The organism is Rhodococcus sp. NPDC057297, from assembly GCF_042667435.1.
Classification (GTDB): Bacteria; Actinomycetota; Actinomycetes; order Mycobacteriales; family Mycobacteriaceae; genus Rhodococcoides.
This window is the reverse complement of the sequence record NZ_JBHUZE010000003.1, coordinates 108,287-222,400: the sequence shown is the minus strand read 5'-3', so window position 1 is coordinate 222,400 and position 114,114 is coordinate 108,287. Positions and strand designations below refer to the sequence as shown.

Here is a 114,114-nt window from a genome sequence, read left to right as displayed (position 1 = left end):
ATTGCCCACGGCTACCCGCGCCGTACCGGGGTGAAACGTGAGCAGGCCCCCTTCCCGGAAGGGAAGAGGGCCTGCTCACAGTGCTGAGGTCAGTCGACCTGCGCTTGCCACATCCAGTGCAATTGCTCCAGTCGGGCGGTGATCGCGATGAGCAGATCCTGCGTCACGGGATCAGCGGCCTCGGTGTCCGCGATGCGCCCGCGTAGCCGATCCACCACTGCGGCAAGGTTGTCCACCACGGCGGCGATCACCTGCTCGTCCTTGGTCCAGCCTTCACCGAACCCCTTGGTGCCCGCTGTGGCCGACACCGTGGCCGAGCGTCCGTCCGGGCTGACACCGATCGCCGTTGCACGTTCGGCTGCCTCGTCGGTGAAATCCCGTGCTGCAGTGACGAGCTCGTCCAACGCGAGGTGCACCGAACGAAAGTTCTTGCCGATGACGTTCCAGTGCGCCTGCTTCGCGATGAGGGACAGGTCGATCAGATCGACGACGGTGCCTTGCAGGGCATCTCCGGCAATCTTCTGCTGACCTGCATCGAGAGTGCTGCTGATGGGGTTGGTCATGAGTGCGCCTCCTACGTTCTTACGTTCGCTCAGCTCAACGGTCCGACCGCGGACGATGTTCCCGGTTGTGACGCGTCAGACCTTCTCTGCCTCGTCGCCGGGAGTGGTCGGCGACTGGCTGGTCGTCGGCGCCGTGTCGCTCTGGCCTGCGCGCACACCTTCCTCGACCTTCTTCCCGAGGTCGGGGTCGACGTTGGTCCAATACTCGAAGACGCGTTGCAAGACGGGCTCGGTGACACCGTTGAGTGCGTGGCCGACGATGTTGCCTGCCAATCGCTCACGCTGATCGTCGTCCATGACCTCGCGGACGAGAATGCCGGCCTGGGCGAAGTCGGTGTCCTCGGGATGCTCGATGTATCCGGTTCGGACGAAACGTGGCTCGAAGTCCCACGACCCGTCGTCGCCGTACTTCGCAGTGTCCGCGTGCGGGCCGCCGTACGAGTTGGGTGCGTACACGGGAGTGTCGGCGGAGTTGAACGAGTACCGCATCGACCCTTCCTTGGAATAGGAGTTGACCTGAGCCTTCGGTGCGTTGACCGGGAGCTGCGCGTAGTTGGTTCCGATGCGGTAGCGGTGCGCGTCGGCGTAGGAGAAGATGCGTCCGAGCAGCATCTTGTCCGGGCTGGCGGCGATGCCGGGTACCAGGTTCGACGGTTCGAACGAGCTCTGCTCGATCTGCGCGAAGAAGTTCTCCGGGTTGCGGTTCAACGTCAGCTTGCCGACCTTGATCTTCGGGTAGTCCTTCTGCGACCACACCTTCGTGAGGTCGAACGGGTTGTACTTGTACCCCTCGGCCTCGTCGTACGGCATGACCTGGATGTAGAAGTCCCAGCTCGGGAAGTCGCCCTCGGAGATCGCACCGAACAGATCCTGGCGGTGATGATCGGGCGACGTGCCCGCGAGCTCGTCGGCCTTTTCCTGCGTCAGGAAGTCGATGCCCTGGTTGGTCTTGAAGTGGAACTTGACCCAGGAGCGCTCACCGGCGTCGTTGATGAACTGGTAGGTGTGCGAGCCGAAGCCGTCCATGTGTCGGTAGCTCTTCGGGATGCCGCGGTCACCCATGAGCCAGGTGACCTGATGCGCGGACTCGGGTGACAGCGTCCAGAAGTCCCACTGCATGTTGTGGTCGCGCAGACCGGAGTCCGGCATGCGCTTCTGGCTGCGGATGAAGTCCTGGAACTTGATGGGGTCCTTGACGAAGAACACCGGGGTGTTGTTTCCGACGAGGTCCCAGTTGCCTTCGGTGGTGTAGAACTTCAGCGCGAAGCCGCGAGGGTCCCGCCAGGTGTCCGGGCTTCCCTGTTCACCGGCGACGGTGGAGAACCGCGCGAGCGCTTCGGTCTTGACACCCTTCTGAAGGGCAGCAGCCTTGGTGTACTTCGAGATGTCCTCGGTGATCTCGAGGACGCCGAACGCACCCGCGCCCTTGGCGTGCACCACGCGCTCCGGGACACGCTCACGATTGAACTGAGCCATCTTCTCGATGAGGTAGTGGTCCTGAAGAAGGATCGGGCCTTGCGTCCCCGCCGTCAACGACTGGTCGTCGCTGGGCACGGGGATTCCGGAGTTACTGGTGGTGGCCGGTTCTGTCATTCGGGCTGCCTCCTGAAAGATTCACTGAGGACAGTCGGAGGGGCTGGCTCCGACTGCCATGGCTGTACTCGGAACGTCTATCACGCTCGTATAACCAATCTGCGCGTTTTCGAACCTGATACGGCCATTTTTTTGAATCAGTCAAAAGACGGGGGTTGAGCCAGCAGGAACGACCAGATGAAACCGGCCCTCAGACTTCGACGTCACCCACCAGCCGCGATGCACCCGTCGACATGGTGCCGGACACGATCTGGAGGCCGAAGTGGGAGCCGGGACGCAGCCACTCACCCAGCGACGGCCCTTCTGCATCCACCTGCACACGGCACAGTCTCGCCTTGCCCTTCAGGGAGGCGCCCGCAAGGGAGACCTCCTCGTCCACGGGCTGGGCGAAGCCGATCCCACCCCGCATGGGAAACCGCGGTCCGACGCTTCGTGACGCGACATTAACGGCCCATCCGTCGCCGCTTGCCGTCGATGTCCCCAGCACGTCGCCGCCGAAGTGTGCGAGCACTTTGGGCAGGTTCCAATGGGTGCGTCCCCCGTGCACCGACGTCTCGGAGTCGACGGCGATGAACGGCACGGCCATGCGAGGCATCGCGCCGATGAGCTTCCCCGGCCTCCGCAGGACCGGGCTGGCGAGGATCTCTCGGTATGGGCCGACCGGCGAATCCAGATAGTCGACGACCATGGCAACGGTCACCGGGAGGTCTTTCTGCGGAAGCAGGGCGCGTCCCGTTCCGGTCGCCCGATGCCACCAGATCGTGGCGCGTACCGACGCAGGCCAGGGCGGCGGTGGGCTCGTCGGCCACTCGGTTCTGGGTGACTCGGATTCACTGACACTCCACATACCCGTCACGCTCCTTTCACGGTCAGCGGAAGGCGCAGGGCACCTGGGGCAGAGGCGGGCACGACCGGCGAGCGAGGCTGCGTGGGCTTGATCTCTCGGTAGGGCTCTTCTTGCGACGGTCGTTGGTCGGCCTCGCCTTTGTTGGGCCAGAGCGCCAGGGCTCGCTCGGCCTGGGCGGTGATCGTCAGAGACGGATTGACACCCAGGTTGGCGCTCACCGCCGAACCGTCGACGACGTGGAGTCCGTCGTATCCGTACACCCGGTGGTAGGCGTCGACGACGCCGCGCTCGGCGTTCTCGCCGATCGCACACCCTCCGAGGAAGTGGGCAGTCATCGGGATGTTGACGATCTCGGCGATGGAGCCACCCGGATCACCGCCGATCTTGTCCGCGAGCATCCGTATCGCCTCGTGCCCCTGCGGGATCCACTGCGGTGGTGGGTCGCCCTGGCCCGGACGGCTGGTCAGACGCCTGCCGAACAATCCCTTCTTCGAGCCGAGTTCCAGCGAATTGTCGTCGGTCTGCATGACGAGCGCGATGACGGTGCGCTCGGACCAGCGACGGACGGACAGGCTGCGCAGTGCAGCACCGGGGTGTCGCAGCGCGACGCCGAGAGTCTTCAGCACCCGAGGCGTGCGGCCCCCTCCGTCGCTCAGCACTGTCTGCAGGAGGCCGATGGCGTTGCTGCCCTTGCCGTATCGAACGGGTTCGATGTGCGTGTGATCGTCGGGATGGAACGACGACGTGATCGCGACGCCCTGTGTGTAGTCGATCTCGCGGCCCCGCGCAGTCGCGGCGAGGACGGCCTCGGAGTTCGTGCGGACGAGGCCGCCGATCCGGTCGGACAGCTTGGGCAACTGCCCGGTCTCCTTCATCGCCAGCAGCAGCTTCTGGGTGCCGTAGGTACCAGCCGCGAAGACCACCTGGTCGGCCGTCATGACGGTGTCGGCCCGGCGCAGTTTTGCGCCCGTGCGACGAGTCACCACCTCGTAGCCTCCCCCTGCGCGTGGCCGGACGGAGGTGACCGTCGTCAGCGGGAAGATCTGTGCGCCGGCGTGTTCCGCGAGATGCAGGTAGTTCTTGACGAGTGTGTTCTTCGCCCCGACGCGGCATCCCGTCATGCAGGATCCACATTCGGTGCAGCCGGTCCGTGCCGGCCCGACGCCGCCGAAGAACGGGTCCGGATCGGTCCTTCCCGGCTGACCGAAGAACACACCGACGGGTGTGCTGGTGAACGTCTCCCCCACCCCCATGTCCTCGGCCACTTCCTTCATGACCTTGTCCGACGGGGTGATCGTGGGGTTGGTCTCGACGCCCAGCATGCGTTTCGCCTGGTTGTAGTAGGGGCCCAATTCACGGTGCCAGTCAGTGATACCTGCCCACTGCGGATCCTCGAAGAATCGCTTGGGTGGCTGGTAGAGCGTGTTCGCGTAGTTCAGCGATCCGCCGCCGACGCCTGCGCCCGCCATGACGAGTACGTCGGGGAGCAGATGAATGCGCTGTACTCCGTAGCACCCGAGGGCGGGTGCCCACAGGTATTTTCTCAGTCGCCAACTGGTCTTCGGCAGCTGATCGTCAGCGAAGCGCCGTCCGGATTCCAGCACGCCGACGCTGTATCCCTTCTCGACGGCGCGCAGCGCGCTGACGCTCCCGCCGAACCCTGATCCGATGACAAGAACGTCGAAATGGGTCATCTCGCAGAACCTTTCGTTTCGTATTTGTCCAGGTCGAACGTCCGGGTCGAGTTACGGAACGTGAACGTGTAGGTCGGCCACATCACCGGATTCTTCCCTTCGGAGTCCAGGTACCAACTCGAGCAACCGCCGGAGTTCCACACCGTTCCGGCCAGCGAGTCGTGGATCCACGTGTTGTATTCCTTCTGGGCGGTTTCTGTGACGTCGACGGAGCCGATCCCCCGCTCACGCATCTGCGCCAACGCGGACACCACGTACTCGGCCTGCGATTCCAGCATGTAGACGATGGAGCTGTGGCCGAGGTTGGTGTTCGGCCCGTACATCAGGAACAGGTTCGGGAATCCGCTGACGGTGGTGCCTCGGAATGCGTTGGGGCTGCCACCCCACTTCTGAGCGAGCGTCTCCCCGCTGTCGCCGACGAGCAGGTGCGAGACCGGTGGTTCCGTCGGGGTGAATCCGGTGGCGAAGATGATCGTGTCCACCGGGTAGGACGTGCCGTCGGCCGCGCTGACCGAGTCCTCCCCGATCGAGGCGAGCCGGCTTGCCACCAGGTCGACGTCGCTTCGGTCGAGGGTCTTCAACCAGTCGTTGGACAGCAGGATCCGCTTGCATCCGATGACGAAGTTCGGTGTGAGAGCCGCCCGCTTCGCCGGGTTCTTCACCTGTCGACGCAGGTGCGTCCTCGCTACGATCGACACCAGCGGCAGTACCTTCGGAAAGCGCGCCAGACCGAGGACGTATGCCTCCCGGTAGCTGTAGATGGCAGCCCGAACCGCTTTCTGCGACAGAGGGAAACGTCGGTACATGGCCTTCTCGACGCGGCCGAGGGTGCGGTCCAACCGAGGAATGACCCACGCGGGAGTTCGTTGGAACACTGTGAGCCGCTCGGTGCGGTCGGCGATCTCGGGCACGAACTGCACGGCGGATGCGCCCGTGCCGATGACGGCGACGCGTTTACCCGTCAGGTCGTGATCGTGGTTCCACGTCGCGGAGTGGAACATCTCGCCGGTGAACGTCTCGATACCGGGCACCTCGGGAAGTTTCGGAGTCGACAGAGCACCCGTCGCCGCGACGAGCACACGCGTCGACACCGGGCCGGACGACGTCTGCACGTTCCACCGGGAGGACGCGGAATCCCAGGTGGCGCCGAGCAATTCGCATTCGGTGACGATGCGCTCGCGCAGACCCGTCCGCTCCACGACTCCCCTGAGGTATGCGTAGATCTCCGGCTGGCGGGCGAACGTGTGCGTCCACTCGGGGCTCTGTGCGAACGAGAACGAGTAGAGCGACGTCGGCACGTCACACGCACACCCGGGGTAGGTGTTGTCTCGCCACGTCCCACCGACGTCGGCTGCACGTTCGATGACGAGCACGTCCGCCGACGGGTCTGCGTCGAGAACCTTGGTGGCTGCGGCTATTCCGGCAAATCCTGCACCGACGACCAGTACATCGACCGAGCTGGGGATCACCATTCCATCACCTTCTGCTCCCATGCGGGCAACAACCGCGACCGGAGTGCGGCGTCGGCGTCGGGGCTACGGAACAAGGCCGACACGGCCAGTCCACGTGCCAGTTCTATGCTGAGTTCTATGCTCTCGGTGGACATTCGGCTACCCATGACGATGGACGCACCTCCCATCAGCGCCTCGGACACCTTGCGTTCGAGCGGTAGCATCGCTTCGTGCAGGGCTGCGTCTGTCCTGGCGGCGACCCACAATTCGAGCGCTGCGTAGAAGAGCGGGCCGGAAAAGGCCTCGCTCAACACCTCGACACCGCGCTCGGGATCGGGCTTCGCGGCCAGGATTTCTGCGAGTCGCTTGTCCACGAGATGGCCGACGGCGGCGGTAACCAGCGCCTCCTTCGTCGGAAAATGATGCAGCTGCGCTCCGCGGGACACGCCGGCACGTCGAGCGATCTCCTGCGTGCTGGTCCGCGCGAAGCCGAGCTCGACGAGGCACTCGATCGCCGCGTCGAGAAGTTTGGCCTGCGTGCCCGCCGTGCGTTCCGCTTGCGTGCGGCGTTCGGTCAGTTCGGTGCTCTGGGTCACACTGCTGACCGTAACGGAAAATCAACAAACAGTCCAGACTGCTTTTTAGTTAGGCAGTGAGATCGGCCTACGACCATCACGCCGCAGGCCTCACACCAGGCGGTAGCGGAGCATCATCTCGTGGTCCTCGTGGTCGAGCATGTGGCAATGCCACATGTAACCCTGCAATTCAGCAGATCCGTGATGCCCGCCCGAACCGACGGAAAACGTCGCGTCCGGGTCGAACCCGAGCTCGTCGGCGCGCGGGAACCGGACCAGAATTCGCGTGACCGTTCCTGGGTAGGTGTTGACGGTGTCCTTCGTACCGGCTTCCCACGGCGCAGGCGGAGCAACCGGCCCGCTGACGTACCGTTCGACGTCGGGAGCCCATTTGATCCCGACGTCGGGTCGCGGGTTGTCGCGCTGGTAGGCGGCGAGATCGATCGGCGCGCGACCGAGAGTCCGAAAGTGCACCAGGTGCAGGTGAATCGGGTGCGGTTCGAGCGTGGTGTTGACGATGTTCCATTGCTCGACGGCTCCCTGCGCGGGCATCTCGATATCCGGGTCGCTGTACCGCAGATTGTTGAGCGTCATCATGGGCGGCGCCAAGGACAGGCCCGCCGACGGTTGATTCACGGTGACGGTGCGCTGCACCTGAACCTGAGGCAGCGCAGGCAGAAGTGGAGGCTGCCCCTTCCCGCCTCGGTACATGGTCATGACATCGCCGGTGAACCCGCGGCCCGACGCCACCCTGAACTGGCAGAACAACGGCATCGGTATCGCTCCCAGCGACGCGGCCTGCGCCGGTGGAGGCTCGTCGTTGCGCAACTCGATCAGCTCGCCGGGTTCCAACACGCCGAAGTCGACCAGCACGTCGATTCTCTCCGCCGGCGCCAGACGAACACTGTCGGTGCGAACCGGCGCGTCGAGCAGGCCGCCGTCGTTCCCGATGACCCAGAACTGCAGCCGCTGTGCACTCCGTTGGCCCGACATGAACAGATTCCACACCGAGTACGAACCCGCGTTGACGATACGCAAGCGGTAGAGGCCGCGCGCGACTTCCATCGTCGGCCATATCTTTCCGTTGACGACGCCGACGTCGCCGGTTCCGCCGCCCTCCCACTTACCTTGCGGCACAGTGATGTTGGACCGGATACTCATGGATCCGTCGGGATTCATGATCTTCTCCTGCAGCACCAGCGGGATCTCGAACTCGCCGGACGGGAGTCCGAGCGAATTGTCCGCTGCCCCCGAATCATGCTGATCACGAACGATATTGACACCGACGAGCCCCGCGTAGACGTTGATGCGCGTCATGGACATCGCGTGATCGTGGTACCACAACCCGGCCGCGTCGTTCAGGCCGGAAAAACTGTGGGTCAGCGACTCGCCGGGACGGACCAGCATCTCGGAGTGCCCGTCGGAATCGGGCTGCGTGATCGCCCCGTGCAGATGCAGCGAGGTCGGCGTCATGTGCCGGTCGTGTTCGCTCATGCCGTGCAGGGAGGTGTCGACGTCGGCGGCCAACGGATTGCCGTCCGTGTCGTTGCTGTAGCGCAACGTCCAGGGCTGACCTTGGACGCTCTCGATCGTCGGCCCGAGGTAGTCGAGATCGCCGTAACCGAACGTCGGACCGGGCGCGAGATCCGCGTGGAAGGAATGCGCTCCGCTCCGCGCCCTCAGCTCGACGGCGGTGCCGGAGACGACGGGCAGACGAGGGAGCTCGTCGCGGAACGGTTGCAGGGGCGGCGAGTGGAACAGCAGTGGACTGTGGCCGCCGAAGATGTCGTCCGCGGTCGCGCGGCGCACGGCCGACGACGCCGGTAGCGCCGCGGCGACGACACCGAAGGCGGCCAGGCGAAACGCAGATCGCCGTGAAATCTCGTTCACACGACACCCCCCTGCTGTGAGTGGAAATTCGGTGCATTCTGGTCGCTCCGCCGGCTCCGCGACTGCCCCGCAGCCTACATTTCCACTCACGTGCGCCGAAGGCGCCTAAACGAGCAGTTCTGCGATCTGGATCGTGTTCAGAGCTGCACCCTTGCGCAGGTTGTCGCCGGACACGAAGAGCGCGAGTCCGCGGCCCTCGGGAGCACCCGGGTCCTGACGGATCCGACCGACCAGCGATGCATCCTTGCCCGCAGCCTGCAGCGGGGTCGGAACGTCGACGAGTTCGACGCCCGGTGCCGAGGCCAACAGTTCCCGTGCACGCTCCACCGACAACGGCGACGCGAATTCGGCGTTGATCGACAGCGAGTGACCGGTGAAGACGGGGACACGGACGCACGTGCCGCTGACCAGCAGGTCCGGCAGTCCGAGGATCTTGCGCGACTCGTTACGGAGCTTCTGATCCTCGTCCGTCTCACCGGAACCGTCGTCGACCAGCGATCCCGCCAGCGGAAGCACGTTGAAGGCGATGGGTGCGACGTACTTGTTCGGCGCCGGGAAGTCGACCGCCGAACCGTCGTGCACGAGCTTTTCCGCGTCGTCGATGACGGCGCGCGCCTGGGTGGCGAGTTCTTCGACACCGGCCAGGCCGCTGCCCGAGACCGCCTGGTAGCTGGAGACGATGAGCCGCTGCAGGCCAGCCTCGTCGTGCAGCACCTTCAGGACCGGCATTGCGGCCATCGTGGTGCAGTTGGGGTTGGCGATGATGCCCTTGGGCGGGTTCTTCGCCGCGTCGGGGTTGACCTCGCTGACCACGAGCGGAACGTCGGGGTCCTTGCGGAACGCAGACGAGTTGTCGATGACGACGGCACCCGCCGCAGCGAAGCGCGGGGCCTGCTCGCGAGAGAGCGTCGCACCGGCGGAGAACAACGCGATGTCGATCCCGGCGAGGTCCGCGGTCGACGCATCCTCGACGATGATCTCCTCGCCGCGGAACGGCAGCTTCTTGCCCGCCGACCGCGCCGACGCGAAGAATCGAACCGTGTCGGCCGGAAAGTTGCGCTCTTCCAACAGGGTTCGCATGACGGCGCCGACCTGACCGGTGGCTCCTACGACTGCAACTACGGTCATCGTCCTGTACCTCCGTGTACGACGGCTTCTTCGTCGCCGCCGAGATCGAATGCCTCGTGCAGTACACGCACGGCCTCGTCGAGCTGATTGTCGTTGACCAGAACGGAAATACGGATCTCCGACGTGCTGATCAGGTCGATGTTGACGCCTGCGTCCGCGAGGGACTCGCAGAACGTAGCCGTGACGCCCGGGTGGCTCTTCATTCCGGCACCGACGAGAGAGACCTTGCCGATGTGGTCGTCGTAGAGGACCTGCGCGAAACCGATCTCGGACTGCAGCTTGGTGAGCTTCTCCACTGCCGTCGGGCCGTCGGACTTGGGGCAGGTGAACGTGATGTCGGTCTTGCCGGTGTCGACCTTCGACACTCCCTGCAGCACCATGTCGATGTTGATCTCCGCGTCCGCGACGGCGCGGAAGATCTTCGCCGCGTACCCCGGGGAGTCGGGGATACCGACCACGGTGACCTTGGCTTCGCTGCGATCGTGTGCGACGCCGGTGAGAATGGCTTCTTCCACAGGAATGTCCTCCATAGATCCGGAGACGATGGTTCCGGGTTTCGTGGTGTACGACGACCGAACGTGTACGGGAACGTTGTAGCGACGTGCGTACTCGACGCAGCGCAGCATGAGCACCTTGGCTCCGCAGGCCGCCATCTCGAGCATTTCCTCGAACGAGACCGTGTCGAGGTGGCGCGCATTCGGAACGATGCGGGGGTCGGCGGTGAAGATGCCGTCGACGTCGGTGTAGATCTCGCAGACGTCGGCGTTCAGTGCCGCCGCCAACGCGACTGCCGTGGTGTCCGAGCCACCGCGTCCGAGCGTCGTGACGTCCTTGCTGTCCTGGCTGACGCCCTGAAAGCCGGCGACGAGGACGATCGAGCCCTCGTCGAGGGCGTCGCGCACGCGGCCGGGGGTGACGTCGATGATCTTGGCGTTGCCGTGCACGCTCGTCGTGACGACGCCTGCCTGCGATCCGGTGAAGGAGCGTGCCTCGGCTCCGAGAGAATGAATGGCCATCGCGACGAGGGCGTTGGAGATGCGCTCGCCCGACGTCAGCAGCATGTCCATCTCCCGCGCGGGTGGCGCTGGGCAGACCTGCTCGGCCAGGTCGAGGAGCTCGTCGGTGGTATCACCCATTGCGGACACGACGACGACCACGTCGTTGCCCGCCTTCTTGGTCTCGACGATTCGTTCAGCAACGCGTCGGATACGTTCGGCGGTAGCCACCGACGATCCACCGTACTTCTGGACGATGAGAGCCACGCGTGTGTACCTCCGCTGCTTGGGTGCGTCTCGATTGGTGTAACTTGCCGGAGCTACCTTACCGAGGTCCAGCCTCTCCTTGCGCTGGTGGTACGGCAACAGCGCCCCTGACCTGCATCTTCCGTCCGCCGACGGGCACCGGGAGCGTCTCCCCCGGCCGCTCACGTCCCAGCCCGGTCCCGAATCCAGGAAATCTGCCCGACGCCCGCGCTCGGGTCACCCCGATGCGACGAGCGTGAAACGTGGAGTCCGTCCGGATAAACAGGCAGTTTCGGCGGTCGGGTACCGGTTCCCGGCCCTCAGCGGACGGCCCATCGCCCGCACCCGGCCGAAGCAAACCGAACGGTGTCCGAATCGAGCGTTACTTCCCGAAATCGCAAGAACCGGAATACTATTGGCCGGTCCATCGCATCACATGCGCCTTTTTCGTCGGGAGAGGGTCGTGTATGACCACGTTGCCCCTGTCTTCACTCTCGACGCCGTCTCGGCAGCCCGCGGTGACGCCGCCCGAGCTGCGCAGCAGAATTCCCCTTCGTCCTCGAACCACGATCAGCCGTCCCCGCCTGCTCACGATGCTCGACGACGACGCCGATCCGTCGGTGGTGACCCTGGTGACCGCACCGGCGGGGTCCGGAAAGACGACACTGCTGGTCGACTGGATCGTCGCCGACGAACGGGCGCGTACCGGGTCGGTGGCCTGGCTGACCGTCGAGGAGTCCGACAACGACGTCGCGCATCTGCGATCGTCGGTCGTGTCGGCGTTCGAGCATGCGGGTTCGCACGCGCTGAGCAATGCGATGGCGAGGGTGCCGTCACCGACGGACTCGTCGGGCAGCTTCGGTGCCCGGCTCGTGGAGGCACTCGAATCGGTGGATCGTCCGGTGACGCTGATTCTGGACGACGCGCATCTACTCCACGACGACGACGCACTGTCGTTGCTCGGTAATTTCCTGCGTTGGCCGCCGCGCACTGTCCGCACGGTTCTCGCCGGACGGTTCGAACCACCCCTGGCGCTGCAGAAGTTGCGCTTGGACGGTCGAGTGCACGACATCTCCCAGGCTGCCATCGCGTTCACCGCGGACGAAGCGGCCGCGATGTTGGCACGCACCGGGACCGTTCTCGCAGAGGACGATCTGTCCAAGCTGATGGTTCGGACCGAGGGATGGGCGGCCGGCCTGCGGCTTGCCGGAATGACTCTGACGGGCACGCGGTCGCCGTCCGAGGTCATCGACGCATTCACCGGAACACAGCACACCGTCGCGGATTACCTCGTCGGCGAGGTCCTTTCCAGCCTTCCGCCTCATGTCCGGACGTTCCTGATCGAGACGTCCGTCCCCGACTGGTTCACGGCCGACCTCGCGGAGAAGCTCACCGGTGAACGTCGCTGCCAGGACATCATCGACGGTCTCCTCGCACAGAATTTCCTCGTCGATCGCATTCCCGGGCCCGAGACCGGCTACCGGTACCACCCGCTCATGCGTGGTTATCTCCGCGCGGAGATCGCGCGCCTCGGGGCCGAGCAGATCAGGAACCTCGAGCGCGTCACGTCCTCGTGGTTCACCGACTCACGCCACCCGTTGTTCGCACTCCAGCACAGCGTGCACGCCGCCGACTGCACGCGAATCCTCGACATTCTGTCCGAGTCCGGCCTGGGCATGGTGTTGCGCGGTGACGGCCCCCAGGTGCTCGAGGCCGTCGAGCACAGCCCGGCAGATGTTCGACGCGATGTTCGGACAGGACTGGTCAGCGCGGCCGCTCTTCTGGCAACCGGTCGGATCGCACCCGCAGTGAGCATCCTGTCCGCACTCCGACGATCGGGCGACGACCCGGGCGACCCCCGCGCCGAGGTACTGCGCAGGGCACTCGATCTGCACGCTTCGCTCTACACGGGAACCGTGGCGACGCCGCTGGACCGGGCCCTGCGCGTCGGAATCGGGCAATCCGGGTCGCCGGATCTCGACGCCTACGCGTCGATGGTCGCAGGCCTCGCCGAACTTCATGTCGGACGACGAGCCGCCGCAAACATCCATCTGTCCGATGCCGTCGCGCACGCACAGGCCGGGAAACTGCATCTCACAGCGCTCACATGCCTGGCCACGATCGCCGGAAGTCACTTCCTCGCAACACAATTGACCGACGCGCAGGATGCCGCGCAGGATGCCCTCCGCTACTCGACGACGCACGGACTGACCGAATCGCCCGTGCATGCAATCGCGCAGTCGGTCGAGTTGCTCGTCGGCATCGTGCGGCTCACGCCGTCCGAGGCCGCACCCGATGACGTCTGGCGCGCGATCTGCACCTCACCTGACCTGGCCATCGCGAGCTACGGACGCCGAGCGCGATGGGCCCTCGGCGCATCCGACGACCCGGGCCGTTCCGCACCGACCGAGCGCGATCGGGCCGACCTGGAACGGCCCGCACTACCCGGATTCGAAGCCTTGCTCGCCCCGATGATCCAACGTCGATACCTCGCACAGGGAGAACTTCATCGCGCCGCGGAGTTCGTCGACCTCACAGCCCGAAGGCTCGGTCCGATCGGCGAAGTCCACCTCCTGGCGGCCGAACTGCACCGCCGAGCCGGACGCCTCGACGCCGCCGACACCGAACTGACCCGTGTCGTCGACGGCACCAAGCGCTGCCTGAACCCGGTGAACTCGATCCGCGCCCTGCTCGCAGCAGCCGCTGTCGCCGTCGAACGGAAGAATCCGGTACGCGCCTTCGACTCCATCGTCGCAGCCCTCACCGCCGCGCAACCGGAGTCGATACTGCTTCCGTTCGCAGAAGCGGGCGCCACCGTGCGCGACGTTCTGACACACAACCACGGCAGGTTCGGGCTGCTCGAGCCCTTCGCGGACCTCGCCCGCGCCTCCGTTCCACATGGCGGAGCGGGCGCCGACCGATCACCGAATGCCGCACTTACCCGCCGCGAGTTGGAACTGCTGCGCGAACTCCCGTCATGGCGGACGGCCGAGCAGATAGCCGCGGACCACTTCGTCTCCGTCAACACCATCAAGACACATCTGCGCGGCATCTACCGCAAGCTCGAAGTCCGCTCCCGTCGTGACGCCATCGCCGCCGCCCACGAACTCGGGCTGCTCTGACCGGAACTCCTCTTGCGATTCATTCATCTGCTACGGGTGATGCAGTGGGTCACCCGGGCGCGGACGCTGGTGGAGAAGCATCGATTTCTCTTCGTGGAGCGAGGACACATGGCTCAACCCGCTGGCGGCGTAACGCACGGAATCCGGTACGAGTTCGTCGTCGAAGGCGACCTGTCCGACCGTGCGAAAGCTGCGTTCCCCGATCTGTCGATCACACGTGTCCCCGCTACGTTCACTCGCATGTTCGGACCGATCGACGACGACACGGCCCTGCGCGGCATGTTGGCCCGCTTCGATGCCCTGGGCCTGACCGTCGTCGAATTGCGTCGTCTACCCGACTGACCCGAGATCCGCGAACCCGGCCGTGAGAGGTGGAGGTGCAGTAGTACACTCGCATTCATGCAGCGCGCGCTTCTCCTCGATCGCCGCGACGGGGTCTGATCCAGACTGGCTTCCCGTCGCGGGGTTTCATCGCGCCGGTCGATATCCAAGTACAGCCAGTAACCTCGGAGATCACACCAATGTCACCAGCCGACGCTTTCACATCCGGATCGCGCACCATCACTCCTCCGTCGCGGCCCGCTCCCAGCGATCAGCCCGTATGGAACACCCAGAAGAACTCGTCGATGCCGACGTACCGGTACCGCCCGTTCGCCGAAGAAGTCGAGCCCATCACGCTCCCCGACCGCACGTGGCCGGACAAGATCATCGACCGAACACCGCAGTGGTGTGCCGTCGACCTGCGTGACGGCAATCAGGCTCTCATCGACCCGATGAGCCCAGCACGCAAGCGTCGTATGTTCGATCTGCTGGTTCGTATGGGTTACAAGCAGATCGAGGTCGGGTTCCCCTCCGCGAGTCAGACCGACTTCGACTTCGTTCGCGAGATCATCGAAGACGGCGCGATTCCCGACGACGTGACCATCCAGGTCCTGACCCAGTGCAGGCCGGAACTGATCGAGCGCACGTACCTCGCCTGCGAGGGCGCGAAGAACGTGATCGTCCATTTCTACAACTCGACGTCCATTCTGCAGCGGCGCGTCGTCTTCCGCGCCGACCGTGACGTGATCAAGAAGATCGCCACCGACGGTGCCCGGAAATGCCTCGAGGTCGCCGCGAACTACCCGGACACCGACTGGCGGTACGAGTACTCGCCGGAGTCCTACACCGGAACCGAGCTCGCGTACGCCAAGGAGGTGTGCGACGCCGTCGTCGACATCATCGACCCGACGCCCGAGAAGCCGATCATCCTGAACCTGCCCGCAACGGTGGAGATGGCGACGCCCAACGTCTACGCCGACTCCATCGAGTGGATGAGCCGCAATCTCGATCGGCGCGACAGCATCATCTTGTCGCTGCACCCCCACAACGACCGCGGAACCGGCGTCGCTGCAGCCGAATTGGGCTACCAAGCCGGAGCCGACCGCATCGAGGGATGCCTGTTCGGTAACGGTGAGCGCACCGGCAACGTCTGCCTGGTCACGTTGGGGCTCAACATGTTCACCCGTGGCGTCGACCCTCAGATCGACTTCTCCAACATCGACGAGGTACGCCGCACCGTCGAGTACTGCAACCAGCTGCCCGTGCACGAGCGTCACCCGTACGGCGGCGACCTGGTGTACACCGCGTTCTCCGGAAGCCATCAGGACGCCATCAACAAGGGCCTCGACGCGATGAAAGCCACTGCGGACGAGCAAGGTTCGGACATCGGCGAGATCACTTGGCAGGTTCCGTACCTGCCCGTCGACCCGAAGGACGTCGGTCGCACCTACGAGGCCGTCATCCGAGTCAACTCGCAGTCCGGCAAGGGTGGCGTCGCGTACATCATGAAGTCCGATCACGGCCTGGCGCTGCCGCGTCGACTGCAGATCGAGTTCTCTCAGGCGGTGCAGCGCATCACCGACGGTGAAGGCGGCGAAGTCTCGCCCAAGGAGATGTGGGACGTCTTCGCGCAGGAGTACCTGTCACCGATCCGCCCGCTCGAACGCATCAAGCAGCGCGTCATCGCCGCCGAGACAGACGGCGGCACCGACAACATCGTCGCGACGGTCAAGCTCGACGGTGTCGAACAGGACATCACCGGCTCCGGCAACGGGCCGCTCGCAGCCTTCGTCGACGCCCTGTCGACCGTCGGTTACGACGTCAGCGTCCTCGATTACTCCGAGCACGCCATGTCCGCGGGCGACGACGCTCAGGCCGCTGCGTACGTCGAAGCCTCCGTCACCGGACCGAACGGCACCGCCGTCACCGTCTGGGGTGCAGGCATCGCGACCTCGATCACCACAGCATCCCTGCGCGCCGTCGTCTCGGCCGTCAATCGGGCGCTGAAGTAGGACATCACCCACGAGGGCCCCTGCTCCGCCGTTCGGGCGGAGCAGGGGCTCTCGTGGTTTCCCACCGCCCCCGGCTCCGGTGAGTCCATCTGTACCTGCCGATGCAGGTGAGCTGGAGCAGAACAGGGCCAATTCACCCGCTGAGGATGATGATCTTGTTCGGTGCGACCTGAGACCATTCGGGGACCTTCTGCCGAATGGAGCACCGACTCGTGGATTCCTTCTGGGATTTTCTGTGGTTGATCGTCGTCAGCTTTGCCTTCGTCGCGTACCTGATGGTGCTGTTCTCGATCATCGGCGACCTGTTCCGCGACCACAAGAGCTCCGGATGGGCCAAGGCTGCATGGGTGCTGTTCCTGATCATCGCGCCGTTCCTGACCGCTCTCGTCTACATCATCGTCAAGGGCGGCGACATGACCAAGCGTCAGGTGCGGGCGATCCAGCACGCGAAGGACGAGCAGGAGCAGTACATCAAGCAGGTCGCGGGGCGCACCTCTGCCGAGGAAATCGCGCACGCGAAGGAGCTTCTGGATGCGGGCACCATCACCGAGGAGGAATTCGCGAAGCTCAAGAGCAAAGCCCTCACGTGAGCGTTCACCTGCTATCGGGTCGCTCCGCAGGCTCAGCTCCTGCCGCCCCTGCTATACGTTTCTACTCACCGCGGCGGCTTCCTTCTCGAATGCATCCACTGTCGCGGCGATGGCAGGCAAGGCCGTCGCGCTCGGGCGCGTGGCGAGTTCGTAGATCCGTCCCGCACGCACCCCTGCCAGCGGCCGGGTGATCGCACCCCGGTTCCCGACGGCGTAGCGCGGCATGAGCGCGACTCCGTGGCCGCGGGCGACAAGTTCTTCGATGACCCGGAAGTCGTTGATACGCTGGATCACTCGGGGTCGAACGCCCGTGGCCGCGGCAACCGACAACAACACGTCGTCCACGGGGAAACCGTCCGGCACACTGATCCACTGCTCGTCCACCAACTGGCGCACGTCGACGGACTTCTCCTCGGCCAATCTGTGCGTCGCGGGAAGGAGCAGGTCGATCGGTTCTCTCATCAGCGTTCGCACTTCCACACGCGGCGCGGCGGTCGCGGGGGCTCTGTCGTCGCGGTGAGTGAGGACGACGTCGTAATCGGCCAGCAGCGCAGGAACCGAAGACGCAGGGAGATCCTCATCGCGTGCATCGACCCGAGTTCCACTGTTGCGCAATCGGTCCAACACTCCCGGTAGAAGCAGAGCCGCGCCCGAGGGGAACAACGCCACGCGTACGCGCCCCCACGGCGACGCACTGTACGACGCCATCTCCGCGCTCGCCCGATCCAGTGCGCCCAACACCTCGTCTGCCCGTAGAACCAGTGCGGCACCCGCATCCGTGAGGCGTAGACGTCGGCCGTCCGGTTCGAGAAGAGGCACACCCGCCTCACGCGCGAGGATCTTCAGCTGCTGAGACACCGCGGACGGGGTCAACGACAATGCCGCCGCGACCGCCCCGGCCGTCCCACGATCCGCGAATTCCCGAAGAATTCTCAGCCGCTCCACATTCATGTAGAGCATCTTAACTGTTACTACGGAACAATTCGATTGTGCTGATGCATTCCCATCGACCACGATAGGTGCGTGCCCACTCGTGACCGCCTTCTCGGAACAACCGTTGCCGTGCTCTGGGGCCTGAACTTTCTCGCCATCCGGGCCGGCCTCGACCACTTCCCACCGTTCTTCTTCGCTGCATTTCGGTTCCTGATCATCGCCGTGCCGGTCGTCCTGTTCGTCCGCCGACCCGACGTGCCCGTCAAGTGGCTTCTGCTGTACGGCTTCGGGTTCGGATTCCTCCAGTTCGCATTTCTGTTCACCGCGATGAATGCAGGCATGCCGACGGGACTCGCATCCCTGGTCCTGCAGTCCTCGGCACCGTTCACGATCGTCCTCGGTGCTCTGCTGTTGCGTGAGAAGGTCAGCAGGCGTCAAATTCTGGGCATCACCGTGGCGGTCGCAGGAATGTGCCTCATCGGATACGACCGTGCCCAAGTCGCATCCGCGATACCGGTCGTCCTCACTGTTCTCGCCGGCCTCGGCTGGGCGTTCGGAAACCTGGGCAACAGACTTGCTCACGGGGCGGAACCGATGCGATTGATGCTGTGGATGTGCGTCGTACCACCGATCCCGATGCTCGCCCTGTCCGCCGTTGTCGAAGGACCGACCACGGGATGGCACGCACTCGTGGCGGCATTCAGCTGGGACGGGTGGCCTGGTCTCGCCGGACTGGCATACATCGTGCTGCTGGGGACGATCGCCGGATCCGGACTGTGGACGGTACTCATCAGCCGCCACCCGGCCGGCGTCGTCGCACCGTTCTCGCTGATGGTACCGGTCGTCGGAATCGCGGGTGCCTGGCTCTTCCTCGACGAAACCCCGAGCATCCTGTCGGTCGTGGGAGCGGCCGTCGTCATCGCCGGATGTCTCGGTGGAATGTCGACGGGACGCCAAGCCCCGACTGCAGCGGCCAGTGTGGAACCCCTGCGAGCCTGACGACGTGGTGGGTTTCACACCCGCGTCGACCGATCGCACCGCCGTCGACGCCGACAAGAATCCACCGGGGGGTTTGTGCCAGACTCGGCGCATGGTTCGAGCAGGTGAGCGCAGAGCGGCAATCGGAGCGCGTGGCCGGCTGGCACTCCGGGCGGCCGAGGCTGCAACGTGGGCGTCACGCAAGGCAGGACGCGGCAAGGGGTCGATGATCGGCGGGCTCGTCGCCCTCAAGATCGACCCGGACATCCTGACCGGTCTCGGCTCGGGTCGTCGGACCGTCGTCGTCACGGGAACGAACGGGAAGTCGACGACGACGCGGATGACCGCCGCTGCGCTCGAGACGCTCGGTGACGTCGCCACTCAGGCCGACGGCGCCAACATGGACGCCGGGATCGTCGCCGCACTGCACGCTCATTTCGACGCCCCGCTCGCGGCCCTCGAGGTCGACGAACTGCACGTCCCGCACGTCTGCGACGCCGTATCCCCCGCCGCGGTGGTACTTCTCAACCTCAGCCGCGACCAACTCGATCGCGTCGGCGAGATCAACATGATCGAACGCAAACTCCGCGCGGGCCTCGCGCGGCACCCGGAGACCGTCGTGATCGCCAACTGCGACGACGTGTTGGTCACCTCGGCCGCGTTCGACGCCCCGAACGTCGTGTGGGTCGCTGCCGGAGGCGGCTGGGCGGGCGACTCGGTGTCGTGCCCCCGCACCGGTGAACCCATCATCCGAGACGGCGAGCACTGGTACTCGACCGGAGACGACTTCGCGCGACCCACACCGGATTGGTGGCTCGACGAAAACAACCTCTACGGCCCCGACGGCCTCGTCGTACCGATGTCTCTGTCCCTTCCCGGAAAAGCCAACCGAGGCAATGCAGCTCAGGCCGTAGCTGCTGCAGTGACGCTGGGTGCGGATCCACAGGAGGCGGTGGCCGCCGCGTCGGGGGTCGACGAAGTGGCCGGTCGCTACTCCACGGTCCAGTACGGATCTCATTCCGTTCGAATGCTTCTCGCGAAGAACCCCGCGGGTTGGCAAGAGGCACTGTCGATGATCGACCCGACCGTCGACGGACTCGTCATCGCCGTCAACGGACAGGTCCCCGACGGTGAGGACCTGTCCTGGCTGTGGGACGTGCGGTTCGAACACTTCGAGAACGTCGCCGTCGTCGCATCGGGTGAACGCGCAACCGATCTCGGTGTGCGCCTGCTGTACGCGGGGTCGAAGCACACCACCGTCGCAGATCCATTGAAGGCCATCGCATCCTGCCCACCCGGGCGCGTCGAGGTGCTGGCCAACTACACCGCGTTCCGCGACCTCGGGCGCGCACTTGCACGGGAGCACGGCAATGTCTGAATCCACCGTCCGCATCGGCCTGGTGCTCCCCGACGTCATGGGCACCTACGGCGACAACGGAAACGCGCTGATCCTGCGGCAGAGGCTTCGGATGCGGAACATCGACGCCGAGATCGTCCAGGTCACCCTGGGCGACCCCGTCCCCGAGTCGCTGGACGTCTACACCTTGGGCGGAGCCGAGGATTCCGCTCAACGCCTGGCAACGCGGCACCTGACGCAGTACCCCGGCTTGCAGAACGCAGCGGCGCGCGGTGTTCCTGTCCTCGCGATCTGCGCTGCCATCCAGGTACTCGGCCACTGGTACGAAACCTCCTCCGGCGAGAAGGTCGACGGCATTTCCCTGTTCGACGTCACGACCGCACCACAGGAAACACGCTCCATCGGGGAAGTCATCACCGAACCCGTCGTCACCGGGCTGACCGAGAAGCTCTCCGGATTCGAGAACCACCGCGGTGGAACAACTCTCGGGCCCGATGCAAGTCCACTGGCGACGGTCACCCACGGCGTCGGCAACGGCGTCGGCGACGGCCGCGAAGGCGTCGTGCAGGGGTCGGTGATCGGGACTTACATGCACGGTCCGGTTCTGGCCAGGAACCCCCAACTGGCGGATTACCTGCTCGAGCGGGCGACCGGAAGCATCTTGGAGCCGCTCGATCTGGCGGAGGTCACGCAGTTGAGGCGGGAGCGGCTCCGCCGCACGTGATTGGAACGGAGCCTGCGGGGCACATTTCTACTCACACCGAGGGCAGGCCCGGTCTCGACTGCATGAAGGATCACCTGGGGTGATTTGCCTGCACGCACCAGCTGCGCGCTGGTCAGCAGGCCCAATGGGAGCGGAGCCTGCGGAGTGACGCGCAGGCTCCGCTCCACTCACGTGTCGCGCAGCGACCTCCTACCGGTCAGTGCCCTGCCCAGTGTCAGTTCGTCGGCGAATTCCAGATCCCCACCCATCGGGAGGCCCGAGGCCAGGCGACTGATGGCCAGACCGGGGAAATCGCGCATCATCCGCACCAGGTAGGTCGCCGTCGCCTCCCCTTCGGTGTTGGGATCGGTGGCGATGATCACCTCGGACACGTCCACGCCGTCATCTTGATTTCCGATGCGCACCAACAGTTCTCGGATGCGCAGCTGGTCCGGTCCGATTCCGTTGAGTGGATCGAGCGCACCACCGAGAACGTGGTATCGGCCCTTGAATTCGCGCGTACGCTCCACCGCCTGAACGTCTTTCGGCTCTTCCACGACGCAGATGAGCGACCGATCCCGACGAGGATCAGCACAGATACGGCACAGTTCCTTGTCCGAGACCGTGCCGCACACGGTGCAGAACTGGACCCCGTCACGTACACGTGCGAGCGCTTTGATCAGCCGGTCCACCTCGGGCGGTTCGACGCCGAGGAGGTGAAAAGCGATGCGCTGAGCGCTTTTCGGCCCGACACCCGGCATCTTGCCGAGCTCGTCGATCAGATCCTGTACAGGACCTTCGTACACCTCAGAATCCAGGCAGGCCGAGCGACCCACCGCCGAGCCCACCCGCCAGAGGACCGAGTTTCTCCGCCGCGACTGCGGACGCGGACTTCGACGCGTCGGCGATGGCTCCGATGACGAGGTCCTGCAGTGTTTCGACGTCCTCCGGGTCGACGATCTTGGGGTCGATCACCAGGCCGACCAATTCGCCCGTCCCCTTCACCGTTGCGGTGACGAGCCCGCCGCCCGCCTGACCGGTCACTTCCGCCTCGGCGATCTCCGCCTGGGCTGCCATCAACTGTTGCTGCATCTGCTGCGCCTGCTGCATGATCGACGCGATGTCTGGCTGCTCACCGGGTTGCACAGTGATGTCCTCTCGGTTCGGGTACGTCACCTACGAGAGTAGTAGCCGAACACTCGGACGTGATCGTCCGCCAGCCCCGCCGCCAGACACGTCGCTCGGATCTCGTCCATTCGATCGAACGCACCGGTTCCCCACACCGTCACCGAGTCGTCGAGCCGCATCCGCCTGGCTGCGGTGACGAGCGGATCGAACTCCAACTGGGTGTGGAAACTCATCACGCTGACACCATCCACATCGGGGAGCCCGGCGACGTCCGCGGGACGGGGCGTGTCCACCCACAGCGTGCCGAGCGTGCCGTCGGGCCACGCACGGAGAATGGCCCGGGCCGCTGGGATGGACGGCTCGTCGACGAACATCTGAACACGTCTGCCGCCGCCGAAGTGCGGTCCGTACCCGGTTCCAGTGGCAGCAATTCGCGTGCGAGTTCCCACCTCGACCGAGTCCAGCCACCGCGACATCATCGTGCTCTCGTGCGACGGCGTGAACTCGATGTCGACGATGCCGTGCGCCGCGTCGAACCGTCGCACACGAAAATCCCGTTCGTCGACGCCGGGGAATCGCAACTGTTCGGCTATCGCGTTCTCGTCCCAATCTCGCTGGTAGCTCCCGGCCGACAGAAGCGATGTCAACCGCAGCGTGCCCGGTCGTGGCCTTCCGATCGCCAACGTGTGCATCGTCGGCACCGCAGTCTCGACGACGCCATGCGGATACTCCACAGCCCGCTCCCTTCACCCCGACCGTGACTTGAGTAAGGCTAAACTTTGCTCGGAGTTTGCCACATGTCGGCCCCCGTTGACTCGCGAACGCGCTTTAAGCTGCATGTATGCAAGAGACGCGTCCCAGCCGTCGCCGCGTGACCCTCGAGAAGTTGATCGATACGGGCATTGCGCTGACGTTGCCGAACCTGACGGTCAAGGCATTGGCGCAAGAATTGGGCGTCAGCATCGTCGCCGTGTACAACAACATCGACAATCTGGACGCACTGCGAGTCGCGGTGGCGGAGGAAATTCTTGCTCGGTGGGAGTTCCCCATCCCCGACGCGGACGCCACGCTCGAGGAATCGCTGATGGACCTCAGCCTGCGCCTGCGTTCGCTGGTCCACCGCAACCCGGGTATTGCTCAGTATCTCGTCGACATCGGGACATCGTCGCCCGGCGCGCTGGCGAGAATCGACGAGGTGCAGCTGGCGTATTCGACGTTGTACGAGCTGACGCCCAAGCAGGCGAACTTCATCGTGACGGTGGTGGCGGAGCACGCGGTGGCGTTGTCGGAAATGGTGCACGTCGAGGGCCGCGAGCAGGAGGACGACGCCGCCGTCCTCGCAAGGTCGGACTTGAAGTTGATTCCGCGCACCGTCGACGGGAAAAAACGTTCCAACGACTCGAACTACGAGTGGTCGATGCGCGCCCTCATCATGGGCGCGTCGGTCGTCATCGACCACCCGCGGTTCTCGACCTACTAGCGGACTTCGCGTTCGAGGTTGGCCAAGGTCTGTGCCTGGATCTTCTTCAGACCGAGAGGCGCGAAGGTCTTCTCGAAGAAGCCCCCGATGCCTCCGGCGCCTTTCCACTCGGTCGTGGTGGTGACCTCGCTGCCGGCTCCCGACGGGGCCACGGTCCAGGTGGTGACCATCGAGGAGTTGGCGTCGCGTTCGACGATGGTCGAGCCGTCGACCGCGACGGTCGCCTTCACGTTGCGTGACCGCTTCGAGGTGGCTTGCAGTGTCCACTGCGCGACGGTGCCGTTGCCCTGGCCGCCTTCGACGACGGTGTAGTCGAGATACTGCTCGGGGAGGATTCGGGGGCGCACCGTCTCGTAGTCGACGAGCGCAGCCAGCACCTGCTCCGGTGTCTGAGCGATGGTGATGGAACTGCTGGCGCTTACCTGTGCCACGTGGTGTCTCCTCGGGTTGACGCGAATGTGAGTCCTCGCGTCCTATCCTGCACTCCCCGAAGACGCGGAAGGGAAGAGGATATCGGGGTGTGTGATGGGGTTCACCGATAATTCTTTAGCTGCACAAACAACATGCGTGGTGCATACATTTGTCCGTAATGCCTCGTTCGACGACAACATTTACGTGAAATTTCGCAGTCGGGGCCGCATACTCGGTGGCTCCGCGGCACGCCTGGATATAGCGTCTTCATGTGCCATCTGCGATTGCTCTTCCCCGACGTAGGCCAGCCCCGCGAGAAAGCGGATTCGCCGCACATCGTGCCGGCGTGGAACTGCTGCTCGAGAGTTACCGCGCCATCCCCGCTTCCGCCACCGTGCGCTTGGCGAAGAAGACGTCGAACCTCTTCCGCGCCCGCGCGGCATCGACGGCCCCCGGTCTCGACGTATCGGGACTGACGAGCGTCATCACCGTCAACCCGCAGGACCGGACGGCCGATGTGGCAGGAATGTGCACGTACGAGGACCTCGTCGCCGCGACACTCCCCTACGGTCTGGCACCGTTCGTCGTACCGCAGCTCAAGACCATCACCCTCGGTGGCGCGGTCACCGGCCTCGGTATCGAGAGCACGTCGTTCCGTAACGGACTGCCGCACGAATCGGTCCTGGAGATCGACATCCTCACCGGCAGTGGCACCGTCGTCACCGCCACGCCCGACGGCGAGAATTCCGACCTGTTCTGGGGTTTTCCCAACTCCTACGGAACGCTCGGGTACTCGACCCGCCTGAAGATTCAGCTCGAACCCGTACTTCCCTACGTGGAGCTGCGCCACCTGCGCTTCCACGACCTCGATGTCATGCAGGCCACGATGGACGACATCGTGCGTGACCGCTCGTACGAGGGCACCCCGGTGCACTACCTCGACGGCGTCGTGTTCACACCGGAGGAGAGTTACCTGACGCTCGGTGTCCAGAGCGCGGCGCCCGGCCCGGTCAGCGAGTACCACGCAGGTTCGGAGATCTACTACCGGTCCATTCAGCAGAAGACCACCGACCGACTGACCATCGCCGATTACCTGTGGCGCTGGGACACCGACTGGTTCTGGTGCTCCCGGGCCTTCGGCACACAGAACCCCAAGATCAGACGTTTCTGGCCCAAGAAGTACCGCCGATCCAGTTTCTACTGGAAACTCATTGCGCTCGACCGCAAGTACGACATCGCCGATCGGCTCGAAGCCCGCAAGGGCAATCCGCCGCGCGAACGGGTGGTTCAGGACATCGAGGTTCCGATCGAGAACACCGCCTCGTTCCTGAGGTGGTTCTTGACGGAGATCCCGATCGAGCCACTGTGGCTGTGCCCGTTGCGTCTTCGCGAACCCGCCCCTCCCGGCGCCGACGCCGCCCGCCCGTGGCCCCTCTACCCCCTCGAACCGAAACGCACGTACGTCAACGTCGGCTTCTGGTCCTCGGTCCCCATCACCCCAGGTGAGCCCGACGGTGCGGCCAACCGCGCCATCGAGAAGAAGGTCACCGATTTCGACGGCCACAAGTCGCTCTACTCCGATGCGTTCTACTCCGAAGCCGAGTTCTCCGAGCTCTACGGCGGCGAGAGACTCGCAGAACTGAAGAAACGATACGACCCCGATTCCCGATTGCTGGATCTGTATTCGAAGGCGGTGCAAGGAAAATGACAACGTTCAAGGAACCCACGGCGCAGGACGCGCACCGAGCGAACAAGCTCACCATCTCTCAGATCCTCGAACTTCTGTCCGACGGAAACATCCCGCTGCGCTTCACCGCGTACGACGGAAGCGCCGCAGGCCCCGAGGACGCGACTCTCGGACTCAACCTCAAGAGCCCCCGCGGAACCACCTACCTGGCAACAGCTCCCGGCGACCTCGGAATGGCACGCGCCTACGTCTCCGGTGACCTCGAAGCCGTCGGCGTCCATCCCGGAGACCCGTACGACATCCTCCGTGTCATGGGCGACGAACTACATTTCCGGCGCCCCGGCGCTCTGACACTGGCGTCGATCACTCGCTCGCTCGGCTGGGATCTGTTGCGGCCCATCGCACCTCCTCCGCAGGAAGTGGTGCCGCGGTGGCGTCGGATCGCCGAAGGCCTTCGCCACTCGAAGACACGCGACGCCGACTCGATCTCCCACCACTACGACGTGTCGAACACGTTCTACGAGTACGTACTCGGGCCGTCGATGACGTACACCTGCGCCGCGTACACCTCGGAGGACGATTCACTCGAGGCCGCGCAGGAGAACAAGTACCGACTCGTGTTCGAGAAGCTCGGCCTGAAGGAAGGCGACCGACTGCTCGACATCGGTTGCGGCTGGGGCGGAATGGTGCGATACGCCGCACGCCGTGGCGTCAAGACCATCGGCGCGACGTTGTCGAAGGAACAGGCGGCATGGGCGCAGAAGGCGATTGCCGAGGAAGGACTGTCCGACCTCGCGGAGGTTCGCTTCTCCGACTACCGCGACATTCCGGAATCGAACTTCGACGCGGTGTCCTCGATCGGCCTGACCGAACACATCGGCGTGCAGAACTACCCGGCGTACTTCGAAGCGATCAAGTCGAAACTGCGCGTCGGCGGCCGCGTGTTGAACCACTGCATCACCCGCCCGGACAACCGGAGTCACGCCCGCGCCGGATCCTTCATCGACCGATACGTCTTCCCCGACGGTGAACTGACCGGCTCCGGCCGCATCATCACCGAAATGCAGGACGTGGGCCTCGAGGTCCGGCACGAGGAGAACCTACGTGAGCACTACGCGCTGACCCTGAAGGCGTGGTGCAAGAACCTGGTGGACAACTGGGATGCCTGCGTCGCCGAAGCCGGCGAGGGAACCGCACGCGTATGGGGCCTGTACATGGCCGGCTCACGCCTGGGCTTCGAGCGCAATGTCGTTCAGCTGCATCAGGTCCTGGGCGTGAAGCTCGGACCGAAGGGCGCTGCGGACGTACCCCTGCGCCCCTGGTGGGAGGGCTGACCCTGTGATGCTCCTATGAGTGTCACAGTGGGTTATCCGTGGTAATGCCGGGGATCGCCTGCGGCGCCGGCCGGCGGTAGGTTGCGCGCCGGAGTCTGTACCAACGGACTGCCCGGCGCGACCCGCCCGGTCGCCCGGTCCCATCCCGCTCTGGCCCGCGGATGCATGCGTCGCCTGCGGGGAAGCAGCGAGAACGCCGCATTCACTCCCCGCCCCACGAACCGAAACAACGTCTCGTCACGGTCGTTCCACGTATAGCCCAAGAGCTGACGCACCGGCTCGTCGTACATTCCCACCGTCATCCACACGACACCGCGTGCGATCGGCACCCGCATGACCGCCCACACGGCGTCGGGGATCCAGGTCGCAAGGGGCGGCTGCTCGATCTGCGACAGATCGAGTACTCCGCGAGTTGCCCTGTTGTCCTCGAGAACCTCGGTGCACATGCGCTTCCAGTAGAGCTGAAAGTCCTCCCAGGTCTCCGGCACAGGTTTCATGCTCATGCCGTACAGCCGGTACCACTGAACGTGCTCGGTGAAAAGTTGCCGCTTCTGGTCCTCGCTGACCCCGCCCATGAAGTGCTGGGCAGTCAGGACAGTGCCCATGAAGAACGTCGCATGCGCCCAGTAGAACGTCTCCGGGTCGAGTGCGTGGTACCGCCTGCCCTGTGAGTCGATGCCCTTGATGTCGGTGTGGTAGCCGCGCACCTGCAGCGCGGTCCGTTCCGCCCGGTCGCCGTCGAACACCACGCCGCCGATGGGGTAGAGCGATCGGTAGAGCCGCTCCCACCGTTCGTCGAAGAACTTGGAGTGTTGCTCGACGCCAGCCCCGAGACCCGGGTGCATGTTCTGCATCGACCCCGCCCAGACGCCTTGTAGCAGGCCCCGCCAGTCCCCGAAGTACTTCCAGGTGAGTGAGTCAGGTCCGAGCGGCTCATTCTGACTACGCATGTTGTCAGCTTATGATTGACAACATGCGTAGTCAATCCCTCGCGGACAGGCAGTACCAGCGCTATCACGCCCTGCTCGACGCAGGGATCGAGATGCTGGGAGACCCGAAGGCTCCGTCGGTCACCGTCCGGGCGGTCTGCCGCACGGCGGGACTCACCGAGCGGTACTTCTACGAGAGCTTCACCGACCGCGACACGTTCATCCGCGCGGTGTACGGCCACGTCGGCGAGCTCGCGCGCGCCGCCATCGCCGGCGCGGTACCCGCCACCAGTCCGGAGGCCCCGGTGCGCGCGTTCGTCGAACTGGTCCTCGACCAGCCCAGCGTCGGTCGCGTCCTGCTGCTGGCACCGATGTCGGAGTCCGCTATCAGTGGGAGCGGCCTCGCGCTCGCACCCACGTTCGTCTCCCTGGTCGAGGCACAGCTGACGGAACTCTCCGAGGACGACCGGCATCTGGTTGCCGTGGGTGTCGTCGGTGCGCTCACCGCATTGTTCGTCGGATACCTGGACGGGACCGTCCGCACACCGCGAGAGAAGTTCGTAGCCCATTGCGTCCGACTGGTTTCCAGCGCTTCCGCCCTCGTGCCATGATCGACGCGACCGCACCACCGACGCACATGCCCCAGGAGTGAAGATGTCCGATCTCGATCAGTCCTTCCAGCAAGCTCAAGTCGACGTCAAGACCCTCACCTCCAAGCCGAGCAACGACGACCTGCTGAGCCTCTACTCGTTGTACAAGCAAGGTTCGAACGGCGACGTCACGGGTAAGCGTCCAGGACGACTGGACATGGTGAACCGCGCCAAGTACGACGCCTGGGCGAAGCTCGAGGGCACCAGCCAGGATTCGGCGAAGCAGTCCTACGTCGACCTGGTCGGAAAGCTTCTCGGCTGACCCGGCGGGCGCCGCGGTCACCGGCGAGGAAAGGGACCGCGTGCGCGACTACGACGAAGCCGACCTGAAGATAGACAAGCCCAAGACACATGCGGCCGGACCCGTCGCCGTTGCGGTGTCGATGAAGCGCGCACTCGGACACATGGGGCCGGTGCGCACCGCCAAGACTCTCCTCGACCTCAATCAGGCCGAGGGCTTCGACTGCATGAGTTGCGCGTGGCCGGACCCGGATCCCGGCCACCGTCACGCGGCAGAGTTCTGCGAGAACGGCGCGAAAGCAGTTGCCGAGGAGGCGACGACGACCCGCGCGACGCCGGAGTTCTTCGCGGCCCACAGCATCGCCGAGCTCGACTCCATGAGTGAGCACTGGCTCGGTCAGCAAGGTCGCATCACCCACCCGATGGTCAAACTCCCCGGCGGACGGTTCTACGAGCCGATCGAGTGGGACGACGCGTTCCGACTCATCGGCGACCATCTGAAGTCTCTGAACACTCCGGACGAGGCGATCTTCTACACCTCGGGCCGCGCGTCGAACGAATCCGCCTTCGTCTACCAGCTTTTCGCCCGTGCGTTCGGCACCAACAACCTGCCCGACTGTTCCAACATGTGCCACGAGTCGACGTCGATCGCTCTGCAGGAGACCATCGGCATCGGCAAGGCCAGCGTCACCCTCCAGGACGTGTACGACGCCGAGCTGATCGTCCTCGCAGGCCAGAACCCCGGCACCAACCATCCACGCATGCTGTCCGCGCTGGAGAAGGCCAAGCAGAACGGCGCCAAGATTCTGTCGATCAACCCGTTGCGCGAAGCCGGTCTGGTCAACTTCAAGAATCCGCAGACGCCGCGCGGGATGGTCGGGCCGGGAACGGACCTGTCCGACTTCCACCTGCCGATTCGCGTGAACGGCGACCTCGCACTGTTCCAGGCCATCGGGTCGCTGCTCGTCGAATGGGACGCGATCGACCACGCCTTCGTCGAGCAGTACACCACCGGCTTCGAGTCCTGGCGCGCCAACGTCACCGCCGTCGATTGGGACGTCGTGACCGCGTCGACGGGTCTGTCCCGCCACCAGATCACCGAGGCCGCGCAGATGCTGCGCGATTCGAAGGCCACCGTCTTCTGCTGGGCGATGGGTCTGACGCAGCACCGCAACGCCGTCGCCACCATCAAGGAAGTCACCAATCTCGCGTTCGCGCAGGGCAACATCGGAAAGCCAGGCGCCGGCCTCCTTCCGGTACGTGGCCACTCGAACGTCCAGGGCGACCGGACGATGGGCATCTGGGAACGGGTGCCCGATCATTTCCTCGATTCCATCCAGGCCGAGTTCGGCTTCGACCCGCCGCGCGAGCACGGCCTGGACACCGTCGATTCCATTCGAGCCATGCGCGACGGCAAGGCCAGTTTCTTCCTCGGGCTCGGCGGCAATTTCGTTCAGGCGACGCCGGACTCGACAGTCACGTTCGACGCAATGCGGCGCATGGCGATGACGGTGCACATCTCCACGAAGATCAACCGCTCACACCTTGTCACGGGCGACACCGCCCTCATCCTGCCTACTCTCGGTAGGACCGAGAAGGACATTCAGGCGACCGGAGAGCAGTGGATTTCCGTCGAGGACTCGACGTGCTCGGTGCACTCGTCGCGCGGACCGCTGAAGCCGGCGAGCGATCTGCTCAAATCCGAGGTCGCCATCCTGACCGGTATCGCCGAGGCGGCCGTCGGGGACCGCCACGGTATCAACTGGAAGGGTATGCGCGAGAACTACAGCACCATCCGCTCGCACATCTCACGCGTCGTCAACGGGTGCGAGGGCTACGAGGTCAATGTCCGACGGCCCGGCGGTTTCGTGCTTCCGCATCCACCTCGCGACTCACGAACGTTCGAGACCACCTCGGGTAGAGGTGAATTCACGACGTCGCCGATCGACGTGCTGCATGTGCCCGACGGCCACCTGCTGTTGCAGACGCTGCGCAGCCACGATCAGTTCAACACCACGATCTACGGCCTGAGCGATCGGTACCGCGGAATCGAAGGTGGACGGCGCGTGGTGTTCGTGCATCGCGAGGACATCGCGGCGCTCGGCTTCCAGGACGGCGACATCGTGGACTTGCTGACGCGGTGGGAGGACGACGACGTCGACCGCTGCGCCGATGGCTTCCGCATAGTCGAGTACGACACTCCGCGCGGGTGCGCGGCTGCGTACTACCCGGAGACGAATCCCCTGGTTCCGCTCGACTCGACGGCCACCGACAGCAATTGCCCGACCTCGAAGTCCGTGGTGATCCAGCTCGTTCGCACGGGGACCCCGCACGCGCGCTCGGGTGAGGGGGCGCAGGACCGCGTCGGCTCCGACGAGGCGCACAAGGACCACCCGCAGCCGCGGCATCTCAGCTGACCCCTATGTGAGTGGAAATGTAGGCCATGGGGCAGGAGCGGAGCCTGCGGAGCGACCAGAAGGCACTACATTTCCACTCACATCAGACCAGGGCCCGCCCCGCGCGGATTCTGGAACGCACGTCCCACAGCAGCACATTGAACGGCATTTCGCGCACCACCTGAGGCGTCACGCGGTTGATCACGGCGAGGGTGCCCATGAGCCGATCGAACCGCTTCTGCTTGATCGGGTCCCAGGGCAGTTCCATCTCGTCCCTGAATCGTTCGGGAAGAAATCCGGTTGTCACGAAACGCATGAACGGGCCGATGAGCGGGTGCAGCACTCGGGGTTTGACGAACGTCGCGGACGCTATTCCGTAGAGATATCCACGGATGGTCGGATCGATGTGCACATCGGCCAGAGCTGCGTCCCAGTACTTCTCGAACGTGATGCGGTCCGCGGGCCACATGTCGGGCGGCATCTGCAACGTGGACCCGAGAACATGACACCGCTGGTACATCTCGTCGAGAAACTCCGAGTCCGGTTCGTCGTAGAGCGCGTAATAGACGTCCTCGAAACCGCGGTACAGGCACGCAGCCACCCACAGCTGCAGGTTCGGGTCGAAAGCGTTGTACTTCACGGGACTGTCCGCAGTGGACTTGACAGCCGCGTGAGATCTGTTGGTCGCCTTACGATATGCGGCCTTCACGTCGTCATCCCCCATGCCTGCGACGGCCAGGTAGGACAGGGTGGTGCGGGTCCGCTTGACCGGATGTCGGTTGATCTGGCCGCTTTCGACGCGACTCTCGAACACTCCGTACCCGACGGCCGGATGTCCCAATTGCATGATGACGTTGGCGCCACCGGCGAGCAAGCCGACCCCGGTCATCGATTTGCGGAGCAGTTCGTTGTCGACTGTCATGGCGAATCCTTCTGATCGGATATCTGCATACGTGCGTGTTCAGATGACGCTAGGCCCGCTGGACGATCGATGTCAAGATGTGTCCATGGCCGAATCACCGCGCACCTACGGCGGAGTCGACGGCTCGGCCAGGGTCGCCGAACGTCGCCGAGCCCTCGTCGAAGCGGGCCTCGACCTGCTCGGAACGACCGAACCGGAACTGACCGTGCGCGGCGTCTGCCGCCGAGCAGGCGTCGCCTCCCGCTACTTCTACGAGAGCTTCAGCGACAAGAACGACCTGATGCAAGCGGTGTACGACCACGTGATCGGTGAGATCACCACGACGACCCTGGCAGCCGTCGGCACCGCACCCGACACCGAACACGACCGCGTCCACGCCGCAGTACACACGATCGTGCGTCTGGTCGCCGAGGACCCACGCCGAGGCCGACTGCTCTTCTCTGCGACCCTGAGCAACGACGTTCTCGCCGCCAAACGATCCGAGTCGACACAGATGTTCGCCGGACTGCTTGCCTCGCAGGCCAGCGAGTTCTACGCCACCGACACCACCGACACCATCGAGCGCCTCGACCTCACGACCCACTTCGTCGTCGGCGGCTTCGCCCAGGTGTTGACCGCATGGCTGGGCGGCGAGCTTGTTCTCGACGAAGATGCCGTGGTGAACTGGTGTACGGACCTACTCCTCGCCGCCGCCCCTTCCCAGACCCGTCATTCCGCAGGCTCCACTCCTGCCCGGTCTGGTCATTCCGCAGGCTCCACTCCTGCTCCTCCTGGTCATTCCGCAGGCTCCACTCCTGCTCCTCCTGGTCATTCCGCAGGCTCCACTCCTGCCCGGTCTGGTCATTCCGCAGGCTCCACTCCTGCGCCCCATGGTCATTCCGCAGGCTCCACTCCTGCCTGACCCGGTGTCACGGAAGACCGAGGTGCGCAACCAGGCGCTCCGCGCCATCGGCGAACTGCCTGCGCATCAGCTCTCCGACGGTGTCGAAGTCGCATCGCGAGAAGGCCGCGATCAGAGCGTCGTGACTGCGAACCGACTGCTCGCCCCACGACGGATCCGAGGCGTAGAGCCTGGCCGGGGTGTAGCGGATGGCTCCGAAGAGGAACCACGCCAACTTCTTTCCGCCCGCCACCCGGTTGATGAAGCGGTGGAACTCGAACTCGCAGGTTTCGACGGCCTGCGCGTCGGCGCGCGCCACTGCGTCCCGCAGCCGGGCGTTGAGGCCGACGAGCCCTTCGATCTGCACGTCGGTGATGACGCGTGCTGCTCGTCTGGCGAGTTTGCTGGCGATGGTGCCTTGCAGCCAGAAGATGTCGTCGATGTCCTCGCGGCTGAGTTCGCCGACGCGGTAGCCGCGATTGGGCACTTGCTCGACGAGACCCTCACCGCGCAGCGTCACGAGTGCTTCACGGACGGGAGTAGCACTGACGCCGAGATCTGCTGCGGTGTCGTCGATGCGCACGAACGTGCCCGGCCCGAGCACTCCCGACATGATCTGCGCTCGCAGGCGCGCCGCAACCTCTTCCGACAGTTGCGGCCGCCGTCGCAGTACCGAGGCGGTCACAGCCCGTATGTCTTGCCGATGATGTCACGCTGGATTTCGTTGGTACCGCCGTAGATCGACGAGACGAGCGTGGTGCGGACGTGCTTCTCCATGTCGAATTCGGTGGCGTATCCGTAACCGCCCATCATCTGCATGCCTTCGAGTGCGACCTTCTTGGCGGTTTCGGTCAGCTTCAGTTTCGCCATCGATGCTTCCCGCGGGAACAGCTTCGTCGGGTTCTCGTCGACGAGCCGGGCGACGTGGTACACCAGCAGTCGGCCGCATTCGATCTCCGTCGCAAGGTCTGCCACGCGGTGACGCAGCGCTTGGAAGGTGCCGACGGGACGACCGAATTGCTTACGCTGCGTGATGAATTCGAGGGTGTCGTCGAATGCGCGTTGAGCTGTTCCGAGCATCATCGCCGCCAGAATCAGGCGCTCGATGTTCAGGCCTGTCATCAACTGCGCCCATCCTTGCCCTTCGACTCCGACCACCGAATCCTCGGGGAGCAGGCAATCGGAGAAGTAGAGGTCGTTGACCTCCTTGCCGCCCATCGTGCCGATTCCCACGATGTTGAGTCCGTCGATGTCGGCGGGCACATCGAACATCGTCAGTCCCTCGTGCTTCCCTTCCCCGCGCTCCTGTCGGGTCACTCCGCCGGCTACGCTCCTGCCTGTTCGCGCAACCAACAGAATGCGATCCGCGAAGTGCGCGTTGGAGCACCAGGTCTTCTGGCCGTTGATGAGCCAGCCACCCTCGGTCTTCTCGGCCTTGCAACTGAGGTTCCCGACGTCGGAGCCTGCTTCCGGCTCGGACATCGAGATCGAGTAACTCTTGCCCGCGACGATGCCGCCGAGCACTGCTCCCTTCTGCGAGGCGGTGCCGAACTTCTCGTAAGCGGCGCCGGTGATGAGAGTGGGGCCGATGCCGCCGATAGGGGCCATGCCCTTGGCAGCCTGTTCGAGGAGAATGCACATGTCGACGACGCTGCCGTCGGCTCCGCCGTATTCCTCGGGAATCGTGGCACCGAGCCACCCGAGTTCGGCCATTTTGTCGTACAGGCCTTGGTTGTGCGTGTGCTGCCCGTGCTCGGCCAACGCGTCGCGCTGCTCCCGAGTACCTGCTTCGCGGGCGCAGAACGCGGCGACCGCCGTGGCGAAGGATTCTTGTTCCTGGGTGAAGTCCGTACTCATGAAGTGCTCCAGACGGTAGAGCGCCGGGATGCGGAGGGTTGTCATCGACCGGACGCGGCGCATAGTGTGAGCTCCACAACAGTAAATCACATCAAATATATGTGATGCGATTTCGACAACGCGGAGGACAACCATGACGGACCAGGTCGTAGAGACGAAAGCCCGTACGTTCGACAGCCTCGACCCACGCACCGGTGACGTACTCGCTACCTATCCGATTGCCGGGGACGCCGAGGTGTCGGCCGCCGTCGACCGCGCACGATCCGCCGCCAGGTGGTGGGACGTCCAGGGGTTCACCGGCCGCAAGCGCTGGCTGCTCGAGTTCAAGAGCGCCATCGCGCGCGACGCGAAATCTCTCGCCGACGTCATCGCCTCCGAGAGCGGCAAGCCCGACGAGGACGCCCTGCTCGAGGTCATGCTGGGCGTCGAACACATCGACTGGGCCGCCCGCAACGCCGAGAAGATCCTGAAACAACGCAAGGTGTCCTCCGGCTTGATCAGCCCCAACCAACAGGCCTACGTCGGGTACCGGCCGTTCGGCGTCGTCGGCGTCATCGGGCCGTGGAACTACCCGCTCTACACCCCGATGGGATCCATCGCGTACTCGCTCGCTGCCGGCAACACCGTGGTGTTCAAGCCCAGCGAACTGACACCAGGCGTCGGGGTCTGGCTGGCACAGAAGTGGGAGTCCATCGCTGCTGCGCATCCGGTGTTCCAGACGATCACCGGAGACGGCTCGACCGGAACCGCGCTGTGCACCGCGGGTGTGGACAAGATCGCATTCACCGGGTCCACCGCGACCGCCAAGAAGGTCATGGCGACGTGCGCTCAGTCCCTCACCCCCCTGGTCGCCGAGTGCGGAGGAAAGGACGCCATGCTCGTCGACGCCGACGCGAATCTCGATGCGGCAGTGGAGTTCGCGACCTTCGGGGCCATGGGCAACGCCGGCCAGACGTGCGCGGGCGTCGAGCGCATCTATGTCGCCGCACCAGTCTACGACGAGTTCTTGCGGAAGTTCGCCGCGTCGGCGAAAGCCCTGAAACCCGGAGGCGCGGGCACGTCCTCGTACGGCCCGATGACACTGGGCAAGCAGAGCGGCATCGTCCGATCCCAGATCGAGGACGCACTCGCCAAGGGCGGCAGAGCCGTTCTGGGAGGGCTGGATTCACTGCACGGCCCGTACATCGACCCGGTGATTCTCACCGACGTACCCGAGAACTCCACAGCGATCACCGAGGAGACGTTCGGTCCCACCGTCGTCGTGAACAAGGTTCGCGATCTCGACGAGGGCATCGAACGTGCCAACGCATCGTCCTACGGCCTCGGTGCATCGGTGTTCACCAAGGACAACGCAGCCGGACGACGCGCGGCGGAGAAGCTCGACTGCGGCGTCGTGACCGTCAACTCCGTCCTGGGCTTCGCCGGCATTCCAGCGCTGCCGTTCGGCGGGACCGGGGACTCCGGCTTCGGCCGCATCCACGGCGCCGACGGTCTCCGCGAGTTCAGTACCGTCAAATCCCTTGCCGTGCAGAAGTTCGCCGCGCCGCTCAATCTGCTGACGATGCGAAGAAAAGCGCGCGATCTCAAGATCTCCGCACTGGTACTCAAGCTTCGCCACGGCAGAGGCTGACGCCATGACGACGACGCAGGACCTCACTCCGAAACGCGGCCGCTACGGCTGGCTGAAGCGGATCGAGGAACTGGACCCGGTTGCGGACTGCCACACCATTCACCGCATCACTGCCGGATACGAGTTCCCGTGGGACTACCAACGCGCCCTCGAATTCGCTCTGTTCCGAACCTATTGCGTTCCCACCATCTCCGAACTGCTGGAGAAGACCGGTGAGTTCCGTGACCGGCCGCAACGGCGTTACGACGACACCGCGCTGCTGATGGGCGAGATGGTCGAGCACGGTTACGATTCCGAGCGCGGCCGCGAAGCGCTACGCATGGTCAACCGGATGCACTCGCAGTACGCCATCTCGAACGACGACATGCTCTACGTGCTGACGACCTTCATCTACGAACCGATCGAGTGGATCGACACCTTCGGGTGGCGCAGACTGCATCCCTCGGAGCGCCTGGCGACGTTCCACTTCTACCGCCAGGTCGGAATTCGCATGGGCATCAAGGACATTCCAGAGTCCTACACCGAGCTCGCCCGGTTCAAACTGGACTACGAGGACCGCACGTTCCGGTACACCGAGGACAACCACAAAGTCGGCACGTACACGCTCGACCTGTTCTGCTCCTGGTTCCCGACGCCTCTGCGCCCCGCCGTCGCGCAGGGCGTGTTCGCTCTTCTCGACGAGAAGATGGCCCACGCGTTCGGCTTCCCCGCAGGCTCCCCCACTGTTCGACGCCTTGCTGTGGCGGGCCTACGAACGAAGGCGCGGGCCGAGAGATTCCTCCCGACCCGCAAGTCCTCGCGCAGCACCACCGACCCCCACAACAAGACCTACCCGGGTTACCCGAACAACTATCGGCCGAGCGATCTCGGTGCGATCACGTGTCCGTACCCTGGTGCGTCAGGACAGAGCGCTGTCCGCCCAGGCGTCGAGAGCACCGCGAAACTCTGACGACTGGGGCAGCGGGGCGTAGATGTCCAGGCCGGTTGCCGGGAGCGGGCCGAGTTCGCTCAGCATGTGCGACGAGTTGACGAAGCGCGAGTACTGCAGGTCGCGTCCGGCGAGTGCGTCGGCGACGCGGTCGGTCTGTCCGCAGGAGACGTTGAGGTCTTTCTCCGAGCAGGTCAGCAGTACGTCGGTGTCGGCGGGAAGTGCGGCTGCGAGAACGGCGGGGTCCAGCGCGTCGGCCTCGGAGAAGAACTTCGCGCCCGAGTCGCTGAGTCCTACGGACGCCAGGATTTCGTCGTCGGGGTACGGAACCGGGCGTCCGTTGCGGATGGCGTCGATGGTCTCGTCGACTCGGACTCGCTCGGCGTCGGCTTCGTCCGGTGTCATTTCACCCGAGGCGACGACGTTGTCCAGGACGCGGTCGAGCTGAGCGTGGAGCAGGTCGAGGTAGCGGATGGCCAACGGGGCCAGCAGGCCGAGGTTTCCGATCTCGACGCCGCGGTCCGCGAGGGCCAGTGCAGTCAGCCCGCCTTCACTGTGTCCGAGCACGGAGAACTTCTCGCCGCTGATGCCGGTGGCGTCGGAGAGCGCTGCGGCCGCGGCTTCGGCGGTGTCGATCTGCTGGGTGAATCCGAGCGGTACCGAAGTGTCGATTCCCTCGGTACCGGTGCGGCCCGTTCCGATCTTGTCGAAGCGCAGAGTCGTGATGCCCTTGGCTGCGAGTGCGTCGGCGAGATAGGCGATGGTGTTCGGCGTGATGTTTCCTTCGGGCGAATTGCCGTTGCGATCGATCGGTCCGCTGCCCGGCAGGAGCAGAGCAGCACCGCGAACCTCACCGATCGCGGGCCGCAGACTGCCGTAGTAGGTGACGCCGTCGGACACGAACTCGAGGTCGCTGTCGACGGACGTGTCAGGAGACCACGGAACGTTGACGGGTGCCGCGTGAGCGGTGGCCGCCCCCGCCAGCATCAACACGGAGGCGGACAAACCGGCAACGAGCTTTCGAGTCGACGACATGTGACGCATGCTAACAACTCGACTTGACCAAAGCATTACCTGTGCAGGCGGTATCGTTCTCGAGTGGGCTGCCTGCGTTGACGCGGTAGGTCGGACGATTCGAAGTGGAGGCCAGTGATGGCGGGTGGACTTGTTGCCCTGTTGGACGATGTGGCCGCCCTCGCGCGCCTGGCCGCGGCCTCCATCGACGACGTCGGCGCTGCAACGGGACGTGCGACGGCCAAGGCTGCGGGTGTCGTGATCGACGACGCCGCGGTGACGCCTCAGTACGTCCGCGGCCTCGCTGCCGAGCGTGAGCTTCCGATCATCAAGCGCATCGCGATCGGCTCGCTGCGCAACAAACTGCTGATCATTCTTCCGATCGCGTTGCTGCTGAGCCAGTTCCTGCCGTGGCTGCTGACACCGATTCTGATGTTGGGTGGTTGCTACCTCGCCTACGAAGCTGCGCACAAGATCTGGGGCGCTGTCTTCGGCCACGGTGACCACCACGACGACGCAGCCGACGAACCGAAGGACGAGGACTCCGTCGTCTCCGGCGCTGTCCGCACCGACCTCATTCTCTCCGCCGAGATCATGGTTATCGCGCTCGACACGATTGCTGCCGAGGGCTTCTGGAGCAGGCTGATCATCCTGGCGGTCGTGGCCGTTGTCATCACCGTGATCGTCTACGGCGTCGTCGGTCTGATCGTGAAGATGGACGACATCGGGTTGCGACTGGCGGACAAGTCGACGGGATTCGTCGAGAAGTTCGGCCGTGGGCTCGTCAAGGCGATGCCGAAGGTCATGTCGTTCCTCGGCATCGTCGGCACCGCGGCGATGCTGTGGGTCGGTGGCCACATCCTCCTCGTCGGAATCGACGAGCTCGGCTTTCACCCCCTCTACGAGCTCGTCCACCACGGCGAGGAAGCCGTGCACGACATCGCCGGGGTCGGGCCGATCCTCGCCTGGATCGTCAACACCCTCGCGTCGGCGTTGCTCGGCCTGATCGTCGGTGTCATCGTCGTTCTCGCACAGTTGGGCGTGAAGTCCGCGCTGGCGCGGCGCGCACACTGAGCCTCAGCTCAGAAGCACCGAGGTCATGACCGCGGTCACCCGCGTGACCGTGGTGTCGGACCGATCGAAGCGCACCGCGCGGCCGACATCGAAGACGATCCCGAGTGCCGCGTGGACCAGAAATCGTGATGTGACCACCGGCAGCTCGGGCCGCGCATCACGCAGCAGCCGGGCCCACTGTTCGATGTTCTGCCGCTGCACGTTCCGAAGCCCGGACCGTTGGTCGGCCGGAAGATTACCGATCTCCGCGAAGTAGACGGCCACGAGCTCGCTCTGCCGGAACGTCAGTTCGGTGTAGAGCCGGCACAGCGTCGCGATTGCGGCCTCCGGTTCCGTCGATACCTCGAGTGCCTCGTCCAGTGTCGCGATCAGCCGCTCGTTCGCGCGGTGGAACGCCGCAGCCAACAGATCGGCCTTGCTCGAGAAATGACGGTAGACGCTGGAAGCGTTGATACCGGCTGCCGCGCCGATGTCCTCGATACTGACGTCGTGATATCCGTGCTGGTAGAACAATTGCATCGATTCCCGCAGCAGCACTTCACGTTTGGAATCTCCTGCACGCTCGCCGACACGCTCTGCACCCGGCTCGTCCGTCGAGATCTCCGGTAGATCCGTCCGTAGAACCGACCACGCCGCGTCCAGAACAGTGACCTCGATCTGCTTGGCGGACAGTGCAGTTCGATGTGCCGTCACGCTCGCCACGACACTGATCGCGCCCGTGGCAAGCAGAGCGGCGTCGGCTTCCGTCAACGCCGGACGCACCCGACGAAGCGGCTCGGCAACCCGCCCGTGCAGGGTGTACAACTTGTCCCGCAACGATGTCTTGTCCTCGCCCATCAGGTACCGCCCCTCCCAGCGGTACAGACCACCGGTCCGGCGGTTGTCGATGGTCGTACGGATGATCGCGGTGATCATGGCCTCGACACGCGCTTTTGGATCGCCCTCGGTGACCACCGCGGGATCCGTCGCGGCCAGCAGCTGATCCGCCAACCGCATGACGGTGTGTACGAACAATGCGTACTTCGTCGGGAAATGACGATAGAGCGCCGGGCCGGAGATACCGACCGTCGCAGCAATGTCGTCGATGCCGACCGGATGGTAGCCACGTTCGCTGAACGCCTCGGCCGCAGCCGTGAGAATCTGCGCCTTCCGATTTCTAGGACGTCGACGTTTCACCGTCACTTCCGCTTCCGCCACCACACCTCCATCCGTCACCGCGCCACCGCTCGAGAAGCCGCTCACGAGCAGCAGAAACCATGATAGCGCGTGACCGCCGCCGGCCCGTCGGTTCAGGAAATTTCCACGACCCTTGACAGACATTCGATTTGAGGAGTTAAGTTAGCCGCAATTCGCAGGCACCCCCGCTGCATCCGCCCCACGTCCTGACACCTGGCTGGAGCTCTCGATGACCCACGGTTTGCACAGAACCGAAGACGACGGCGTACTCACGCTGGAAATCGATCGACCCGAGAGGATGAATGCTCTCGACGGCGCCACCACAGCTGCACTGATCGACGCACTCACCGCACTCGGGCCGCGCGTACGGGTCGTCGTGATCACCGGGCGCGGACCGGCGTTCAGCACCGGAGCCGACATCGTCGAACTCTCCCGCGCACGACCGACCACCGACGCCGAAGCACGCCTGCAGGCCGACCACACGATGGACGTCGCGTCGTCCTTGATCAGGGCCGTCATCGACGCACCTGTTCCGGTTATCGCGCAGGTCAACGGCATCGCTGCGGGCATCGGAGTGTCACTGGCACTGGCCGCCGACCTCGTCTATGCATCCGAGGACGCGACCTTTCTCCTGGCCTTCACCGGCGTCGGGCTGATGCCCGACGGCGGGGCAAGCCTGCTCGTCCCGGCAGCGATAGGACGCGCCCGAGCCGCCGCGATGGCACTACTCGGTGAGCCGATGACCGCGCGCGACGCCGCCGCGTCGGGCCTGATCACCCAGGCGCTTCCGGCGGACGAGCTCGCCGGCACGGTCGCATCGGTCGCGCGCCGACTGGCACACGGACCGGCCCGCGCCCTTCGTCTGACAAAACAGGCCCTGACGGCATCGACGCTCGCGCTTCTGGGCGATGCGTTGGCACGCGAAAGGGAAGGCAGATCGAACTGCTGACTGCGCCGGAATTTCGCGATCGAGTAGGCGCACTACTCGGCCGCAAAGGCGAATCACCGCAAACTTAAATGGCTATGACGTGCAGAAACAAACGTCTCGATTCGCCCTCGGGCTAGGCCTGCCGGGGGTACGCTCACTGCACATCCCGCCTTCGACGAAAGAGGAAGAGTGATGTCCGCTCCCCTGAACGAACCCCATCGTTCGATTCGAAACAATTGGAACAACCAGGTTCGCCGGCATGCACTGATGCAACCCGACGCAACGGCCCTGCGCTTCCAGGGCGCCACCATCACCTGGGCCCAGCTCGAGAGCAGGGTCGGCAGGTTCGCCGGTGTCCTGAGCCGACGAGGGGTCGGCTCAGGGGACCGCGTCCTGATCCTGATGCTCAACCGGCCCGAGTACCTGGAAGCCGTGCTCGCGATCAACGCACTCGGTGCACTGGCCGTGCCCGTGAACTTCCGCATGACCCCGCCCGAAGTCGCCTACCTCGCGCAGAACAGCGGTTCCCACCTGTTGATCACCGACGAGAAGTTGTCGCCCTTGGCCGATGCAGTTGCCGCACAGGTCGATTCACTGGGCGACATCATCGTCGTCGGCGACGCCTACGAAGAACTGCTCGCCGCCGCGCAGCCTGCACCACCTGTCGACGTGCGCGACGACGCGCCCGCGCTCATCATGTACACCTCGGGCACCACGGGTAGGCCCAAAGGCGCTGTGCTGACACACTCCAACATGCAGGCCCAGTCGCTGACCTGTATTCGAGCACTGCAGATGCACGGGGTCGACGAGGTCGGCTTCTGCGCATCGCCGATGTTCCACATCGCCGCCCTCGGCAGCCTCGCACCCAGTCTGCAACTGGGCATACCGACGGTGATCTACCCCGTCGGTGCATTCGATCCCTCGACCCTTCTCGACGTCCTCGCCGAAGAAGGAGTCACCACCCTGTTCCTCGTGCCCGTGCAGTGGCAGGCCATGTGCACCGAGCAGACACGCAAGCCGAGAGATCTGAGCCTTCGCGTCATCTCGTGGGGCGCGGCACCGGCGTCGGACACGATCTTGAAAGCCATGGCCGAGACGTTCCCGAACGCCCTGAACGTGGCAGTGTTCGGCCAGACCGAGATGTCGCCCATCACCTGCGTGCTCGACGGCGAAGACGCGCTACGCAAACTGGGCTCGGTCGGACGCGTCGTACCCACTGTGTCGGCGCGGATCGTCGACGACGAGATGAACGACGTACCGACCGGCGAGATCGGTGAAATCGTCTACCGCGGACCCACTCTCATGCAGGAGTACTGGCAGAACCCCGACGCCACCGCCGACGCTTTCCACGGCGGTTGGTTCCACTCGGGCGACCTGGTCAGGCAGGACGACGAAGGATTCGTGTTCGTCGTCGACCGTAAGAAGGACATGATCATCTCCGGCGGTGAGAACATCTACTGCGCCGAGGTGGAGAACGTCCTGTACGGGCATCCGCGCATTCTCGAGGCAGCCGTCATCGGACGCCCGGACGGAAAGTGGGGCGAAGTCCCGGTCGCCGTCGTCGCCCTGAACGACCCCTACGATTTCACGTTGGCCGAGTTGACCTCGTGGCTCGGGGATCACCTGGCGAGGTACAAGCACCCCAAGGAGCTCGTCGTCGTCGATTCACTCCCCCGCAACGCCAGCGGCAAAGTCGTCAAAGTTGCACTGCGCACGTCCTATTCGCCGACACCCGCGTAACCGGTGACTGTCGACCCCACGGCGAAAGCGTCGCCGACGCGCGACCTCGCGAACCAGGTCGGCGGTCTGATCGCGTTCTCGGTCACCGCGGCGACCCGCACGGTCACCACGATCGCACAACAGAGGCTCTCGCTCACGGAGACGGTCACCCAGGCGTTGTTCGTCGCCCGGGTGTGCACGATCCCGGCGCTGCTGCTGATGCTTCCCATCGGGGTGTTGATCGCGGTGTCCGTCGGTTCGCTGGCCGGAAGACTTGGTGCCGGAGCATATTCGGGCGCAGTCGTCGCCTTCGTGGTCGTCGGCCAGGCTGCCGCGCTCGTCTGCGCATTGATGTTGGCGGGGGTCGCCGGGTCCGCGATCTGCGCCGACCTCGGCTCGCGCACCATCCGCGAGGAGATCGCAGCCATGGAGGTGATGGGGCTCGACGTCATCGCCAGGCTCGTCGTGCCCCGGTTGATCGCGTCGATGTTCGTCGCACTCGCCGTGTGCGGAATGGTCACCGTCGTCGGAGTGGGTGCCTGCTTCTTCTACCAGGTCTTCGTCGCCGATCAATCCGCAGGCGCATTCCTCGCCACGTTCAGCGAATACGGCCGAGTGTCCGATTTCGCGATGGCGATGGTCAAGTCCGTGTGCTTCGCGATCACCTCGACTCTCATCGCGTCGTACAAGGGGCTGCACACCAAGGGCGGACCGAGCGGGGTCGCCGACGCCGTCAACGAAGCCGTTGTTCTCGCCTTCGTCATGGTGTTCGTCGTCAACACCGTTCTCTCGCAACTATATGCAGTGATCGTTCCCGCGGTGGGGACCTATTGATGAACTACGACAGTTTCGTTCGGCTCAGACGGCGCGGCCGGGGTGTCACGAACGTCTTCGCCGAACTCGGCCGTCACGTGACGTTCTACGCCGAAACCGTCGCATCCGTGCCGTACACCCTTCGCCGCTACCCCAAGCACGTGGCACAGCACGTCGGCGAGGTCAGCTTCGGCTACGCGTCACTGCTCGCCGGCGGCGGAACCATCGGCATCGTGTTCGCGATGTCCGCCGTTGCCGCGATGATGGTCGGCGTCGAGACCTACAGGGGGTTGGACCTGATCGGCCTCACGTCGCTGTCCGGCCTGCTCTCCGCCATCGCCAACACCCGCGAACTTGCACCCGTCATCGCCAGCATCGCCCTCGCCGCCAAGGTGGGGACCGGGTTCACCGCGCAACTCGGCGCGATGCGGATCTCCGACGAGGTGGACGCGCTGGACTCCATGTCGGTGCGCCCCATACCCTTTCTGGCGACTACTCGGGTGATCGCAGCGGTGATCTGCATCGTGCCGATCTACATGGTCGGACTCATCGCGACGTTCGTCGCGACGCGCTTGGTCGTCGTCACCTTCGGGGGCAGTTCGGCCGGGACCTACGACTACTACTTCCACCTCGCACTGTCCCCCGGCGACCTCGTCTACTCGGTCGTCAAGGCCGTCGTGTTCGCGATCATCGTCGCACTCGTGCACTGCTCCTACGGTTTTCACGCATCCGGTGGCCCCGAGGGCGTCGGACGGGCGGCCGGACGCGCGCTTCGTACGTCGATCCTCGCGATCGGTATAACCGACGTGTTCCTCACCTTCGTTCTCTGGGGCGTCGTCCCCTCCGTCCCCGGGCTCGGTGTGTCGTGACACCACGTGTACTCGGTCCGAGCAGGACAACGCTCGCCCTGCGCGGAATGGCCATGGCCGCAGCCCTCGTGGTCGCAGCCGTCACCGCTGTGGCGTACGGGAACGGCGCCTTCGAGCGTGCCCCCGAGGTGTACGCGGAGATCCCGTCGTCCGCGGGCCTACTGATCGGTGAAATCGGCGTCCAGTACCACGGAGTGCAGGTCGGAAAAGTCGTGGACATCGACAGCGGCGTCGATCGTTCCCGCGTCACCATGCGCCTCGACACCGAGGTCCCCGCGTCGGCGCTCGTACGCGTCGTACCGCGGACGTTGTTCGGCGACGTCTACCTGCGCCTCGTCGACCACGACGGGGCAAGCACCGAACCGCTGCGCGCGGGCGACGAACTCGCGATGGACACCGGGCAGGACGCCGTGCAACTGAGCGAAGTCTATCGACAGGTCACCGACCTGCTGGACAGCCTGAAACCGGCCGAGGCACAGGCCGCGTTGACGGCGATCAGCACCGCCCTACGCGGCCGAGGTGAACAACTCGGCGCGACGATCGAGCGGCTCGCATCACTGTCGACGACGCTCGAACCGTCCATCCACGCCGTCCTCGACAGCACCCCGCAGACCCTGCAGGTGGCCGACGCAGCGGCTGCGGCAACACCCGACGTCCTGGCGACCATCGAGGCGGCGACCAGCCTGTCGCAGACCGTGCTGGACCACTCGACCGGAGTCGAAACATTGTTGACGACGGCCGCGCGCCTCGGCGGCGCCGCAGTGACCGTCGCCGACGAGACCCTGCCCGCCGCCATCACCGTCGTTCGTCGCGGCGCGCCCGTGCTCAACACGGTGGCCGAGAACTCATCTGGCCTCGCGTCGACACTGGACCAGTTCGCACCGTTCGGAGCAGCGGGAGCGCGGATCTTCGCGACCGGTCGCTTCGACATCACCGCCGTCCCGGACTTCTCGTCGCCGCTGCCCTACACCGCGGCGGAGTGCCCCCGCTATCCCGGGCTGAACGGGCCGAACTGCGCACTTGCCGAAGTGCAGGAGAGCGCGACCGGGACATCCGAACCGTTGAACCCCGCCAGCACGATGCTGCTCGCTCCCCTTCTCCGCGGAACGGAGGTGACCATTCGATGACCTCGCTGGCACGTCCGATGTTCGCACTCGCTGCGTTCGCGGTGGCAGGGTTACTGTCCGCCGTAGTTGTCGTCGACACCCTCAGTGTGCCGGTGAGCGGTGAGACGAGAACTCACAGTGCAGAATTCACCGGTGTCGAAGGGCTCCGCACCGGAAACGACGTCACGCTCGCGGGTGTACGCGTCGGCAAGGTCGACGACGTACGCTACGAAACCGACGGCGCCAGAACCATCGCCGTGGTCGATTTCGACGTGCAGACCTCCGTGCCGATTCCCGGAAACGTCACGGCTGCAATCAGATACGGCGACATGCTCGGCGCCCGCTATCTTGCGCTCGTGCCACCCGAGGACCCAGCCGGAACCCTCGACTCCACGATTCCCCTGGACCGCACGTCGCCACCCGTCGACCTGACGGCCCTGGTCAACGGCTTCAAACCACTGTTCGACGCCATCGAACCCAGCCAGGTCAACGCGTTGGCTCGGTCCATCACCGACGCCTTCCAGGGCGAAGCGGGCACCGTCGACTCGCTTCTGCGTCACGTCGCCGGCGTGACGCAGGGACTCGCGAACAACGACCGGATCTTCGGCGACCTGATCGCCGACCTCGACGCGGTGTTGCAGGCCATGAACAGCCACGACGCCGACATCACCCGCCTGATCACCGGATTGACCGATATGAGCCAGGTCGTCGCCGACCGTAACGAATCCCTCATCACCCTTCTCGACGACGGATCGACCGCCGTGGCGGCACTGGCCGAACTGGCGACCGACGCGTCGACGCCACTCGACGGCGCCGTCGCCGACCTACGTGCGACGACGCAATCGTGGATTCCCAACACCGAGCAGTTCGATCGCACCATGACGTTGCTGCCCGAGCTGGCGAACTCCATCAACAGCATCGGCGACTACGGCGGCTGGCTGAACCTCTACACCTGCAACTTCACCCTGAAGGCGGGCGACGCCGAAACGAACATCTTCGGCGACGCGCACACGGAGATCTGCCGATGAACACCACCAGACTCGGCGTCGTCGGAATTCTCGCCGTGACAGTCCTTCTCGCGTCCGCCCTCCTGATTCCACAGGGCTGGTACCTGATTCGAACTGCGCCGTACACAGCTCAATTCGCTCACGCAGGCGGCCTCACCGAATCCGACCCCGTGTTCCTCGCCGGTGTGCCTGCCGGCCGCGTCGACAGCGTCGAACTCGCCGGAGATCACGTCGAGGTCCACTTCCGACTCGACCGTGCCCAGCCTCTCGGCGACCGCACCCACGCGGCCGTCAAACTTCGCACGATTCTCGGGAAGCGATACCTCGAGATCGTTCCCGACGGAAGCGGACCCGTCGGCGACGATCGAACGATCCCGACGGAACGGACGTCGGTACCCTATTCTCTCGACGACATCGGAACCGAAGTCCGCACTGTCGCCGAAGAACTCGACGTGTCCGCACTCGAATCCATGGTCACCACCCTGCGCGACACCGTGCCGGACGACTCCTCCGTGATGTCCGATGCTCTCACCGGTATCAGTGCGGCGTCGGAGGTCCTGGCCCGCAACGACGACAAGATTGCGAGCCTGCTCGACGTCGCACAGTCGCTGACGTCGACCGTCGCCGCAGAAAGCCAGTCGGTGACGGCACTCCTCGGGAACGCCCAGCTCGTGCTGTCCACGTTGTCGGATCGCCGAACCGCGCTCGGCCGCGTGGTCACCGACCTCCGAACGCTGATCGGCACCGCGTCGGCGTTCCTCGACGACAATTCCGACGAACTCGACCGACTCCTGGTCGACATGACGTCGGTGACCGACACCCTCGAACGGAACGGACAGAACATCGACACGCTCCTGACGACGCTTCCTCCTGCCCTACGCGCCGTCACCGACGCCACGGGCAACGGTAACTGGGTCGACGTCTCCGCCCCCGCAGGACCGATCCCGGACAACCTTCTCTGCTCCCTCGGAGTCCAACAGGGGTGCACCCGATGAACACCCGAGCAGTTCTCGCGCTCGTCACCGTCGCAGTGACCGCAAGCGCGTGGTTCGTGTTCTACGAAACAGACGACAACACGACCGTCACAGCGGATTTCGCCTACATCAACGGAATTTACCCCGGTAGCCCGGTCCAGGTCCTCGGGGTCCCGGTAGGAACCGTCGATACCGTCTCTCCACAGGGCACCTCGGTCCGCGTGACCATGACGGTGGCAGGCGACGTCGACATCCCCGCGGACGCACAGGCATTCGTCATGAACCCGTCGGTCGTCAGCGACCGCTTCGTCGAACTCGGACCGGCATACCGCGGCGGACCCGTCCTCGGCGACGAGGTCATCGGAGTCGAACGCAGTCACTCCCCGATCAACTGGGACCAACTGCAGGACAGCCTCGACACCATCGTCACAGCGCTCGGACCCGACAGTGGTACCGGCGGAGAAGGCGCCGATGTCGGGGGCGCTCTGTCCGTCCTCGCCGACAGAACGGCCGGTCTCGGGCCGCAGATCAACGACGCCATAGGAAACATCTCGCGCGCAACCGCAGTCGTCGGAGGCAACAGCGAACAACTCGGTGCGCTCATCGAGAACCTCGAGCGCTTGATCACCGCCGTCACGGCCCGTCAGGGCGCGGTGCAGTCGGTCACCGACTCGCTCGCGGATCTGGGGAACGAGATACAGCGTCAGGACCTCGAGATTGGGGAACCCATCGCCCAGCTGAGGTCGATGTTCGACCATCTGGACCGACTGCTGGCAGACCGAGGGGACGACGTGCGGGCCGTGGTGCAGAACGCGGGCGCACTCACCGGGCAGTTCGCGGCGCGAGAAGCACAGTTCGCCGAATTCATGGACGTACTGCCGCTGATGATGCAGAACATCGGCAACACCATCGGCGAAGATCAGCGCGCCCGGATCCGGTTGAACATCTCGACCGATCTCGACCAGTTCGCCGTCGCGGTTCCCTTGTGTCGCGAGTACGCGTTGCCCATCTGTACCGGCGCGGGCATCACCAACCCCATCATCGTTCCGTTCGAGACTCCCGACCCACTGGGCCTTCCGCAACTGCTGGGGGGACCACGATGAGACGCATTGCGCTCGTGATCGGTGCCTGCCTGCTGTTGTCCGGCTGTATGTTGTCGTCCGGCTGCGGTATCGGGCTCGGGCAGCTTCCCGTCGGCCGGTCCGCGGACGGCCAGGACTACCACGTCACCGCCCAGTTTCCCCGCGCCGACCGGATTCGGCTCGGCACCGAGGTCCGCGTCGGCCAGCAGCTGGTCGGGCGCGTCGACGACCTGTCCACCGATGGCGTCATCGCATCGGTGGGACTGAGCCTGTCCCAGTCGGTTCCGCTACCGGCCGACGTCACGGCCTCACTGGAACTCGCCTCCGCCCTGGGCGAACCCTACGTAAAGTTGACGGTCCCGGGCGATGCCTCGACGAACAACGACACGCTGGCCGACGGCGACACGCTCGAGAACACCGAGATCGGGCCCGAGCTCGAGACGTCGCTCGCCACGCTGGGTCTGGTGCTGAACGGCAGCGGACTCGACCAACTTCGCACCATCGGCACCGAGCTGAACGCCACGTTCGACGGCCGGGGTCCCGACGTCCGTGCGCTCCTCCTCAGCGCCGACCGGATTCTGGCGAACGCCGCCGAGCACCGAGCCGAGTTCGACCGTGTCCTGGCCGCGGCAGGGTCCGTCTCTGCGATGCTGGCGGACAACCGCGCTGCGATCGACGCCGGGCTGAGCGTCGCCGCTCCCACTATGGAGCTCCTCGTCTCCCAACGCGACCACATCGCCTCGCTCGTCGACTCCACCGCGTCACTCGCAGCCTCCGCACAGAAGCTGTTCGCGGACAACCAGTCCGAACTCTCCGACGGCATCGACGATCTGGCCCACATCGTGAACTCGATCCAGAGCTTCAACTCATCCGTTACTCCGGCCCTGGCCAACATGAACCAGTTCATCGCCGGCTTCAACGGCGCGGTCCACGGCGACTACCTCGTCTTCGACGGCGCACTCGACCTCCCCGAAACCGTCGGTGAACTGACCACCGGGGGTCGCCTCGAGGACGTCCCCAGAACGCTCCAGCCTCTTCTCGTCCCGGAGGCACCGAGATGAACAGGCCGGTCCGCATACAGCTGGTGTTGTTCGCCGTCACCGCCGTCGTCGCACTCGTCGTCGGCAGCACCTATGCGCTCGGGTCACAATCGCTGCGCGGTTCGATCGACGTACACGCAACCATGGCCGACGCGTCGAACATCGGAGTCGGTACCGGTGTGACGTACCGGGGTGTCGCGGTCGGATCCGTCACCGACATATCGGTCACCGTCAGCGGCGCCGAGGTGAGGCTCGCCCTCGACCCGGACACCCGCGTTCCCGTCGGATCCGTCGCATCCGTGACCAGCAACAGCGCCCTCGGAATCCAAACCCTGGACATCTCGCCGATTACCGGACAAGGCCCGTACCTCGCCGACGGCGACAGCCTGGACGTTCCGCCCGAACTCGCGCCGGTGCAACTCGACGAGTTGCTGACGCGAATGGCGGCCCTCGCCGAATCCATCGATCCGGCCTCGGTCACCACGATCGGCGAGACGTTCGGCACCGCCGTGGGCGGCACCGGCACCCAACTCCAGCAACTGCTCGACGACGCCGACACACTCAGCCGGATGCTCGACGAACACGCCCCCGCGCTGGCGAACATCGTCGACCATTCGCTACCGATGCTGGACGCGCTCGCATCCCGCTCGGACGCGCTGCCGGGAGCTGCGCGCGCCGCCGCCGACGTCACCCAGCAGCTACTCGCGCAGGAACCGACGTTGATCTACCTGCTCGATCGATCACCGGACGCACTGGGACGAACCCGACAACTGCTCGACGACACGCGCGGGACAGTCGGAGCTTTGATGACCAACCTCGTCACCGTCACCGGCGTACTCGGTGACCGCACACCCGCGTTGGACGCACTGCTGATCGCGATGCCCGAGACACTCGGAAAGCTGACGTCCATCGTGCACGGCGACCGCGGCGATTTCACTCTCGTCGGCACCCAAGGCCCGGTCTGTTGGTACGACACACCGCGCCGCGCCGTCGGCGACACCTCACCGCGCGATCCGAACCTGAACCTCTACTGCCCACCCGGCGACAACCTCGAGCAGCGCGGCGCCCAGAACGCGCCGAGACCGAACGACCTCGGACTGTCCGGGTCGACCGTCCCCGGCAGCGTCACCGGGCCCCCGATCGCCGAGGATCCCCTCCTCGTCCCCACCGGCGTGGAGGCACTGAACTACTGGAAGCAACTCCTGGAAGGAGTACGGAAATGACGCTCCGAACCCGCGCCGTCGCACTCGTGATCGCCGCTCTCACAATGGGTGTGGCCGTCCTCGGATACCTCCACCTCGACGACCGAGAGCAGAACGACCTCCGGTCCGCCGCACTGGCGTCGGCGACGCAGTGCACCGAGGAACTCGCCACGTACGACTTCAACGATCCGGGTGCGAACCTCGACCGAGTGACCGCTGCGTCGACCGACGAATTCGCCGGCACCTACCGCGACGTGTCCACGAAACTGCAGGACCTCCTGACGACCGGACAGGGCACCGCGACCGGGCACGTCGTCGCCGCAGGAATCGTCGAACTGAGCGACGATCGAGCCACCGTCGCGGTGTTCCTCGATCAGCAAGTACGGAACCTCGCAGCACCCGACGGCCGCACAGATTCGTCACGCATGATCATCGAACTCGAGCGAAACGGAGACCGGTGGTTGCTCGCATCGGCCGAGCCTCGCTGACAGCCGCCGACGGGCCCTCGCTGCATGATCGCAGGCCCTCGGGTCGGACCTAACTGCTGGTCGGGGCACACCCCGAAACGCAAAGGACGTAGCCTGGCTGGGAAGGAACGGTGGCTCTCGTCGAATCACACGCGTGTTGGTTCGATAGATTGTCGGAGCCACCAGGCACGATGCAAGAGGGTCGAAGACCATGTCACCAAAGCGACGGGTCACCACAATCGAGGAGAACAGGCCATGGCTTTACCAGTATTGACTCCGGAACAGCGCACCGCGGCTCTGGCCAAGGCTGCCGAGGCACGCACCGCCCGGTCGAAGCTGCTGGCCGCCGTCAAGTCCGGCGAGCTCAGCGTCGCTGACGTTCTCGCGAAGGCCGAGAACGACGAGATCGTGAAGAAGACCAAGGTGTCCGCACTGATCAAGGCACTTCCGGGCGTCGGCTCGGTGCGCGCCGCTCAGCTGCTCGAGCAGCTGTCCATCGCAGACACCCGCCGTATCGGTGGACTCGGCGCAAACCAGCGCGAGGCACTTCTGGCGGCTGTCGCGTCCTGATACGACGCTCGATCGGCCTGCAGGGTCTTCGAGGACACATCTCGTTCGTGCGGGGATAGCATTTCCCCATGAACGTCGAAGTGACCCTGCTGCCCGGGATCGGGGTGCGGAAGGATTTCGCCCTCGCATCCGGGCGCCGCATCGGTGTCATCACCCGCAAGGACGGGGCGAACGAGTTGATCGTTTCGCGCAAGGATGACCCCGACGCAACACAGGCGTCCATCACCTTGAGCAATGAGGAAGCGGCGGCGCTGGGCAATCTGCTCGGCACGCCGCAACTCATTGCTCAGCTCGGGGAAGAGCATCGCGACCTTCCCGGCATCAACACACGCCAACTGCCCATCAAACTGGGCTCGCGATTCGACGGCCGCACTCTCGGCGACACCACCATGCGCACCAAGACCGGGGTGTCCATCGTCGCCGTCATGCGCGCAGGGCAGGTCCAGCCGTCGCCCACTCCCGATTTCACGCTCGTCGCGGGCGACCTTCTGGTCGCCGTAGGAACCGCCGACGGCCTCGACGCCGCAACCAAGCTGCTCGGCCGATAGCGACATGGCCGAGAGCGCGCTCGCTCTGATCGAACTCGGCGCGGTCTTCTTCACACTCGGACTTCTTGCTCGTCTCGCCGGCAGGATCGGCGTGTCGCCCATCCCGTTCTACCTACTCGGCGGCCTGGCCTTCGGGAACGGCGGCTTCGTCACCCTCGGCGGAATCGACGAGTTCAGCGAACTCGCCAGCGAAATCGGCGTCATTCTTCTCCTCCTACTGTTAGGGCTCGAATACACCGCAGCCGAACTCGTCACCGGACTTCGCCGCTCCTCGCTCGCGGGAATCGTCGACATCGTCCTCAACTTCACACCGGGCGCAGTACTGGCACTCGTGCTCGGCTGGGGTGGCGTCGGCGCACTCGTCCTCGGCGGGGTCACCTACATCTCGTCGTCGGGAATCGTCGCGAAAGTCCTCACCGACCTGGGACGCCTCGGAAACCGCGAGACGCCCGTCGTGCTGTCGATCCTCGTGTTCGAAGACCTGGCCATGGCCATCTATCTCCCGATCCTGACCACCGTGCTGAGCGGTGTCAGTTTTCTCGGCGGCATGGAAGCAGTCGGTATCTCGCTGTTGGTCGTGACGGTCGTCCTGGTGGTTGCGCTTCGGTACGGCAAGTTCGTCTCGGCGCTGGTCGACAGCGCGAACCGTGAGGTCGTACTGCTCAACGTCCTCGGCGCCGCCTTACTGGTGGCCGGCATCGCGTCCGAACTGCAGGTCTCCGCCGCCGTCGGCGCCTTCCTCCTGGGAATCGCGATCTCCGGCTCCACGGCCGACAATGCCACCCGCGTACTCGAACCCCTCCGCGACCTGTTCGCGGCTATGTTCTTCGTCGTCTTCGGACTACAGACCGACCCCGCGACGGTGCCACCGGTGCTCGGCTGGGCAATCGTCCTGGCCATCGTCACCACCATCACCAAAGTGATGACCGGGGTATGGGCCGCTGGTCGTCAGGGCATCGGCAGACCCGGGCAGCTTCGCGCAGGCGCCGCACTGGTCGCACGCGGGGAATTCTCCATCGTGATCGCCGGCCTCGCCGTGGCAGCCGGAGCCGTCGACAAAGAATTAGCCGCCCTCGCCACCGCGTACGTACTGCTCATGGCCGTTCTGGGCCCCGTCGCAGCACGGGTCATCGCCGTCCCACCCGCAGTCCGCGCAGACTGACAACAGTCATTCCGCAGGCTCCACTCTTGCTTGAAAAGAGTCATTCCGCAGGCTCCACTCCTGCTTCTATCAAGTCATTCCGCAGGCTCCACTCCTGCCTGAAAAGAGTCATTCCGCAGGCTCCACTCCTGCCCCCACTGAGTCATTCCGCAGGCTCCACTCCTGCCTGAAAAGAGCCATTCCGCAGGCTCCACTCCTGCTTCTATCAAGTCATTCCGCAGGCTCCACTCCTGCGCCGCCTAAGCTGACCGAATGGCCCAGCAGCGTCGATCACCAACGGACGGTGCCCCCGCATTGCGTCGGCGTCCACAATTGTCCGAGGACGTCGCCAACCATGTGCGGCACATCGTCATGTCCGGGGCGGTCCGTCCGGGTGACTTCATCCGACTCGACGAGACGGCTGCCGAACTCGGCGTCAGTGTCACCCCGGTCCGCGAAGCACTGCTCACGTTGCGGGGCGAAGGAATGGTCGAACTGGTGCCGCACCGCGGCTACGTCGTGTCCCCGTTGACGCCCGAGGACATCGTCGACATCTTCTGGCTACAGGGACAGATCGCAGTCGAATTGGTTCGCCGAGCAGCGCCGAAGATCGACGAGGACGTCCTCGCGGAGCTGGAGAAGTTCAACGCGTCACTCGCCTCTGCAGTGGAGAAGAACCAGGCCGAGGAAGTCGAGATCGCCGAGTTCGAGTTCCACCGGGTGCTCAATCGCCTCACCGGTGCAACCAAGCTGGCGTGGTTTCTCAACAACGCCACCCGCTACACCCCCACCCGGCTGTACGCGTCGGATCCGGAATGGGGGCGAGCGGCGGTGCGTAATCACGAACAGTTGATCGACGCTCTCCGTGCGGGCGACGTGGATGCAGCCTGCACGCTGATGCGCCGACAGTTCACCGACGGCGCGGAACGCCTGATCGCGTACCGCGCCCTGTGAGTGGAAATGTGTCCCAGGGGACACATTTCCACTCACCTAACGGAGCGAGTCCGGCGCGGTGAACCGCTCGCCGTACTTCGCGGCCAGCTCGTCGGCACGCTTGACGAACGCAGCCTGACCGAGGGAACCGTCCGCAGCCTCGTAGCCGACGATGTACTGGTGCACACCACCGGTCCAAGCCGGGTAGCCGATGCCGAAGATCGAGCCGATGTTGGCGTCGGCGGTGGTGTTCAGGACACCCTCGTCGAAGCACTTCTGCGTCTCGATGGCCTCGATGAACAGCATGCGCTCCTTCAAGTCCTCGAACGGAATGTCCGCGGTACCTGACTTGAACGCGTCACGCAGGCCAGACCACAGGCCGGCGCGCTTGCCGTCGGCGTACTCGTAGAAGCCAGCGCCCTTCGCCTTGGAGGGACGCTCGAACTCGTCGACCATCTTGTCGATGACTGCGCCGGCCGGATCCTCCGGAGGAGTACCGCCTGCAGCCTTGATGGCGTCGTAGGTCTCTTTGCGGATCTTCTGCATCAGGTTGAGCGTCAGCTCATCGGACAGCTGCAGCGGCGCCGCCGGGTAGCCGGCCTGCAGGCCTGCCTGCTCGATGGTCGACGGCTCCACGCCCTCACCGAGCATCGCGATGGCCTCGTTGATGAAGGTGCCGATGACGCGCGAGGTGAAGAACCCACGGCTGTCGTTGACGACGATCGGGGTCTTCTTGATGACCTGTACCAGGTCGAAGGCCTTCGCCAGTGCAGCGTCCGATGTCTTCTCGCCGCGGATGATTTCCACCAGCGGCATCTTGTCGACGGGTGAGAAGAAGTGGATTCCGATGAAGTCTTCCTGACGCTTCACACCCTGAGCGAGGCTCGTGATCGGCAGCGTCGAGGTGTTGGAACCGAGCAACGCCGACGGGTCGACGAGGTCCTCGATCTCCTGGAACACCTTCTGCTTGAGCTCCTCGGATTCGAAGACCGCCTCGATGACGAGGTCGGCGCCTTCGACGTCCTTGGCATCGGCGGTCGGATGGATTCGCGCGAGCAGTGCGTCGGACTTCTCCTGCGTGGTCTTGCCGCGCGAGAGCGCCTTCGCCTCGATGGCCTCGGAGTACGCCTTGCCCTTCTCCGCGGACTCGAGGGCGACGTCCTTGAGGACGACGTCGATGCCCGCTTTGGCACACACGTAGGCGATACCGGCGCCCATCATGCCTGCACCGAGGACTGCGACCTTGGTGAAGGTCGTCTTCTCGATACCGTCCGGACGAGACTTGCCTGCATTGATCGCCTGCAGGTCGAAGAAGAACGCCTGAATCATGTTCTTCGACACCGAGCCGGTGACGAGCTCGGTGAAGTACCGGGACTCGATGGTCGACGCATTGTCGAAGTCGACTTGAGCTCCCTCGACCGCGGCCGAGAGGATCGCGCGCGGAGCCGGCATCGGAGCACCCTTGATCTGCTTACGCAGATTCGACGGGAACGCGGGCAAGATCTGGGCGAGCTTCGGATTCGACGGCGTGCCACCGGGAATCTTGTAGCCCTTGACGTCCCACGGTGCGACGCCACCCTCCGGGTTGGCCTTGATCCATGCTTTCGCCGCGGGCACAAGAGCGTCGATGCTGTCGACGAGCTCGTGCACGAGACCGATTTCCAGCGCCTTCTCCGGACGGAACCGGGTGCCCTGGGCAAGGACGGTCATGAATCCGTTCTGGATGCCGAGCAGGCGCGTGATGCGCGTGACGCCGCCACCACCGGGCAGGAGGCCGAGGGAGACCTCGGGCAGACCGAGCTGCACGCCCGACACGTTGGCCACGATGCGGTGGTGCGTCGCGAGCGTGATCTCGAGGCCACCACCCAACGCAGCGCCGTTGATCGCGGAGACGACGGGCTTGCCGAGCTTCTCCAGGCGTCGCAGCTGAGCTTTGACTTCCTGCACCTCGTCGAACACGCGCTGAGCGTCCTCGGGCTTCGCGGTGATGAGGCTGTTGAGGTCACCACCGGCGAAGAACGTTTTCTTCGCCGAGGTGATCACGACGCCGGTGATGGAGTCGAGTTCCTTCTCCAGCCGGTCGACGGTTGCGCCCATCGAGTCCTTGTACAGCTGGTTCATCGTGTTGGCGCCCTGGTTGGGGTCGTCCATCGTGAGCACGACGATGCCGTCGGAATCCTGGTCCCAGGTGATCATGTTTTCGCTCATGGTGTGTTCCTCAGACTCGCTCGATGATGGTGGCAACGCCCATGCCGCCGCCGATGCACAGGGTGATGAGTGCGTACCGGCCGCCGCGACGCTCGAGCTCGTCGAGCACGGTTCCGGTGATCATGGCTCCGGTGGCGCCGAGCGGGTGTCCCATCGCGATGGCTCCACCGTTGACGTTGAGCTTCTCGTTCGGGATCTGCAGATCCTTCTGGAAGCGAAGGACGACGGATGCGAACGCCTCGTTCAGTTCGAAAAGATCGATGTCGTCGACGGTCAATCCTGCTGTCGCCAGAACCTTCTTGGACGCGGGCGTCGGGCCGGTCAGCATGATGGTCGTGTCTGCACCGGAAGTGGCCGTCGCGACGATGCGCGCACGCGGAACCAGATTCAGGTCCTTGCCTGCCTGCTCGCTACCGACAAGGACGAGGGCCGCGCCGTCGACGATGCCGGAGCTGTTGCCACCGGTGTGGACGTGATCGATCTTCTCGATCCAGTGGTACTTCTGGAGCGCGACGTCGTCGAATCCGCCCATCGCAGCCACACCGGTGAAGGCCGGGTTCAGCTTGCCGAGCGATTCGACCGTGCTGCCCGGACGCATGTGCTCGTCGTGGTCGAGGATCAGCAGGCCGTTCTGGTCGGTGACCGGTACGACGGACTTGGCGAAGTAGCCACCCGACCATGCAGCGGCCGCACGCTCCTGCGACTGCACGGCATAGGCGTCGACGTCCTCGCGGCTGAACCCCTCGATCGTCGCGATGAGATCGGCGCCGATGCCCTGCGGCGCGAAGTACGTGTCGTAGTTGGTGGCCGGGTCCATCGCCCAGGCACCCCCGTCGCTGCCCATAGGAACGCGGGACATCGACTCGACGCCACCGGCGATGACGACCTCGTCCCAGCCGGAACGCACTTTTTGCGCAGCCAGATTGACGGCTTCGAGGCCCGACGCGCAGAACCGGTTGAGCTGGAATCCACCGACAGTGTCGGGCATCTTCGCGGCGAGGACCGCGGTGCGCGCGATATCGGCGCCCTGATCGCCCACCGGGGAGACCACACCGAGGATCAGGTCGGAGATGCGGTTCTCATCGAGGTCGGGGAACCGTCGACGCAGCTCGTCGATCAGGCCGGTGACCAGCGAAATCGGCTTGACGGAATGCAGTGAGCCGTTCTTCCCCTTGCCGCGTGGGGTCCTGATGGCTTCGTAAATGAACGCTTCTGTAGTCACAGCGCGGTCGTTCCTTCCACGTACTTCTGACTCGGCGGCGGCACCCGAAAGCGCCGCAGGACTCGAGGATCACACCTCGGCTCCTCTCACACTAGAACGCGGTACACAAGCCGGTGAAGGACCGAAACGAGCGCGGTCCGTGACCGGCGCGTGCGTTTCAGCTCTACGAGACAGGGGTAGAGATACCATCACCACTCGGGGGGATATGGGAGTGGAGCCAGCGGAACGAACCGGTTCCACAGAGTGGAGCCTGCGGGGGAGGTTCGAGCTCGGCCAGTTACGGAGATGATGACCATGGACACTCAGAAGCCGCTCGCGGTCGGAGCGCACGTCAAAGTGCGCTACAGCTCCGATTCTTCCCTGCCACGCGACCAGTGGCCCAAGGAATCAGGCGTGGTCAAAGAAGACTTCGGTGAGCAGACGGCACCGGTCGACCGCACCTGGGCCAGAGCTCACCGTTACGCAGTCGCCCTCGACGACGGCCGGCTCGTCTTCGTCGACCCCGAAGACATCGAAACAACCTGACCCAGGTCGGCCATGTGGTCGACTCAGCACCCTTTCTGCCGACCCAGCACGCCTCCTATCCGCGGATCGGGCGTGTCAGCTCTGCAAAAAGGGTGCTAGCTCCTATTCCTTGAGCGGAGTCGCCCCGAGCTCGGCCTGCAACAGTTCCATGGCCACCGTTTCCGGGTCGCGGCGCACCGACGGGTCGGCCGGTTCGGCGGCCGCCTTGAGCAGCTCTTCCTCGTCCTCCGGTGTTTCCGGTGGCGGTGGACCGGCCGGCTCGGGGTCGTCGGGATAGTCAGGCGCCTCGGGGGGCGGTATGTCGTCGTACCCGTGGTCGGTCGCTGCCGACTCCCGCGCAACGGAAGCGGGCTTGTTCGCCTGGCTCGGACGCGAGAACTTGGTCGGCGGCGCCTTCGGAGGTTCGGGCGCAGCCTTCGTGACCGGAGCTTCCTCAGCGGGAGCCGATGCTCCGACGACGCACGTCACCTGCCAGTCGACACCGAACACGTCACGAAGGGCATCCCTGATGACGTCGGCATTTCGTCCCTCCTGCAAACGCTTCGCGAGCGGCGCAGAATCATGGCCGAGCGTGATCGAGCCGTCGCTCACAGCCCTCACCGACGCACCGGACAACATGACCTCGACCGTGCGGCTGCGCTCGCGCACCTTGGCTCGGACCTCGGACCAGACCGCACGAATCGCCGCGGCGTCCGGCTGGTTGGACGCCGCCGCAACCGGCTCGGGCTCGGGCTCGGGCTCAGGTTCCGGTACTGGTTCCGGTACTGGTTCAGGGGCAGGCACTGGTTCAGGGGCAGGCTGAGCCTCGACTGGCGCGGGGAAATCGAACGCACGGGTCGGTTCGGCAACCGGACGTTCGGGCTCTACGGGCGCCGGCTCGGGTTCCGGGTCCGGCGTCGACACAGGCTCGGGTTCCGGGGTCGGCTCAGGGTCCGGCACCGGGATCGGGGTGGGCTCGGGGTCCGGAGTGGGCTGGGGCTCCGGCACGGGCTGGGGCTCCGGCACGGGCTGGGGCTCCGGCATGGGTTCCGGCTCGGGCACTGGATTCGGGACAGGCTCGGGCGTCGCCGGAACGGTTACGGCAGGCGCCGCGGGAACCGCGGGAGCCGTCGGAACCACAGGCGGTACTTCGACGGCAGGAGCTGCGGGCTCGGGCGCAGCTACCCGCTGGGACGGCCGAACGAACTTGGGCGGAGTGTCGTCGACCGGCGACGCGATGGCGGTCGACGACTCGGCTCGACGCTGCGGAGCCTGGTCTATGGCGGCTTGCTCGCCCGCGGGCAACGTGACGTCCAAGCGCCGCTCGAGACGCTCGAGACGTTGCAGCACAGCAGATTCTGCGTCGGACGCCGAAGGGAGCAGCATTCGCGCACACATGACTTCGAGCAGCAGGCGCGGTGCGGTGGCGCCGCGCATCTCCCCCAGACCGGCGTGGATGATCTCCGCATAGCGCGCCAGGGTCGCCGAGCCGATGCGGCCGGCTTCGTCGCGCAGACGTTCGAGAACGTCACCGGGAACATCGACGAGCCCGCGCTCACCTGCGTCGGGGACGGCGCGCATGAGGATGAGGTCGCGGAGCCGTTCCAGCAGGTCCGTCGCGAAGCGGCGTGGATCGTGTCCAGCGTCGACCACCTTGTCGACCGTCCCGAACAGGGATCCGCCGTCTCCGGCCGCCAGTGCATCCACGGCTTCGTCGATCAGCGCGACGTCGGTGACGCCGAGCAGGGACAGTGCCCGCGGATACGTGACGCCTTCCGGGCCTGCGCCTGCGAGCAGTTGGTCCAGCACACTGAGCGAGTCACGGGGCGATCCGCCGCCGGCTCGAATCACCAACGGGTAGACGGGATCCTCGACAGGGACCGATTCCTGCGCGGTGATCTTCTCGAGCAGTCCACGCATGGTCGACGGCGGGAGCAGCCGGAACGGATAGTGGTGCGTACGCGAACGGATGGTCGGCAGTACCTTCTCCGGCTCCGTCGTCGCGAAGATGAAGACGAGGTGTTCCGGCGGCTCTTCCACGACCTTCAGCAGGGCGTTGAAGCCTGCCGTCGTGACCATGTGGGCCTCGTCGATGATGAAGATGACGTAGCGCGATTCGGCGGGCGCGTACACCGCCTTGTCACGGAGATCACGTGCATCGTCGACGCCACCGTGGCTTGCGGCGTCCATCTCGACGACGTCGAGGTTGCCCGGCCCACCCGGTGCGAGAGCAACGCACGAGTTGCAGACGCCGCACGGCGTGGACGTCGGACCTTCGACGCAGTTCAGCGACCGCGCGAGAATGCGCGCCGACGATGTCTTACCGCAGCCTCGGGGCCCGGAGAACAGGTATGCGTGGTTGATCCGGTTGGAGTTGAGCGCAGTGCTCAACGGTTCGGTTACGTGCTCCTGCCCGACGACCTCAGCGAACGTCGCAGGACGGTACTTCCGGTAGAGAGCCACGCATGGAAGGGTACCGGCGCGCACCGACACCGGCACAACCCCGTCGAGAGGTCGAGCTTGCCCGATGCCGTGGCCGGACCTGGTCTCACTTGTTCTTCGCGGCTGCCTTCGCTGCCTTCTTGAATTCGCGGACCTCGAGCAGGGATTTCTCGTCGACGACGTCGGCGATGGAACGTCTGGAACCGTCGTCGCCGTAGGCTCCGGCGGCTTTGCGCCAGCCGTCGGGAGTGACGCCCATCTGCTTGCCGAGGAGCGCGAGGAAGATGCGAGCCTTCTGGTCGCCGTATCCAGGCAAGGCTTTGAGTCGTTTCAGAACCTCGGCACCGTTCGGGTCGCCGCGACGCCAGATCTCGTCGGGTGTGCCGTCGTAATTCTCGACGATGAACTCCGCGAGCCCCTGTATCCGCTTGGCCATCGAGCCCGGAAAGCGATGCACTGCAGGGGTCGTCGCGCACACCGCGGCGAACTCGTCGGGATCGGCCTGCGCGATTGTGTCCACTTTCAGGTCACCGAGACGGTCGACGAGCTTCTTCGGGCCCGCGAAGGCCGACTCCATCGGCACCTGCTGATCCAGCAGCATCCCGATGAGCAGCGCGAACGGATCCTCGGCCAACAACGCATCGGCTTCCGCGTCGCCTGTCAGATGCAAGGTGGGAGACATGACCTCGATCATGCCACCTGCAGATCCAGGGTCCTAGGTGATGGATACCAGTTGAGTGATGTCGTCGAAGGGCAGCGGTCCGTCCACGACGGCTCCGACGACGGCGTTGTTCAGCGTGATGGATCCGCCGTGGTTGTCGAGGAATGCCGTGTCCGCGGCATCACGCCCGGTGGCGATCCGCACGAGAGTCGACCGCGGGGCCAGGCACGTCGCGTCGACCACGCGCCACTGGCCGTCGACGAAGGCCTCGGCGACGGCGTGAAAGTCCATGGGGTCGCATCCGGGTGCGTACACCGCGACGAGCCGTGCCGGCACGTTCACCGCACGCAGCAGCGCGACGACGAGGTGGGTGTAATCCCGGCACACGCCTGCACCTGCGAGGAGAGTGTCCACTGCCCCGTCGATCGGATCACTGCTTCCCGGAACGTAGTTGAGCCGTGAGCCGACCCAGGACGACACCTCGGCGAGCAACTTCTCCGACGCGGCGTAGGAACCGAATTCCGTTGCCGCGAAACCGAAGAACTTGTCCGCCTCGGCGTACCTACTGGGCCGCAGATACAGCGAGAGGTCGTAATCCGACACCGGCGCCGGGTCGGTGTTGCCGTAGACGGTGGCCGAGTAGGACACTTCGAGCTTTCCGACGCCCGCGTGCAGCTTGTGGATTCGGGTGCCATGGGCACCGCTGATCTCCTGGAAATCGACAGGCTGGCCATCGAGAGTGAACGACAGCGCTTCCCACACCTCGGCGCCCGGGTGCGGAGCGATGGCGATCTGGAATTCCAGGGTGCTCGCCTCCGTGACGTCCACGTCGAGGTAGGCCGAGACTTCGCGTTTCATTGTGATGATCCTGCCACCGTTCACTCGATCCCGCAGATCAGGACTTGTCCAGCCTCAGGACTCGTCCGGGCGGAATTCGCCCGTGACGAGGAAGATCACGCGTTTGGCGACTTCCACCGTGTGATCGGAGAAGCGCTCGTAGAAGCGTCCGAGGAGCGTCATGTCGACGGCAGCGGGGACACCGTGCGGCCAGTCGGGAGACGAAGTCAGGGTGAACAGGCTGCGATGCAGCTCGTCCATTTTCTCGTCCTTGACCTGCAGCTCGGCGGCCAGTTCCGCGTCCCTCGTCAGCAGAACCTCGCGCGTGGCGTCGGCCTGCTCGACCGCGACGCGACCCATTTCGGCGAAGACGCTTTCCACCTCGACGGGGAGGACGTGAGCGGGGTGACGCCTCCGCGCGAGCTCGGCGATGTGAATGGCGAGGCCACCCATTCGCTGCAGGTCGGCGACGATGTGGATTCCGCTCACCATGATTCGCAGGTCCAGAGCGACGGGTGACTGCAACGCGAGCACCGAGAACGCCTTGTGCTCCCAGGCCGTCGCGAGTTCGTCGATACGTTCCCGACTGCTGATGGTCTCCTCGGCAAGCGCCAGATCCGCCGTCAGCAACGCTTGCGTCGCCGACGCCATCGCCTTCTCGGCGAGGGTGCACATGTCGGCGAGGTCGGCCCGGATTTCGACGAGCTGCTCGTTGTAGTTCTCACGCACCGCGAGCCCACCTGTCCATCGAGATCCCCATCCGCTGCCGTCCTCTGCCTGTCGAAAGTCCTTCGGTCTTAGTACCCGGACCTTGATCTTTCTACACCAGGCGCTGCGCTGGTCGGCCTGTGTGCGTCAGCAGTTGCTCGGGGCGGGAACGCCGTAGAAGCGATCCTTGATCCAGTTCTGCGCCTCGCCGAGCCCGAGGAGATCCGGGATGATATGTCCCGCACCCGAACCGGGGACGATGGACGGAACGTTCGCGGCGCTGAATTGAACCGTCGCTCCCCTGCTGCACCAGGCACCGGCGAGTTCGACGGCTTGGCCGTGCGGGACGATGTCGTCGGACGTCCCGGATTGGACGAGAACCGGGGCCGTCGGGGTGCGCAGACCGATCTTGTTCTTCGCCAGAATCTCCTGAGCCTTCGGAAGCCGATCCAATACCACCGACATCGGCTCGCCGGTGCGGGTGTATTCGGTGGTCCGATGCAATCCGACGGTCAGAATCGTCTCGCCCACACACTGATTCGCTACCTGCCGCAGCATGGCCTGGCCCGCGTCGTTGATGTTGGCGTCGATCAGAGGCTGGAGGTCTGGATCCGACTTCAGCAGACCGTTGAGGGTGTACCCGATGACCCCCGTGAGGATGGTGCCGTCGACCTGCTCGAGAGTCTGCTTCAAGTCCGCAGGCGGAGCGCCCGCGTAGCTACCCACGAGGTCCAGCTCGGGCGCGTAGTCACCGGCAATTTCGGCGGCCGCTGCCACCGCGCCGCCGCCCTGGGAGTACCCGTAGGTCGCGACGGGTCCGCCTGCCGCGATCTTGGTGCCGGGGAGCTGTTGGGCAGCTCGCGCGGCGTCGAGAACTGCATGCGCTTCGGCTGCGCGATTGACGTAGGTGTGAGCACCGGGCGTTCCGAGTCCGTCGTAGTCGGTGATCACGACGCCGTATCCCTGCGAGAGCAAGGAGTAGGCGGCCAGGACCTCGTATTCGACCATGAACCCTAGCGGCGGAGTGTAGGTGATCAGCCGATTCAGCATGCGCGACGGCGCACACTGATCTCCCTGACCCTGTGTCCCGGGCGCCAGCACGACGAGCGGCCTCGGGCCGGGCCCCGTCCATTCCGCAGCCGGGTCGATGTACGTCCCGGTGATCGCGTTGGGCGCATCGTTGGAGTCGGTGCTGCGGTACATGATTCGCGTCGCAGTTCCCGGTAGCGGTCCGCCGATGCCGGGAACCGACAGCGCCAGAGGTGACGGCTCGGTGCGGATCACATCTCCGGCGGCACCGTCGGGCAGCGGGGTGGGCGGGAGGTAGAAGTCGGACTCACCCGTCGACCCGGTGGACGATCCCGCCCCTGGCTGCGCCGACGCGAGCGGCACTCCCGTCACCGCCGCCAGCAGGACTACGCCCACCGCAGTGCCCAGCAATCGTGATACTCGCATCGATCGTCCAACCCCCGTACTTACCCACCGGTAGTGATATCCGACTGGGACCATACGTGACAGGGGACACACTTGGGAAGAGTCAGGTTCAGTGTCACCGAACTTCAGTGTCACCGAACTTCAGTGTCACCGAACTTCAGTGTCACCGACTGCGATCAGCGGCGTCGACGATGCATGTCCGCTTTGGCGATCGAAATCTCCTCCGTCGTCAACGATCGACCGGGCAGTTCGGTCGCGGCACCCGGCGTCGAGCGGAGGCCGTCGAGCACTATCGTGAAGTATCGCCTCCAGTTGTCCGGCTCCACCGTCTTCATGAATTCCGAAGCCGCACCGATCATTCCGATGAGCGGGAACAGGTCGTTGACCTCCACGTCGGCGCGCAGCTGGCCGGAGTCACGGGCCCGCGTCACGATGCGGTCCACGTACGGGTCGATTCTCTCACGCATCTGGGTGATGCCGTTGCAGCCCTCGTCCCTGCCGAGCACGACCTCGCCGAGACCCTTGTCCGCCGACATTCCCGCGAACAGATCAGCGAGAAACAGGACGAGTCCGTCCCACGGATCGTCCGCAGCCAGAGCACTTTCCGCGGTGGCCAACATGTCCTGCATACGCTGCTCGAACACGCCGTCGATCAGCTCTTCCTTGCAGGAGAAGCGCCGATAGACCGTCCCCACACCGACTTTCGCGTGCGCCGCAACGTCGTCGAGCGTGATGTCGATTCCGCGTGAGGCGAACAGTTCGCGAGCCGCGTCCACGATTCGTCGACGGTTACGTTCCGCGTCCGCTCGCAGCGGCTTCTTGGCGCCTGTGTCGGCTCTCACACTCATTCGATGTCCGTTTCACCCGAAAAGCGGAGGACATTCCTCCGCTTAGCTGCTACCTTCGTCTCCGTAACCGGAGGGTACACCTCCGTATAGCCGATCGAAGGATGACCATGACCGCATTGTCACCGGACGACACCTCGTCGTCGACCTTGGCGACGGAGGAGACCACCGACGCCAAGGCACACCGAAATCGCTGGCTGATCCTGGCCACTCTGGGCCTCGCCCAGCTCATGGTGGTTCTCGACGCCACCGTCGTGAACATCGCACTGCCCGCCGCCCAGCTCGACCTCGGCTTCGACAACGCCAACCGCTCCTGGGTCGTCACGTCCTACGCGCTGGCTTTCGGTAGCCTCCTGCTGCTCGGCGGACGTCTGAGCGACCTGTTCGGACGCCGCAACACATTCTTGATCGGGCTCGTCGGCTTCGCCGTGATGTCCGCGGTGGGCGGAGCAGCCGTCAACTTCGGCATGCTGGTTGCCGCACGTGCAGGTCAAGGCGTATTCGGCGCCCTTCTCGCACCCGCAGCCCTCTCGCTTCTCGCCACCACGTTCGTCGACCCGAAGGAGCGCGCGAAGGCGTTCGGCATCTTCGGCGCCATCGCGGGCGGCGGCGGTGCACTCGGCCTGCTTCTCGGCGGAATCCTCACCGAGTGGGCCAACTGGCGCTGGAGCCTGTACATCAACCTGGTGTTCGCCGCACTCGCGTTCGTCGCAGGTTTCCTCCTGCTCGCCAAGCACAAAGCCGACGTGCGTCCGCGCCTGGACATTCCAGGAACTCTGACCGTGTCGGCGGCACTGTTCGCTATCGTCTACGGCTTCGCTCACGCCGAATCCGACGGCTGGAGCAATACCGTCACCATCGCATTCCTGGTCGCCGGAGTGGTTCTGCTCGGCGTTTTCTTCGCCATCCAGCAGCGCGTCTCGCACCCACTACTGCCGCTGCGCATCATCCTCGACCGCACGCGCGCGGGTTCGTTCCTCGCCGTATTCGTCACGGGCGCAGGCATGTTCGCGGTGTTCCTGTTCCTGACCTACTACCTGCAGAACACGCTCGGGTTCACCCCGATCAGCACCGGATTCGCGTTCATGCCGATGATCGCTTCCCTCATCGTCACCGCGACGCTGTCCACGGCACTCGTGCTGCCCCGCTTCGGACCTCGCGTGCTCATGACGTCGGGACTTCTCGTCGCCGCACTGGGCATGGGACTGCTCACCCAGATCGCCGTCGACTCCGCGTATGCGACGCACATCCTTCCGGGCCTCGTCATCATGGGTCTCGGTCTGGGCGCCACGATGGCTCCGGCCATGCAGGGTGCCATCTCGGGCGTGAACCCCGACGACTCCGGTGTTGCATCGGCAACGGTCAACACCATGCAGCAGGTCGGCGGATCGATCGGTACCGCACTGCTGAGCACCATCGCGGCTACCGCGGCGACCAACTACGTCACCGACAATCTCGCGTCGGCGTCGAGCGCGGCCGCACTCCAGGCCAACGCTGAAATCGCCAGCTACACCACGACGTTCTGGTGGGCGACGGGCATCTTCTTGCTCGGAGCCGTCATCTCCGCGATCGTCGTCAAGCCCGGTCTGCTACCCGCAGCACCCGAAGGCGCTGTCGTAGTAGGACACTGACCCGCTGTGAGTACTTGTGTAGGCCAGGGGGCTGGAGCGAAGCCTGCGGAGCGACCATGGACGCTACACAAGTACTCACGTGGTGCGGAGGAGCTTTTCTGCCGCGGCCAGAAGTACGCAGGTCGCAATGCCGTCCATCGATTTCTCCAGCTCGGAGAGCGACGGGAAGCTCGGGGCGAGGCGGATGTTGCGGTCCTCCGGGTCATTCTTGTACGGAAAGGCCGAGCCTGCGCCGGTCAGTGCGATGCCCGCGTCCTTCGCCAGTGCGATGGACCGGGCTGCCGTACCGTCCAGCACGTCGAGCGAAATGAAGTACCCGCCCTTCGGCTCGGTCCAGGAAGCGATCTTGGAGGCTCCGAGGCGATCTTCGAGAATCTGCCCGACGAGTGCGAACTTCGGCGCCAGGATCTCGCGATGCTTGTTCATGTGCGCCTTCACACCCTCTGCGTCGCCGAAGAAGCGTAGGTGGCGCAGCTGATTGAGCTTGTCCGGCCCGATGCTCTTGATACCGAGACGCTTCAGGTACCACTCGAGGTTCGCGTCGGAACTTCCGAAGAAGCTGACGCCCGCGCCTGCGAACGTGATCTTCGAGGTCGACGCGAACACGAACGGGCGATTGGGGTATCCGGCCTCGGCTGCCCATCCCAGAATGTCGTACGTAGGTGCGAATTCCGCGGTCAACGGGTGAACGACGTAGGCGTTGTCCCAGAAAATACGGAAGTCCGGAGCCGCGGCCGGGACGGACGCCAACGCGCGCACGACCTCTTCGGAGAACACCGCACCGGTCGGGTTGGAGTAGTTCGGGACCGCCCACAGGCCCTTGATCTGAGGATCCGACGACACCAGCCGCGAGATTTCCTCGACGTCAGGTCCGTCCGGGTTCATGGGGATCGGGATCATGTCGATGCCGAAGCTCTCGCAGATCGCGAAGTGACGGTCGTATCCGGGAGCCGGGCAGAGGAACCGAATATTGGGTTCAGCCGACCACGGCCGAGGTGAATCCGGCAGGCCGTGCAGCAGTGACCACACGACGAGGTCCTGCATGATCTCGAGGCTTGCGTTGTTGCCCGCGAGAAGGTTCGAGACGGGAATCCCCAGCAGTTCGCCGAAGATCGCACGCAGCTCCGGCAGGCCTGCGAGGCCGCCGTAGTTGCGGCAGTCGGTGCCGTTGCCGTCGCGGAAGTCGTCACCGGGCAGCGTCAGCAGGTCCGAGGAGAGATCGAGTTGCTCGGGCGACGGCTTGCCTCGGGTGAGATCGAGGGAAAGATTCTGGGCCTTCAGCTGCTCGTAGCTCGCTGCCTGTCGCTCGTGCTCGGCGACGAGCTCCTCATGGTTCATCAACCCGAACTGGGTTTGCGCTGACATGCGGAGCGGCCTCTCGTGATGCTGGTCCCTTGACATAAAGGGGACCCCGCGCACCCGGCAGAGCCCGTTGACCCTTGCTGCCTTCCGGCCCTGGGGGAGTTCACAGGATGCGCGCCGCGCGGGATCCAGTGAAGAGTGTAGCCGCACCTTCGCCAACGGGTGACCGGCAGGGTTCCACGACCGCCACCCGGCTCGAATACAGGCCCTGCAGACCGGCCCCGAGCAGCCGGTTTGGGATCGGACGGGGGTAACCCGGTATGCTTCCCCACGGAGGATTCGCCTAGTGGCCTATGGCGCTCGCCTGGAACGCGGGTTGGGTTAACGCCCTCAGGGGTTCAAATCCCCTATCCTCCGCGGTAAGAAAGCCCCCTGCACATGCAGGGGGCTTTCTTCGTTCACAGGTCCGCGACCATCACGTCACGACCTGACGGGCGACAGCCCTATCGCGCCGACCAACCGCCGTCCATGGTGTAGGACGCTCCGGTGACCATGCCGGCATCCGCGGACGCCAGCCATCCGACGAGGGATCCCACTTCGGCTGGTTCGACGAGTCGTTTGACTGCACTCTCGGTCAACATGACCTTTTCCAGCACCTGATCTTCGGCGATTCCGTGCGCTGCGGCCTGATCGGCAATCTGCTTCTCCACCAGCGGTGTTCGCACGTAACCGGGGTTCACGCAGTTGCTCGTGACGCCGTGTGGGCCACCCTCCAGGGCCGTGACCTTGGACAGTCCTTCCAACGCGTGCTTGGCGGTCACGTACGCGACCTTGTATTCCGATGCACGGAGGCCGTGCACCGAGGAAACGTTGACGATTCGTCCGAACCCTCGCGAATACATGCCGGGCAGCGCAGCTCGGATCAGCAGGAACGGAGCTTCCACCATCAGGGTCTGGATCCGCCGGAACGCGGCGGGGTCGAATTCGACGATCGATGCGACGGTCTGGATTCCCGCGTTGTTGACCAGGATGTCGGTGTCGAGGTGCAGTTCCTCGAGCGAGGCCACGTCCAGCAGGTCCACTGCCCAGGTCTCGCCGTGGAGCTCGGACGCGAGTTCCTTCGCCGCTACGTCGTCGACGTCCGCGATGGTGACGGTCGCTCCGCGCGAGGCCAGTTCGCGTGCACACGCTGCCCCGATTCCGGACGCACCACCGGTGACGAGCGCGGTGCGTCCGGTCAGGTCGGTCATCGCTTCACGTCCGGTTCGAGCAGCCCTGCCTTGGCCAGTTCGGCTTCGGTGGCCAGGTTCTTGGCGTCGGCGATGTCGATGGTCTCGAGTGCCAGGCCCTTGGTTTCGCGGGCGGCGATGACGGCGATCAACGTGACCGCGCAGGATGCCGCGAGGTACCAGGCGATCGGAACGCCCGAGCCGAAGCGGTCGAGCAACGCAACGGCGATGATCGGCGCCAACGAGCCCGCGACGATCGACGTCACCTGATAGCCGAGGGACACTCCGGAGTAACGCATACGCGTCGGGAACATCTCCGCCATGATCGCCGGCTGCGTTGCGTACATGAAGGCGTGGAACACGAGGCCGATGATGATCGCGAGCATGATGACCACGTTGTGGCCGCTGTTGAACATCGGGAAGGCGAAGAAGCCCCAGGTTCCTGCAGTGATTGCGCCGAAGAAGTAGACGGGACGGCGGCCGACGCGGTCGGCGAGCTTGCCCACCAACGGAATCACGCAGAAGTGCACGGCGTGGGCGACGAGCATCCACCACAGAATCGTCTGGGTGTCGGTACCGACCTCGACCTTGAGGTACGTGATGGTGAACGTGACGACGAGGTAGTACATGACGTTCTCACCGAAACGCAGGCCCATGGCCGTGAACACGCCACGCGGGTACCGCTTGAGGACCTCGAAGACACCGTACGACGCTGCCTTGATGACCTCGGCCTGCTTCTGCGCTTCGACGAAGATCGGGGCGTCGGTGACCTTGGTGCGGATGTAGTAGCCGACGAAGACGATCACTGCGGAAAGCCAGAACGCAACGCGCCAGCCCCAACTGAGGAAGTCGTCTTCCGGCAGGACGGTGGTCAGAATGAGCAGCACGACGGTGGCGAGCAGGTTTCCGGCGGGCACACCTGCCTGCGGCCAGCTGGCCCAGAATCCACGGCTCTTGTTCGGACTGTGTTCTGCGACGAGCAGAACTGCGCCACCCCATTCGCCGCCGACGGCGAAGCCCTGGATGAACCGCAGCGCGACGAGAAGTGCGGGTGCCCAGTAGCCGATCTGGTTGAACGTCGGCAGACATCCCATCAGGAACGTCGCGCCGCCGACCAGGACGAGGCTGAACTGCAGCAGCTTCTTTCGACCGTACTTGTCACCGAAGTGACCGAACACGATGCCGCCGAGCGGACGTGCGACGAAGCCGACGGCGTACGTGACGAAGGCAGCGAGGATCGCGTCGAGCTCGCTCGTCCCTGCTGCGAAGAAGATCTTGGAGAAGACCAGGGTGGCGGCCGTTCCGTACAGAAAGAACTCGTACCACTCCACGATGGTGCCCGCCATCGATGCACCGACGACCTTCTTCAGGCCGCTCGGAGTGGCGTCGGGGTCGTTCCCCGGTGATTCCGTGCGTTCTTCGACGCTCATTGCTACTCCTCGTGTTCTGGAATACGTGCGAGCTGGATTGTGACCACCACCACACATATCGGTAACGCTGAGTATCGATGCAGATCGAACAGCTCGCAATACCCAACAACGCATGTGGGATCTGCAAGAATGCACATGTGTCGCATGCTCACCCCGATCATGGTCGGCCACCCAGCGCCGACGACCTGCTGATCCTGTTGGCAGTGGGCAGAACCGGCCGGTACAACACCGCAGCGGACGACCTCGGGGTCAACCACACCACCATCTCCAGACGCATCGCCGCCCTCGAAGCAAGCCTCGGAGGCAGAGTCCTGGCCAGGTCCGGTAACGGTTGGGAACTCACCGCCCGAGGTAAGGACGCGCTCGCCGCTGCAGAGAACATCGAAGCGGCGGTCCGCTCGCTGATGGGACCCGACGACGACGCAGAAGGCGTGGTCAGAGTGTCCGCGACCGACGGCTTCAGCGCGTACGTCATCACTCCCGCCGTCGCCCGAGTCCGGCTTCGCCACCCTGGCATCGCCGTGGAGATCGTCGCGACGACGAGGCGCGCCTCGCAGCAACGCTCGGGAATGGACGTCGAGATAGTCGTCGGCGAACCTCAGGTGCACCGCGCGGAGGCGATGAAGCTCAGCGACTATCACCTGGGGCTGTATGCGTCGACGAGTTATCTCGAAGCCCACGGCAGACCGGCCACTGTCGACGATCTCGCCGCTCACCCGCTGGTCTATTTCATCGACTCGATGCTGCAGGTCGACGACCTGGACATCGCCCCCGGCTTCGCGCCGCTGATGCGGGAGTCGGTGACGTCGACCAACGTGTTCGTGCACGTCGAGGCCACCCGTGCGGCCGCAGGAATAGGACTGCTCCCCTGCTTCATGGCCGATCGACACGACGACCTCGTGCGGTTGTTGCCGCACGAGGTATCCGTTCGGTTGGACTACTGGTTGGTTTCCCGAGCCGAGACATTGCGACGCCCGGAGGTCGCCCGCGTCGTCGAGGCCATCAAAGCCTCCGTACTGGACCAGCGCGATGCTCTGCTGGGGCGTGCATAGCCCCACAAGCGCGCAAGTGTCACACCGCGCCCACGCTGTCCTAGCATCGAGCTATGTCTGCCGGCCGATTCGCTCCGAGTCCGTCCGGCGATCTGCATCTCGGCAACCTCCGCACCGCACTGCTCGCGTGGCTGTTCGCGCGATCGACAGGACGACAGTTCTTGATGCGAGTCGAGGATCTCGATCGTGTCCGTGCGGGCGCAGAGGCTCGTCAGCTCGCCGATCTCCACGCCATCGGCCTCGAGTGGGACGGCCCCGTCGTTCGGCAGTCCGAGCGCACCGCGCTGTACGACGACGCCATCGCCCACCTCACCGCAAGCGGAATGACCTACGAGTGCTTCTGCACGCGTCGGGAAATACAGGAAGCGGCGTCCGCACCCCACGCGCCCGACGGCGCCTATCCGGGAACCTGCCGGGATCTCACGGCCGCGGAACGGGCGTCGAAAACCAGGCCTCCCGCGGTGCGCCTGCGGGCCGACGTGACCGAGTTCTCCATTCACGACGACATACTCGGCGCGTTTCACGGACAGGTCGACGATCTCGTACTTCGCCGCGTCGACGGTGTTGCGGCCTACAACCTCGCGGTGGTGGTGGACGACGGTGAACAGGGCGTCGATCAGGTGGTCCGCGGGGACGATCTGTTGACGTCGTCACCACGTCAGGCGTACCTCGCGTCGCTGCTCGACATACCCGCGCCCACCTACGCCCACGTGCCGCTCGCCCTCAATGCGCAGGGGAAACGATTGGCGAAACGCGACGGCGCAGTGACGCTCGAGGACCAGGCAGCCCTGGGCCTCGGACCTCAGGACGTCCTGCACCTTCTGGCCCGTTCGCTCGAACTGGCAGAATCCGACGAACGAGTGTCCCCGGGCGACATTCTTCGGCGATTCGATTCACAGAAACTCCCGACGACCCCGTGGATTTTCGAGACATAACGGACTCGGCTGCTCGATTCGGCGCACTTCCGATTCGGACCTGGGGATTTCCCGTGTTTGGATGAGGCACGTGACAGCTCAGAAATCCGAAGACACGCCAGGCGCCGTTGCGCAGTTCGCGCACGTCAGCCGCGGCTACTACCCGACCATCGTGGCCTTGTTCGCCGCAACCCTGATCATCTCGAATGTGACGGCGAGCAAAGGCGTCGCGTTCTTCGGTGACAGCGAAGTATTCCTCGGCCCGTTCCAGGTGCTGCCGATCAACACCGACGGCGCATTCTTCCTCTTTCCGCTCGCGTACATCCTGGGCGACGTCCTCAGCGAGGTGTACGGCTTCAAAGCGACGCGTCGCGCGATCTACCTCGGCTTCGGGTCGATCATCCTCGCCGCCGTGTGCTTCTGGATCGCCATCGAGCTCCCCGCAGCCAGCTTCTACGAGAATCAGGAATCGCTGGAAACCGTCGTCGGCGTGGTACCGCGGCTGGTCGTTGCCGGTCTCGCGGGATACTTCGTCGGGCAGATGCTCAACGCCCTCGTCCTCGTCAAGATCAAACAGCGCACCAAGGAAAAGCACCTGTGGGCGCGACTGATCGGCTCGACAGTCGTCGGCGAATTCTTCGACACCCTGATCTTCTGCTCCATCGCCGCCGGCGTCATCGGCATCTCGACATGGGAAGACTTCGTCAACTACGTCATCGTCGGCTTCCTCTGGAAGACCCTCGTCGAGATTCTCGTACTTCCCATCACCTACCGCGTGATCGCTTACATCAAGAAGCGCGAACCGAGCTACCAGGACTCCGCCACGGCGTAGTTCCTGCTCTGGTACATCTCACCCCTCGGGCGTGACCGAACGACACATTCGGTCACGCCCGAACTCGTCCCGCGCACCTTCCCGCGAACGCGCAGGTTGACAACTACCGTGCAACGCGCGCAGTCGACAACAACCCGCGCGCCCAGCCCCGCCGGTGACCGAACGACACGTTCGCTCCCACAGGCCGCATCAATTGAGCCATTGACAAATGGCACAATCAGTATGAGTCTAAACGAATGAAACCGTCGTACAACGCTCGTGCCGTGGTGACCGGAGCGGGCAGCGGAATAGGCCGCGCGTTTGCGCTCGAGCTCGCGAAGCGCGGTGGCGAGGTGATCTGCGCCGACATTTCCCTACCGCGCGCCGAGGACACCGCTGCTCTCATCGGCGATACAGCACATGCGGTGAAGTGCGATGTCGCTCGGCGTGAACAGGTCGAGGACCTTGCGTTGTTCACCGAACTGACCTTCGGCCGTCCGCCGACCCTCGTGATCAACAATGCGGGTGTCGGAATCGGCGGCACACCCGTCGGCGATATCGGGTTCGAGGACTGGAACTGGGCGCTGGGGATCAATCTCTGGGGAGTGATCCACGGCTGCGAAATCTTCGCGCCTGCCATGAAGGCCGTCGGCGAGGGTGGCTTCATCAATGTCGCGTCCGCGGCAGGATTCGGGGCTGCGCCACTGATGGCGCCGTACAACGTAGGGAAAGCCGGCGTCATCTCGTTGTCGGAGACCATGGCCGCCGAAGGCGTGCGCGTCACCGTGCTGTGCCCGACGTTCGTGAAGACAAATGTCGCCAAGGACGGACGAATCACCGCTGCCGGCAACAAGATCGCCGAGACACTGATGCGCACGACGGGGTTCACGCCGGAGAAGGTCGCCGTCGACACCTTGAACAAGTACGACCGCGGCCGCCTCTACGTCGTGCCGCAGATCGACGCGAAAGTCATCTGGCGTCTCAAACGCATCGCCCCCGCGCTCTACACCCGAACGCTCGGGTTGCTCGCGCGTTTCGCACCACAGGAAACCACACAGGAAGCAGGAGTCTGACATGGCATTCGACTTCGACGAGATGCTCGTCAAGATCAAGGACAAGCAGTGGGCGTTGGCCGACATCGACTGGGACGCACCGGGAGCGGAGACCATCGGCCCTGAACTCTGGACGAAGCTGAAGCCGTTCATGTCGGACCTGATGTGGATCGAGAACGTCGGCGCCCGCGGCTTCGCGGCCATGGCCAAGAAAGCTCCGACGGACACATTGAAGGAGATCTACACCTACTTCCACGCAGAGGAACAGAAACACGCCAACGCCGAACTCGCACTGATGCGGCGGTGGGGCATGCTCGACGGCGACGAGATCCCTCAGCCCAATGTCAACGTCAAACTCGTCATCGACTGGCTGGACAAGTACTCGGATCAGACGTCGCTCGCCGTCCTCGGGACCGTCATCCCGATGCTCGAGGTCGCACTCGACGGCGCACTGGTCAAGTTCATAGTCGACGAGATCGACGACCCGGTCTGCCAGGAGGTCTTCAAGAAGATCAACTCCGACGAATCACGCCACCTTGCAGTCGATTTCCAGGTCATCGAACTCCTGGGGCACGCGACGATGCGCAAGATCTTGGTGGAGACCGTCGGAGCCTGGATGAATCCGTCGCTGATCGTCGGCACCCTTCGTTACATCCCACTGCTGAACAAGATGCGCGACAACATCGTGGCCATGGGTGTCGACGAGGAACGCCTGTACACCGCGATGCGCAGATTCAAGAAGGTCGGCGAGAGAAGCGAATTCCCGAAGCGTCTGCCCATGTACCGCTTCATCAGCTGGCACTCCGGCGTCGTCATCAACCGTGCGCACCCGTACCACAAGTTCGCCGACGCCCTGGTTCGAGCAACGGCCAAGTACCCGAAAAAGCTGCTGCGCCCACAGCCCACCTGGTCGAAGGAACTCACCTACGAGCCCGTCGCATGAGCAACACACAGCACTCGTTCCAGCAAGCTCCACTCCCGTCCCATGGATCATTCCAGCAGGCTCCACTCCCGTCCCATGGGTCATTCCAGCAGGCTCCACTCCCGCTCGATGTAGCCGTCATCGGCGGCGGATTCGCCGGGATCGGTACCGCAATTCGACTCAAGCAGAAACGAATCGAGAATCTTGCGATTTTCGAGCGTGGATCGGCACCGGGTGGAACATGGCGTGACAACACCTACCCTGGCGCGGCGTGTGACATCCCGTCGAGGCTGTACTCGTACAGTTTTGCCCCGAATCCGGATTGGTCGCACACGTATTCCGGTAGCGCCGAGATCCTGAAGTACATCGAGCGGATGGTCGACGATTTCGGTCTGCGTCCATTGCTGCGGTTCGGGCACAATGTCACCGGTGTCCACTGGGACGAGGCATCGTCACTGTGGGAGGTCACGTTCGACGATCACCCCTCGGTACGTGCACGGTCTGTCGTCATGGCGTCGGGCCCGTTGGCGAACGTCAGCTTCCCGGGCATCCGCGGCCTCGACACGTACGAGGGCCACAAGATCCACAGCGCCCGTTGGGATCACGAGTTCGACTTCACCGGCAAGAAGGTGGCCGTTATCGGGACCGGGGCGTCCGGTGTCCAGATCGTGCCAGAACTGGTCAAGGTGGCGCAGTCGGTCAAGGTCTTCCAGCGCACGCCGGGCTGGGCCCTCCCCCGCACCAATCTGACCACTCGTCAGACCACCAAGGATCTGTACCGAAAGTATCCGGCTGCGCAGTCGATCGCACGCAAGGCCTGGTTCTGGGGTCATGAGTCCGTCGCCCTCGGCGTCGTCTGGAATTCTCCGCTCACCCGCGTCGTCGAAGCCGTCGGCAAGCTGCATCTGCGGCGACAGGTTCGAGATCCCTGGCTTCGACGGCAGCTCACTCCCGATTTCCGGGCCGGATGCAAACGACTGCTCATGACGAGTGAGTTCTATCCGGCACTGCAGCGGGACAACTGCACCCTGGTGACCTGGCCGATCGCGCGTCTGGCACCCAGGGGAATTCGCACCGTCGAAGGTATCGAACATCAGGCGGACGTGATCGTCTTCGCCACCGGATTCGATGTGTCCAAGACGGGCACTCCGGTTCCCATCACCGGACGCGACGGCCGCGTGCTGGCCGACGAGTGGAGCTCGGGCGCGAAGGCCTACAAGTCCATCAGCGTCGCGGGCTACCCGAACATGTACTTCACGTTCGGCCCCAACTCGGGTCCGGGGCACAGTTCCGCGCTGGTCTACATGGAGGCTCAGATCGACTATCTCGTCGACGCCATCTCCCATGCGATCGCACGGAACTCGGTTCTCGAGGTCAGGGCGGACAGGCAACGCGAGTACAACACCGATCTGCAGCGTCGGCTGCAGCGGACGACGTGGAATTCCGGCTGCTCGAGCTGGTACCTCACCGAGGACGGTTTCAACGCGACGATGTTCCCCGGCTTCGCGAGCCAGTACGTCGGACAGCTGAAGTCGGTGAACTACGACGACTACGCCGTCACCGAGTACCGGGCGAGGGTGGCCGCCGCCCGGACGGCTACCGTGTAACCGACACAGGCAGGCTGTCGGGAGGATCACGGGTGGAATATCGGATCGACGATCTGGCCCATGCGGCCGGTACCACCACCCGGAACGTGCGCGCCTACCGTGAACGTGGCTTGTTGCCTCCTCCCGAGAAGCGTGGGCGCGTCGGAATCTACGACGACAAGCACCTGGCGCGTCTGAAGTTGATCGACATTCTGCTGCAGCGTGGTTTCACGACGTCGCACATCAGCGACTTCATCAGTGGGTGGGAGAACGGCAAGGATCTCGCGGAGGTCCTCGGGTTGCAGAATGCCGTCACCGAGCAGTGGTCCCGCCAGGACTCGGTGGAGATTCCACTGGCGCTGGTCGACGAATTCCTCGGTGAGGGCGACCAATTGGCGCGGCTCGAGGCGCTGGGCCTGGCTCGGGTCGAGGGTGAGTACTGCGTGTTCACCGACCCGGAATTGCTCGAGGGGTTCTCGTCGTTGTCGGGCCACGGCTTCACCGTCGGGCAGCTCATCGACGTCCACGAACGTATCCATGCAGCAGTCGACGGTGTCGCCAAGGACATGATCGCCACGGCGAAGCAGCACATCGTCGACCAGCACGGCGAAGGGTGGCTACCGGGCGAGACCGAGGTGGGCGCGACGGCGGACATGCTCACCCGGATGCGCGAGCTGGCCGTGTATTCGGTGAACTCGACGCTCGCCCGGGCTCTGGACGAGAACTTGCAGCGCGAGCTCGGTGATTACCTCACGGCCGCGATGCGTAGAAGCGACCGAGAAACTCGTCCTTGAATTCGTGGAATCTGTTCTGCTGGATGGATTCACGGATGTCGTCGACGAGTTTCACGGTGAATCGTTCGTTGTGGATGGTGCACAGCGTCGACGCCAGCATCTCCTTGGCCTTGAACAGGTGGTGGATGTAGGCCCGGGTGTAGTTGGCGCAGGTGTAGCAGTCGCAGTTCTCGTCGATCGGTGTGAAGTCGCGACGATGCTTGGCAGTGTTGATGTTGAATCGGCCGGTCGGTACGTAGATCGCCGCGTTGCGAGCCACACGTGAGGGGTTGACGCAGTCGAAGGTGTCCGCACCGTTCTCGATGGCGGTGAAGAAGTCGTCCGGTTCGCTGATGCCGAGCATGTGTCGCGGTTTGTGTTCGGGCAGTTCCTCGTTCACCCACCGGGTGATGGTGCCGAGGTTCTGCTTCTCGAGCGCGCCCCCGATGCCGTAGCCGTCGAACCCTCGGCCGGTCTCGCCGGTGATGGTCTCGAGGTCGTGCGCGGCCTTGCGGCGCAGATCCTCGTACTGCGCGCCCTGCACCACCCCGAACAGTGCCTGATACGGCTTCCCGACGCGCTCCGCCGTCAGCCGCTCGTGTTCGAGGACGCAGCGTCTCGCCCATGCCTGTGTGCGGTCTACCGACATCTCCTGGTAGCCGCGGGTGTTCATCAGGGTTGTCAACTCGTCGAATGCGAACATGATGTCCGCACCTAGTTGGTGTTGGATCTGCATCGACACCTCGGGAGTGAACCGGTGCCGCGATCCGTCGAGGTGCGATTTGAACGTGACTCCGTCGTCGTCGACGTGGGCGAGGCGTTCCTTTCCCTCGGCGATGACGTCGTCGGATTCGACGCGGCTCGCGTCCATCGAGATGACCTTCTTGAACCCGACACCGAGCGACATCACCTGGAAGCCGCCGCTGTCGGTGAACGTCGGACCGTCCCAGTTCATGAACTTGCCGAGGCCACCGGCTTCGTCGACGATGTCGGGCCCGGGCTGAAGGTAGAGGTGGTATGCGTTGGCGAGCACCGCCTGCGCACCGAGGTCCTTCATGGCCTCCGGCAGCACCGCTTTCACCGTTGCCTTCGTACCGACGGCGATGAAGGCGGGCGTCGCGATGTCGCCGTGGGGAGTGTGGATGGTCCCCGTACGTCCCAGGCGGTCCTCCAGCCGAGTGTCGATGCTGAAGAAGGGATCGTTCGGAGTGCTCACAGGCCCAACCCTAAACGTCCTTCCCCGGCTAGCTGAATTGAGAGGCGTACAACCGCCCGTATGCACCGCCCGCGCCGACGAGCGAGTCGTGGTCGCCCTGCTCGACGATTCGGCCGTCCTCCATCACGACGATGAGGTCCGCGTCGCGGATGGTCGAAAGCCTGTGGGCTATGACGAAGCTGGTCCTGTCGTTGCGCAGAGCGGCTGTTGCCTTCTGCACGAGCAGTTCGGTGCGAGTGTCGACAGAGCTGGTGGCCTCGTCGAGGATCAGGATCAGCGGTTTCGCCAGGAACGCGCGCGCGATGGTGATGAGCTGCTTCTCCCCGGCGCTGACGTTGTTGCCTTCCTCGTCGATGATCGTGTCGTAGCCGGCCGGCAGCGAATGCACGAACTTGTCGACGTAGCTGACGCGCGCAGCTTCGAGGATCTCCTCCTCGGTGGCGTCGGGATCTCCGTAGGCGATGTTGTCCCGGATTGTTCCACCGAACAGCCAGGTGTCCTGCAGCACCATTCCGGTGCGCTCGCGGAGTTCGTCTCGCGTCATGGAGCGGGTGTCGACGCCGTCGACGGTGATCCTGCCTGCGTCGATGTCGTAGAAGCGCATGATGAGATTCACGAGTGTGGTCTTGCCTGCGCCTGTCGGACCCACGATGGCGACGAGGTGTCCCGGCTCCGCGACGAGTGACAGATCCTCGATGAGCGGCTGATCCTCGCGGTAGCTGAAGGACACGTTCTCGAATTCGACGCGGCCGTGGTCGGTGGCCGGCAGGGCAGGGCGGGGAGGATCGGGGTCCTCGTCGTCGGCGTCGAGGAGATCGAAGATGCGTTCCGCGGACGCCACTCCCGACTGCACCAGGTTCACCATGGAACCGACCTGCGTCAGTGGCTGAGTGAACTGTCGCGAGTACTGGATGAAGGCCTGGACTTCACCGAGGCTCAGGGTGCCCGACGCCACGCGCAGTCCGCCGACAACGGCGATGATGACGTAGTTGACGTTCCCCAGGAACATGATGGCGGGCATGATCATGCCGGAGATGAACTGCGCCCGGAAGCTGGATTCGAAGAGCTTGTTGTTGCGTTCGCCGAACTCGCGCTCGACCTCGGCCTGACGCCCGAAGGCCTTCACCAGCTCGTGTCCGGTGTAGGTCTCCTCGATCTGTCCGTTCAGTTTGCCGGTGTATTTCCACTGGTTGACGAAGTGAGGTTGTGAGCGTTTGGCGATCACCGCGGTGACGAGGAACGACGCCGGAACCGTCAGCAGGGCAACGAGTGCCAGCAGCGGCGAGATCCAGATCATCATGCCGAGGATGCCGACAACCGTCAGGATGCCGGTGATCAGCTGGCTCAGGGTCTGCTGCAGGCTGGTCGAGACGTTGTCGACGTCGTTGGTGACTCGGCTGAGCAGTTCTCCTCGGGTGTGAGAGTCGAAGTACTTCAGTGGAAGCCGATGAATCTTCCTTTCGACGCTGCCGCGAAGGTTGCGGATGGTGCGCTGCAACGCGATGTTCAGGATGTAGCCCTGAGCCCACGCCAACAAGGCCGAGACCAGGTACAACGCAAGCACGAACAACAGGACGTTTCCGACGGCGGAGAAATCGATGCCGATGCCTGGGGTGACGTCCATTCCGTTCACCAGATCAGCGAACGTGTCCTGCCCTTGCGCGCGTAGGTCTTCCACCGCCTGCGCTTTGGATTGTCCGGGCTCGAGCTGACCACCGATCACACCGTTGAAGATCAGGTTGGTCGCGTGCCCGAGGATCGTCGGCGACGCCACCGACAGCACGACGCTGGAGGCCGCGAAGACGAGCATGATGGACAGCAGCATCTTCTCGGGAGCGAGCAGGCCGACCATGCGTTTGAGCGACGGCTTGAAGTTCTTCGCTCTCGTTCCCGGCACAACCGTTTTGCCCGGTTTCGCCGGCGCAACCGGTGCGTTCGGGGGTCCGGGTGCGGGCTGGCTCGTAGGAGGGACCGACCGCGTCATGACGCAGCCACCGCGTGCTGGGAGTCGACGATCTCCGCGTACGTCGGGCACGTGGCGATGAGCTCGTCGTGTGTTCCGAGTCCGACGGGTTGCCCGTCGTCGAGTACGAGGATCTGGTCGGCGTCGATGATGGTGGAGACTCGTTGGGCGACAACGATCATGCAGGCGTCCTTCATGACCGGCTTCAGCGCGGCTCGGAGTTTGGAGTCGGTGGTCAGGTCCAGCGCGGAGAACGAATCGTCGAACAGGTAGATGCTCGGCCTACGAACCAACGCTCGCGCGATTGCCAGGCGTTGACGTTGACCTCCGGAGACCGTGGTGCCGCCCTGAGATACCTCGGTTTCGAGGCCCTCCGGCATCTTGCGAACGAAGTCTGCTCCCTGCGCGATCTCCAGTGCTTCCCAGAGTTCGTCGTCGGTGGCGTCGGCTTTGCCGTAGCGGAGATTGGATCCGATGGTGCCGGAGAAGAGGAAGGGCTTCTGCGGGATCAGGCCGATTTCCTGCCGGAGAGCGTCGATGTCCAGGTCTCGGATATCGGTGCCGCCGACGAGAACCTGACCGGCGGTGACGTCGATGAGCCGTGGAACGAGGTTGATCAGAGTGGACTTGCCGGACCCGGTTCCGCCGATGATCGCGGTCACCTTGCCAGGTTCCGCCTTGAAGTTCACGCCGCACAGTACCGGGAACTCGGCTCCTGGATAGGCGAACTCGGCGTTCCGCATCTCGACGATTCCGGGTGCGGTCGCGAACGGTTTCGGCTGGGCGGGCAGGACGACGGAGGACTCGGTCGACAGGACTTGGCTGATGCGGTCGGCGCAGACCGAGGCGCGGGGCACCATCATGGCGATGAACGACGCCATCATGACCGACATCAGGATGAGCATGATGTAGCTGAGCAGCGCGGTCAGTGCGCCGATTTCCATGGTGCCGTTGTTGATCGCGTGCCCGCCGAACCAGATGACGGCGACGCTGGTGACGTTGGAGATCAGCATGACCGTCGGGAACATCAACGCCATCAGGCGGCCGACATGCAGTGCGGCGGCCGTCAGCGAATCGTTCGCGACGCCGAACCTGTCGATTTCCTTGCGCTCGCGGACGAAGGCTCGGACCACACGGATGCCGGTGATCTGCTCACGGAGTACACGATTGACCGCGTCGATCCGCACCTGCATGGCGCGGAAACCCGGAACCATTCTCGCGACGATCAAGCCCATGGCGATGGCGAGGCCAGGTACGGCGATGAGCAGAATCCAGGACAGGCCGATGTCTTCGCGCAACGCCATCACGACGCCGCCGATGCACATGATCGGCGCCATCACCACGATGGTGAAGCCCATGACGATCAGAAGCTGAATCTGTTGAACGTCGTTGGTGTTGCGAGTGATCAGCGAGGGTGCACCGAACTGACCGACCTCCCGGGCCGAGAACGTGCCGACGCGGTGCAGGATGGCGCCGCGCAGGTCTCGGCCTGCGCCCATCGCGGCCTTGGCCCCGATGAGCACCGCCGCGACCGAACACACGATCTGCACCAGCGACACGAGCAACATCCAGCCACCGGTGGAGAGGATGTAGCCCGTGTCGCCGCGCGTGACACCGTTGTCGATGATGTCGGCGTTGAGGCTGGGCAGGTACAGCGACGCGGCCGTGGCCACGAGCTGCAGGGTGACCAACCCCGCGATCGCCCCCTTGTAGGGGGCGAGAAACGTCTTCAGAAGCGGGATCAGCATGATGGCCGAAGATTACTCGTACACATGGGTAACAGTCTCCACATTTCTACCGGTGGACTTCAATCTTCGGCCATCTGGCCAGGTCAGGACTTCGGGGTCGCCTTCTGCAACTTGGCACCCTCGATGTCCACGTCGGGCAGGATCTTGTCCAGCCACTTCGGCAACCACCACGCCTTGTCGCCGAGCAGCGCCATCACCGACGGGATGATGACCATGCGGACGACGAACGCGTCGAAGAACACTGCAGCGGCCAGCGCGAACCCGATCGACTTGATGAACGAGTCGGGCTCGGCCATGAACGCAGCGAACACCGAGATCATGATGACCGCTGCCGACGTCACCACACGGGCTCCGTACTTGAACCCGTTGACGACGGCGTCCTTCGCCGGAGTGCCGTGGACGAACTCCTCGCGCATTCGCGACACCAGGAACACCTGATAATCCATCGCGAGTCCGAAGACGACGCCGATGAGGAAGATCGGCATGAAGCTGACGATCGGCTGCGGGTTGCTGATCAGCCCCAGCCCGCCTTCCTGGAAGATGAACACCGTCGCACCGAACGTCGCCAGGACGCTGAGCAAGAAACCGAGTGTCGCGGTCAGCGGCACCAGGATCGACCGGAACACCACCATCAGCAGTACGAACGCCAGGCCGACGACCACGGCGAGGTACGGCACGAGTGCATCCTGCAGACGCTCGGACACATCGAGCTCGAGCGCTGTCTGACCGGTCACGCCGTACGACACGCCGTCGGTCTCGGCGAAGCCCGGCTCTGCCGCGCGAAGGTTCGCAACGAGGTCCTTCGTCGCGTCACTGTTGGGCGAACTGTTCGGCGTGACGAGGATCTGTGCGGTGTCACCTGCCGGATTGACCGCTACGATCTGCGCGTTCACGACGTCGTCTTCTTCGTAGATCGACTCGATGACTTTGCCGAATCCAGCGGTGCGATCCGCTTCCGGCGCCGCGGAAGCGTCGGCGATGACGAGAAGCGGTCCGTTGCGGCCGGGTCCGAATCCCTCGTCGACCAGGTCGTACGCCTTGCGGACGGATGTCGACGGGTCCGAGGTGGCGATGCTGGGCAGCGCCAGCGACAGTCCGGTCGTCGGGCCTGCGATGACGGCGAGCAGTACGACGCCGCCGATCAGACCGATCGCGGGACGCTTGACCAGCGCACGTGCCCAGCGGAGACCGTTGGTGGGCGCTGCGTTCGGGTCCTCGGGATCGGTTGTGTTGACGAACTTGATCTTGCCGCCGAACGCCTTGCCCTTGAAGACACCCAGCAACGCGGGCAGGAACGTCAGCGCGATCAGGACTGCGACGAACACTGCGAAGCCGGCTGCGTAACCCATCTGCGACAGGAACGGGATACCGACGACACGCAGTGCGACCAGTGCGATGAGCACCGTAGCGCCGGCGAACACAACAGCGGATCCTGCGGTCCCCACCGACCGTCCGACGGCTTCCTCACGGTCGTCGGTGAGCGTGAGCTCGTGCCTGTACCTGGCGAGAATGAAGAGGGAGTAGTCGATCGCGACGGCCAAACCGATCATGATCGCGAGAATCGGCGTGAAGGTCGAGAGATCGGCGAAGCCCGACGCCGTGGTGATGGCGAGACTGCTGATACCGATGCCGACGATCGCGGTGATCAGCGGAAGGCTGGCTGCGGCTGCGGACCCGAACATGATGAGCAGTACGACGGCTGCGACAGCGAGACCCACGAGCTCGGACGTACCACCCGGTGGCGACGCATCCTGGGCGACGCTGCCGCCCAGCTCGACGGTCAATCCGGCGTCACGTGCAGGCTGAGCAGCCTCGTCGAGCGAGGTGCGCAGATCCTCCGTGACGTCGGCGAGCTCGACGGACAGCGGAACTTCGAGCGTGCCGATGTTGCCGTTCGGGCTCAGCGGCGACAGTGCAGCCGCGTTGGCTGCGGCGGTGTCGGCAGGGGTTCCGTCCTGCTCGGCCAGCGAACTGTACTGCTCGACGATGGCGGTGTTGCCCGCGACCGGGTTGGCGAGCGGTTGCGCCCCGCCGGGCTTGGCGGCGGCGTCGACGTCGGCGATCTGGTCGATGTCCGCGATGGTCGCGTCGATCGCGGCGGTGTATGCCGGAGTGTCGAGGGTTTCACCGTCCGGAGCTTTGAAGACGTACTGAGCCGATACTGCGGTCAGGGGATCTTCGGCGTTGCCGAACCGCTCGCTCTGCAGGTCGAGCGCCTCCTGCGCGGGCGTGCCGGGGATGTTGAACGAGTTGGCCGTCGGGCCGGACAGAGTGGCGGCGCCGACGCCTGCCAGTACGAGAATCGCCAGCCATAGGGCGAGGACAATGCCTTTTCGTCGGAAGGCGAACTTACCGACTCGATAGAGAAATGTTGCCACGGGTCAGCTCCTGAAGTCTGTGTTCGGTGCGCTGGTTTTCGTTTCGCGAGGGTCCGGAAGCCCGGCCTGCAGTTGGTCGAATGCGTCTTCGACGAGCTGTTTCGGCGAAAGGTCTCCTTCAGGGTCGGCGGTCCAAATCGTCAAGGCAGCTGTGACGGCATTGCCGACGGCAGCTTGGAGAAGGTTCGGGTACAGGTCGCGGTCGATGTCCGTACCGGTACGCGCGGCAATTGCTTCGCCGAGAACTCGAACCAGCGAGTGGTGAACTTCGAGCTTCCGCGCCATGACGCTCGGCGTCGCCTCGATGAGTTGTGCGACGGCGAAGGTCTCCGCAAGGTCTTTTTCAGGATCGGAGACCACCGACACTGCGACGTGCCTCATCGCGTCCCAGATGGGCTCGTCGGCAGGTCGGTCCCGAAGCATCTCGAACCATTCGAGCGCCGAAGCCTCGATGTGATGCAGAACAGCTTCTTCTTTGTTGGCGAAGTAATTGTGGAAGGTCCGCGTCGACACACCCGCCTCGGCGGCGATGGCGTCGGCCGTGACAGCGTCGAGTCCGCGAGCTTTGGCGAGTTGGACTGCTGCGAGGCCAAGGGCGTCGCGCGTGGCAGCCTTCTTCAGATCACGAAGGCCAGTGGGGGGAACAGTCACGAACTCCAAGATACGGAAGTTGCAGAGTTCTGCACTATTGCAGAGAGCTGCAAGTTTGACGATTGAGTCACACCCCAGACTTCCAGGTGCGCCAGATCACACCCTTACGTCAGTGGAAATGTAGGCCCTGGGCCAGGAGCGGAGCCTGCGGAGCGACCAGAAGACGCGACATTTCCACTCGCAGCGAATCAGCGCCGCGCCCAGGCCGCCGGGTCGGCAGTCAGCTCGAACACGAACGCTGGAACATCGTCGGCAACGATCTCCGCCAGCGACACTTCCTCCAACACCGCGCGCATGTTCGCCCGCACCGCCAGCCACACCAGCTGCAACGGCTTCGCGGGGCCCGGGTAGTCGACATCCTCCGGACGCTGCCCGCGCACCGACGCCAACGGCCCCTCCACCGCCCTGATCACATCCGCAACCGAAATCTCCGACGCCGGCCGAGCAAGCCAGTACCCTCCGTCGGGCCCTCTCCGGCTGCGCACCAGATCAGCCCGCCGAAGATCCGACAACACGGACTCCAGAAACTTGTGCGGAATCTTCTGCGCACCCGCCAGCGCCTCAGCCTTCCCCGGAACCCCATCCGCGGCCGCCAGCTCCAGCAAAGTCCGCACGGCATAGTCCGCCTTGGCGGTAATGTGCACAGCAATCTCCTCGGCCGACGAATGGTCCCTAATTCCTACCATTCGAATAGGAAATAGGCGAATCCCGGTCCACCCCGGACCGAACGTCCCGTTCGGCTACGACGGTTGCGCAGCCTGCAACCGATGGGGCGGCAGTGAGCGCCTTCACTCCGATCCGGCTTCCCCACACCACCGTTCTGCCGTCGGACCATCTTGTTAATCGAAATGCAATCAAAGATATTTCGGCGTAACATCACGGAAATGAATTGCAGGATCTTCCGCAATTCTTGTACCTGATTCTAGGTACGACGACAATTACCCATTAGCGGGAATAGCCGATATTCGGTAGTCGAGTGTTGACTCTCATTCATGAATTTGAGCGTCACCTGCAGCCCTCGCGAACCGGAACTTCGGCTGACCTCGATAGCGAAAAGCTTCGGCGCTACAGTCGCTTTGGAGGAAGTTGACGTCCATTTCGAGGCAGGGACTGTCACCGCACTGACAGGCGAGAACGGTTCTGGCAAATCCACGATTGCAAAGATCCTCGGCGGCATGACGTCGCCGGATTCCGGCGAGATCACGATTCGCGGCAAGGTCGAACGCATTCCGAATGCGAAGGTTGCGCGCATGCACGGGGTTGCGCTGATCAGTCAGGAATTGACTCTCGCCGACGAGCTGACCGTGGCCGAGAACATGTTCATGGGACGCCTTCCTCGTGGTCGGTGGGGTGCATTGTCGTGGAAGTCCATGAACACGGATGCGGCGCGGGTCCTCGATTCCTACGGCATGGAGATCGACCCCAGGACAAGGGTGGGTTCGCTTCCGTTGGAGACCCGGCAGGAGGTCGAGATCGCACGTGCTCTGGCCACCGACCCCCGCGTCCTGATCCTCGACGAGGCCACTAGTTCCCTGTCCGAGGCGGCTGCAGATCGTCTGTTGCGATTGGTGGAGCTGCGACGCGAGATGGGGACCGCCGTCGTCATGATCACTCATCGGATGAAAGAGATCTATCGTGTGGCCGACCGCGCTGCTGTACTCCGCGACGGACACATAGTCGCCACCGTTCCGATTCCGTCGACAGGCGAGGACGAGCTCGTGCGCCTGATGGTGGGTAGGGAACTGGGTGATTACTACGATTTGCGTACTCACGCTATCGGCGAGTCCCCCGTTCTCGGCGTAGCCGGCCTGTCTGTTTCCTCGACGGGCCTGGGCCCCGTCGATCTCACCGTGCATCGCGGTGAAATTGTCGGCGTCGCAGGACTTTCTGGATCCGGCAAGGAGTCCCTCGGTCATGCTCTAGGTGGTGCAGTGCCTGCCGAAGGGTCGGTAAAGGTCGCGGGCGAAACAGTCGAACTCGGCCGACCGGATCGCATACTTCGCGGTGGACTCGGTTTCGTTCCCGAGGACCGTAAGGCGATGGCTTTGTTACTCGGCCGCTCGGTATCGGACAATCTCGCCCTCGCGTGGTCGAGCACGATCTTCACTCGCGGACTGCGCCGGCGAGGACGCGAAAAGCATCTCGTCGACGATGCCATGTCCCGGTACGACATCCGCGCCGAATCGGCACAACTCGCGGTCGGATCATTGTCTGGCGGCAACCAGCAGAAGATCACAATCGGCCGACTGTTCGAATTGGATCTACCCGTCTACGTGATGAGTGAGCCGACACGCGGTATCGACGTCGGCGCAAAGAGCGCGATTTACTCATTGCTTCGACAGCAGACCGCCAAAGGTGCAGGTGTGCTGTTCATTTCGTCCGAGCTGAACGAGCTGTGCGGCGTCTGCGACCGCGTACTCGTGATGTACCAGGGCCGAATGGTCGCCGAGTTGACAGGCGACGACATCAACGAACATTCGATCAACCAGGCGGCTGTCACCGGCCGGACCGTTCATACGGCTGCCTGACAGTCCACACACCTCGACACAGGGACATCCCATGACACTTCTCGAACGAGAATCCGCGGATCCGACCGTGGACACCACTGCGCGTCGTTCCCCCCGCCTCAGGTTCGGAGACACCGGCGGAGTCGTCGTCGCGCTCGTCGCACTGATCGTCGTCGCGTCGATAACACAACCCAGCTTTCTGACGTGGTCCAACCTGATGAACATCGTGGGAGCCAACAGCGTCGCGTTGATGCTGGCCATGGGAGCAACATTCGTCATCATCGCCGGCGGAATCGATCTGTCGATCGTGTCGATGACCGCGGCCTCAGGCGTCGTGTTCGGCCTCCTACTGCAGTCCGGAGCACCCGCACTCGTCGCGGTTGTCGGCGCCCTCGCCATCGGGTCGGCGCTGGGAATTCTCAATGGCCTGCTCATCTCACGAGCAGGGATTTCCTTCCTGGTAGTCACACTCGGTATGGCATCGATCGCGGCAAGCCTGGCGCTGCTCGCCAACGGCGGGTCCACCGTCAACGTCTTCGACATTCCCGCGTTCGCTGCAGTGAACACCTTCGCGACCGGCAAGATCGGTGCGATCCCGATCATTGCCTTGTTCGACCTCGCGATGATCCTGGCGGCCGCGGGCGTCCTGACCTACACGCGATTCGGTCGGTCGGTCTTCGCGGTCGGATCCAACCGGGAGGCAGCTCGGCTCAACGGAATCAACGTCAAGAACGTCACCGCCGCCGTATATGCGATCGCCGGACTGTCGGCCGGAATTGCCTGCCTGATCTCCGTCGGCCGACTTACCGGTGCGTCGCCGCAGATCGATCCAGCGCTGCTCAACGGTGTACTCGCCGCTGTCCTCATCGGTGGTACTTCCTTCAGCGGAGGCAAGGGAGGGATCTGGGGAACCGTCCTCGGTGTGGTGTTCCTCGGGGTCGTACAGAACGCGATGACGGTAGCCGACATCTCCAGTTTCTGGCGCCAAGCCGTCAATGGAGCTCTTCTGATCCTGGCCGTTGGTCTCGGCGTCCTCCGAACGAAAGCTGTCCAGAACCGACTTGCCGCAAGGCGATCGCGCGGGGTGAAGAGCAATGTCTGACAACTCGGCACAGGACTGGACCGCAGTATGTACCACGCGCGATCTCGCACCAGGTGCCGCCGTCACCGTTCCGGATGCGTGCCCACCGATAGCAGTCTTCAACGTCGACGGTGATATCTGCGCCGTGGACGACACCTGTACCCATTCCGAATACTCGCTGTCCGAGGGGTATCTCGAAGGCGACGAGATCGAGTGCGAACTTCACTTTGCCAAGTTCTCGGTACGAACCGGCGAAGCATTGACCGCGCCGGCCGTCGATCCCCTCGGGACCTACCCGGTCAAAGTCGAGAACGACACGATCTACGTAGCCATCGGGGCCCGCTGCGTACTTCAGCAATTCCGCGCCTGAACCCAATTCTGCTCCAGCCCAACGAGACAGGACCATCGATGAACAAGCACACACACCGCGTCGTCACTGCGGCGCTCGCAGTGGGCAGCCTCGCGGCACTCACGGCATGCAGCGGCGCAGGAGCATCCAGTTCCGACACTTTCGTAGGAATGTCGTCGCCCGTTCTCGCCCAAGAGGGCCAGAAATACATGTCCGACGGCTTCGCCGCCGCGACCCAGGAACTCGGGTGGGACTCCCAGGTCTACGACGCCAACCTCTCGGCTGACACCCAATTCTCCAACATTCAGACGATGGTCGATCGTCAGGCGTCCGCGGTCGCCGCTTGGGCGCTCGACGACGGCGCCATCGCAGGTGCGTATGCCAACGCCTCGGCATCGGATATCCCGGTGATCGGCATCAACTCCGCAGGCAGCAACGTCACCACGTCCGTCTGGTGGGAGGTCAACACCTGCAACAGCGGTGGCGTCGTCGAGCAGCTCGCGGACACGTTCGCCGAGGCAAAGCCCGGTGGCAAGATCGCCGTCGTGGGCGGGCCACCGGTACCGTCCATCGTCGCACTGACCCAGTGCTTCGTCGACGCAGCAACCGCAGCCGGGCTCACCATCGTCAGCCAGCAGGACAACACGCAGGACACGAGTGCGGGCGCGTCGGCACTCGCTCAGGACATGCTGTCCGCGAACCCGGAGATCGAAGGTTTCTGGACGTACAACGACGCCTCGGCATTGGGTGTTTCGTCGGTTCTCACCGGTTCCGGACGCAGCATCTACTCTCCGTCGAATCGAGACGGCCTCGTCGTGACCGGTGTCAACGGCGACGCATCCGCCATCAGTGCGGTTCGGAGCGGAACCCTGAGCGCGACGGTCGATACCGATCCGGTGTGTTCGGGATGGGCTGTCGCAGGGGCCATGCGCGACGCGCAGGACGGCACACCACCCGAGGAATACGTCGTCGCCAGTTCCATCGTGGACGGCGCCACCATCGCGGACTACGTCGAACCGGCAGAACGTACGTGCTCACTCGACGACCTTCCACTCGTCGGCTGAACCGATAGATCAAGGAGCACAGACAAGACATGATCGAACTCGAACTTCCCGAGCCCGACGGCAAGAGTGTCACGGTCGGGCCCCACTCCATCCACTACATCGACATGGGCAGCGGACGCCCGACGGTCTTCCTCCACGGCGGTGGGCCCGGCTGCAACGGTTGGACCGATTTCGGCACTGTGGCAGAGACTTTCGCTCAGAATCGTCGAGTCATTCTGATGGACATGCTCCAGTACGGGCATTCGAGCAAGGAACCGTTCGTCGCGCCGAGGTGGAGCTACCATGCCAAGATCATTGCCCAGGCGCTCGACGCCATCGGAATCGAGAACGCCGATTTCGTATGCAACTCGATCGGCGGTTCGGCGGCTCTCGCCTTGGCCGCAGAACGGCCGGACCTCGTCGGCACACTCGTCCTCACCGGCAGTGAACCGGTGGCCGAGGGTGCTGTACCGCTGACGCCCGAACTAGGCCACGCAGGCATCACCGCATGGCCGAACTACTACGCCGACGAGGGCCCCACCAAAGCGAAACTGCTCGACATCATGGCGCAACTGGAATGGACCGGCGCGGAGAACATTCCGAGCTGGACCTTCGATCTCCGATGGGAGCTTTCCTGCCAGGCGGACTTGATTGCTCTCGGTGCCGACTGGTCGGCGGGCGGCGGACGCGGAATCCCGCAGGATCTCAGCCACCATCTCCCTCTCGTCACCGCGCGAACGCTGTTCCTGTGGGGCGACCGCGACGCATTCCTGACCGCGGACTACGCCCTGTCACTCACGCGCAAGGTCGAGGGTTCTTCGCTGTACGTCATGGCGAACGGACCACACCACATGGAAGAGGAGCGACCTGCCGAGTACGCCGCAGTCGTGTCCGCCTTCCTCGACAACTGACAACACCGAACGGAACGGAGACCGACGTGACCGAAGTAACCGATTCAGCATCGTCACTGGACCGAAAGCTGACCGAACTGGTCGATTGGGAGAACGGGCTGATCGGCCCGGAGATTTTCATCGACGACGAGATCTACCGCAAGGAACTGGAGCAGGTCTTCGGACGTGCGTGGTTGTTCATTGCGCACGACTCGATGTTGCCGAACGCCGGTGACTTCTTCAACACCTACATGGGTGGTGACCCCGTCATCGCGATCCGGCAGAAGGATGGTTCGGTCAAAGCGTTCCTCAACGCGTGTCGTCACCGCGGAATGAAGATCTGCCGCGCCGAGGACGGTAACGCCAAGAACTTCATGTGCACCTATCACGGGTGGACCTACAACACCGCGGGTGAACTGATCAACGTCCCGAACCTCGACACCGCGTACTTCAACGAACTCGATCAGAAGCGTTGGGGTCTGGTGGAAGTCGCACAGATCGATCAGTACAAGGGTCTGTGGTTCGCGACGTTCGACGAGACCGCTCCCCCACTCCAGGACTTCCTGGCCGACATGACGTACTACATCGACGCGTGGGTCGATCGCACCCCCGGCGGCATCGAAGTTCTCCCTGGTGCCATCAAGTGGACGATCCACGGAAACTGGAAGATGGGCGCCGAGCAGTTCGGCGGTGACGGATACCACGCGATCATCACGCACGCATCGTCGCTCGGCACGTTCGATCCCTCGTTCCTGCGTGACATCAAGGGAATCGAGTTCACATCGCGTCAGGGCCACGGATATTCGATGGTGTTCGACCGGATGACTCGGTTCGGCGACGATCCGCTGGGACGCTACAACGAAGTTCAGGTACCCGAGCGGCTCGAACGCCTCGGTGACGCGCGAGCGAACACCGTCGGCAACTTCACCGTCTTCCCCAACCTGTCCGGACTTCCCGGATCAGCCAACCTGCGTATGTGGCATCCCAAGGGACCCAACGAATTCGAGATCTGGTCGTGGACCATCGTCGACAAGGACGCGCCGGACGAGGTCAAGCGTGCGCAGCGCACCTCAGCGGCCTTCACCGAGGGAGCCGCAGGTGTGGTGGAGACCGACGACGGCGAGAACTGGGACCTCATCGGCCAGATGCTCGAACGCGGCGTGCAGACGCGAAAGATGGCGTGGAACTATCAGATGGGTCACGGCCACGAGGTCGACAACGACCCCGTCTACCCCGGACGTGTGCTGCGCAACTACTTCGGTGAAGGCCCGCAGCGTGGATTCTACCGACGGTGGCTCGAATTCATGACGAGCACGGAGTGGCCACTCGCCGCTGCGGCCGAACCCGAACGGGCGGAGTACGAGGCCACCGAGATGAAGGCGTTGGCTGGCAGCCGCGCGGCACGCTTGGGGGTGACCGATGCTGACCACCGGTGAGCAGTCCAGGAAGTCGATCTCGGCTCCTCAGTTCCGTTCGATGGGCATGGAGCGGACTCCGCTCGAGCTGCAACACGCCGTCGAACAGTTCCTGTACGCGGAATCTGAGCTGCTCGACGACTGGCAGTGGCGCGCCTGGGTGGATCTGTTCACCGAGGATTCACACTACCGAATGCCGATCCGCCGCAACCAGCTTCGACGTCAGCGCAAGAGGGACGAGGCCGACGACATGGGCGGACTCGAAGTCGCGCACTTCGACGACGACCGCAAGTCGCTCGACATGCGCGTGCAACAGCTCGAAACCGGGATGCACTGGGCCGAGGATCCACCGTCGCGGTCGCGTCACCTCGTGACGAACGTGCGGCTACGTCCGGGTACCACCGAAGGCGAGTACTTCGTCCGATCCAACTTCTTCGTCTATCGGAACAGGTTGGAAGCGGAGGTCGATCTCTGGGCGGGCGAGCGTCGGGATGTCCTGCGTGCGGAGGGCGACAGTTTCCGCATCGCCGATCGCATCATCCTGCTCGACCAGAACCTGATCCTGTCCAAGAACCTCAGCGTGTTCTTCTGATTCCAGGAAATGAGCTATGCCCAACACCAAGTCATTTGTGATCGTCGGCGCCGGCATGGCGGGTGCACGCGCCGCTGAAACTCTCCGCAGCGACGGTTTCGAGGACCGGATATTCCTCATCGGGGACGAAGGCCGCCTTCCCTACGAGCGCCCACCGCTGTCGAAGGAATGTCTCGTCGGCACCAAACCTGTCGAGGTCGCCGATCTCCGCGCGTGGGAGGACTGGATGGACATGGCCGTCCATCTCGTCATGAACGACCGCGTCGGTTCCGTCGACACTTCCGAGGGCGCGGTCGTCCTGTCGAGCGGACTGCGGATCCGCGCGGACAAGGTGCTCCTCGCGACCGGCGGCGTGGCGAAGAAGTTGAACGTGCCCGGCATGACACTCGCCGGGGTTCACACGCTACGGACCGTCGACGATTGCGAGGCGCTCGGTGACCGTCTACGACGCGGGCGTCTCCGTGTCACGGTCGTCGGAGGCGGCTTCCTGGCGGCCGAAGTCGCCTCGGCGGCGTGCACCCTCGGGAACGACGTGACTTGGATCGATCGGGCGCGAGTTCCGTTGACCGGCACGGTAGGTGGCCATACCGCATCCGAACTGTCCGAGCGATACGCGAGTTCGGCGCTGACCGTGATGTCGGCGTCGACGGTGGCGTCGATCGACGGGATCGACGCGGTGACCGGGGTGACGCTCGACTCCGGAGTTACCGTTCCCACCGACGTCGTACTCGTCGCAATAGGACAGCACCCCTCCCTCGGATACCTCGATCGCGCCCAGTTCGGATCGGGCCGTGGCCTCCCGGTCGACGAGCGATTGGAGTCTGCGGTACCCGGTGTCTTCGCGGCCGGGGACGTGGCCAACTTCGTCGACCCGTACATGGGCGGACGGACCAGACACGGGACCTGGATGAATGCCCAGAATCAGGGAAGGTTTGCGGCTCGGGCGATGATGGGTTCGTCGACCGCGTACTGCGACGTGCCGTGGTGCTGGTCCGATCACTTCGGAATCAACGTGCAGATCGCCGGCCGGGTGGACGAAACGGCCGACATCGTGGAACGACGCCATGCAAGCGGTGCCGTATCGACCTTCTATGTCGACGGCGATCGACTCGTCGGCGCGGTCGGTGTGGATGCACAGCGGGACATCCGCGCCGCGATGCTCATCATGGAGCGCGGCAGCCGCGTCGATCGAGAGGCCCTTGCCGACAGTACAACCGATCTACGACGCCTCGGGAAGGAGCCGGTGGCATGACAACAGCGCCAGCGTTCCCAATGGCTCTGCTCGACAACCGTTTTCAACACAGTCTCGCCACCGACGAGATGGAGATCGGATTCCAGGACCGCGGACGGGGCACCCCGCTCGTCTTCGTCCAGGCATGGGGACCCCGCCCCGGCGCCACTGCCGCTCTCGTGTACGACAAAGTCTTTCCGCTACTCGAGGACCGCTTTCGGTGCATAGCCGTCGACCTCCCGAACTACGGTCTCACCGGGCCGGTCGAATACAAGGAACCGGTACACGACGTGAGCGCACGGGCAGTGCTGGCTGTCCTCGATCACCTGGGTATCGAGGAAGCACCGTTCGTCGGGTGTTCGATGGGCGCAACCACGGCGATCGACATCGCTCTGGCGCAGCCCGATCGCGTATCGAGAATGCTGATCGGTGCCTGCCACGCATCGACGGGCGGCGACCCGTACCTCTTGACACCGTTTCCGTCCGAAGTGATGCGGTTGTACCAGGAAGCCGACGCCGATCCCGAGGACGAGGACAAGCTCCGACGAATGCTGCGCGCGTTGTGGTTCGACAACGCGCTCGTGACCGATGAACTGGTCGACGCACTACAAACTGTGAGGCTGACCCTCACCGATCACTGGGCGGCCGAACGTAATTCGGTCAGCGTGCCGCACAGCAACATGGCTGCGCTCAGTCGGCTCGACATGCCGGTCACCGTCGTTCACGGCCGTCACGATCGGATGGTCCCGTTCGAACAAGCACTTGCCATCGGCTCGTATATCGAGCACGCGGACGTCCGCCTGTTGGCGCGATGCGGCCATTGGCCTGCATACGAGCGGCCGGACGCTTTCGTCGAAGCGATCCAGTCGCTTCTCGCACAGAACTGAAGCATCTCGTCATGGTTTCTCGGGCACAGCCCGAGAAGCCATGCCGTGGTACAGACGAGCAAGGTGGACTCGTGTGCTGATGCCGAGCTTGGTGTATATGTTCTTCACGTGCTGTCGAACCGTGTGGAGGCTGAGCACCAACTCGTCGGCGATATCCTTGTCCGAAAAGCCCGCCGCGACCAGACCGGCGACGTCGTACTCTCTGATGGTCAACGACTGTAATTGGTTTCCCCGGGTCCGCGACTCGGCGGACTCGAGCGCAATCTCGAGCATGTAAGCCCCTGGCCTGTCAGGCACCGCCCTGATCGTGCTCTCCAACACATCCTTCTCGCCGTTGAGCAAGCGGACAAGATACGAACGATGACTGACGTCTCCCGATATCCCGATATCGCGCAGGATTCGGAAAAGGATGTTCTGACCTTCCTGCAGTCCACCCACAACCCTCGTTGCTGCAGGATTGAGCACCGGTTCGTTGGACTCGGCACTGAAGAACACCAGCGCCGACGAACCCGCCTCGATCGCGAACGCTGCGGATGCCAACCGATCCTCGAGATACTTACGCTTCCGCAATCCCGCGACGGCGCCACCCACCACTCCCGCCGCAACGGCCATCAACTGCATGTCCACGTCGGTCACCTCGGTAGCAACCCGATCCGAAGCGAAGTCGATGGTCCCGATGATTTTGCCGTCGACAACGATCGGCGCCTTCAGGACGTGCACCATGTTCTCGAGCCGATCCACTCGTTGATAGATCTCGGTCTGCACCCATTGGTCGATCGACTGCTCGGACAAGTTGTAGACCGGGGCGGAACTGGACATCACCTGCTGTAGTTCGTGGTCGACCGGGCGCCCGAGCTGTTCGTAGGTCCGCATGAACCGCTCGCTCACATTGCGAGACGCATGCCACGCAGGCGACGTGCCACCATCGTCGAAGAGATACAGCGCTCGCATCGGGAAGTCGAATACGCTCTCCACCGAAGTGAGGTATGCATCTCCTAATTGCTCGAGATCGTCCGCAGCAACCAGTGCGGGACCGAGGTCGGCGAGATTTCGAAATCGATTGTGCGGGCTGGACATCATCTCGGGGCTGCTTTCGTTCCTGCGCAGAGACAGCGCTGACGCTAGGGCACACGCCGTTGGGCCCAATCGCGGTATGGATGATGATAGGCCGCGCCTCATCACCTCGCTCCCTGAAGTCCAGCGGTCTGCGTCACTCGGACCGAATGAACCGTTCGGTCACTCCAAGTGACCGAATGCCACGTTCGGTCCCGAAGAGGGTCGGCAGGGTGTGGTCCACGACACGTCGAAGCGTTACACTTCATCTACAAGTGTCACGCAAAGGAGCCAAGACGATGGTCGAGTGGGTGACGTCTGCATGGAATGCGCTGCCCGAGCCGCTACGCGATCCGGTGGCGTTGGCGATTCCGGCGTTTGCTCTGCTGCTGGCCATCGAGTGGTATGCCGCGATCAAGCTCGAGGACGGCGACAGGGGCAGCTACAAGGGGGCCGATGCGCGGGCGAGCTTCGGGATGGGCGTCGTGTCGATTGCGACGACGACGGTGTGGAAGACCTTGGCTCTGTTCGGTTACACGGCGCTGTACGTGTACGTCGCGCCGTGGCATCTACCGGCCGACGCCTGGTACACGTGGGTGATTCTCATCGTGGGCGTCGATGTCCTCTTCTACGCGTATCACCGCACCGCTCATCGAACGCGGATCATCTGGGCGACGCATCAGGCGCACCATTCCAGTGAGTACTTCAACTTCAGCACTGCTCTCCGACAGAAATGGAACAACAGTGGCGAGATCGTCATGTGGCTTCCGTTGCCGTTGTTGGGGATTCCGCCGTGGATGGTGTTCGTGGGCTTCTCGATCAACCTGGTGTATCAGTTCTGGGTTCACACGGAACGGATCGACAAGCTGCCTCGCGTGATCGAGTTCGTGTTCAACACGCCGTCGCATCATCGGGTCCATCACGGGAACGATCCGCAGTATCTCGACAAGAACTACGGCGGCATCTTCATCGTGTGGGACAGGCTGTTCGGCAGCTACGCCGACGAGGTGGCGCGGCCGCATTACGGCCTGACGAAGAAGGTCGACACATTCAACATCTGGACACTCCAGACACACGAATACCGCTCCATCGCACGGGATGTAGCGGCATCGCGGTCGTGGCGTGAACGATTCGGTTTCGTCCTCGGCCCGCCGGGGTGGACGCCGAGCAGGGCCGAGGCGAAAGAGACTAGTTCGAGTTCAGGTTGATCAGGAAGTCGACCGATCCCGAGCCCTCGACGGTCACGAATCCGAGCGACGGAGGCTCGATACCGAAGTCCGCCCACGTCGTCGGGATGCTTCCCGACGCGATGAGGGTGTCACCGGACTGCAGAACCTCCATGTCGACCGAAACCGGGCGGGACTGATCCTTCAGTGTCAACGTCCCTTCCGCGGTAACGGTGGCCGTCGTACCGTCCTTGGGGAGAGACGACAGATCGACGGGTGAATCGAACGTGAACGTCGCCGTCGGGTAGGTCGCGGTGTCGAAGATGTTGCCGCGAAACTGGTTGTCGCGACGGTCACTGTCCGTGGTGATCGACCCGGTCTGGACCGTCACCTCACCGTCGGTGAGCGTGGTGTCGGCGATCGTGACATCGCCGCTGACGTCCGGAGTCGAGCCGACCACCGTGACGTCGGAGCCGTTGAGCACCTCGTCGACGGTGTATCCCGCGGCCGTCGTGTTCGACGCGTCGCCTGGGACGATGGTCCATGTTCCATCCAGGTCGTCGGTGGAGGCGGCCTGCGCTCCCTCGGTCGAGACCGTCGCGGCGGGCGCATCGTCCTCTTGGAACGACGCATAGATCTTGGGACCGAAGTACGCACCGAGCGCGATCACGACGACGAGTGCGCCGGCTATCCACCATTTCTTTGTCATGCCTCGCAATGCTAGTTGCACCTTCAACTCGATGGGGGCTCGTACGCCTGGCAACTTGCTGAGAAGTTTGTCCGATACCGCCGTGTCGGGTCGTCACCCCGCTGCTGGACAATAGGGACATGGACCCGATCGAAGCTCTGCGCGAGATCGCCTACTGGCTCGAGCGCTCGCGCGCGGATACCCACCGCGTCAAGGCGTACCGTCGTGCTGCCGACGTGGTCGAATCATTGAGCGAGACTGCACGATCCGAGCGCCAGAAGACCGATTCGTGGTCCGCGTTGCCGGGCATCGGAGCCAAGACGTCACTCATCATCCGTCAGGCACTGGCCGGCGATGTACCGGACTTTCTTGCCGAGAAGCGCGCCGAGGCCGAGCCGATCGGCGACAACGATCTCCGGTCCGCCCTCAAAGGGGATCTGCACACCCATTCCAACTGGTCCGACGGCGGCAGCGGCATCGAGGAGATGATGCGTACTGCCGCCCGGCTCGGTCACGAGTACTGCGCGTTGACCGATCACTCCCCCCGACTCAAGGTGGCCAACGGATTGTCGGCGGATCGGCTGAGGAAGCAACTCGACGTCGTTGCCGAACTCAACGAGGAACTCGCGCCGTTCCGAATTCTCACCGGTATCGAGGTGGACATCCTCGACGACGGCAGCCTGGATCAGGACGAGGGCTTGCTCGCCGAATTGGATATCGTTGTCGCCAGCGTGCATTCGAACCTGCGGGCCGACTCCGAGTCCATGACCCGCCGCATGGTCAACGCAATCGCCAACCCCCACGTCGACGTCTTGGGACATTGCACCGGCAGGCTCGTCGAGGGAGGCCGGGGCACGAGGCCGGAATCGAAGTTCGACGCCGAGGTGGTGTTCGAGGGATGCAAGCAGTTCGGCACCGCGGTGGAGATCAACGCCAGGCCCGAGCGTCAGGACCCGCCGGAGCGCCTCATCGACATCGCGTTGGAGCGGGGCTGTCTGTTCTCGATCGACACCGACGCACATGCGCCCGGTCAGCTCGATTGGCAGGGTTACGGGGCGTTACGCGCCGAGGCCCGGGGCGTCCCGGCTGAACGCGTCGTCAACACCTGGTCGGCCGAGGACCTTCTCGCGTGGACCGGTGGGAGCCGGTGAGAAACAAACGTGTCGCTGCCTTCCTCGTGACGGTGGCGTTGACCGCCGGCTGCAGCGGGGCGACAGTGCACACACCGCCCCCGATTCCGACGCCGTCGCCCGCACTGATCCCTGCCCTGGCGGATCCACCGATCAGGCTTCTCTACGGCGCCGACGAGGACAACGTGGGTGATCTGTATCTGCCGGACAACGGCTCGGACTCCCTGCCCGTTGTCGTGATGGTGCACGGTGGCGGGTGGCAACAGAGGTACGACAAGTCGTATTTCGGACCGATCTCCGAGGCCGTCGCCGACCGCGGAATTGCAGTATGGAACATCGAATACCGCCGTGGCACCGGCAATTACCGCGATACACTCGCCGACGTCGACAATGCGATGGAAGCACTGGCCAACACCGTCCAGGAAGCAGCAGGCGGCCGGTTGGACCTGGACCGAGTTCATGTGGCCGGCCACTCGGCCGGTGGCCAACTCGCCGCCTGGTTGGCTGGACGCCACACACTGGACGCGTCGGCTCCCGGTGCGCAGCCGAAGATCATGCCGCGCAGCGCGACGATCATGGCCGGCGTCTTCGACATGGCACGCGCAGCCAACATCGGAGGCGACAAACTCGTCCCCGCGTTCCTCGGGGGTATGCCCGATCAAGTTCCCGACCGTTATCGTGTTGCCTCGCCGATCGCGCATCTGCCCATCGGCACACCGGTGACGGCAATCCACGGCGACGCCGACAAGACCGTGTCCGTGAACCAGAGCAAGGCTTATGCCGACGCCGCACGCGCCGCGGGCGATACCGTCGACGTCATCGTTCTACCGGGGGCTGGGCACGGAGATTTCACGAACAGCGGCTCGGTCGCGTGGCGCACGACGGTCGACGCCATTGCCTCCCACGCGGCTGATGTCGAGTGACGTCTGGTACACACTTGGCCATGAAGCGGACCATTGTCGCGGGCGCAGTAGTGGTGCTAGCACTTGCCGGATGCAGCTCGGACGATCAGCCTTCGGCCGCGCCCAGCACACCCTCCACGTCGACGACGACGGTGACGCCCGCCCCTTCCACGACTGCGGAGTCGCCGCCTGCCGCTCCGGCCGAATCCGTCGTACCCGAGACCACACCGGCGGACGCTCCCCCACCGGCACCCGTGCAATTGCCCATCGACCAGGGTGACGGGTCGAACCGGCCCACCGGCGAGCAACTGTACGTCGAGACCTGCCAGCAGTTCCTTGCCGCGATCGATGCCCTCGCTGTCACCGGAGCTCCGCGGGACGTGACCGTCCAGGGGATTTCCGCACAGCTGCAAGGCAATCCGAGCTGGTCGACGGTTCCCTCCGAGGACCAGCAGCAGATGCTCCGCGGTTTGGACGCTGCCGGTCGCGGCAGCTGCTAGACCGAGGCGGCGGGAGTGAAGCAGCTGTCAGGTGTACAGCTGTCAGGTGTACAGCCTGGCGATGAATGCTTCGATGTTCTCCTGAACCCGTACGACGCGCTCCTCGGTGCTGAGGTTCTCGCGGTACCGGTTGCCCAGCGCCGGGGTCTTCTTGCCTCGTGCGTACAGAGAGCACAGTAGGTCCGTGCACATGTAGGTGCCGACGGTGTTTCCGCGCCGCCCTGATTCGCCGGTCTTCTTGGCGGTCATGAGCGATACGTCGCCGCGTGAGTGCGTCGTCGTGCAGATGGTGCACATCTGCGCGCGGTCGGATCCGCCGGATTCGTGTTTGAGCGCGACGCCGACCAGCTCGTCGCCCTTGGGTAGGACGATGTAGCTTCGACCTGCGTACGACGGGTCGGACCAACCGAGGAAATCCAACTGTTCCCAGTCGGTGTCGGTCAGGGTGGATGGCAGGTTCAGTCGTTTGGCGTCGCCCTTGGAACAGTTCACGAACGACTGTCTGATCTCTTTCTCGGTGATGGACTGCATGTGTGTTCTCCCGGAACGTCAGGCCTTCGGCCAGTTTTCGAGTGCGTGGTGGAGTACGTCGAGTACTCGCTGCCACGTCTGTTCGGATTCTCGCGGGGGGATGCCGTAGCCGAATCCCCCCGAGCTCTCGATCTCGATGAAGCCATGAAATGTACTGCCCAGCAAGCGGACTGCATCGGTTTCGTCGGGTTCGGGCAAGTTGTACGCGCGTAGGATCGCCCGCGACATATGCGAGTGTTTGCGTGCGTCACTCGCGAGCGCCACGTCCGCATCGAGCTCGTATCGAGTCGAGTCGTATCTCCCTGGATGTTGGCGGGCGAAATCGCGGTACGCGTTGGCGAACGCGACGAGCGCATCTCTGCCCGCCCGCCCCGCCACGGCGTCGGATACCCAATCGGCCAGTTCGGACAGCGAGGCGACAGCCACCCGTTGCCGGAGATCTCGCAAATTCTTGATGTGCGAGTAGAGGCTGGCGTCCTTCACGCCGAACGACTTGGCCAGGGCAAGAAGGGTGACGTTCTCGAACCCGATCTCGTCCGCCATGTCCGCCGCCGCCGCAGTGAGGCGAGCAGCATTGAGCCCTGCACGCGCCATCGTTACCCCCTCCCTAGCCGACACCGGCTTTTACCTAAGTCGACTAGGAAATAGTAGATGCAAGCAAGGTTTGCTGCAAACCGTTTACCCATCGCATGAATGGTCCATTCACACGCGTAGACAGCTTGGCAGGCTCATTCAAACGAAGTTCGACGCGACCCCCAAACGCATGAATGACCCATTCATGTTGACAGACAACATGAATGGGTCATTCAAGCGGCAAGGAGAGCCGGCGCTACTTCCAGTACGCCTGCGACTTGATGCGATCCTTCGCGAAGCCGTGGACGGTTTTGAAGGTCTTGACGATCGAGCGCGTGGTTCGGCCGTCGCACGCGATCCAGGCGAATGCGTCTGATGCTGGCGTGAGAGCTTCTGCTTGCTCGCGCAGAAGACGACCGTCGTCAACGCGCTGGAGCCAGGTCACTTCGGTGTTGGGTCCTGCGTGGACGGGGAGGGTCGGGTCGGATTCGTACTGCCATTCGAGCCACACCTTCGCCGGAGTGTCACCGAGGGCGTCGAGGATGGTGTTGATCGCCGGGAGCGATGCGGTATCGCCGAACAGAAGAAACTCCGACGGCGCGGGCTCGGGGACCTCGAAGCTGGAACCGTTGTTTCCGCGCATCAGGGTGGCTTCGAGGACGTCACCGGCTTCGGCGGTTTCGGCCCACTTCGACGCGGGGCCGTAATGGACGGCGAATTCGATGACGAATGTGTCCATTGCGGGGTCCTGCTGCGTCAGCGTGTACCCACGCTGGCGTTCCTTGCCGGTGCCGTCGTCGATCCACAGGCGGACCCATTGCGTCGGGTGGACCGGGTGGTTCTTCAGCAATCCGCCACCGTCGAAGCCGACGCGAACGTACTTGTCGGTGACGTGTTCCCTGGACGTGACGGTCAACTTGTAGTCGTCCGTCTTGTACGCCTTCATGATGATGCCTTCAACGCCTCTGCTCATGAGGGCAGGGTACCCTAATCAACCGAGTGGTTTGTTGTGTAGATCGACGCGAGACAGTGACACAAAAAACTCCCCACCTGCGAGATGCAGGTGGGGAGTTTTGGCGGTGGCGGAGGGATTTGAACCCTCGGACGGGGGTTACCCGTCACACGCTTTCGAGGCGTGCTCCTTAGGCCGCTCGGACACGCCACCGCGAAGAACAATACCGCAGTAGCGGCCTGAGGCTAAATCGCCTGGTCAAGCGGCAGGATCAGTGTCCGGTGAGCTTGTCCTTGATGTTGGAGGCTGCGTCCTTGACCTTCTCGGCGCCGTCCTTGACTGCAGACGAGAGCTGGTCGCCCTTGCCTTCCTGGCGGAGCTCTTCGTTGCCGGTGGCTGCGCCGGTGGCTTCCTTGGCCTTGCCGCCCAGATCCTCGGCCTTGTTACCGATCTTGTCGTCGAGTCCCATTTTTGCCTCCTGAGGATGCGTAATTCAGAACGCGTGTTCCGCGTTCCCCGACCACGGCTTACCCACAGGTAGAGGCAGCAAACATGAGAGTTTCATAAGCGTCTGGCGTCGAAGAATCGGCGTAGGACGTCGCCACATTCGTTCTCCAGAATGCCGCCGCGGACTTCGGGGCGGTGGGCCAGCCGCTGATCCCGCACGACGTCCCACAACGAGCCGACGGCGCCCGTCTTCGGTTCCCAGGCACCGAACACGACGCGTGAGACCCGTGCGAGTATCAGAGCGCCCGCACACATCGTGCATGGTTCGAGGGTGACGGCCAGCGTGCAGCCTTCGAGTCGCCACCCGTCGCCGTGGCGTGACGCCGCGGCGCGGAGCGCGAGAACTTCAGCGTGGGCCGTTGGATCCCCGGTCGCTTCACGGGCGTTGGCCGCACGGGCCAGTTCTCGCCCGTCGGCGTCGTACACGACGGCACCGACGGGGACGTCGAGATCGGACGCTCCCTGCGCAGCGGTCAACGCCGCGCGAACGAGGTCCTCGTCGGTCACCGAGGCAGCTTGTCCAGCACGGCGGACAGCTCGTCGGCGAATCCAAGACGGCCTGCGATGGAGCCGAGCTGCTCGTCCGGGTAGAGGTCGGTCTCGGCGACGATGATGCCCATGACCGCCTCCGGCAGGCCCAGATCAGCCAACAGGCCCATGTCTCCCTCGGGCCACGGTTCGATGTCGTCGAGTTCGTCCGGGTCGAAATCGGGAATCTCTACGTTGAGTTCGTCGAGAACGTCGGCGGCGATGTCGTACTCGCCTGCAAGACTGGCGTCGGACAGAAGAAGTCGGGTACCCGACGGCGCGGGCCGTAGCACCACGAAGCATTCGTCGTCGACGTCGAGGAGCCCGAAGACCGCCCCGGAGCTACGCATCTCGCGCAGTTCGGTCTCTGCTGTCGACAGGGAGGACAACGCAGCCGTGGTCAACGGGGTCACGCGCCACTTGCCGTCCTCGCGGACGACGGCAACGCCGAACCCTTCGAGGTCGTCGAAGGTCTCCTTGCTCGGACCGTCGAACTTCTTCGCCTTGGCGGAGTTGTTACTCCCGCGCTGTGCAGCCATGCGCGCAACGGTAGTCGCCTTACCGCCTCGAAATGAAGTCCACCGTGTCCACCTGTGAAACTAGGTGCCGTGACCAACACTGATGTCTGTGTGCTCGGGCTCGGGCTGATCGGCGGATCGGTTCTGCAGGCTGCTGTTCGCGCCGGACGAACCGCATGGGGATACAACCGTTCCGCCGACGCCATCGCCGGCTCGGCCGAGGCCGGGTTCGACACCGGCACCGACTTGACGGCTGCACTCACCCGGGCGGCGGAGACCGGGGCATTGATCGTCGTCGGTGTTCCGATGCCCGCCGTCGACGGCATTCTGGCTGCCGTCGCCGAGCACGCCCCGAACAATCCGATCACCGATGTCGTCAGCGTCAAGGCCGAGGTCGCGGCGGCCGTCGCGCGGCACGGGTTGTCGGCGCGTTACGTGGGCGGACACCCGATGGCAGGAACGAATCGGTCCGGCTGGTCCGCGGCCGATCCCGACCTCTTCCAGGACGCGGTGTGGGTCGTCGGCGTCGACGACGGGGCCGATCCCGAGGTGTGGCGTCAGGTCGCGTCGTTGGCCGTGGACTGCGGATCCGTCGTGATCCCGGTCGAGAGCGCCGAACACGATCGCGCCGTCGCACGCATCTCGCACCTGCCTCACCTACTGGCCGAGGCACTGGCCCAGGTCGGCGCCGCGAACCCTCTCGCGCTGGGGCTGGCCGCCGGCTCGTTCCGAGACGGGACGCGCGTGGCGTCGTCGGCGCCCGATCTGGTTCGGGCCATGTGCGAAGGCAACGCCGTCGCCCTCACCGACGCGCTCGATGCCGCTCTGGACCTGCTGACTGCGGCGCGCAGCGAACTTGTCGACGAAGGGTCGACCCGCACATTGGTCACCGCCGGCCATGCCGCGCGAGGACAGTACGAGCAGCACGAACGTTTCGACATCACCGGCGTCGAGCCGGGCGACAACGACTGGATCGAGAAATTCCGGTCCGCCGGCCGCCGAGGCGGCGTCGTGCGTCAGATCCGCTCGGCGAGCCCCGGGTAGTCGAGAACGAAGCCATCGGCGTCCACCGTCACCGACGAGGTGGACACCGGCGAGAGCACGTGAATGCCGTCGGCGCCGCTGCTGTAGGTCAAGCCTGCTTCCTGGATGCTCAGGTCCAGAAGATTGACGTACACGACCGGAACGACGACGTCCGAGGAATCGGTGTGCAGACCGAGCCTGCGGATCGGCAGGGTGTTGAAGAACGGGCTCAGGACCACGTCGACGTCGAGCGCACCGTTGTAGGTGGAACGCTGCGACGCGTGGGACCCCTCGATCATCCAGTAGCCCTCGTTGTCGCGGCTCACCGATGCCTGCTTCTCGCCGCCGGCAACTGCGGTGCGCAGGGATAGCCTGCGGGTGATGCCGCTCTCGTCGGTCACCAGGTCGTACGACGCACTGAACGCGGGATGTTCGTCGCAGGCGCCGCCGATGATGCGGCCCGACGCCTTGATTCGGTTTCCGTTCAGCTGGACGCGGACCGACTCCATGCGGGGTACGTCGTGTGCTCGCCAGGTCAGAATTGCCGGCCAGGTCGAAGTGGTCACGGAAGGGGCGGCTTCTGCACCCGAAGTTGGAGTGGTCACCCGACTACGTTAAGCGACAGGGGGGCCATCGGAACAAGCTGTGGTGATTTTTCGTTCTCGAGGCACATTATTGTGATCGACATGACTGGAGGTGGCTTCGACTTCGCGCACTCCGAACAGGCCGCGAAATCTCGACAGGACAAGGCAACGGCGTTGGCGCGCTACGTCTGGGAACGTGACATCGACGGCAGCGAACTGCTCGCGATGACCGACGCCGCCCGACGCAAGCTCGCGAGAGCTGCGGACATCACTCCCCCGAGCACGCTCGAGACGTGGACGATGACCGCCGAACTCCTCGACCGCAAGAACGAATGGGCGTCGTCGAACCCGGACCACCCGGCGGCCTCCCCGAAGCATGCCGACGAAAAGATCATGTGGGTCAAGCCGCCCATCGCACCGTGGTGACGACGCTCAGGACGACGCCGCCGCGAGCTCGTGCAGGTCGGCGAATCGCCCCTTCTCCTCGATGAGATCCGAGGGCGAACCGTCCTCGACGATCCGGCCGTTCTCCATCACCAACACCCTGTCGGCAATGGCGACGGTGGAAAGCCGGTGCGCGATGATCAGCGCCGTGCGGCCCTGCAGAATCGTCTCCAGCGCGCGCTGGACCAGCCGCTCGCTGGGGATGTCGAGGCTGGAGGTGGCCTCGTCGAGCACGATCACCGCGGGCGCCGCCAGGAACACCCGCGCGAACGCGACGAGTTGACGTTGGCCGGAGGAAAGCCGTCCGCCGCGTTTGCGGACATCGGTGTCGATCCCGTCCGGCAGCGTCGAAATGAACTCGGTGAGTCCAACAGCGTCTGCGGCGGCCGCCACCTCTAGATCCGTCGCCGAGGGTTTGCCGAGGCGGATGTTGTCCGCGACCGATCCGGAGAACAGGAACGACTCCTGCGTGACCATCACGATGTGTCGACGCATGTTCTCGTCACCCAGTTCTCGGAGGTCGACGCCGTCGAGACGCACTGTTCCCTGCGTCGGGTCGTAGAACCGCGCGAGCAGCTTGGCGAGGGTGGACTTTCCGGCGCCGGTGGCACCGACCATCGCCACGACCTGCCCGGCCGGGATGTGCAGCGAGAATTCCGGTAGCACGACGCGGTCCCTGGTGTACGCGAAGTGGACCGCGTCGAAGTCGATGTCGCCTCGCGCAGTATCCAATTCCACCGGAGCCGTCGGCGCTTCCACCGACGGCTCTTCTTCCAGCACACCCGAGATCTTCTCCAGCGCCGCAGCGGCCGACTGGTAGGCGTTGAATACCATGGCGAGTTCGTCGAGCGGACCGTAGAACCGACGCAGATACAGCACGTACGCGGCGAGCACTCCGATGTCCAAGTGCCCGTTGATCACTCGGAAGCTGCCGAACACGAGGATGATCGCGAGAGTGACGTTTCCGATCCATCGGACGGCGCCGGTGTAGGTGGCCATCCCCCGCAGAGCAACCGTCGTCGCGTCGCGATATTCGGTGTCCTCGGTCTTCAGAATCGTGCTGTTTCTTCTCTCGCGCCGGAAAACCTGGACCGCGCGAATACCGCCCATCGACTCGACGAAGTGGACGACGACCTTCGCGATCGCCACTCGCGTGCGCCGGTAACCGGTGCGTTGCCTACGCTGCGACCAGCGGGTGATCAGCACCAGCGGCACGAAGCCCGCGAGCACCACCAATGCAAGCGGAACATCGAGGTACACCAGGATGATCGCGATACTGACGATGGACAGCACCGCGGACAAGGCGTCGTTCAGGGCGCTTTCGAGCAGCGTCTGCAGCGACTCGACGTCGCTCGTCAGCCGTGAGATGAGCTTGCCCGACGTGTACCGCTCGTGGAAGGACAAGCTCAACCGTTGAGCATGATCGAACACACGGCGGCGGAGGTCGAACAGAATCGCCTGGCTCAGCCGCCCGGACACCATCAGGAACGTGTACGTGGTGACTGTTCCGAGGATGCCGAATGCGATGTACCCGAACACAGTCCACGCCAGCGGCGCCCACCTGCCCTCGATCGCAGCCGACACTCCGTTGTCCAACGCGTACGCGATGAACAACGGACCGGCCACGAACGCGATGTTGTCGACGACGATGATCGCGAGCGCCAGCAACGCCTGCTTCCGGTACGGCCTCACGAGCGACGCCAGTAACCGCCTCGATCGGCCGGCGAGAATCGAATTGCCGGTGCGGTCGATGTCGGATTCCTCGTTCGCGACTCCGCGCCAACTGACGGTGTCGTCGCGCGGGCTCTGATCGTTCTCGTTCTCGTCAGTCATCGAGAGACCCCATCACGTGGCGGTACCGCGCCGACGTCGCCAACAGGCGCTCGTGCGTACCCTGCTCCACGATTGTTCCGTTCTCCAGGTAGAGCACTCGGTCTGCGAGTGCGGCAGTAGACGGCCTGTGCGCGACGAGCAGAGTCGTCGAGTGCGTCAGTACGCGCCGTAGATCCTGTTGCACGAGTGCCTCGGTGCCCACGTCCAGCGCGGACAGCGGGTCGTCGAGCACCAGGATCCGCGGCTTGCCGAGTACCGCCCTCGCCAGCGCGAGTCGCTGACGCTGCCCGCCGGACAGGCTCATTCCCTGCTCGCCGATCCGGGTGTCGAGCCCCCACGGCAATGCCTCGACGAACTCCCGCGCGTGCGCGACGCCGAGAGCCTCGTCGACGTCGGAGTCCGTCGCATCGGGTCGACCCAACGCAACGTTCTCGCGGACGCTCGCCGAGAACAGCACCGGGTCCTCGAACGCAACCGACACCACCGCCCGAAGATCCGCGAGCGACAAGGTTCTGATGTCGATTCCGTCGACGGTGATGGAACCCGAGGTGACGTCGAACAACCGGGGAACCAGATTGGTCAGCGCGGTCTTGCCGCTACCGGTGACGCCGACGAGAGCGACCGTCTCACCCGGGTCGATCCGGAAATCGACGTCGGTGAGCAGCGACGATTCCGCGTCCGGGAACGTGAATCCGACGTCCCGGAATTCGAGGACTCCGCGTGCGTCCTGCGGGAGAGCAACTGGGTCGACGGGTTCGGTGATGGTCTCCGCCGTGTCCATGATTTCCCAGTACCGGTCCGCCGCCGTTCGAGCGTTGTTCAGCTCGGCCAGCAGGAATCCGAATGCCTCGATCGGCCAGAGCAGGAACGCGACGATGGCCATGGCTGCGACGAGCATGCCCGCCGTCATCGTCCCTTGGACGATCGAATACGCGCCGAACGCCAACATCGCGCCGATCCCGAGCGGCGGGATCCCGACTATCAAGGACCACAGAATGGCAAGGTAGCGAACCTTTTTCATCTCTGTCCCACGCAGCGTCGCGGCCTCTCGCAGGAAGCGACGCCCGAGGTGGGCGCTGCGGCCGAACGCCTTCAGCACCCGGATGCCTTGAATGGATTCCTCGACGGTGGTGGTCACATCACCTGCCTGGTCCTGCGCATCACGGGCAACTACCCGGTACAGCGTCTCGAACCTGGTACAGATCACGACCAACGGCACGGACGTGATCAACATGATCAGACCGAGCTGCCAGGACTGAACGAACAGGACTCCGAGGCCGACCACCAACGTGACGCTGTTGATGATGATGAACGGCCCGACGAACGCCACGAAGCGTCGCAGCGAGGACAGGTCGGCAATAGCCCGAGAGAGCAGCTGACCCGATTCCCAGCCCTCGTGAGCGGACACCGACAATCTCTGCAGCTTGTCGAAAACCGTTGCTCTGGCTGATATCTCGAACTGGCTCGACGGCGCGGACACCAAGTAGCGCCGAATCCATATACCGACCGCATCGATCGTCCCCAGCAGCAGGACCAACGCCGCCGGCCACCACACACCGGCGAAGGTGCCGTCGGCGATGGGGCCGTCGATGACCCCCTGCAACACCAGCGGAATCACCAAACCCGTCAGCGTGGCGACGATGGACGCAGCGATCGACCCGATGAAATACCACTTGTACGGGGCCAGAAACGGTAGAAACCTCGCCAGCGAACTGGGTGCGTCCTGCTGAAGGTTCGGCACTGCAGCCGTCTTCTCCTGCGTTTCCAGTACACCCGTCGACACGTTTGCTCTCCCTACTCGGCCTCGCATGAATGGTTTCATCGCGACAGCACTTCGACCAACCGATTTTTCAACTGCCGAATTCCATCGTCGAACCTGAACCAACGTTCAGGTCAAGCGCGACTCGGCCCTGCTACCGTGCGCCTGCGAAAACCTGTCGTACTTCTCGAGTAACGTTCTCCACGAGTTTCGGTTACGGGAGAGAAGGGTGCGCGTGGGTTCGCGATCGATGGTCGGGCTGTTCGCCGGGATCGGCGGGCTCGAGTTGGGGCTCTCGGAGCAGGGCTGGTCGACGGAATTGCTGTGCGAAATCGACCCCGGCGCCGGCGCAGTTCTCGGTGCTCACTTTCCCGATGTGCCGCTTCACCGTGACGTCACCAAGCTCCGCGCGCTGCCGTCGGGCACCGAGCTCGTCGCAGCCGGGTTTCCGTGCCAGGACCTGTCGCAGGCGGGTCGTACGGCGGGCATCACCGGGGAACGCTCCGGGCTCGTCGACGAGGTCTTCCGCTTGGTCAAGCGCCGCAACGGGCCTCGGTGGTTGTTGATCGAGAACGTTCCGTTCATGCTGCAACTCGGCCGCGGTGCCGCGATGCGTCACATCACCGACGCTCTGTCGGATCTCGGCTACATGTGGGCCTACCGTGTCGTCGACGCCAGGTCGTTCGGTCTCCCGCAACGCCGTCAGCGCGTCCTCATGCTCGCGTCCCGTACCGAGGACCCACGCGAAATCCTGTTCGCGCAGGACGAAGGCCCTCTTCCCGACGGTGACCCGTCGGAGCAGCCGTGCGGTTTCTACTGGACCGAGGGCACCCGCGGGCTCGGCTGGGCAGTCAACGCAGTTCCGACGCTCAAGGGCGGCTCGTCCCTCGGTATCGCCAGTCCCCCGGCTGTTCGGTTGCCGTCGGGCGAGATCGTCACGCCGGGGATCGTCGGCGCGGAGCGACTGCAGGGGTTCGACCCGGACTGGACTGCACCGGCACTCGGTCTGCCGGGCGTCAGGGCCGGGCACCGATGGAAGCTCGTCGGCAACGCGGTGAGTGTCCGGATGGCGTCGTGGGTCGCCGCGCAGATCGAGCGCCCGCAGGTCCACGACGACTCCGACGACGTTCAGATCCTCCCCGGTCAAGCCTGGCCTGCCGCTGCGTGGGGGGCGAAGGGCTCGGCGTACCGCGTGCACCGCTCGACGTGGCCGGTGCACGAGCCCTACGAGAACCTCAGTGACTTTCTCGACGATTCCCAGCTGCTCTCGGCTCGGGCGACGGCCGGATTCCTCAAGCGCGCTCGAATGGGCAATCTTCGGTTCCAACCGGGATTTCTCGACGACGTCGAGTCCCACCTCGACCGTATGGGCGGGCACCCCAGCCCGACGTCTCGTGCAGTCCCGGCCGCATGAGCGAGCATCTGTTTCCCGATCCACCGGCACTGGCCCGGCCGCTCGCCCTCGCCGGCGACAAGCCCGCACCGGACGCCGATCGCAGTGACAAGAAGAACTACGCGCAGCGGCTCTCGAACCACCTGGCACAAACCGTCGCCGACGCCCTGCGCCCGCACTATCCCAACATCACTCCCGACGCGATGGGCGTCGGCCAGGAAGCACAGGTCGACGTCGCGAAAGGCCGCAAAAGGCTGGATGTGAAAGCACTCGACCCCACGCTGGGACTGATTCTGTGCGTCTCCATCAAGACCTACAGCTTCCGGGACTTCAGCCCGCGGACCGGCAAGTTCGGCCGCTGGACCAAGAACATCGTCCGCAACGATCACGAGCTGCGCGGTGAGGCCATGGTCCTACACCAGCGCCAGCCGTACAGCGTGCTGATCGCAGTGATGTTCGAGCCCTTCGCCACCTGCGACGACGGTGACGCCTCCAAGGCCAGCGACATCGGCAAGTCCTCCTTCGCGCACCACGTCACGACGCTGTCCAAGCGGTCGGGTCGCGGCAAACGCGCTGTCGTCGGCGGCACCGGCAAGATGTGGGTCGACCTCGGTGCCGAGGACACTCGGTACGACCTGTTCGAAAAAGTCTTCATCGGCCTCTACGACCCGGACGGTGAAGTCCGGTTCTTCGACGTCGACGAATCCCCTCCTCGCAACGGCAGGCCGTCGGACACTCAGACCTTGTCCTTCGACGACTTCGTCTCCGTCGTCCACGGCGAAGTCGAGCGCCGCAACAAATTCGCACCCACCTGGTCCGAGCCCGAGGACAGCGAAGACGGCTAGGGGACCGGCGAGCTAGTTTGGAGTCGTGGGGAGACCGGTGACCGATGCCGCTACCAGTGCGCGGCTGAGCAAGCAGCGGCGACGCGACACCAAGCCCGAGGTAGCGCTGCGCAGAGAGTTGCACCGGCTCGGCCTGCGATATTTCGTCGACCGTGCCCCGCTGAAGGGTATGAGGCGTCGGGCCGACATCGTTTTTCCTCGCCGAAAGGTCGCCGTCTACGTCGATGGCTGCTTCTGGCACAGCTGCCCTGTGCACGCGACGAAACCACGCAACAACGCCCAGTGGTGGGCGGACAAACTCGCCGCCAATGTCGCCCGTGACCGCGACACCGACGACCGCCTTCGGACCGAAGGGTGGACCGTCGTCCGAATCTGGGAGCACGAACCCGTCAGCGACGCCGCAGCACTCGTCCTGCACGCCCTCGAATCCTCGCCCTCTTCGGGAGCGAACGTGGCGGTGGGGGCGTGTGGCTGTCCCAAAGCCAACGTGGGGGCCGGGACAGGTTGACCCACCAAAACGGGGGTGGCGGGAACTAAG

The 114,114-nt window shown here is 64.4% G+C and carries 107 protein-coding genes, 2 tRNA genes, 1 other RNA gene and 1 pseudogene (1 of these 111 running past the window's edge); 60 read left to right on the top strand and 51 right to left on the bottom strand.

Annotated elements, in window-relative coordinates:
* The 10 genes from ACFULT_RS10995 to ACFULT_RS10950 form a co-directional block, all read right to left on the bottom strand.
* Nucleotides 1-2 carry a 2-nt sliver of an HAD family hydrolase gene (locus ACFULT_RS10995; RefSeq protein WP_378481461.1) on the bottom strand. The gene continues 676 nt to the left of window position 1, outside the view, so a 2-nt sliver of its 678-nt coding sequence is all that appears in the window; its start codon straddles the left edge of the window (only 2 of its three bases are visible, at nt 1-2); its stop codon lies beyond the left edge, outside the window.
* An 87-nt stretch (nt 3-89) separates the two neighbouring features.
* Nucleotides 90-563: a Dps family protein gene (locus ACFULT_RS10990; protein ID WP_019662931.1), complete on the bottom strand. Its 474-nt coding sequence runs from the start codon at nt 561-563 to the stop codon at nt 90-92.
* A 75-nt stretch (nt 564-638) separates the two neighbouring features.
* The gene (locus ACFULT_RS10985; protein WP_037143229.1) at nt 639-2,156 is read right to left on the bottom strand and encodes a catalase; all 1,518 of its coding nucleotides are present in this window, start codon (nt 2,154-2,156) and stop codon (nt 639-641) included.
* A 190-nt stretch (nt 2,157-2,346) separates the two neighbouring features.
* Nucleotides 2,347-3,003, bottom strand: a complete 657-nt coding sequence (locus ACFULT_RS10980; RefSeq protein WP_378481460.1) for a hypothetical protein — start codon at nt 3,001-3,003, stop codon at nt 2,347-2,349.
* A gap of 5 nt (nt 3,004-3,008) precedes the next feature.
* On the bottom strand, nt 3,009-4,697 hold the full coding sequence (locus ACFULT_RS10975; RefSeq protein ID WP_378481459.1) for a GMC oxidoreductase: 1,689 nt from the start codon (nt 4,695-4,697) through the stop codon (nt 3,009-3,011).
* Nucleotides 4,694-6,169, bottom strand: coding sequence for a flavin-containing monooxygenase (locus ACFULT_RS10970; RefSeq protein ID WP_378481458.1), 1,476 nt, complete (start codon nt 6,167-6,169; stop codon nt 4,694-4,696). The genes ACFULT_RS10975 and ACFULT_RS10970 overlap by 4 nt, the downstream gene beginning before the upstream one ends.
* Nucleotides 6,163-6,744, bottom strand: a complete 582-nt coding sequence (locus ACFULT_RS10965; RefSeq protein ID WP_019662926.1) for a TetR/AcrR family transcriptional regulator — start codon at nt 6,742-6,744, stop codon at nt 6,163-6,165. The genes ACFULT_RS10970 and ACFULT_RS10965 overlap by 7 nt, the downstream gene beginning before the upstream one ends.
* A gap of 90 nt (nt 6,745-6,834) precedes the next feature.
* On the bottom strand, nt 6,835-8,613 hold the full coding sequence (locus tag ACFULT_RS10960; RefSeq protein WP_378481457.1) for a multicopper oxidase family protein: 1,779 nt from the start codon (nt 8,611-8,613) through the stop codon (nt 6,835-6,837).
* A gap of 105 nt (nt 8,614-8,718) precedes the next feature.
* Nucleotides 8,719-9,741, bottom strand: coding sequence for an aspartate-semialdehyde dehydrogenase (locus tag ACFULT_RS10955; protein WP_037108425.1), 1,023 nt, complete (start codon nt 9,739-9,741; stop codon nt 8,719-8,721).
* Entirely contained in the window at nt 9,738-11,003 is a 1,266-nt protein-coding gene (locus ACFULT_RS10950) for an aspartate kinase (RefSeq protein WP_019662923.1), read from the bottom strand. The genes ACFULT_RS10955 and ACFULT_RS10950 overlap by 4 nt, the downstream gene beginning before the upstream one ends.
* Before the next feature lie 446 nt (nt 11,004-11,449).
* On the opposite strand from ACFULT_RS10950, the gene ACFULT_RS10945 reads away from it, so the two are divergent.
* The 4 genes from ACFULT_RS10945 to ACFULT_RS10930 all read left to right on the top strand — a co-directional run bounded on the left by ACFULT_RS10945 (nt 11,450) and on the right by ACFULT_RS10930 (nt 17,027).
* Nucleotides 11,450-14,104, top strand: a complete 2,655-nt coding sequence (locus ACFULT_RS10945; protein WP_378481456.1) for a LuxR C-terminal-related transcriptional regulator — start codon at nt 11,450-11,452, stop codon at nt 14,102-14,104.
* A gap of 108 nt (nt 14,105-14,212) precedes the next feature.
* Entirely contained in the window at nt 14,213-14,446 is a 234-nt protein-coding gene (locus ACFULT_RS10940; protein ID WP_037108810.1) for a hypothetical protein, read from the top strand.
* Between the two features lie 179 nt (nt 14,447-14,625).
* Nucleotides 14,626-16,437, top strand: coding sequence for a 2-isopropylmalate synthase (leuA, locus tag ACFULT_RS10935; protein WP_378481455.1), 1,812 nt, complete (start codon nt 14,626-14,628; stop codon nt 16,435-16,437).
* Between the two features lie 197 nt (nt 16,438-16,634).
* Nucleotides 16,635-17,027 (top strand): SHOCT domain-containing protein, encoded by a 393-nt coding sequence (locus ACFULT_RS10930; RefSeq protein WP_037108417.1) that lies wholly within the window; start codon nt 16,635-16,637, stop codon nt 17,025-17,027.
* 51 nt (nt 17,028-17,078) lie between these two features.
* On the opposite strand, the gene ACFULT_RS10925 is transcribed toward ACFULT_RS10930, so the two are convergent.
* Nucleotides 17,079-17,978, bottom strand: coding sequence for a LysR family transcriptional regulator (locus ACFULT_RS10925; RefSeq protein ID WP_378481454.1), 900 nt, complete (start codon nt 17,976-17,978; stop codon nt 17,079-17,081).
* A gap of 72 nt (nt 17,979-18,050) precedes the next feature.
* Between ACFULT_RS10925 and ACFULT_RS10920 the strand changes: the two genes are divergently transcribed.
* From ACFULT_RS10920 to ACFULT_RS10910, 3 genes are all read left to right on the top strand, one after another.
* The gene (locus tag ACFULT_RS10920; RefSeq protein ID WP_037143209.1) at nt 18,051-18,959 is read left to right on the top strand and encodes an EamA family transporter; all 909 of its coding nucleotides are present in this window, start codon (nt 18,051-18,053) and stop codon (nt 18,957-18,959) included.
* Nucleotides 18,960-19,050: 91 nt separating this feature from the next.
* Nucleotides 19,051-20,316: a Mur ligase family protein gene (locus tag ACFULT_RS10915; protein ID WP_037108806.1), complete on the top strand. Its 1,266-nt coding sequence runs from the start codon at nt 19,051-19,053 to the stop codon at nt 20,314-20,316.
* Nucleotides 20,309-21,019 carry a type 1 glutamine amidotransferase gene (locus tag ACFULT_RS10910; RefSeq protein WP_037108413.1) on the top strand — a complete coding sequence of 237 codons (711 nt, stop codon included), beginning with the start codon at nt 20,309-20,311 and terminating at the stop codon, nt 21,017-21,019. The genes ACFULT_RS10915 and ACFULT_RS10910 overlap by 8 nt, the downstream gene beginning before the upstream one ends.
* Nucleotides 21,020-21,186: 167 nt before the next feature.
* Here the strand turns inward: ACFULT_RS10910 and recR are convergent, their stop codons facing one another.
* Genes recR through ACFULT_RS10895 form a run of 3 tightly spaced genes read right to left on the bottom strand, consistent with a single transcriptional unit; the run spans nt 21,187 to nt 22,860 of the window.
* Nucleotides 21,187-21,804 carry a recombination mediator RecR gene (recR, locus tag ACFULT_RS10905; RefSeq protein WP_037108410.1) on the bottom strand — a complete coding sequence of 206 codons (618 nt, stop codon included), beginning with the start codon at nt 21,802-21,804 and terminating at the stop codon, nt 21,187-21,189.
* Nucleotide 21,805: 1 nt separating this feature from the next.
* Entirely contained in the window at nt 21,806-22,144 is a 339-nt protein-coding gene (locus tag ACFULT_RS10900; protein WP_037108804.1) for a YbaB/EbfC family nucleoid-associated protein, read from the bottom strand.
* A gap of 26 nt (nt 22,145-22,170) precedes the next feature.
* Nucleotides 22,171-22,860 carry an SIP domain-containing protein gene (locus ACFULT_RS10895; protein WP_037108408.1) on the bottom strand — a complete coding sequence of 230 codons (690 nt, stop codon included), beginning with the start codon at nt 22,858-22,860 and terminating at the stop codon, nt 22,171-22,173.
* A gap of 107 nt (nt 22,861-22,967) precedes the next feature.
* Here ACFULT_RS10895 and ACFULT_RS10890 point away from each other — a divergent pair, with 107 nt between their 5' ends.
* Nucleotides 22,968-23,606 carry a TetR/AcrR family transcriptional regulator gene (locus ACFULT_RS10890; RefSeq protein WP_230595754.1) on the top strand — a complete coding sequence of 213 codons (639 nt, stop codon included), beginning with the start codon at nt 22,968-22,970 and terminating at the stop codon, nt 23,604-23,606.
* Here ACFULT_RS10890 and ACFULT_RS10885 read toward each other — a convergent pair.
* Entirely contained in the window at nt 23,603-24,037 is a 435-nt protein-coding gene (locus ACFULT_RS10885; RefSeq protein WP_037108402.1) for an SRPBCC family protein, read from the bottom strand. The genes ACFULT_RS10890 and ACFULT_RS10885 overlap by 4 nt on opposite strands.
* A gap of 263 nt (nt 24,038-24,300) precedes the next feature.
* Between ACFULT_RS10885 and ACFULT_RS10880 the strand changes: the two genes are divergently transcribed.
* Nucleotides 24,301-25,725 carry an FAD-binding oxidoreductase gene (locus tag ACFULT_RS10880; protein WP_230595867.1) on the top strand — a complete coding sequence of 475 codons (1,425 nt, stop codon included), beginning with the start codon at nt 24,301-24,303 and terminating at the stop codon, nt 25,723-25,725.
* Nucleotides 25,722-27,038, top strand: a complete 1,317-nt coding sequence (locus tag ACFULT_RS10875) for a class I SAM-dependent methyltransferase (RefSeq protein WP_037108397.1) — start codon at nt 25,722-25,724, stop codon at nt 27,036-27,038. Before ACFULT_RS10880 ends, ACFULT_RS10875 begins: the two co-directional genes overlap by 4 nt.
* A 32-nt stretch (nt 27,039-27,070) precedes the next feature.
* On the opposite strand, the gene ACFULT_RS10870 is transcribed toward ACFULT_RS10875, so the two are convergent.
* A complete protein-coding gene (locus ACFULT_RS10870; RefSeq protein WP_378481453.1) occupies nt 27,071-27,988 on the bottom strand; it encodes an oxygenase MpaB family protein in 918 nt (305 codons plus the stop codon).
* Between the two features lie 11 nt (nt 27,989-27,999).
* Between ACFULT_RS10870 and ACFULT_RS10865 the strand changes: the two genes are divergently transcribed.
* From ACFULT_RS10865 to ACFULT_RS10855, 3 genes are read left to right on the top strand one after another with little or no spacing between them, the layout of a single operon-like run.
* A complete protein-coding gene (locus tag ACFULT_RS10865) occupies nt 28,000-28,578 on the top strand; it encodes a TetR/AcrR family transcriptional regulator (protein ID WP_037108394.1) in 579 nt (192 codons plus the stop codon).
* A 43-nt stretch (nt 28,579-28,621) separates the two neighbouring features.
* A complete protein-coding gene (locus ACFULT_RS10860) occupies nt 28,622-28,879 on the top strand; it encodes an acyl-CoA-binding protein (protein ID WP_026347392.1) in 258 nt (85 codons plus the stop codon).
* 40 nt (nt 28,880-28,919) lie between these two features.
* Complete coding sequence (locus ACFULT_RS10855; protein ID WP_378481452.1) at nt 28,920-31,274, top strand: FdhF/YdeP family oxidoreductase; 2,355 nt, start codon at nt 28,920-28,922, stop codon at nt 31,272-31,274.
* Nucleotides 31,275-31,356: 82 nt separating this feature from the next.
* On the opposite strand, the gene ACFULT_RS10850 is transcribed toward ACFULT_RS10855, so the two are convergent.
* Nucleotides 31,357-32,175, bottom strand: a complete 819-nt coding sequence (locus ACFULT_RS10850) for an oxygenase MpaB family protein (protein WP_037108391.1) — start codon at nt 32,173-32,175, stop codon at nt 31,357-31,359.
* An 85-nt stretch (nt 32,176-32,260) separates the two neighbouring features.
* Here ACFULT_RS10850 and ACFULT_RS10845 point away from each other — a divergent pair, with 85 nt between their 5' ends.
* Entirely contained in the window at nt 32,261-33,076 is an 816-nt protein-coding gene (locus tag ACFULT_RS10845) for a TetR/AcrR family transcriptional regulator (RefSeq protein WP_378481451.1), read from the top strand.
* 7 nt (nt 33,077-33,083) lie between these two features.
* On the opposite strand, the gene ACFULT_RS10840 is transcribed toward ACFULT_RS10845, so the two are convergent.
* A complete protein-coding gene (locus ACFULT_RS10840) occupies nt 33,084-33,740 on the bottom strand; it encodes a GntR family transcriptional regulator (protein ID WP_019662901.1) in 657 nt (218 codons plus the stop codon).
* Nucleotides 33,737-34,912, bottom strand: a complete 1,176-nt coding sequence (locus ACFULT_RS10835) for an acyl-CoA dehydrogenase family protein (RefSeq protein ID WP_378481450.1) — start codon at nt 34,910-34,912, stop codon at nt 33,737-33,739. Before ACFULT_RS10835 ends, ACFULT_RS10840 begins: the two co-directional genes overlap by 4 nt.
* Nucleotides 34,913-35,045: 133 nt before the next feature.
* On the opposite strand from ACFULT_RS10835, the gene ACFULT_RS10830 reads away from it, so the two are divergent.
* Complete coding sequence (locus ACFULT_RS10830; RefSeq protein ID WP_019662899.1) at nt 35,046-36,542, top strand: aldehyde dehydrogenase family protein; 1,497 nt, start codon at nt 35,046-35,048, stop codon at nt 36,540-36,542.
* A gap of 4 nt (nt 36,543-36,546) precedes the next feature.
* A complete protein-coding gene (locus ACFULT_RS10825) occupies nt 36,547-37,491 on the top strand; it encodes an oxygenase MpaB family protein (protein ID WP_378481449.1) in 945 nt (314 codons plus the stop codon).
* Here the strand turns inward: ACFULT_RS10825 and ACFULT_RS10820 are convergent.
* A complete protein-coding gene (locus ACFULT_RS10820) occupies nt 37,441-38,505 on the bottom strand; it encodes an alpha/beta fold hydrolase (RefSeq protein ID WP_052068025.1) in 1,065 nt (354 codons plus the stop codon). The two genes, ACFULT_RS10825 and ACFULT_RS10820, sit on opposite strands and share 51 nt — an antisense overlap.
* A gap of 117 nt (nt 38,506-38,622) precedes the next feature.
* On the opposite strand from ACFULT_RS10820, the gene ACFULT_RS10815 reads away from it, so the two are divergent.
* Nucleotides 38,623-39,558 carry a DUF808 domain-containing protein gene (locus ACFULT_RS10815; RefSeq protein WP_037108385.1) on the top strand — a complete coding sequence of 312 codons (936 nt, stop codon included), beginning with the start codon at nt 38,623-38,625 and terminating at the stop codon, nt 39,556-39,558.
* 3 nt (nt 39,559-39,561) lie between these two features.
* On the opposite strand, the gene ACFULT_RS10810 is transcribed toward ACFULT_RS10815, so the two are convergent.
* Nucleotides 39,562-40,878: a TetR/AcrR family transcriptional regulator gene (locus ACFULT_RS10810; protein WP_378481448.1), complete on the bottom strand. Its 1,317-nt coding sequence runs from the start codon at nt 40,876-40,878 to the stop codon at nt 39,562-39,564.
* Between the two features lie 85 nt (nt 40,879-40,963).
* Here ACFULT_RS10810 and ACFULT_RS10805 point away from each other — a divergent pair.
* The 15 genes and pseudogenes from ACFULT_RS10805 to ACFULT_RS10735 all read left to right on the top strand — a co-directional run bounded on the left by ACFULT_RS10805 (nt 40,964) and on the right by ACFULT_RS10735 (nt 55,154).
* Nucleotides 40,964-41,751 (top strand): annotated as a pseudogene (locus ACFULT_RS10805) (enoyl-CoA hydratase-related protein).
* A 103-nt stretch (nt 41,752-41,854) separates the two neighbouring features.
* A complete protein-coding gene (gene fadD5, locus ACFULT_RS10800; protein ID WP_378481447.1) occupies nt 41,855-43,402 on the top strand; it encodes a fatty-acid--CoA ligase FadD5 in 1,548 nt (515 codons plus the stop codon).
* A 3-nt stretch (nt 43,403-43,405) separates the two neighbouring features.
* Entirely contained in the window at nt 43,406-44,215 is an 810-nt protein-coding gene (locus ACFULT_RS10795) for an ABC transporter permease (protein ID WP_378481446.1), read from the top strand.
* Nucleotides 44,215-45,063 carry an ABC transporter permease gene (locus tag ACFULT_RS10790; protein ID WP_080732928.1) on the top strand — a complete coding sequence of 283 codons (849 nt, stop codon included), beginning with the start codon at nt 44,215-44,217 and terminating at the stop codon, nt 45,061-45,063. The genes ACFULT_RS10795 and ACFULT_RS10790 overlap by 1 nt, the downstream gene beginning before the upstream one ends.
* Nucleotides 45,060-46,190, top strand: a complete 1,131-nt coding sequence (locus ACFULT_RS10785) for an MCE family protein (protein WP_378481445.1) — start codon at nt 45,060-45,062, stop codon at nt 46,188-46,190. Before ACFULT_RS10790 ends, ACFULT_RS10785 begins: the two co-directional genes overlap by 4 nt.
* Nucleotides 46,187-47,197, top strand: a complete 1,011-nt coding sequence (locus ACFULT_RS10780; protein ID WP_378481444.1) for an MCE family protein — start codon at nt 46,187-46,189, stop codon at nt 47,195-47,197. Before ACFULT_RS10785 ends, ACFULT_RS10780 begins: the two co-directional genes overlap by 4 nt.
* Nucleotides 47,194-48,171, top strand: coding sequence for an MCE family protein (locus ACFULT_RS10775; RefSeq protein ID WP_037108366.1), 978 nt, complete (start codon nt 47,194-47,196; stop codon nt 48,169-48,171). Before ACFULT_RS10780 ends, ACFULT_RS10775 begins: the two co-directional genes overlap by 4 nt.
* The gene (locus tag ACFULT_RS10770; protein WP_378481443.1) at nt 48,168-49,253 is read left to right on the top strand and encodes an MCE family protein; all 1,086 of its coding nucleotides are present in this window, start codon (nt 48,168-48,170) and stop codon (nt 49,251-49,253) included. The genes ACFULT_RS10775 and ACFULT_RS10770 overlap by 4 nt, the downstream gene beginning before the upstream one ends.
* Nucleotides 49,250-50,293: an MCE family protein gene (locus ACFULT_RS10765; RefSeq protein ID WP_378481442.1), complete on the top strand. Its 1,044-nt coding sequence runs from the start codon at nt 49,250-49,252 to the stop codon at nt 50,291-50,293. Before ACFULT_RS10770 ends, ACFULT_RS10765 begins: the two co-directional genes overlap by 4 nt.
* Complete coding sequence (locus ACFULT_RS10760) at nt 50,290-51,495, top strand: MCE family protein (protein ID WP_378481441.1); 1,206 nt, start codon at nt 50,290-50,292, stop codon at nt 51,493-51,495. The genes ACFULT_RS10765 and ACFULT_RS10760 overlap by 4 nt, the downstream gene beginning before the upstream one ends.
* Nucleotides 51,492-51,962 carry a hypothetical protein gene (locus tag ACFULT_RS10755; RefSeq protein WP_378481440.1) on the top strand — a complete coding sequence of 157 codons (471 nt, stop codon included), beginning with the start codon at nt 51,492-51,494 and terminating at the stop codon, nt 51,960-51,962. Before ACFULT_RS10760 ends, ACFULT_RS10755 begins: the two co-directional genes overlap by 4 nt.
* Before the next feature lie 234 nt (nt 51,963-52,196).
* The gene (mihF, locus tag ACFULT_RS10750; protein ID WP_026347388.1) at nt 52,197-52,511 is read left to right on the top strand and encodes an integration host factor, actinobacterial type; all 315 of its coding nucleotides are present in this window, start codon (nt 52,197-52,199) and stop codon (nt 52,509-52,511) included.
* 68 nt (nt 52,512-52,579) lie between these two features.
* Complete coding sequence (locus tag ACFULT_RS10745) at nt 52,580-53,059, top strand: cation:proton antiporter regulatory subunit (RefSeq protein WP_020111030.1); 480 nt, start codon at nt 52,580-52,582, stop codon at nt 53,057-53,059.
* A 4-nt stretch (nt 53,060-53,063) separates the two neighbouring features.
* On the top strand, nt 53,064-54,221 hold the full coding sequence (locus ACFULT_RS10740) for a cation:proton antiporter (protein ID WP_378481439.1): 1,158 nt from the start codon (nt 53,064-53,066) through the stop codon (nt 54,219-54,221).
* Nucleotides 54,222-54,473: 252 nt separating this feature from the next.
* Nucleotides 54,474-55,154 carry a GntR family transcriptional regulator gene (locus tag ACFULT_RS10735; RefSeq protein WP_170945240.1) on the top strand — a complete coding sequence of 227 codons (681 nt, stop codon included), beginning with the start codon at nt 54,474-54,476 and terminating at the stop codon, nt 55,152-55,154.
* A gap of 36 nt (nt 55,155-55,190) precedes the next feature.
* On the opposite strand, the gene ACFULT_RS10730 is transcribed toward ACFULT_RS10735, so the two are convergent.
* Both ACFULT_RS10730 and ACFULT_RS10725 read right to left on the bottom strand, forming a co-directional pair.
* A complete protein-coding gene (locus ACFULT_RS10730) occupies nt 55,191-57,341 on the bottom strand; it encodes a 3-hydroxyacyl-CoA dehydrogenase NAD-binding domain-containing protein (RefSeq protein WP_037108344.1) in 2,151 nt (716 codons plus the stop codon).
* A 10-nt stretch (nt 57,342-57,351) separates the two neighbouring features.
* Nucleotides 57,352-58,563: an acetyl-CoA C-acetyltransferase gene (locus ACFULT_RS10725; RefSeq protein ID WP_020111033.1), complete on the bottom strand. Its 1,212-nt coding sequence runs from the start codon at nt 58,561-58,563 to the stop codon at nt 57,352-57,354.
* 285 nt (nt 58,564-58,848) lie between these two features.
* Between ACFULT_RS10725 and ACFULT_RS10720 the strand changes: the two genes are divergently transcribed.
* A complete protein-coding gene (locus tag ACFULT_RS10720) occupies nt 58,849-59,088 on the top strand; it encodes a hypothetical protein (protein WP_037108340.1) in 240 nt (79 codons plus the stop codon).
* 102 nt (nt 59,089-59,190) lie between these two features.
* Here the strand turns inward: ACFULT_RS10720 and ACFULT_RS10715 are convergent, their stop codons facing one another.
* The 6 genes from ACFULT_RS10715 to ACFULT_RS10690 all read right to left on the bottom strand — a co-directional run bounded on the left by ACFULT_RS10715 (nt 59,191) and on the right by ACFULT_RS10690 (nt 65,997).
* A complete protein-coding gene (locus ACFULT_RS10715) occupies nt 59,191-61,530 on the bottom strand; it encodes a DNA polymerase III subunit gamma and tau (protein ID WP_378481438.1) in 2,340 nt (779 codons plus the stop codon).
* A gap of 85 nt (nt 61,531-61,615) precedes the next feature.
* On the bottom strand, nt 61,616-62,191 hold the full coding sequence (locus ACFULT_RS10710; protein ID WP_037108794.1) for an HhH-GPD-type base excision DNA repair protein: 576 nt from the start codon (nt 62,189-62,191) through the stop codon (nt 61,616-61,618).
* A gap of 33 nt (nt 62,192-62,224) precedes the next feature.
* The gene (locus ACFULT_RS10705) at nt 62,225-63,028 is read right to left on the bottom strand and encodes a transglutaminase family protein (protein ID WP_026347385.1); all 804 of its coding nucleotides are present in this window, start codon (nt 63,026-63,028) and stop codon (nt 62,225-62,227) included.
* A gap of 54 nt (nt 63,029-63,082) precedes the next feature.
* A complete protein-coding gene (phoU, locus tag ACFULT_RS10700; protein ID WP_037108334.1) occupies nt 63,083-63,736 on the bottom strand; it encodes a phosphate signaling complex protein PhoU in 654 nt (217 codons plus the stop codon).
* A gap of 126 nt (nt 63,737-63,862) precedes the next feature.
* The gene (locus ACFULT_RS10695) at nt 63,863-65,170 is read right to left on the bottom strand and encodes a lipase family protein (RefSeq protein ID WP_378481437.1); all 1,308 of its coding nucleotides are present in this window, start codon (nt 65,168-65,170) and stop codon (nt 63,863-63,865) included.
* A gap of 155 nt (nt 65,171-65,325) precedes the next feature.
* Nucleotides 65,326-65,997, bottom strand: a complete 672-nt coding sequence (locus tag ACFULT_RS10690; RefSeq protein ID WP_037108328.1) for a TetR/AcrR family transcriptional regulator — start codon at nt 65,995-65,997, stop codon at nt 65,326-65,328.
* A gap of 107 nt (nt 65,998-66,104) precedes the next feature.
* Here ACFULT_RS10690 and ACFULT_RS10685 point away from each other — a divergent pair, with 107 nt between their 5' ends.
* Nucleotides 66,105-67,625 (top strand): DHA2 family efflux MFS transporter permease subunit, encoded by a 1,521-nt coding sequence (locus tag ACFULT_RS10685; RefSeq protein ID WP_378481436.1) that lies wholly within the window; start codon nt 66,105-66,107, stop codon nt 67,623-67,625.
* Between the two features lie 75 nt (nt 67,626-67,700).
* On the opposite strand, the gene ACFULT_RS10680 is transcribed toward ACFULT_RS10685, so the two are convergent.
* Together ACFULT_RS10680 and ffs are read right to left on the bottom strand one after the other, a co-directional pair.
* Nucleotides 67,701-68,990, bottom strand: coding sequence for an aminotransferase class I/II-fold pyridoxal phosphate-dependent enzyme (locus ACFULT_RS10680; RefSeq protein ID WP_378481435.1), 1,290 nt, complete (start codon nt 68,988-68,990; stop codon nt 67,701-67,703).
* A 35-nt stretch (nt 68,991-69,025) separates the two neighbouring features.
* An RNA gene (gene ffs, locus ACFULT_RS10675) (signal recognition particle sRNA small type) lies at nt 69,026-69,120 on the bottom strand.
* A 139-nt stretch (nt 69,121-69,259) separates the two neighbouring features.
* Between ffs and ACFULT_RS10670 the strand changes: the two genes are divergently transcribed.
* Nucleotides 69,260-69,344, top strand: a tRNA-Ser gene (locus tag ACFULT_RS10670).
* Between the two features lie 86 nt (nt 69,345-69,430).
* Here the strand turns inward: ACFULT_RS10670 and ACFULT_RS10665 are convergent.
* On the bottom strand, nt 69,431-70,177 hold the full coding sequence (locus tag ACFULT_RS10665; protein WP_094720451.1) for a 3-hydroxybutyrate dehydrogenase: 747 nt from the start codon (nt 70,175-70,177) through the stop codon (nt 69,431-69,433).
* Nucleotides 70,174-71,586: an MFS transporter gene (locus ACFULT_RS10660; protein ID WP_378481434.1), complete on the bottom strand. Its 1,413-nt coding sequence runs from the start codon at nt 71,584-71,586 to the stop codon at nt 70,174-70,176. The genes ACFULT_RS10665 and ACFULT_RS10660 overlap by 4 nt, the downstream gene beginning before the upstream one ends.
* Nucleotides 71,587-71,663: 77 nt before the next feature.
* Here ACFULT_RS10660 and ACFULT_RS10655 point away from each other — a divergent pair, with 77 nt between their 5' ends.
* From ACFULT_RS10655 to ACFULT_RS10625, 7 genes are all read left to right on the top strand, one after another.
* Nucleotides 71,664-72,638: a LysR family transcriptional regulator gene (locus tag ACFULT_RS10655; RefSeq protein WP_094720449.1), complete on the top strand. Its 975-nt coding sequence runs from the start codon at nt 71,664-71,666 to the stop codon at nt 72,636-72,638.
* 53 nt (nt 72,639-72,691) lie between these two features.
* Nucleotides 72,692-73,573, top strand: coding sequence for a tRNA glutamyl-Q(34) synthetase GluQRS (gluQRS, locus tag ACFULT_RS10650; RefSeq protein ID WP_378481433.1), 882 nt, complete (start codon nt 72,692-72,694; stop codon nt 73,571-73,573).
* A gap of 61 nt (nt 73,574-73,634) precedes the next feature.
* The gene (locus ACFULT_RS10645) at nt 73,635-74,384 is read left to right on the top strand and encodes a queuosine precursor transporter (RefSeq protein ID WP_378481432.1); all 750 of its coding nucleotides are present in this window, start codon (nt 73,635-73,637) and stop codon (nt 74,382-74,384) included.
* Nucleotides 74,385-74,620: 236 nt separating this feature from the next.
* On the top strand, nt 74,621-75,436 hold the full coding sequence (locus ACFULT_RS10640) for an SDR family oxidoreductase (RefSeq protein ID WP_037108183.1): 816 nt from the start codon (nt 74,621-74,623) through the stop codon (nt 75,434-75,436).
* Between the two features lies 1 nt (nt 75,437).
* On the top strand, nt 75,438-76,358 hold the full coding sequence (locus ACFULT_RS10635) for a reductase (RefSeq protein WP_094720447.1): 921 nt from the start codon (nt 75,438-75,440) through the stop codon (nt 76,356-76,358).
* A complete protein-coding gene (locus ACFULT_RS10630; protein WP_378481431.1) occupies nt 76,355-77,944 on the top strand; it encodes a flavin-containing monooxygenase in 1,590 nt (529 codons plus the stop codon). The genes ACFULT_RS10635 and ACFULT_RS10630 overlap by 4 nt, the downstream gene beginning before the upstream one ends.
* 32 nt (nt 77,945-77,976) lie before the next feature.
* A complete protein-coding gene (locus ACFULT_RS10625; protein ID WP_037108175.1) occupies nt 77,977-78,717 on the top strand; it encodes a MerR family transcriptional regulator in 741 nt (246 codons plus the stop codon).
* Here ACFULT_RS10625 and tgt read toward each other — a convergent pair.
* The 6 genes from tgt to ACFULT_RS10595 all read right to left on the bottom strand — a co-directional run bounded on the left by tgt (nt 78,674) and on the right by ACFULT_RS10595 (nt 87,296).
* A complete protein-coding gene (tgt, locus tag ACFULT_RS10620) occupies nt 78,674-79,912 on the bottom strand; it encodes a tRNA guanosine(34) transglycosylase Tgt (protein ID WP_037108173.1) in 1,239 nt (412 codons plus the stop codon). The genes ACFULT_RS10625 and tgt overlap by 44 nt on opposite strands.
* Before the next feature lie 28 nt (nt 79,913-79,940).
* The gene (locus ACFULT_RS10615; protein ID WP_094720444.1) at nt 79,941-81,896 is read right to left on the bottom strand and encodes an ABC transporter ATP-binding protein; all 1,956 of its coding nucleotides are present in this window, start codon (nt 81,894-81,896) and stop codon (nt 79,941-79,943) included.
* A complete protein-coding gene (locus ACFULT_RS10610) occupies nt 81,893-83,623 on the bottom strand; it encodes an ABC transporter ATP-binding protein (protein ID WP_037108167.1) in 1,731 nt (576 codons plus the stop codon). The genes ACFULT_RS10615 and ACFULT_RS10610 overlap by 4 nt, the downstream gene beginning before the upstream one ends.
* An 83-nt stretch (nt 83,624-83,706) precedes the next feature.
* A complete protein-coding gene (locus ACFULT_RS10605; protein ID WP_094720443.1) occupies nt 83,707-86,001 on the bottom strand; it encodes an MMPL family transporter in 2,295 nt (764 codons plus the stop codon).
* A 3-nt stretch (nt 86,002-86,004) separates the two neighbouring features.
* Nucleotides 86,005-86,661, bottom strand: coding sequence for a TetR/AcrR family transcriptional regulator (locus ACFULT_RS10600; protein WP_037108162.1), 657 nt, complete (start codon nt 86,659-86,661; stop codon nt 86,005-86,007).
* Nucleotides 86,662-86,840: 179 nt separating this feature from the next.
* Nucleotides 86,841-87,296 (bottom strand): Rrf2 family transcriptional regulator, encoded by a 456-nt coding sequence (locus ACFULT_RS10595; protein ID WP_026347383.1) that lies wholly within the window; start codon nt 87,294-87,296, stop codon nt 86,841-86,843.
* Between the two features lie 348 nt (nt 87,297-87,644).
* On the opposite strand from ACFULT_RS10595, the gene ACFULT_RS10590 reads away from it, so the two are divergent.
* From ACFULT_RS10590 to ACFULT_RS10550, 9 genes are read left to right on the top strand one after another with little or no spacing between them, the layout of a single operon-like run.
* Complete coding sequence (locus ACFULT_RS10590) at nt 87,645-89,180, top strand: sugar ABC transporter ATP-binding protein (protein WP_378481430.1); 1,536 nt, start codon at nt 87,645-87,647, stop codon at nt 89,178-89,180.
* 31 nt (nt 89,181-89,211) lie between these two features.
* The gene (locus ACFULT_RS10585) at nt 89,212-90,261 is read left to right on the top strand and encodes an ABC transporter permease (RefSeq protein ID WP_378481429.1); all 1,050 of its coding nucleotides are present in this window, start codon (nt 89,212-89,214) and stop codon (nt 90,259-90,261) included.
* On the top strand, nt 90,254-90,610 hold the full coding sequence (locus ACFULT_RS10580; RefSeq protein ID WP_094720440.1) for a bifunctional 3-phenylpropionate/cinnamic acid dioxygenase ferredoxin subunit: 357 nt from the start codon (nt 90,254-90,256) through the stop codon (nt 90,608-90,610). The genes ACFULT_RS10585 and ACFULT_RS10580 overlap by 8 nt, the downstream gene beginning before the upstream one ends.
* A gap of 38 nt (nt 90,611-90,648) precedes the next feature.
* Nucleotides 90,649-91,653 (top strand): sugar ABC transporter substrate-binding protein, encoded by a 1,005-nt coding sequence (locus ACFULT_RS10575; protein WP_378481428.1) that lies wholly within the window; start codon nt 90,649-90,651, stop codon nt 91,651-91,653.
* 29 nt (nt 91,654-91,682) lie between these two features.
* The gene (locus ACFULT_RS10570; protein WP_378481427.1) at nt 91,683-92,543 is read left to right on the top strand and encodes an alpha/beta fold hydrolase; all 861 of its coding nucleotides are present in this window, start codon (nt 91,683-91,685) and stop codon (nt 92,541-92,543) included.
* A 26-nt stretch (nt 92,544-92,569) separates the two neighbouring features.
* Nucleotides 92,570-93,958, top strand: coding sequence for an aromatic ring-hydroxylating dioxygenase subunit alpha (locus ACFULT_RS10565; RefSeq protein ID WP_255122838.1), 1,389 nt, complete (start codon nt 92,570-92,572; stop codon nt 93,956-93,958).
* Entirely contained in the window at nt 93,942-94,529 is a 588-nt protein-coding gene (locus tag ACFULT_RS10560) for an aromatic-ring-hydroxylating dioxygenase subunit beta (RefSeq protein WP_378481426.1), read from the top strand. The genes ACFULT_RS10565 and ACFULT_RS10560 overlap by 17 nt, the downstream gene beginning before the upstream one ends.
* Before the next feature lie 16 nt (nt 94,530-94,545).
* Entirely contained in the window at nt 94,546-95,781 is a 1,236-nt protein-coding gene (locus tag ACFULT_RS10555) for an NAD(P)/FAD-dependent oxidoreductase (RefSeq protein WP_094720436.1), read from the top strand.
* Entirely contained in the window at nt 95,778-96,647 is an 870-nt protein-coding gene (locus tag ACFULT_RS10550) for an alpha/beta fold hydrolase (RefSeq protein ID WP_094720435.1), read from the top strand. The genes ACFULT_RS10555 and ACFULT_RS10550 overlap by 4 nt, the downstream gene beginning before the upstream one ends.
* A 9-nt stretch (nt 96,648-96,656) precedes the next feature.
* Here the strand turns inward: ACFULT_RS10550 and ACFULT_RS10545 are convergent, their stop codons facing one another.
* Complete coding sequence (locus ACFULT_RS10545) at nt 96,657-97,727, bottom strand: LuxR C-terminal-related transcriptional regulator (protein ID WP_176459992.1); 1,071 nt, start codon at nt 97,725-97,727, stop codon at nt 96,657-96,659.
* A gap of 272 nt (nt 97,728-97,999) precedes the next feature.
* On the opposite strand from ACFULT_RS10545, the gene ACFULT_RS10540 reads away from it, so the two are divergent.
* Nucleotides 98,000-98,908 (top strand): sterol desaturase family protein, encoded by a 909-nt coding sequence (locus tag ACFULT_RS10540; RefSeq protein WP_378481425.1) that lies wholly within the window; start codon nt 98,000-98,002, stop codon nt 98,906-98,908.
* Here ACFULT_RS10540 and ACFULT_RS10535 read toward each other — a convergent pair.
* The gene (locus tag ACFULT_RS10535; protein WP_094720433.1) at nt 98,889-99,575 is read right to left on the bottom strand and encodes a YceI family protein; all 687 of its coding nucleotides are present in this window, start codon (nt 99,573-99,575) and stop codon (nt 98,889-98,891) included. The genes ACFULT_RS10540 and ACFULT_RS10535 overlap by 20 nt on opposite strands.
* Before the next feature lie 119 nt (nt 99,576-99,694).
* Here ACFULT_RS10535 and ACFULT_RS10530 point away from each other — a divergent pair, with 119 nt between their 5' ends.
* From ACFULT_RS10530 to ACFULT_RS10520, 3 genes are read left to right on the top strand one after another with little or no spacing between them, the layout of a single operon-like run.
* On the top strand, nt 99,695-100,705 hold the full coding sequence (locus ACFULT_RS10530) for a PHP domain-containing protein (RefSeq protein WP_378481424.1): 1,011 nt from the start codon (nt 99,695-99,697) through the stop codon (nt 100,703-100,705).
* On the top strand, nt 100,702-101,607 hold the full coding sequence (locus ACFULT_RS10525; RefSeq protein ID WP_094720431.1) for a S9 family peptidase: 906 nt from the start codon (nt 100,702-100,704) through the stop codon (nt 101,605-101,607). The genes ACFULT_RS10530 and ACFULT_RS10525 overlap by 4 nt, the downstream gene beginning before the upstream one ends.
* 20 nt (nt 101,608-101,627) lie before the next feature.
* A complete protein-coding gene (locus tag ACFULT_RS10520) occupies nt 101,628-102,086 on the top strand; it encodes a hypothetical protein (RefSeq protein ID WP_378481423.1) in 459 nt (152 codons plus the stop codon).
* A gap of 42 nt (nt 102,087-102,128) precedes the next feature.
* On the opposite strand, the gene ACFULT_RS10515 is transcribed toward ACFULT_RS10520, so the two are convergent.
* The 7 genes from ACFULT_RS10515 to ACFULT_RS10485 form a co-directional block, all read right to left on the bottom strand.
* Nucleotides 102,129-102,617, bottom strand: coding sequence for an FBP domain-containing protein (locus ACFULT_RS10515; RefSeq protein ID WP_037108152.1), 489 nt, complete (start codon nt 102,615-102,617; stop codon nt 102,129-102,131).
* Between the two features lie 18 nt (nt 102,618-102,635).
* Nucleotides 102,636-103,211, bottom strand: coding sequence for a WHG domain-containing protein (locus ACFULT_RS10510; RefSeq protein ID WP_378481422.1), 576 nt, complete (start codon nt 103,209-103,211; stop codon nt 102,636-102,638).
* A 235-nt stretch (nt 103,212-103,446) separates the two neighbouring features.
* On the bottom strand, nt 103,447-104,163 hold the full coding sequence (locus ACFULT_RS10505) for a siderophore-interacting protein (RefSeq protein ID WP_378481421.1): 717 nt from the start codon (nt 104,161-104,163) through the stop codon (nt 103,447-103,449).
* Between the two features lie 101 nt (nt 104,164-104,264).
* Nucleotides 104,265-104,355: transfer RNA gene (locus tag ACFULT_RS10500), tRNA-Ser, on the bottom strand.
* Nucleotides 104,356-104,413: 58 nt separating this feature from the next.
* The gene (locus tag ACFULT_RS10495) at nt 104,414-104,611 is read right to left on the bottom strand and encodes a CsbD family protein (RefSeq protein WP_033190058.1); all 198 of its coding nucleotides are present in this window, start codon (nt 104,609-104,611) and stop codon (nt 104,414-104,416) included.
* A 92-nt stretch (nt 104,612-104,703) separates the two neighbouring features.
* Nucleotides 104,704-105,156, bottom strand: coding sequence for a nucleoside deaminase (locus ACFULT_RS10490; RefSeq protein ID WP_094720425.1), 453 nt, complete (start codon nt 105,154-105,156; stop codon nt 104,704-104,706).
* The gene (locus ACFULT_RS10485; RefSeq protein WP_037108100.1) at nt 105,153-105,716 is read right to left on the bottom strand and encodes a tRNA adenosine deaminase-associated protein; all 564 of its coding nucleotides are present in this window, start codon (nt 105,714-105,716) and stop codon (nt 105,153-105,155) included. The genes ACFULT_RS10490 and ACFULT_RS10485 overlap by 4 nt, the downstream gene beginning before the upstream one ends.
* A 54-nt stretch (nt 105,717-105,770) precedes the next feature.
* On the opposite strand from ACFULT_RS10485, the gene ACFULT_RS10480 reads away from it, so the two are divergent.
* The gene (locus ACFULT_RS10480; RefSeq protein ID WP_094720424.1) at nt 105,771-106,739 is read left to right on the top strand and encodes a prephenate dehydrogenase; all 969 of its coding nucleotides are present in this window, start codon (nt 105,771-105,773) and stop codon (nt 106,737-106,739) included.
* Here ACFULT_RS10480 and ACFULT_RS10475 read toward each other — a convergent pair.
* Nucleotides 106,712-107,227, bottom strand: a complete 516-nt coding sequence (locus tag ACFULT_RS10475) for a putative glycolipid-binding domain-containing protein (RefSeq protein WP_378481677.1) — start codon at nt 107,225-107,227, stop codon at nt 106,712-106,714. The genes ACFULT_RS10480 and ACFULT_RS10475 overlap by 28 nt on opposite strands.
* 177 nt (nt 107,228-107,404) lie before the next feature.
* On the opposite strand from ACFULT_RS10475, the gene ACFULT_RS10470 reads away from it, so the two are divergent.
* Nucleotides 107,405-107,728 (top strand): hypothetical protein, encoded by a 324-nt coding sequence (locus tag ACFULT_RS10470; RefSeq protein ID WP_037108741.1) that lies wholly within the window; start codon nt 107,405-107,407, stop codon nt 107,726-107,728.
* A gap of 6 nt (nt 107,729-107,734) precedes the next feature.
* On the opposite strand, the gene ACFULT_RS10465 is transcribed toward ACFULT_RS10470, so the two are convergent.
* A complete protein-coding gene (locus tag ACFULT_RS10465; RefSeq protein ID WP_378481420.1) occupies nt 107,735-109,579 on the bottom strand; it encodes an ABC transporter ATP-binding protein in 1,845 nt (614 codons plus the stop codon).
* Nucleotides 109,572-111,362, bottom strand: a complete 1,791-nt coding sequence (locus tag ACFULT_RS10460) for an ABC transporter ATP-binding protein (RefSeq protein ID WP_378481419.1) — start codon at nt 111,360-111,362, stop codon at nt 109,572-109,574. Before ACFULT_RS10460 ends, ACFULT_RS10465 begins: the two co-directional genes overlap by 8 nt.
* Before the next feature lie 226 nt (nt 111,363-111,588).
* On the opposite strand from ACFULT_RS10460, the gene ACFULT_RS10455 reads away from it, so the two are divergent.
* The 3 genes from ACFULT_RS10455 to ACFULT_RS10445 are packed head-to-tail and all read left to right on the top strand — an operon-like array spanning nt 111,589 to nt 114,084.
* Nucleotides 111,589-112,752, top strand: coding sequence for a DNA (cytosine-5-)-methyltransferase (locus ACFULT_RS10455; RefSeq protein WP_051104792.1), 1,164 nt, complete (start codon nt 111,589-111,591; stop codon nt 112,750-112,752).
* Nucleotides 112,749-113,576, top strand: a complete 828-nt coding sequence (locus ACFULT_RS10450) for a hypothetical protein (protein ID WP_037108090.1) — start codon at nt 112,749-112,751, stop codon at nt 113,574-113,576. The genes ACFULT_RS10455 and ACFULT_RS10450 overlap by 4 nt, the downstream gene beginning before the upstream one ends.
* A 25-nt stretch (nt 113,577-113,601) precedes the next feature.
* Nucleotides 113,602-114,084 (top strand): very short patch repair endonuclease, encoded by a 483-nt coding sequence (locus ACFULT_RS10445; RefSeq protein WP_378481418.1) that lies wholly within the window; start codon nt 113,602-113,604, stop codon nt 114,082-114,084.
* The last annotated feature ends 30 nt before the right edge of the window (nt 114,085-114,114 follow it).

What these genes read in the sequence shown, in the direction of transcription:
- ACFULT_RS10870 (WP_378481453.1), bottom strand. Translation starts at nt 27,988, where the DNA reads ATGCGTAGTCAGAATGAGCCGCTCGGACCTGACTCACTCACCTGGAAG.
- ACFULT_RS10640 (WP_037108183.1), top strand. Translation starts at nt 74,621, where the DNA reads ATGAAACCGTCGTACAACGCTCGTGCCGTGGTGACCGGAGCGGGCAGC.
- ACFULT_RS10485 (WP_037108100.1), bottom strand. Translation starts at nt 105,716, where the DNA reads ATGGCTGCACAGCGCGGGAGTAACAACTCCGCCAAGGCGAAGAAGTTC.
- ACFULT_RS10470 (WP_037108741.1), top strand. Translation starts at nt 107,405, where the DNA reads ATGACTGGAGGTGGCTTCGACTTCGCGCACTCCGAACAGGCCGCGAAA.
- ACFULT_RS10635 (WP_094720447.1), top strand. Translation starts at nt 75,438, where the DNA reads ATGGCATTCGACTTCGACGAGATGCTCGTCAAGATCAAGGACAAGCAG.
- ACFULT_RS10910 (WP_037108413.1), top strand. Translation starts at nt 20,309, where the DNA reads ATGTCTGAATCCACCGTCCGCATCGGCCTGGTGCTCCCCGACGTCATG.
- ACFULT_RS10665 (WP_094720451.1), bottom strand. Translation starts at nt 70,177, where the DNA reads ATGACCGACCTGACCGGACGCACCGCGCTCGTCACCGGTGGTGCGTCC.
- ACFULT_RS10545 (WP_176459992.1), bottom strand. Translation starts at nt 97,727, where the DNA reads ATGATGTCCAGCCCGCACAATCGATTTCGAAATCTCGCCGACCTCGGT.
- ACFULT_RS10820 (WP_052068025.1), bottom strand. Translation starts at nt 38,505, where the DNA reads ATGTCGTCGACTCGAAAGCTCGTTGCCGGTTTGTCCGCCTCCGTGTTG.
- ACFULT_RS10755 (WP_378481440.1), top strand. Translation starts at nt 51,492, where the DNA reads ATGACGCTCCGAACCCGCGCCGTCGCACTCGTGATCGCCGCTCTCACA.
- gluQRS (WP_378481433.1), top strand. Translation starts at nt 72,692, where the DNA reads ATGTCTGCCGGCCGATTCGCTCCGAGTCCGTCCGGCGATCTGCATCTC.
- ACFULT_RS10685 (WP_378481436.1), top strand. Translation starts at nt 66,105, where the DNA reads ATGACCGCATTGTCACCGGACGACACCTCGTCGTCGACCTTGGCGACG.
- ACFULT_RS10495 (WP_033190058.1), bottom strand. Translation starts at nt 104,611, where the DNA reads ATGGGACTCGACGACAAGATCGGTAACAAGGCCGAGGATCTGGGCGGC.
- ACFULT_RS10925 (WP_378481454.1), bottom strand. Translation starts at nt 17,978, where the DNA reads ATGAATGTGGAGCGGCTGAGAATTCTTCGGGAATTCGCGGATCGTGGG.
- ACFULT_RS10810 (WP_378481448.1), bottom strand. Translation starts at nt 40,878, where the DNA reads ATGTCTGTCAAGGGTCGTGGAAATTTCCTGAACCGACGGGCCGGCGGC.
- ACFULT_RS10720 (WP_037108340.1), top strand. Translation starts at nt 58,849, where the DNA reads ATGATGACCATGGACACTCAGAAGCCGCTCGCGGTCGGAGCGCACGTC.
- ACFULT_RS10465 (WP_378481420.1), bottom strand. Translation starts at nt 109,579, where the DNA reads ATGACTGACGAGAACGAGAACGATCAGAGCCCGCGCGACGACACCGTC.
- ACFULT_RS10835 (WP_378481450.1), bottom strand. Translation starts at nt 34,912, where the DNA reads ATGAGTACGGACTTCACCCAGGAACAAGAATCCTTCGCCACGGCGGTC.
- ACFULT_RS10770 (WP_378481443.1), top strand. Translation starts at nt 48,168, where the DNA reads ATGAACACCCGAGCAGTTCTCGCGCTCGTCACCGTCGCAGTGACCGCA.
- ACFULT_RS10535 (WP_094720433.1), bottom strand. Translation starts at nt 99,575, where the DNA reads ATGACAAAGAAATGGTGGATAGCCGGCGCACTCGTCGTCGTGATCGCG.
- ACFULT_RS10615 (WP_094720444.1), bottom strand. Translation starts at nt 81,896, where the DNA reads ATGACGCGGTCGGTCCCTCCTACGAGCCAGCCCGCACCCGGACCCCCG.
- ACFULT_RS10580 (WP_094720440.1), top strand. Translation starts at nt 90,254, where the DNA reads ATGTCTGACAACTCGGCACAGGACTGGACCGCAGTATGTACCACGCGC.
- ACFULT_RS10530 (WP_378481424.1), top strand. Translation starts at nt 99,695, where the DNA reads ATGGACCCGATCGAAGCTCTGCGCGAGATCGCCTACTGGCTCGAGCGC.
- ACFULT_RS10940 (WP_037108810.1), top strand. Translation starts at nt 14,213, where the DNA reads ATGGCTCAACCCGCTGGCGGCGTAACGCACGGAATCCGGTACGAGTTC.
- ACFULT_RS10610 (WP_037108167.1), bottom strand. Translation starts at nt 83,623, where the DNA reads ATGCTGATCCCGCTTCTGAAGACGTTTCTCGCCCCCTACAAGGGGGCG.
- ACFULT_RS10815 (WP_037108385.1), top strand. Translation starts at nt 38,623, where the DNA reads ATGGCGGGTGGACTTGTTGCCCTGTTGGACGATGTGGCCGCCCTCGCG.
- mihF (WP_026347388.1), top strand. Translation starts at nt 52,197, where the DNA reads ATGGCTTTACCAGTATTGACTCCGGAACAGCGCACCGCGGCTCTGGCC.
- ACFULT_RS10450 (WP_037108090.1), top strand. Translation starts at nt 112,749, where the DNA reads ATGAGCGAGCATCTGTTTCCCGATCCACCGGCACTGGCCCGGCCGCTC.
- ACFULT_RS10930 (WP_037108417.1), top strand. Translation starts at nt 16,635, where the DNA reads ATGGAGCACCGACTCGTGGATTCCTTCTGGGATTTTCTGTGGTTGATC.
- ACFULT_RS10985 (WP_037143229.1), bottom strand. Translation starts at nt 2,156, where the DNA reads ATGACAGAACCGGCCACCACCAGTAACTCCGGAATCCCCGTGCCCAGC.
- ACFULT_RS10760 (WP_378481441.1), top strand. Translation starts at nt 50,290, where the DNA reads ATGAACAGGCCGGTCCGCATACAGCTGGTGTTGTTCGCCGTCACCGCC.
- leuA (WP_378481455.1), top strand. Translation starts at nt 14,626, where the DNA reads ATGTCACCAGCCGACGCTTTCACATCCGGATCGCGCACCATCACTCCT.
- ACFULT_RS10630 (WP_378481431.1), top strand. Translation starts at nt 76,355, where the DNA reads ATGAGCAACACACAGCACTCGTTCCAGCAAGCTCCACTCCCGTCCCAT.
- ACFULT_RS10455 (WP_051104792.1), top strand. Translation starts at nt 111,589, where the DNA reads ATGGTCGGGCTGTTCGCCGGGATCGGCGGGCTCGAGTTGGGGCTCTCG.
- ACFULT_RS10540 (WP_378481425.1), top strand. Translation starts at nt 98,000, where the DNA reads ATGGTCGAGTGGGTGACGTCTGCATGGAATGCGCTGCCCGAGCCGCTA.
- ACFULT_RS10655 (WP_094720449.1), top strand. Translation starts at nt 71,664, where the DNA reads ATGCAGATCGAACAGCTCGCAATACCCAACAACGCATGTGGGATCTGC.
- ACFULT_RS10745 (WP_020111030.1), top strand. Translation starts at nt 52,580, where the DNA reads ATGAACGTCGAAGTGACCCTGCTGCCCGGGATCGGGGTGCGGAAGGAT.
- ACFULT_RS10555 (WP_094720436.1), top strand. Translation starts at nt 94,546, where the DNA reads ATGCCCAACACCAAGTCATTTGTGATCGTCGGCGCCGGCATGGCGGGT.
- ACFULT_RS10475 (WP_378481677.1), bottom strand. Translation starts at nt 107,227, where the DNA reads ATGGAGTCGGTCCGCGTCCAGCTGAACGGAAACCGAATCAAGGCGTCG.
- ACFULT_RS10790 (WP_080732928.1), top strand. Translation starts at nt 44,215, where the DNA reads ATGAACTACGACAGTTTCGTTCGGCTCAGACGGCGCGGCCGGGGTGTC.
- ACFULT_RS10710 (WP_037108794.1), bottom strand. Translation starts at nt 62,191, where the DNA reads ATGTCTCCCACCTTGCATCTGACAGGCGACGCGGAAGCCGATGCGTTG.
- ACFULT_RS10830 (WP_019662899.1), top strand. Translation starts at nt 35,046, where the DNA reads ATGACGGACCAGGTCGTAGAGACGAAAGCCCGTACGTTCGACAGCCTC.
- ACFULT_RS10730 (WP_037108344.1), bottom strand. Translation starts at nt 57,341, where the DNA reads ATGAGCGAAAACATGATCACCTGGGACCAGGATTCCGACGGCATCGTC.
- ACFULT_RS10850 (WP_037108391.1), bottom strand. Translation starts at nt 32,175, where the DNA reads ATGACAGTCGACAACGAACTGCTCCGCAAATCGATGACCGGGGTCGGC.
- ACFULT_RS10570 (WP_378481427.1), top strand. Translation starts at nt 91,683, where the DNA reads ATGATCGAACTCGAACTTCCCGAGCCCGACGGCAAGAGTGTCACGGTC.
- ACFULT_RS10740 (WP_378481439.1), top strand. Translation starts at nt 53,064, where the DNA reads ATGGCCGAGAGCGCGCTCGCTCTGATCGAACTCGGCGCGGTCTTCTTC.
- ACFULT_RS10890 (WP_230595754.1), top strand. Translation starts at nt 22,968, where the DNA reads ATGCAAGAGACGCGTCCCAGCCGTCGCCGCGTGACCCTCGAGAAGTTG.
- ACFULT_RS10735 (WP_170945240.1), top strand. Translation starts at nt 54,474, where the DNA reads ATGGCCCAGCAGCGTCGATCACCAACGGACGGTGCCCCCGCATTGCGT.
- ACFULT_RS10695 (WP_378481437.1), bottom strand. Translation starts at nt 65,170, where the DNA reads ATGCGAGTATCACGATTGCTGGGCACTGCGGTGGGCGTAGTCCTGCTG.
- ACFULT_RS10645 (WP_378481432.1), top strand. Translation starts at nt 73,635, where the DNA reads ATGAGGCACGTGACAGCTCAGAAATCCGAAGACACGCCAGGCGCCGTT.
- ACFULT_RS10860 (WP_026347392.1), top strand. Translation starts at nt 28,622, where the DNA reads ATGTCCGATCTCGATCAGTCCTTCCAGCAAGCTCAAGTCGACGTCAAG.
- ACFULT_RS10915 (WP_037108806.1), top strand. Translation starts at nt 19,051, where the DNA reads ATGGTTCGAGCAGGTGAGCGCAGAGCGGCAATCGGAGCGCGTGGCCGG.
- ACFULT_RS10505 (WP_378481421.1), bottom strand. Translation starts at nt 104,163, where the DNA reads ATGAGCAGAGGCGTTGAAGGCATCATCATGAAGGCGTACAAGACGGAC.
- ACFULT_RS10865 (WP_037108394.1), top strand. Translation starts at nt 28,000, where the DNA reads ATGATTGACAACATGCGTAGTCAATCCCTCGCGGACAGGCAGTACCAG.
- ACFULT_RS10560 (WP_378481426.1), top strand. Translation starts at nt 93,942, where the DNA reads ATGCTGACCACCGGTGAGCAGTCCAGGAAGTCGATCTCGGCTCCTCAG.
- ACFULT_RS10585 (WP_378481429.1), top strand. Translation starts at nt 89,212, where the DNA reads ATGACACTTCTCGAACGAGAATCCGCGGATCCGACCGTGGACACCACT.
- ACFULT_RS10975 (WP_378481459.1), bottom strand. Translation starts at nt 4,697, where the DNA reads ATGACCCATTTCGACGTTCTTGTCATCGGATCAGGGTTCGGCGGGAGC.
- ACFULT_RS10780 (WP_378481444.1), top strand. Translation starts at nt 46,187, where the DNA reads ATGACCTCGCTGGCACGTCCGATGTTCGCACTCGCTGCGTTCGCGGTG.
- ACFULT_RS10515 (WP_037108152.1), bottom strand. Translation starts at nt 102,617, where the DNA reads ATGCAGTCCATCACCGAGAAAGAGATCAGACAGTCGTTCGTGAACTGT.
- ACFULT_RS10705 (WP_026347385.1), bottom strand. Translation starts at nt 63,028, where the DNA reads ATGAAACGCGAAGTCTCGGCCTACCTCGACGTGGACGTCACGGAGGCG.
- ACFULT_RS10875 (WP_037108397.1), top strand. Translation starts at nt 25,722, where the DNA reads ATGACAACGTTCAAGGAACCCACGGCGCAGGACGCGCACCGAGCGAAC.
- ACFULT_RS10520 (WP_378481423.1), top strand. Translation starts at nt 101,628, where the DNA reads ATGAAGCGGACCATTGTCGCGGGCGCAGTAGTGGTGCTAGCACTTGCC.
- ACFULT_RS10590 (WP_378481430.1), top strand. Translation starts at nt 87,645, where the DNA reads ATGAATTTGAGCGTCACCTGCAGCCCTCGCGAACCGGAACTTCGGCTG.
- ACFULT_RS10680 (WP_378481435.1), bottom strand. Translation starts at nt 68,990, where the DNA reads ATGTCAGCGCAAACCCAGTTCGGGTTGATGAACCATGAGGAGCTCGTC.
- ACFULT_RS10955 (WP_037108425.1), bottom strand. Translation starts at nt 9,741, where the DNA reads ATGACCGTAGTTGCAGTCGTAGGAGCCACCGGTCAGGTCGGCGCCGTC.
- ACFULT_RS10970 (WP_378481458.1), bottom strand. Translation starts at nt 6,169, where the DNA reads ATGGTGATCCCCAGCTCGGTCGATGTACTGGTCGTCGGTGCAGGATTT.
- ACFULT_RS10990 (WP_019662931.1), bottom strand. Translation starts at nt 563, where the DNA reads ATGACCAACCCCATCAGCAGCACTCTCGATGCAGGTCAGCAGAAGATT.
- ACFULT_RS10690 (WP_037108328.1), bottom strand. Translation starts at nt 65,997, where the DNA reads ATGAGTGTGAGAGCCGACACAGGCGCCAAGAAGCCGCTGCGAGCGGAC.
- ACFULT_RS10550 (WP_094720435.1), top strand. Translation starts at nt 95,778, where the DNA reads ATGACAACAGCGCCAGCGTTCCCAATGGCTCTGCTCGACAACCGTTTT.
- ACFULT_RS10660 (WP_378481434.1), bottom strand. Translation starts at nt 71,586, where the DNA reads ATGAGCGTCGAAGAACGCACGGAATCACCGGGGAACGACCCCGACGCC.
- ACFULT_RS10510 (WP_378481422.1), bottom strand. Translation starts at nt 103,211, where the DNA reads ATGGCGCGTGCAGGGCTCAATGCTGCTCGCCTCACTGCGGCGGCGGCG.
- ACFULT_RS10980 (WP_378481460.1), bottom strand. Translation starts at nt 3,003, where the DNA reads ATGTGGAGTGTCAGTGAATCCGAGTCACCCAGAACCGAGTGGCCGACG.
- ACFULT_RS10945 (WP_378481456.1), top strand. Translation starts at nt 11,450, where the DNA reads ATGACCACGTTGCCCCTGTCTTCACTCTCGACGCCGTCTCGGCAGCCC.
- ACFULT_RS10765 (WP_378481442.1), top strand. Translation starts at nt 49,250, where the DNA reads ATGAGACGCATTGCGCTCGTGATCGGTGCCTGCCTGCTGTTGTCCGGC.
- ACFULT_RS10575 (WP_378481428.1), top strand. Translation starts at nt 90,649, where the DNA reads ATGAACAAGCACACACACCGCGTCGTCACTGCGGCGCTCGCAGTGGGC.
- ACFULT_RS10775 (WP_037108366.1), top strand. Translation starts at nt 47,194, where the DNA reads ATGAACACCACCAGACTCGGCGTCGTCGGAATTCTCGCCGTGACAGTC.
- ACFULT_RS10845 (WP_378481451.1), top strand. Translation starts at nt 32,261, where the DNA reads ATGGCCGAATCACCGCGCACCTACGGCGGAGTCGACGGCTCGGCCAGG.
- ACFULT_RS10825 (WP_378481449.1), top strand. Translation starts at nt 36,547, where the DNA reads ATGACGACGACGCAGGACCTCACTCCGAAACGCGGCCGCTACGGCTGG.
- fadD5 (WP_378481447.1), top strand. Translation starts at nt 41,855, where the DNA reads ATGTCCGCTCCCCTGAACGAACCCCATCGTTCGATTCGAAACAATTGG.